This is a genomic window from Rhodococcus ruber (genome assembly GCF_016804345.1).
GTDB lineage: Bacteria > Actinomycetota > Actinomycetes > Mycobacteriales > Mycobacteriaceae > Rhodococcus > Rhodococcus ruber.
This window is the reverse complement of record NZ_CP044211.1, coordinates 743,389-858,731: the sequence shown is the minus strand read 5'-3', so window position 1 is coordinate 858,731 and position 115,343 is coordinate 743,389. Positions and strand designations below refer to the sequence as shown.

Below are 115,343 nucleotides of genomic sequence, written 5' to 3'. Positions count from 1 at the left end.
CACGAGCTGCCCGAGCGCGTCCCTGCGGGCGGCGAGCACCGACACGACGGTGGTCGCGTTCTGCACCAGCGCCGCGACGTCCTCGCTCTGCCCGGCGACGATCGCGGAGAGCGAGCGCGACGCCTCGAGCAGTGAGTGTATGCGGGCGTCGTTGCGCGACAGCATCTCTGCTGCGGCGGTGGCGCCGGCGAGGGCGTCGGCGAGCTGGGCCGAGTCGGACGGGACGGTGTCGGCGAGCGTCCGCATCATCGCTTCGAGTCCGGGCACGTCGAGATCGCGGGCCACCTGCCCGGCGTCCGCCGCGATCTGGTCGAGGCTGTACGGAACGGAGGTGCGTGCCAGCGGGATCCGGCCCTCGGGGAGTTCCCCGGCCCCGGCCGGAGTCACCGACAGGTAGAGCTTGCCGAGGATCGTCTTCAGCTTCACCTCGGCCGCAGTGCGATCGCCGAGCGGTTGGCCGCCGTCCACCCGGAACGTCACGACGACCCGGTCCGTTCCCAGCCGCAGGTCCTCGACCCGCCCGGCGGGCACCCCGGCCACGTAGACCGGGTCGTCGGGTTGCAGCCCCGCCGCGTTCGCCAGTTCCGCCGTGTACTCGTCGGTGCGGAGGAGGTAGGTGACCCGCGGTGCGGCGAGGGCGACGGCCATCACCGCCGCGACGAGGACGATGCCGACGGCCCCCACCACGAGCGGGTCGGCGGTCCGATCGTGCCGGCCCGCGAGCATCGCGAGTGCGGCGTCGCGGATCCGTCGCACGGCGCTCATCGGCACACCTCCGAGTAGGCCGGGCCGAAGAGGTTGACCTCGGCGTCGTGGCTCTTCACCGTGAAGTTGCACATGTAGAGGTTCAGCCAGCCGCCGTAGTCGCCGATGCGGTTGATGTTGCCGGCCAGCTCCGGAAGGCCGCTCATCACCTGATCGAACTGTCCGGTCCGGGGGATCCACGCGTCGGTCATCGCCCGCAGGTCGGTCACCGTGCTCGCGAGCGGGGCCGTCGCGCCGGCGACGAGTGCGGCGGCGGCACGGACGGAGGTGGAGCCGCGCTCGACGAGCACAGCGAGCTGATCGCCGTCCCCGGCCAGGGCGTCGCTGACGACGGCCAGTCCCGAGATCAGGCGACCGACGTCCGTACTGCGCCGGTCCGCGACGGCGACGAGCGTCTCGAGGTTGGCGGCGAGGCTGTCGAAGATCTGCTCGTGCTCGACGAGGTCGCTGCTCACCGACGCGATGTGCAGCAGCAGCGAATCCAGTGTGCTGCCCTGCCCCTGGAACGCCTCGACGACGGCGGTGGCGAGTGTGTTCACCTGGGCGGGGTCGATCGCCTCGAACAGCGGCTCGAACCCGTTGACGAGCGCGGTCAGGTCGACCGGCGGCGACGTCTGCCCGACCGGGATCGTGCCACCGTCGGGCAGTACGGTGCCGGTTCCGTCCTCGGGCAGCGTCAGCGCGACGTACCGGACGCCGATCATGTCGCCGTAGTGCACGTCGGCAGTGACGTCCGTGGTGAGCTCGAACTCCGATTCCACCTCGAAATCGACTACTGCTCTTGATGTTCCGTCGTCCTGCGGCGCGAGTGTCACGTCGGACACGCGCCCCACCCGCACACCGGCGAGCGTGACGTCGCTGCCGGGGCCGAGCCCCTCGACGTCCGTGAACTCCGCGGAGTATGCGCGGGTGGACCCGGCGATCGTCCTGTCGAGGGTGTTGCCGACGACGACCGCCGCCAGTACTCCCACGGCGCAGAACGCCGTGAGGCGCACTCCCGGTCCGAGCAGCGAGTTCACGAGACTTCCACCTCCGTGCCACGGACGAGCGGCGCGAGCAGGATCGACGCGGCGGTGGACGGATTCGTCCCCGTGGCCGCGGGATCGGACGGGTCGGCACCACCTGCGATCTGCTCCAGGTATCCCAGCGGCTCCCGCTCCGCGGCGGCCGAGAGGACGGGCTGCCGGTCGATCGGGCTCGTCCGGACGGGATCGTCGCAGTTCGCGCCGTCCATGCCGGGATACCGGGGGCAGTCGGCGGCGGTGTACGGCATCGGATCCGAGAAGTCCGCGACGGCGGTGATGTCGAACCGCCCGGTCGCGAAGACTCGTGCGCCGGCGTCGCCGAAGGTCGTGAGATGCCGCAGGGTGTCGTCGAGCCCGACGGTGTCGGCCGCGAACGTCTCGAGCACCGGCGCACCGTCGCGGACGACGGCGATCATCCGCTCGGTGTTCTGCGCGATCAGGGTGGAACCGTCGGCGGCCAGGGCGGCTCCGCCGCGCAGCAGGCGTGCCACACCGTCGCGGCGTTCGAGGGCGATCTCCGAGAGCTCCGCCGCGTTCTGCAGGGTCGCGACCAAGTCGTCGGTGGCCGCGGCCATCGACTCGGTCACCGCGGCGAGTTGCGGTGCGGAGGCCAGTCCCTCGTCGATCAGCGGGCCGAGCTGCTCGGTGAGCGCGACGCTGCGGTCGAGGGTGCGGCCGAGGGATTCGCCCCGTCCCGCCAGGGCCTGGCTCATCGCGTCGAGGGTGACGGCGAGCAGGTCCGGCCGCAGTTCCCGCAGGAGATCGGTGGTGGTGTAGTACAGGTTCGCCAGCTGCACCGCCTCGGCGGAGGTGTCCACCGGGATCTGTGTGCCGGCCCGCAGGCGGGGCCCGGTTGCAGGGTCCGCGGCCGGGACGAGTTCGAGGAAGACGTCGCCGAACAGGGTGCGCGGCACGATGCGGAGCTGCACCGAGGCGGGAATGTTTCGGAGCGCGCGGGCGTCGAGTCGCATCGTGATCCGTGAACTCGCGAGGCCCGCCTCGAGGTGCACGAGCCGGCCGACGTGCACGCCCCGGTACTGCACCCCGGCGGCGCCGTGGATCACTCCCGCGCCCGCCGGGACCACCGCGGTGACTTCCGGCTCGCGCGAGAGTCCGCCCGACCCCGAGGCGACGAGCAGGGCCCCCGCGACGGCGACGACCACGACGGCGACGACCCCGACGAGAGCCGCTCCCGCCCTGCCGGTTCCGTCTCGGCGCCGGCGACGGCTCTCGCGCCGCGGTGAGGGCGGCGCCGTGACGGCAGGACCCGACGCCGTCGCCTGCTGGGTCGTCACGACAGCCCCATCCCCGGCACGGTCGGCACGAGCCCCCACAACGCGAACGTCAGGACCACGTCGGTGACACCGATGGCCAGGATGCTGGTGCGCAACGCGCGCCCGGCCGCGCGACCGACCCCCTCCGGTCCGCCGGTGGCGTGGTATCCGTAGGAGCAGTGCACGAGTGCCACGATCATCGCGAACACCACGGCCTTGGTCAGCGAGTACCACAGGTCGGACGGGCCGAGCGCGAGGTGGAAGTAGTAGTCGTAGGTGCCCGCGGAGTTGCCCTGGAAGGTGACGACGACGAGCCGGGTGGCGACGTACGCCGACAGCAGGCCGACCATGTAGATCGGGACCACGCAGACGGCGGACGCGATCAGCCGTGTGCTGGCGAGGAAGGGCACCGACCGCACGGCCAAGGCGTCCAGCGCGTCGATCTCGTCGGAGATCCGCATGGCGCCGAGCTGGGCGGTGAAGCCGGTGCCGACCTTCGCCGCCAGCGCGACGGACGCGACGACCGGGGCGAGTTCACGGGTGTTGGCGATCGCGGACAGCATTCCCGACAGCGACGTCATGCCGATCAGCTCGAGGCCGCGCTGGGTCTCGACGCCGACCATCATCGCGGCGACCGCGGACATCGCGAAGACGATGCCGATGGTGCCGCCCCCGGCGAGCAGCGAGGCATAGCCGAAGCCGACCTCCCCCACGTGGTACGTCACGTGCTTGTGGTACCGGCGCAGCGCTGTGGGAATGCCTGCGACCGTGTGTATCCCGAACAGCACGTGGCGGCCGACGGTGGCGAACCCGTCGACGACGCCGGTCACCGACCGGTGGACGCCGCGCACCCGGGTGACGGTGGAATGGGACAGCATCAGTAGGTCCCCACGGCCGGCACCATCACGGTGTACATCTGGGACAGCACGGTATTGACGACGAACACCATCACGAAGGCGAGCACGACGGCCTCGTTGACGGCGTCGGCCACGCCGCTCGGGCCGCCCTTGGCGTGCAGGCCCTTGAACGCGGCGATGAGGGCGGAGGTGATCCCGAAGAACGCCGACTTCACCATCGCCATCACGAAATCCGACAGCCGGCCGTACTCGGTCAGCGTGCGCAGGAAGCCACCGCCCGAGGCGTCGTCGACGTAGATCTCGTACAGATAGCAGCCGCCGACACCCACGAGCGTGACGAGCGCGCAGAGCATCACCGACACGAGGATCGAGGCGAGCAGCCGCGGCACGACGAGCCGCTCGACCACGTTCAGCCCCATCACCTCCATCGCCTCGATCTCCTCGCGGATGGTGCGGGAACCCAGGTCGGCGCAGATCGCGGAGCCGCCGACCCCGGCGAGCATGAGTGCGCACACCAGCGCCGCGGCCTGACCCACCACGACGAACGCGACGATCGCGCCGGAGTACCCGCCGGCGCCGAGCCGGCCGGCGAGGGAGCCGACGGAGACCGCGATGAGCACGCCGACGGGCAGCATCAACAGCAGCGCCGGGCCGCTGCACACCTTCGCGACGAACAGCGCCTGTGTGATCGTCTCGCGGAGCGAGAGTCGACGGCCGGCGACGACGCGCACGGTGGTGGCGAGGGTCTCCACGGAGAACCCGACCAACGCACCGACCTGGATCGCCAGGTCGTGCACCGGCCCCCTCGCCTCGGGCAGCTCGAACGTCACTCCCATACCCCCGTACGCGTCATCGCGGCCTCCCGTCCCCCGACGGCTCCTCGGCGTCTCAGCCCTGGACGACCGCCGACAGGCCGCCGCGCAGCTGGTGCTTGACGACCTTGCCGCTGGCGTTGCGCGGCAGGGCCTCGACGATCACGACGTCCTTCGGATGCTTGTAGCGGGCGAGCCGCTCGTCGAAGAACGGCTGCAGCTCGTCCAGGGGAAGATCGTCGTGGCCGGGCCGCAACGCGATCACCGCGACCGGCACCTCGCCCCACTTCGGATCCGGACGTCCGATCACGGCGGCCTCGAGGATCTTCGGATGCGAGAACAGCACGTTCTCGACCTCGGCGCAGTAGATGTTCTCGCCGCCGGAGATGATCATGTCCTTCTTGCGGTCGACGACGTAGACGAAGCCCTCGTCGTCGACGCGCACGAGGTCGCCGGAGTGGAACCAGCCGCCGTGGAACGCATCTGCCGTCGCGGCCGGGTTGTTCCAGTACTCGCTCATCATGGTGGGTCCGCGGTAGACGATCTCGCCGACCTCACCGGGGGCCACGTCGTTCATCTCGTCGTCGACGACCCGCGCCTGGATGGTGGGAATGACCCGGCCGACGGAGCCGAGCTTGCGCAGCGCGTCCTCGCCGTCGAGCACGCAGGTGATGGGTGACATCTCGGTCTGGCCGAACACCGCGACGTTCGACGCGTCGGGGAACGTCTCGGCCATCGCGCGCAGGATCGTGTCGGACGACGGCGCAGCGCCCCAGGAGATGTTGCGCAGGGCCAGCTTCCGCGGGTTCGCCTGCTGTGCCGCGCACACCGCCTGCCACTGCACCGGCACCAGGAACAGGTTGGTGACCTGCTCGGCCTCGAGGACGTCGAGCAGCTCGTTCGGGTCGAACGCCCCCACCGGATGGATCACGGTGGCGACGCCCAGCATCAGGTTGGGTGCCATCGCACCGAGAGCCGCGATGTGGAACATCGGCGAGGCGCAGAACCCGACGCCGGACTCGTCGAACAGGTGGAACGCACGGATGCACGTGAGGGCCTGCGCGGACATGTTGCTGTGGGAGAGCACCGCGCCCTTGGGCCGTCCCGTGGTCCCGGAGGTGTACATAATCAGGGCCGGGGTGTCGTCCGGAACGTCGACCGCCGGGTGCGGCTCGCCGGTCTCGGCGACCAGGTCCTCGTAGGCGAGGCTGTCGCCGTCCGGGGCCCCGCCGACGGTGATGGACAGGCCGAGCCCGTCGCTCTCCGCGCGGACCGCGGCGGCCAGCGGAGCGAGGGGTGCCTCGACCACGATCGCCGAGGCCCCGCTGTCGTTCGACAGGTACGCCACCTCGGGCGCGGTGAGACGGAAGTTGACCGGCACGGCGATCGCGCCGAGAGCGTTCGCGGCCAGCACGGTTTCGAGGTATTCGGGGCGGTTGAGCATGAGCACGACGACCCGGTCACCGAAGCCGACGCCGCGCCGCGCGAGGGCACCGGCGAGCCGCTCGACCCGGTCGTGCAGCTCCGCCCACGTGATCGACCGGCCCTGGAACCGCAGCGCGGTGCGGTTCGGGATCATCAGGGCGTGCCGCTCGAGGTGGTTGTTCCAGTTGTTGCGACGCAGGCGCTGGGTCTCGGCGAGGGTGGAGGCGGTGACCATGAGGATTCCTCTCGGGGCGTGGCGGAGGTGCCGACGGGACGCGATCCGGGTTCTCGATGTGAGGCACATTACAGGCAGCGCCCCTGTTCGGCCAGCATTTTGTTAATGGTGATTCTCAGGGAGACAACCGGTTGAGGAGGGCGCGGGCGCCCGCAGCACGGAGCGCGTCTCGCATCGAATGATATTGTCGCCCAACGTCTTAACAGGGCAGTCCGACCGGGACGCAGCCGGGCGGCGACCGGGGTTCCCGCGCCGGTAAGTGCACGGCCTGTCGTCAGGGGAAACGCGGGGATCGCTTCTCGAGCATGGCCATGGCCGCCTCGGCGAAGTCCGCCGAGGCGAGCAGCTCGGTCTGGCCGCTCTTCTCCCGGGCCAGCGCGTCGTCGAGCAGGCCGAGCGTGGTGGCATGAAGTGCCCGCTTGGTCAGTTCGAAAGCGCGCCGTGGTTTCGTCGCCGTCCGAGCCGCCACGTCCGCGACATGCGCGGCGAACTGCGCGTCGGGCAGGGTGCGCGCGACGAGGCCGAACCGGTCGGCATCCGCGGCCGACACCCGCTCGCCGAGCAGCGCCATCTCCGCGGCCCGCGCACGCCCGACCGCCGCCGGGACGAGCAGGCTCGCTCCGCCGTCGGGCATCAGCCCCATGTTCACGAACGACAGCAGGAAATAGGCGCTCTCGGCGGCATAGGTGAGGTCCGCCGCAACAGCCATCGACACGCCCACGCCCGCGGCGGGGCCGTTGACGGCGGCGATCACCGGCACCGGAACCGTCGCGATGGATCGGATCACCGCGTTCGCGACGTCCATGACCTCGGCCGGATCGGCCGGGTTCGTCGCTGCCGCAGCGAGATCGGCGCCGGTGCAGAACGCCGTTCCCGCACCGGTGAGGACGACGGTGCGGACCCGGGGATCGGGGCCGGCCTCGTCCAGCGCGGCGCCGAGCGCCCGCATGGTCGGCAGGTCCACGGCGTTCATCCGCTTCGGCCGGTCGATGGTCAGCCGCAGGATGCCGTCGGCGAGTTCCGAGCGCAGCCCCTCCCCGGTCGGTGTGCTCACGCCCCGACCCCCTGTGCCACGAATCCGCGGAGCCGGTCCTCGATGATCGACTCCGCCTCGGACACCATGCGCTCGACGAGTTCGGCCACGGTCGGGATGTCGTCGATCAGGCCCTGGCTCTGTCCGGCCGTCCAGATGCCCGCCTCGAGATCGCCGTCCTCGAACACCTTCCTGCCCCGGGCGCCGGCGACGAGGTGCGCGATGTCGCCGAACTCCGCTCCGCGCGATTCGATCTCGACGACCTCCGCGCTGACCGAATTCGCCGCCACGCGGGCGGTGTTGTGCAGGGTGCGGAAGATGAGCCGGGTGTCGCGTTCGGTGTTGGCGACGATCTGTTCCTTGACCGCGTGCGCGACGGGCGACTCGACGGTGCACATGAACCGGGTCCCCATGTTGACCCCGTCCGCCCCGAGGGCTAGCGCCAAGGCCGTGTAGTTAGCGCTTGAGGCTTGTGTGTCAAGCCCTGGGAACGGGCAACGGAGTCCCTTGCTACAACAGTGTCGACCAAGATCACTGAAAACAAGGAACTCCGTTGGACACGCAGTCTGTCACCACCGGTTCGATCACGGTGGCCGGGGGTCGGTTCGCCCCCGGCCACCTCGGCGAACTCACTCAGCATCTGCCCTTCGAGATGGTCGACGAGGCCCTGGTCGCCACCGGTGCCATGCAGTCCCGGGTGCGGGATCTGCCCTCCCGCGTGGTGGTGTACCTGCTGCTGGCCGCCTGCCTGTTCCCCGAGGTCGGCTACTGCGGCGTCTGGCGCAAACTCACTGCCGGACTCGGCGGGATCGACACCGCCGCACCGACCGCCGGGGCACTGGCCCAGGCCCGCCGCCGCGTCGGCGTCACCCCCCTGCACTGGCTGTTCGACCTGCTGCGCGGACCAGCCCCGACCGGGACGGACCGACGCGGCACCCGATGGCACGGCCTGCTGGTCTGCGCGATCGACGGCACCGTCCTGACCGTGCCCGACACGGCGGCGATACTCACCCGCTTCACCAAGAACGGCGGCAACCACGGCGGCACCGGCTACCCCCAGGCCCGGGTAGTGGCGTTGCTGGCCTGCGGCACCCGCACCCTCATCGACGCGGTGTTCGGCCCCACCACCGTCGGCGAAACCACCTACACGGCCCGCCTGCTGCGCAGCCTCCGGCCGGGCATGATCGTGCTGGCCGACCGCAACTTCGGGGCGAAAGCCCTGATCGCCGATATTGCCGGGACCGGCGCCGAGGCCCTCGTCCGGCTCAAGAGCGGTCGCCGCATGCCGGTGCTGACGCGCTACCGCGACGGCTCCTACCTGTCCACCCTCGGGACGCTGCGGGTTCGGGTGATCGACTGCGAGGTCACTGTGGTCACCGCCGCTGGACGGCGCACCGGGGTGTATCGGCTGGCGACCACCCTGCTCGACCCGCACCGCCATCCCGCCTCGGAACTGATCGGGCTCTACCACGAGCGATGGGAGATCGAAACCGCGTACCTGGAACTGAAATCCAGCATCCTCGGCGGCCGTGTCCTGCGTGCCCGCACACCCGTGGGCGTCGAGCAGGAGATCTACGCACTGCTGGTGGTCTACCAGCTGTTGCGCACCGCGATAGCCGACGCGACCGGCATCGTAGGCGACCTCGACCCGGACCGGGCCAGCTTCACCATCGCCTGGCAGGCCGCCCGCGACCAGGTCGTCCACGCCACGAACGTCATCGCCGGTGAGGTCGTCGACCTGGTAGGAGCGATCGGCCGTCACGTGCTGGCGGGCCTGATGCCCGCCCGCCGGCTACGGGCCTGTCCCCGCATCGTCAAACGCGCCATCTCCAAATACCAAGCCCGGGGATCACACATCGACCGAACCAGCTACCGGGCCACCATGGCAATCGAGATCCTCACCGGCGAGCCTCCTGGACAACACACCACAGCCACTAACTGAACGGCCTTGGGGCTAGCGCGGCGACGAGGCCGCGGGCGTCCGCGATGCCACCCGAGGCGATCACCGGGATCTGCAGCTGCCGGCTGGCGACGGGGATCAGGACGAGTCCGGGCACGTCGTCCTCGCCGGGATGACCGGCGCACTCGAATCCGTCGATGCTGACGGCGTCCACTCCGACGCGTTCGGCCTTGAGCGCGTGCCGCACGCTCGTGCACTTGTGGACGACCTTGACGCCGGCGTCCTTCAGGTGGGGCAGGTGGTCGACGGGGTTGGACCCGGCGGTCTCGACGATCTTGATACCCGACTCGACGATGGCCTGCCGGTACTCGGCGTACGGCGGCGGGTTGATCGACGGCAGGATCGTGAGATTGACACCGAAGGGCTTGTCGGTGAGCTCGCGGGTCCGGGCGATCTCCTTCACGAGGTCCTCGGGCGTCGGCTGGGTGAGCGCGGTCAGGAAGCCCAGAGCGCCGGATTCGGCCACGGCGGCGACGAGTTCGGCGCGGCCGACCCACATCATCCCACCCTGGACGATGGGGTGCTCGACCCCGAATGCCTCGGTGAATCGGGTTCTCACTGGACCTCCTCGGATCCTGGACCTGCGCCGCGACGCGCATCGGACGGACACGTCCGGCGCAGCGGCCGGACACCGTGGTGACATCGGGAATGCTCGTTAACTTTCGCGGTGCGCAACCGCGTTTGTCAAGGGTTCTCCGCTGGCCTTTCCGTGGGGCGTGGCCCTCCGATTCGCCGACGCAGATATGGTGTTGGCCGCTAACGTGTGCGATAGGCTGCCGGCATCACGCCCGGCATGAATGGAGGTACGGTGGCGGAGCAGACCCGGGCCGGTTCGCGGGCGACGCGGACACGGTCGACCGCCCGCACGGCGACCGAGGGAGCACCGGCTCCGCGACGACGGCCGAAGAACCGCAAGGCACAGATCGCGGCGGTCGCCGCCGAGGCGTTCAGCGAACGCGGGTACCACGGTGTCGGGATCGACGAGATCGCTGCCGCGGTCGGCATTTCCGGCCCCGCCCTCTATCGGCACTTTCCCAACAAGTACGCGTTGTTCCGCGACGCCGCCCTGAGCCTGGGCACGACGCTCGGGACGGCGGTCGCCGAAGCGGACGCCGCGAGCCCCTCGAGCGCCGACCCCGGCGAACGCCTCGACGGCCTGCTGCTCGCCGCGATCCGCACCACCGTCGAATGCCGCCGCACCGCCGGGCTCTACCGATGGGAGAGCCGCTATCTCACCGCGCCGGACCGCGACGCGGTCCGGCGAGAGATCTGGGGGGTCAACCGCCGGATCGGGGCCGCGCTGGCGGCCCTGCGACCCGGGCTCCCGGAACCGGACAACGTCATCCTCAGCGCGGCCATGCTCAGCGTCGTCGGCAGCATCACCGCACACCGCGCCCCGCTGGCCAACCGCCGGATCGAGCGGCTGCTGCTCGAGGCCTGCCGGTCGGTCGCGCGTGTCCGTCCGGCGACGACCGACCGGTCACACGACGAGCCGGCCCGTGTCCCGGGCCTCGCCGTCGCCAACAAGCGCGAGGTGCTGCTGCACGAAGCGATCCTGCTCTTCTATGCCCGCGGGTACCACGACGTGAGCATCGAGGAGATCGGCGCGGCGGCCGGCATCAACGCCTCCGGCGTCTACCGGCACTTCGCGAGCAAGGCCGACCTGCTCGCCGCGGCCTTCCACCGGGCCGCGGACCGGCTCGCCGTCGCCGTGAACGGCACGCTGGCCGACTCCACAACCCCGGCCGAGGCACTGTGCTCCCTGACCCGCGTGTACGTCCAGTTGTCGTTCGCCCGCAGCGAGCTGATGGTCGTGTACTTCACCGAGATCGGAAACCTGCCCGATGCACACCGCACCGACCTGCGCAACATCCAGCGGCTCAACGTCGAGGAGTGGGCCCGCCTGCTCGGCGAGGTACGTCCGGCCCTGTCCGCCGTCGAGTGCCGATTCCTGGTGCACGCCGCGCTCAACCTCGTGCTCGACGTCGGACGTCTGTTGCACTTCGACGCCACCCCCGCCAACGAGACCCGCGTGCAACAGCTCATGCTGGCGACCCTTCTCGGCGACCCGGCGGCGGACGCGTGACGCGCACGGCACTCGCCGCGGTGGTGCGGGAGTACGGCGCGGACCCGCAGCGATGCCGTCGAGGCAGTACTCACCTTCGACCGTCAGGAGTGACCATGACCGTGGCCGACGAGCTGGCCGCACTGCGCCGCCGCACCGACACGATCTCGCCGCGCGAACTCGACGACCTGTGGGCGCGCCTCGAGCCCGCCCGCATCGACGATCTCGTCGGATACCGCTGGCGCGGATTCAGTTTCGACACCGGCCACCGCACCCACACGCTGCTGGGCAAGGCCCGGTGGTACGGCAAGCAGTTCGCCGCCGCCCACGACGTGCAGCCGCTGATGTGCCGGGACGCGAGCGGTGAGCTCTACTCCGACGTCGAAACCGGGCGCGGCGAGGCGTCACTGTGGGAGGTCCGGTTCCGCGGCGAGGTCACCGCCACGATGGTCTACGACGGTATGCCGGTGTTCGACCACTTCAAGAAGGCCGACGACGACACGCTCGTCGGCGTCATGAACGGCAAGGGCGGGCTCGTGTTCGACGCGGGCGAGCACTACTGGTTCGGTCTCGAACGCGACATCGCGCTGTAATCCCCTGCACCGCAAGCCTTCCGCCGGACACCCCCACGCTCCACAGGACCGAATGTGACATCCGGTCGATGTGATCGACCGGATGTCACATTCGGTCACTCGGGGCGCCGGTCCAGGTGCTCGAGCAGCCGGCGGACCGCATCGTCGAACTGCCCCGCGGTCTGCGCGATCACCTCGTCGCGGTCCCCCCTGCGGAACGCGTCGATCAAGCGGGCGTGCGAGTCGACGGCCGACCGGCCCCACTCCGGGTCCGCGGTGTAGAGCCGGTACGGGGTGTAGCGGGCCGCGCTGTAGAGGAACCAGGCGAGCTTCGGGCTGTCCGCGATCCGGTTGACCTCGCGATGGAATTCGAACTCCGCAGCGGCGATCCGGTCGGCGTCCGACGACGAGACCGCGCACCGTAGCGCATCGTTCAGCGCGGTGAGCCGATCGAGGTCCGCAGCGTCCGCGACCCGCAGCACGCGCACCGCCAGTTCCACCGCGATCTGTTTCTGCAGCCAGAAGATGTCGGCGACGTCACCCCGCCCGAGCGGCGAGACGACGTAACCGCGGTTGGGCACCGACTCCACGAGACCTTCCCCCCGCAGGGTCAGCAGCGCTTCCCGGACCGGGGTGACGCTGACCCCGAGTTCGGCTGCGGTCTCGTCGAGCCGCACGAAGTCGCCGGAGCGCAGCGCGCCGGAGATGATGAGGCCCCGCAGGTGGATCGCGACCTCCTCCGAAAGCTGAGGCCGTCGCCGCAGGGAACGGGCCGGTGCCGCCATCGTCTACAGTCCGTAGCTCTTGCCGATGATGTCGCGCTGGATCTCGTTGGTGCCGCCGAAGATCGTCGACACGATCGTCCGGCGGACATGGTGCTCCATGTCGAACTCGGTGGCGTACCCGTATCCGCCCATCATCTGCATGCCTTCGAGGGCCGTCTTCTTCGCGACCTCGGTGGCCTTGAGCTTGACCATGGACGCCGCGCGCGGAAACAACGTGCCCGGGTTGTCGTCGACGAGCCGCGCGACGCGGTACACGAGCAGGCGCGTGGCCTCGATCTCGGTGGCCAGGTCGGCGACGCGATGACGGATGGCCTGGAACGTGCCGACCGGCCGGCCGAACTGCTTGCGTTCGGTGACGAACTGCAGGGCGTCGTCGAAGGCGCGCTGCGCGGTGCCGAGCATCATCGCGGCCAGGATGAGCCGCTCGGTGTTCAGCCCGGCCATCAGCTGGGTCCAGCCGTTGCCGACCTCGCCGACGACGGCGTCCGCCGGCAGATGCACGTCGGTGAGGTAGAGGTCGTTGACCTCCTTGCCGCCCATGGTCTCGATGCCGCTGATCTTCAGCCCCGCGGTGCCGGCCGGCAGGTGGAACATCGTCAGGCCCTGATGCTTGGCGCCGCTGCGGTCGGTGCGGGCAACGAGCAGAATGTTGTCGGCGAAGTGCGCGTTGGAGCACCAGGTCTTCTGGCCGTTGATCAGCCAGCCGTCGTCGACCTTCTCGGCGCGGCAGGTCAGGGCGCCGACGTCGGATCCCGCCTCGGGTTCGGACATGGAGATGGACTGGGATCGACCCTCGACGATGCCGCCGAGCACGGTCTCCTTCTGCGCCCGGGTGCCGAACTTCTCGTAGGCGGCGCCCGTGATGAGGGTGGGGCCGATGCCCCCGATGGGTGCCATGCCCCGTGTGCTCTGCTCGAGCAGGATGCACAGGTCGACCGTGCTGCCGGCGGAGCCGCCGAACTCCTCGGGCACCGTCACGCCGAGCCAGCCGAGCTCGGCCATCTTCCGGTAGAGCTCCTGGTTGTGGCTGTGCTTGCCGTGGTCGGTGAGGGCGTCTCGCTGTTCGCGGGTGCCGACCTCCCGTCGGCAGAAATCGGCGACGGCTGCGGCGAAGTCCTGCTGCTCGGGAGTGAATTCCGTCAGGTTCGTGTGCATGGGATCGGCCTCCTGGCCTGGACAATTAGTGGGGGGTTGTCGACACCGGGCGCGCCGCCTAGTGTGATATCCACGACAGTGAATCACATCAAATATATTTGATGTGGCCCAGCGAAGGAAGCGTCGCCCATGACCCAGGAACTCACGCCCGCCGATACCCAGTCCCCGGCCCCTCCGGGGGATACCTTCGCGAGTCTCGACCCGCGCAACGGATCCGTCCTCGCCGAGTATCCGATCGCCGGTGCCGCCGACGTCGCCGCCGCCGTCGACCGCGCGCGTTCGGCGGCCCGATGGTGGGCCGACCAGGGCTTCCGGGGCCGCCGCGACTGGCTGCTCGAGTTCAAGCAGGCCGTCGCCGCCGACGCCGAGCCCCTCGCGGCCCTCGTCTCCGCCGAGACCGGCAAGCCCCGCGGTGACGCCTTCCTCGAGGTGATGCTCGCGATCGAGCACCTCGACTGGGCCGCCCGCAACGCCAGGAAGGTGCTGCGCCCGCGCACGGTGCCGTCCGGTCTCGCCAGCGCCAACCAGCGGGCCACCCTCGAGTACCAGCCGCTCGGCGTGATCGGCGTCATCGGACCGTGGAACTACCCGGTCTACACCCCGATGGGCTCGATCTCCTACGCCCTCGCCGCCGGCAACGCCGTGGTGTTCAAGCCGTCCGAGCTGACCCCCGGCGTGGGTAAGTGGCTCGAGGAGAAGTGGAACGGGCTCGCCCCGACGCAGCCGGTGTTCCAGGTGATCACCGGCCTCGGCGAGACCGGGGCGGCACTCGCCCGCTCCGGCGTCGACAAGGTCGCCTTCACCGGCTCCGGCGCCACCGCCCGCAAGGTCATGGCCGTGTGCGCCGAGACCCTCACCCCGCTCGTCGCCGAGTGCGGGGGCAAGGACGCGATGATCGTCGCGGAGGACGCCGACCTCGACAAGGCCGTGGAGATGGCCGCGTTCGGAGCGTTCGGGAACGCGGGCCAGACCTGCGCCGGCGTCGAACGCATCTACGTCGTCGAGCCGGTCTACCGGCAGTTCCTCGACAAGCTCACCGCGACCATGGAGCGGGTGCGCCCCGGCGGCAGCGACGACGCGAGCTACGGTCCGATGACCCTGCCCCGGCAGATCGACATCGTGCGCGGCCAGATCGACGACGCGCTCGAGCACGGCGCCCGCGCCGTCGTCGGCGGCCGCGAGTCCGTGCACGACCGTTACGTCGACCCGGTGATCCTCACCGACGTCCCGGAGCGGTCCTCGGCGGTGTGCGAGGAGACGTTCGGCCCGACGGTGGTGGTCAACAAGGTGCGCGATCTCGACGAGGCCGTCGAGCGCGCCAACGCCACCGACTACGGTCTCGGCGCGTCGGTGTTCACCAAGGACCGCGCGCGTGGACGGAAGATCGCCGACCGGCTGCGCACCGGCATGGTGTCGGTGAACTCGGTGCTCGGTTTCGCGGGCATCCCGTCGCTGCCGTTCGGTGGCATCGGCGAATCCGGATTCGGCCGCATCCACGGCGCCGACGGCCTGCGCGAATTCAGCCGCCCCAAGTCGGTGACCGTCGAGAGGTTCCGGGCCCCGCTGAACCTGCTCACCCTCGAACGCACCGCGCGGGACATGAAGATCGCCGCGTGGATGCTCCGCACCCGGCACGGGCGGTGACGCGGATGACGTCGACCTCCCCCGACCGCACCCGGGAACGCACGCGCGGGGCGTCCGTCGTCGCCCGCCCCGACGCCCGGACCGAGAAGGCCGCCACCTTCCCCGCGCCGAACCAGGACCCGCACGCCGGATTCGGGCGATTCGGCTGGCTGAAGGTGATCGAGGGCCTGGACCCGGTCACCCACCATCAGGACATCCTGCGGATCACCGCCGGGTACGAGTTCCCTTGGGACTACCAGCGGTCGCTCGAGTTCGCGCTGTTCCGTACCTACTGTGTGCCGAGCATCTCCGCGCTGCTGGCCCGCACCGGCGAGTTCGAGCACCGCCCGCAGAAGCGCTACGACGACACCGCGATCCTGATGTCCGAACTCGTCGAGCACGGGTACGACTCCGACCGGGGTCGCGAGTCGCTGCGCAACGTCAACCGGATGCATGGCAGGTATTCGATCGACAACGACGACATGCTCTACGTCCTCTCGACGTTCGTCTACGACCCGATCGACTGGATCGACCGCTACGGCTGGCGGCGGCTGCACCCGCACGAGCGTCTCGCCTCGTTCCACTTCTACCGGCAGGTCGGAATCCGGATGGGGATCAAGAACATTCCGGAGTCGTACCAGGACTTCCAGCGGTTCAAGCTGGACTACGAGGACGAGCACTTCACCTACAGCGACGACAACCACCGCATCGGCACCTACACCCTGCGGCTGTTCCAGTCGTGGTACCCGAAGGTGCTCGCACCCGCCGTCGCCACGGCCGTGTACTCGCTCATCGACGAGCGGATGGCGGCGGCATTCGGGTTCCCGCAGGGGTCCCCGCGGGTCCGGGCCGTCGCGGAGGCCGCGCTGCGGGCCCGTTCGGCGGTGGTACGCCGGCTGCCGAAACGACGGACCTCGATGGCCGCGAGCAATCCGAGCAACCGCACCTATCCGGGGTACCCGGAGGGCTACCGCCTGCGGGACCTCGGCGTGGAGTACTAGACCCGGGGAGGGAGGAGGCCGGTTCGCCGCCGGCACGCGGGCGGCGGACCGGCGTTACTCATACGGAAGGCACCTCGGAGGTGACGTGCTCGACGGGCCGCCGGTTCGCCGCCGGCAGCGCGAGCGCGGCCACGAACACCACCACCGCGCAGGCAGCGCACGCCAGGTAGGCGATCGAGAAGCCCGCCGCGGCGATGCCGCCGTTCACCAGATGCGCCGCAAGGACGGTCGCGACCACGGCGCTGCACACCGTGCTGCCCGTGGTGCGCAGCAGCACGTTGACGCCGTTCGCCGCGGCGGTCTGCTCGAGCGGGACCGCACCCATGATCAGCACCGGCAGTGTGCAGTACACGAGTGTGGTGCCGATGGCGGCGACACCGAGCGCCACCACCACCGACCACAGCGGCTTGTCGGGCACCGCATGCAGCGAGTAGCCGCCCAGCAGGAACAACGCGCCGGCCAGCATGGGGACCTTCGTGCCCCACCGGTCGGACAACCGCGCCGCGACGAGGGCGAACGACATCATCGCGAAGCTCGCCGGCAGCTGGCACAGGGCCGCGAGCAGGATCGGCAGCCCGTACCCGGCGCCGTGGTCGGGGTCGGCCTGCAGCAACTGCGTGGTGATGAGGGTGTTGCCGTAGAACGCGAACCCCACCAGCAGGGCGGCCAGGTGCGGCATCAGGACCGTGCGCCGCGCCGAGGCCCGCAGATCGACGAGCGGATTGCGGTTGCGCAGCTGCTGGAATCCCCACAGTCCGAACAGCACGACGGCGGCGGCGAACATCGACAGCACGGCGGGGCTGGTCCAGCCCCAGGTGCTGCCCTGGGTGAGGGGGACGAGCAGGCTCACCAGCGCGGCGCTCAGGCCGACCGCGCCGACGCCGTCGAACCGGCCGCCGGTGCGGGTGCGGGACTCGCGGATGAACACCGCGGCCGCGGTCGCCACCGCCGCGCCGATCGCGGTGGTGACCCAGAACAGCACGTGCCAATCCGCGAACTGGACGATGGCGGCGGCGAACGGGATGCCCAGCGCGGTGCCCAGGCCGAGGGTGGAGCTGAGCAGGGCGACGGCGCGTCCGACGCGGTCCCTCGGCAGTTCCTCCCGCAGGATCGACATGCCGATCGGAATGACCGCCGCGCCCGCGCCCTGCAGACCGCGGGCGGTGATGAGGACCGCGATGTTCGAGCTGATCGCGCACAGCAGCGATCCGACGGTCATCAGGACGAGCGCGACGAGCAGCATGCGCTTCTTGCCGACCATGTCGGCGAGCCGGCCGAAGATCGGGGTCATCACGGCCCCGACCAGCAGGGTGGCGGTCACCAGCCACGACACGGCCGTGGTGCCGGCGCCGGTCAGCGCCGGCATGCTCGGCAGCAGCGGCACCATGACCGTCTGCATGATCGCCTGGAAGATCGCCCCGACCGCGAGGATCGGGAAGACGAAACGCGACGGCCGGGGCGCGACCGCCGTCGCCGCCCCGCGGGCGGGCGGCCCGGCGAGCGACCGGTCCGGCCGGGATCCGCGCAGCCGGAGGGGGTGGGTGGACACGTACGCCATCGGCCCTCCTCCGCGCGGGGTGAATAATTGTTTACCAGGCTAAGTGAATAGCCGTTTACCCCGCAACAGAGGTGACCCGCATCTCACTCCGGGCCGTCGGTCACTCCGCCCCGTCGAGCAGCTCCTGCACCAGCGGCGCGTACCGCGCCACCACGTCCGGCACCGAACCGGTGGCGCGCTCCGCGAGCATGCGCCGCCGCATGATCGCCAGACCCATCACCATCGACATCGCCAGCTCCGCCCGCAACCGTGCATCCGGGCCGGGCAGGCGTGCCGCGAGCGCGTCGATCATCTGCTTCGAATAGTTCTCCCGGAGCTTGCTGTTGCTCTCCTCGCTCGCCCCGCTCATGAACAGGATGTTCATCGAGAGCGGCTTGTACGGTTCGAGCGGCCGCGCCAGCATCGACACCATCCGCTCCCCCAGCTGTTCGAGGGGACCGTCGAACAACACGTCCGCCGCGCTCTGGAAGTCGACCAGCGCGTCGAACAACTGCTCCTTGGAACCGAAGTACTTGATGATCAGCGCCGGGCTGACGCCGGCGTCCTCGGCGATGTCCTTGAGGGTGATCTCGCGGTACGGACGCGTCGCGAACGCCATGCCGGCCGCGTCGAGGATCCGGCGGCGCGTCTGCTCCCCGGTGCGTCTCGGGGCGGTCACAGTGTGCGTCGGCCCGAGAGCGCCCGCCCGAGGGTCAGCTCGTCGGCGAACTCGAGGTCGCCCCCCATGGGCAGACCGGACGCCAGCCGCGTCACGGTCAGGCCGGGGAAGTCCCGCAGCATCCGCACGAGGTACGTCGCCGTGGCCTCGCCCTCCGTGTTGGGGTCCGTCGCGATGATCACCTCGGTGACGTCGACGCCGTCCTCCTGATTGCCGATGCGGGTGAGCAGCTCACGGATCCGCAACTGGTCCGGACCGATGCCGCTGAGCGGATCGAGGGCGCCGCCGAGCACGTGGTAGCGCCCACGGAACTCGCGGGTGCGCTCGATGGCCTGCACGTCCTTCGGCTCCTCGACCACACAGATCTGGGTCCGGTCCCGGCGCGGATCGGAACAGATCCGGCACCGCTCCTGATCCGCCACCGTGCCGCACACCTCGCAGAACCGGACGCCGTCGCGCACCTGCTGCAGGGCCGCCTGCAGCCGGTCGAGCTCCGGCGGCTCGACCGACAACAGGTGGAACGCGATGCGCTGGGCGCTCTTCGGACCGATGCCCGGCAGCTTGCCGAGCTCGTCGATCAGGTCCTGGACCGGTCCCTCGTACACGTGACTCCTCTAGAAGCCGGGCAGACCGGGAATGCCGCCGCCGAGCCCACCGGCCAGGGGGCCGAGCTTCTCGGAGGCGATCTCCTGCGCCTTCGCCGACGCGTCGGCGATCGCGCCGATCACCAGGTCCTGCAGCGTCTCCACGTCCTCGGGGTCGACGACCTCGGGGTTGATCCGAAGGCCGACGACCTCACCGGTCCCCTTCACCGTCGCCGTCACCAGGCCGCCACCGGCCTGGCCGGTCACCTCCGCCTGCGCCATCTCCGCCTGGGCGGCCATCAGCTGCTGCTGCATCTGCTGCGCCTGCGCCAGGAGCTGCTGCATGTCGGGCATTCCACCGGGTTCCACAGGCATGTCCTTTCGCGGGATTTCGCAACTCAGGGTAGTCCGTCCCCGGTACCGTGACGGAATGCGCGTGCGTGGACTGTCCCGCCGGATCACCGTCGCCGCCACCTGCGTGCTGGCCCTGTCCCTGCCGGGAGTCCCCGCGACCGCGACCCCGGACCTGCCGCTGACCGGCCGCACCGTCTTCCTCGACCCCGGCCACAACGGCACCAACGACGCGAGCATCACCGCCCAGGTGCCCACCGGCCGCGGCGGCACCAAGAACTGCCAGACCACCGGCACCAGCACCGACTCGGGCTACGCGGAACACACCTTCAACTGGGACGTCGCGATGCTCGTGCGCGCCGAACTCGAGGAGCTCGGCGCGCACGTGCTGCTCAGCCGCCCCGACGACGCGTCCGTCGCGGCCTGCGTGGACCGGCGCGCGGAAGAGGCCAACGCCTCCGGCGCGGACGTCGTGGTCAGCCTGCACGCCGACGGCGGCCCCGCCGACGGGCGCGGCTTCCACGTCAACTACTCGGCGCCCCCACTCGACGAGGTGCAGGCCGGCCCGTCCGTCGCCCTCGCCGTCGCCGTGCGCGACGCCCTCGTCGACGCCGGACTGACCCCGTCCACGTACCTCGGCACCGACGGCCTGCTCGGTCGCGACGACCTGGCCGGACTCAATCTGGCCCGACGGCCGTCGGTGCTGGTCGAGCTCGGCAACATGCGCAACGCGACGGACGCCGCGACGATGACCCATCCCGACGGGCGGCAGCGTTACGCCACCGCCGTCGTCGCCGGGATCGTCGCGTTCGCCGGCGACCCCGCCGACGCCCTCTAGTCCAGTTCGCGCTTCAGGTTCGCCAGCACCTGCGCCTGGATCTTGCGCAGCCCGAGCGGCGCGAAGGTCTTCTCGAAGAAGCCGCCGATGCCGCCCGCACCCTTCCACTCGGTCAACGTCACCACGGTCGAACCGGTGCCGTTGGGCACCACGCTCCACGTGGTCACCAGGGACGAGTTCGCGTCCCGCTCGGTGATCGTGCTGCCCGAGACCGCCACTCGCGCCTCGACGTCGCGAGCCCGCTTCTTCGTCGCCTGCAGGATCCAGTGCACGACCGTGCCGTCGCCGCGACCACCCGAGAGCACCCGGTAGTCGCGGTACTGCTCCGGGAGGATGCGCGGACGCACCGACTCGTAGTCCGCGAGGGCCTCGAGCACCCGCTCCGGCGCCGCGGCGAGCTGAATCGAACTGCTGGCGCTTACCTGTCCCACTGTTCCTCCTGTTGCCCGTGGGCCGCTCGGAGCGCGGCCGTCACCGGTTCCCATCCTGCCTGCTGCATCGTCGCGCCCGGGCGGGCCCGCGGGGCTATTGTGAAGGTCGCCACCGTGCGTCGCCCCAGGGAGTCGTATGCAGAAGCCGAAGTCAGTCGTAGTCCCGAGCGGAGAATCCGCACATCGGGCGGGTGTCGAGCGCCTGTTGCGTTCCTACCGCGCCATCCCTGCCGACGCCCCCGTGCGCCTGGCGAAGAAGACCTCCAACCTCTTCCGGGCCCGGGCCCGGGTGAACGCGCCCGGCCTCGACGTGTCCGGCCTCGGCGGCGTCGTCTCCGTCGACCCCGTCGCGCGCACCGCCGACGTCGCCGGCATGTGCACCTACGAGGACCTGGTCGACGCGACCCTGCCCCACGGCCTCGCACCCCTGGTGGTGCCGCAGCTGAAGACGATCACGCTCGGCGGCGCGGTCACCGGGCTCGGCATCGAGTCGACCTCCTTCCGCAACGGCCTGCCGCACGAGTCGGTCCTCGAGATGGACATCCTCACCGGCGCGGGCGAGATCGTCACCGCCACCCCCGACGGTGAGCACGCCGACCTGTTCCACGGTTTCCCCAACTCCTACGGCACCCTCGGCTACGCCACGCGCCTGCGCATCGAACTCGAACCGGTGAAACCGTACGTGGCGCTGCGGCATCTGCGGTTCGACTCGCTCGACGAGATGCAGTCGGCCCTCGACCGCATCGCCACCGAGCGGGTGCACGCCGGGGTGCCGGTCGACTACCTCGACGGGGTGATGTTCTCCGCCGCGGAGTCCTACCTGACCCTCGGGACGCAGACCGACGCCCCCGGCCCGGTCAGCGACTACACCGGCGAAAACATCTACTACCGCTCGATCCAGCACGCATCCGTCAACCATCCGCGGACCGACCGCCTCACCGTCCGGGACTACCTGTGGCGGTGGGACACCGACTGGTTCTGGTGCTCGCGCGCCTTCGGCGCCCAGGACCCCCGGATCCGGCGGCTGTGGCCGAAGCGCCTGCTCCGCAGCAGCTTCTACTGGAAGCTGATCGCCCTCGACCACCGCTACGGCGTCGCCGACCGTATCGAGCGGCGCAAGGGCAACCTGCCGCGCGAACGCGTCGTGCAGGACATCGAGGTGCCGATCGAACGGACCGCCGAGTTCCTGCGCTGGTTCCTCGACGAGATTCCGATCGAGCCGGTCTGGCTGTGCCCCTTGCGGTTACGGGAGGGCGGCCCGGTGGCGCGCGACGCCCAGCGGCCGTGGCCCCTGTACCCGCTCGAACCGAAACGCACCTATGTCAACGTCGGCTTCTGGTCGTCGGTCCCGGCCGTTGCCGGCGAGATCGAGGGCGCCGCGAACCGTCGCATCGAACACAAGGTCGCCGAGCTCGACGGCCACAAATCGCTGTACTCCGACTCGTACTACACGCGCGCGGAGTTCGAAGAGCTCTACTACGGCGGCGGGGACTATCCCGCCCTGAAGAAGCGTTACGACCCCGAATCCCGTTTGCTTGACCTCTTCTCGAAGGCGGTGCACAACAGATGACCACGTTGCGAGAACCAGGCATTCCCGACGGCCGGCTCACGCTCGCCCAGATTCTCGAGACCGTGACCGGCGGCGAGCTGCCGGTGCGGTTCACCGCGTACGACGGCTCCAGCGCCGGCCCGGCGGACGCCCCGTACGGCCTGCGGTTGACCTCCACGCGCGGCACGACCTATCTGGCGACGGCACCCGGCGACCTCGGCATGGCCCGCGCCTACGTCTCGGGTGACCTCGAAGCCGAAGGCGTCCATCCCGGCAACCCGTACGAGCTCCTGAAGGCCCTGGGCGACTTGCACTTCCAGCGTCCACCGGCACTGACGCTCGCGCAGATCGCCCGCTCGCTGGGGTTGGAGACGCTCAAGCCCATCGCGCCGCCCCCGCAGGAGCACCTGCCGCGCTGGCGCCGGTTCGCGGAGGGGCTCCGGCATTCGCGCAGCCGTGACGCCGAGGTGATCCACCATCACTACGACGTCTCCAACGCGTTCTACGAGCACGTCCTGGGCCCGTCCATGACGTACACGTGCGCGCTGTTCGACTCCGAGGCGCAGAGTCTCGAGGACGCACAGGAGAACAAGTACCGCCTCGTCTTCGAGAAGCTGCGGCTGCAGCCCGGGGACCGTCTCCTCGACATCGGCTGCGGCTGGGGCGGGATGGTGCGGTACGCGGCACGGCGCGGCGTCAAGGCACTCGGCGTCACCCTGTCGCGGGAGCAGGCGGAGTGGGCGCAGAAGGCCATCGCCGACGAGGGACTCACCGACCTCGCCGAGGTCCGCTTCTCCGACTACCGCGACGTGCCGGAGACGGGCTTCGACGCGATCTCCTCGATCGGGCTGACCGAGCACATCGGCGTGCAGAACTACCCCACGTACTTCCGGCGGTTGCACGACAAGCTGCGCGAGGGCGGCTTGCTGCTCAATCACTGCATCACCCGTCCGGTCAACCGCGGCCCCGTCAAGGCCGGGGGCTTCATCGACCGGTACGTCTTCCCCGACGGGGAACTCACCGGCTCGGGGCGCATCATCACCGAGATCCAGGACATCGGCCTCGAGGTGCTGCACGAGGAGAACCTGCGCCAGCACTACGCGCTGACCCTGAAGGGCTGGTGCGAGAACCTCGTCGCCAACTGGGACGCGTGCGTCGCCGAGGTCGGCGAGGGCACCGCCCGCGTGTGGGGCCTGTACATGGCCGGTTCCCGCCTCGGCTTCGAACGCAACGTCGTGCAGCTGCACCACGTCCTGGCCGTCAAGCTCGGCCCGGATCAGGAGCCGAACGTCCCGCTGCGCCCGTGGTGGGTCGCATAGGCCGCTCCGCGGCCCGTGCGCGGTTCTGGTAGTACCCACTACCAGAACCGCGCACGGCACGAGCAGGGGTTCGGCTCGTCCCGGACCCAGCCCAACCGGGTCAGCACCGTCTCCACCTCGCGCGCGACGTCGCACGGCGACGACGCCACCTCCCGGTATCCGAAGACCAGCCGCGATCGGCCGGCCAGCTCAGCGGCGTTGTCCCGACGCCGGTCGCGGAAGGCGACTTCGCGCATCGAATGCACCCACCTGCCGTCCAACCGCACCGTGAGCGGGCATCCGGCGCTGTCGTACGTGCAGTCCTCGTACAGGGTCCTGCCGTCCACGACGACCGGGCTCTGCCGGTCCGCCACGGGCAGTGCATGCGCACGCTCGACATCGATCGCGTAGTGGTACTCCAGGACGGACTGCACCCCCTCCGCCAGCAGTGTCACGGCCTCGTCGAGCGCGGTCCGATACCGGTACGGCGGCCGCTCCTCGAGTCGCCGTCGCACGGTGTGCAGCCGGATCCCGGCGTTCGTGACCGTGGAGATCAGCGACAGGTACGCCTCCCGCGGCGACGGCTGCGCGGTGGCCAGATCCAGTGCGGTGTCGACCTTGGTCGTGCGCGCCAGGTACCGATCGACGCCGATGTGGGCGTGCGCCCGGGACCGGTGCACGATCACCCCGGGATGGAGAACGGCGTCCGGCTTCGACACCGGTAGCGTCGCCTTCCGTCCGGGTGCCCGCATCGTCGCTCGCTGCGGCAGCGCGGACTTGCCCACGGGAACGGTGACGTGCACCGGTGCGGTGTCGTCGACCGGGAGCATGCCCCACAGCTCCGCCGCAGTGCGATGGCTCAGCATCGCCGCGCCGCCCCCGTAGAGCAGCGCCGCCTCGAGCACCATGGTCCGTGTCAGCGGCCCGCTGCTGACGGCGTAGACGCCCTGCAGGACACGCTGCCACCGCCCGGTGTCGAGCAGATGCCGCACCGTTCCCCGCCCCACCCCCAGGTCGGTCAGCTCGGTCTGGGTCACCAAGCCGGCTCGATCGTCGAACAGCTTCTGCACGTCGCTCTTCCCGAAGTCCCCCATGCGGTCGATGATGGCGGACCCCCGACGCGTGAGGGCCCCCGACCGTGGCCGGGAGCCCTCACCTGTGGAGAACTCGTGCGCGGTTTTGGTAGCGATGGCTACCAAAACCGCGCACGGGGGTCAGCGCAGGGACGCCGGGGGGGTGAAGCGCTCGCCGTACTTGGCGGCGAGTTCCTCGGCGCGCTTGACGAAGCCCGCCTTGCCGCCGGGGTAGCCGACGATGTACTGGGCGACGCCACCGGTCCAGGCCGGGAAGCCGATGCCGAGGATCGAGCCGATGTTGGCGTCGGCGGTGGTGCGCAGCACGCCCTCGTCGAAGCACTTCTGCGTCTCGATGGCCTCGATGAACAGCATCCGCTCGATCAGGTCCTGGATCGGGACGTCGGTGGGGGCACTGTCGAACTTCTCACGCAGACCCGGCCAGATGCGGGTGCGCTTGCCGTCGACGTACTCGTAGAAGCCGCCGCCGCCCGCGCGGCCCGGCCGGCCCTCGTCGACGAGGAAGTCGACGACGGTGGACGAATCGTCCTGCGGCACCTTCAGACCCGAGGCCTCGGTCGCCGCCTCGGTCTCCTTGCGGATCTTCTGCATCAGTGTCAGGTTCAGCTCGTCCGACAGCTGCAGCGGCGGCGCCGGGTAGCCGGCCTGCGAGCCGGCCTGCTCGATCGTCGCGGGCTCGATGCCCTCGCCGACCATGCGGATCGCCTCGTTGACGAACGTGCCGATGACGCGCGAGGTGAAGAAGCCCCGCGAGTCGTTGACGACGATGGGGGTCTTACGGATCTGCTGAGCGAGATCGAACGCCTTGGCCAGCGTCGCGTCGGAGGTCTTCTCCCCGGCGATGATCTCGAGCAGCGGCATCTTGTCCACCGGCGAGAAGAAGTGCAGGCCGATGAAGTCCTCCTGCCGCGTCACACCTTCCGCGAGACCGGTGATCGGCAGCGTCGAGGTGTTCGAACCGAGCACCGCGTCCGGCGCGACGACGTCCTGGATCTCCTGGAACACCTTGTGCTTGAGTTCGGTGTTCTCGAACACCGCCTCGATGACGAGGTCCGCGCCGGCCAGATCGGCGACGTCGGCGGTGGGGGTGATGCGGGCGAGCAGCGCCGCGGACTTCTCCTCCGTCGTCTTGCCGCGCGAGAGCGCCTTGGCCTCGAGGCCCTCCGAGTACGCCTTGCCCTTCTGCGCCGACTCGATCGTGACGTCCTTGAGGATCACGTCCATGCCGGCCTTGGCGCACACGTAGGCGATGCCCGCGCCCATCATGCCGGCGCCCAGCACGGCGACCTTCCGGAAGGTGGTCTTCGGGAACGGCGTGCCGTCGGCCTGGTTCGGCCGTGACGCACCGGAATTGATGGCCTGCATGTCGAAGAAGAACGCCTGGATCATGTTCTTGGCGACCTGGCCGGTGACGAGCTCGGTGAAGTACCGGCCCTCGATCTTCGACGCATTGTCGATGTCGACCTGCGAGCCCTCCACGGCGGCGGCCATGATGGCCCGCGGCGCCGGCATCGGGGCACCCTTGAGCTGCTTGCGCAGGTTCGCCGGGAACGCCGGCAGGTTCGCCGCGAACGCCGGCGACGCCGGGGTACCACCGGGGATCTTGAAGCCCTTCTTGTCCCAGGGCTGCACGCCGCCCTCGGGGTTGGCCTTGATCCACGCCTTGGCGGCGGGGACGAGTTCGTCGATGCCGCCGACGATCTCGTCGATCAGGCCGATCTCCTTCGCCTTGGCCGGGTTGTAGCGCTGCCCCTGCAGCAGCACCTGCATCAGCGCGGTCTGCAGACCCAGCATCCGCACGGTGCGGGTGACGCCGCCACCGCCGGGCAGCAGGCCCAGCGTGGCCTCGGGCAGGCCGATCTGGACGCCCTTGACGTCGGCCGCGATGCGGTGGTGGGTGGCGAGCGCGATCTCGAGGCCGCCGCCGAGGGCCGCGCCGTTGATCGCGGCGACGACGGGCTTGCCGAGGGTCTCGAGCCGGCGCAGGTCCGCCTTGATCGCCTCGACCTCGTCGAAGATCCGCTGCGCGTCCTCCGGCCCGACCTTGATCATGTTCTTCAGGTCGCCGCCGGCGAAGAAGGTCTTCTTGGCGGAGGTGATCACGACACCGGTGATGTCGTCCTTCTCGGCGACGAGGCGGTCGACGGTGGCCTTCATCGACGCCTTGTACAGCTCGTTCATGGTGTTCGCGCCCTGGTTCGGGTCGTCGAGGGTCAGCACCACGATGCCGTCGGCGTCGCGCTCCCAGCCGATCATGTTGTTCTCAGTCACTGTGAATTCCCCAGTCCCTTCCGAAGTTTCAGACGCGCTCGATGATCGTGGCCACACCCATGCCGCCACCGATGCAGAGGGTGACGAGGGCGCGGCGGGCACCGCGGCGCTCGAGCTCGTCGACCATCGTTCCCATGATCATGGCGCCGGTCGCGCCGAGCGGGTGCCCCATCGCGATGGCGCCGCCGTTGACGTTGAGCTTCTCGTCCGGGATCTTCAGGTCCTTCTGGAACTTGAGCACGACGGACGCGAACGCCTCGTTGATCTCGAACAGGTCGATGTCGTCCACGGTCAGGCCGGCGGCGGCGAGGACCTTGTGCGCGGCCGGGGTGGGACCGGTGAGCATGATCGTCGAGTCCGCACCCGAGGTGGCGGTGGCGACGATGCGCGCCCGCGGGGTCAGGCCCATGTCCTTGCCGGCCTGCTCGGAACCGACGAGCACCAGCGCGGCGCCGTCGACGATGCCGGAGCTGTTGCCGCCGTGGTGGACGTGGTCGATCTTCTCCACGAAGTGGAACTTCTGCAGCGCGACGGCGTCGAAGCCGCCCATCTCGCCGACCATCGCGAACGACGGCTGCAGTCCGGCCAGACCCGCGAGGGTGGTGTCGGGACGCATGTGTTCGTCGTGGTCGAGGACGGTCAGGCCGTTCTGGTCCTTGACCGGCACCACGGACTTGGCGAAGTAGCCGCCGGACCAGGCCGCCGCGGCGAGCTGCTGCGAGCGGAGCGCGTAGGCGTCGACGTCCTCGCGGCTGAAGCCCTCCATGGTGGCGATCAGGTCGGCGCTGACACCCTGCGGCACGAAGTAGGTGTCGTAGTTGGTGGCGGGGTCCAGCGCCCACGGGCCGCCGTCGGAGCCCATCGGCACCCGCGACATCGATTCGACGCCGCCCGCGACGACGAGTTCGTCCCAGCCGGAACGGACCTTCTGCGCGGCCATGTTCACAGCCTCGAGGCCGGAGGCGCAGAAGCGGTTGATCTGCACGCCGCCGACGGTGTCGGGCATGCGCGCCGCGGTCACCGCGGTGCGGGCGATGTCGGCGCCCTGGTCGCCCACCGGCCCGACGACGCCGAGGATCAGGTCCGAGATGCGGTTCTCGTCCAGGTCCGGGAACCGCACGCGCAGTTCGTCGATCAGGCCGGTGACCAGGGAGATCGGCTTGACCGAGTGCAGCGACCCGGTCTTCTTGCCGCGGCCGCGCGGAGTTCGGATGGCTTCGTAGATGAATGCCTCGGAGGTCACAGTGCGCAGGTTCCTTCCCGTGCTTTGCGGATGCGAGGGGCGCCAGCTCGTGACAGCCGTCACGCCCGACGTCGTCCACCCTAGGAGCCGGGACGCCGCGGACTGAAGGACCGAACCGAGCGGAGTCCGTGACCGAACCGAGCGGACGTTCACACCCCCAGGCCGGCCTCGCGGGCCTGCACGATCGCGGTCGACCGGTCGGCCGCGCCGAGCTTGCCGAGCACGTTCGACACGTGGTTGCGCACCGTCTTCGGGCTCAGCACCAGGCGGCGGGCGATGGTGGCGTTGTCGTGCCCGCGCGCCATCAGGTCCAGCACCTCGCGTTCCCGGTCGGTCAGTTCCGGGAAGACCGTGGGCGCGAGGGTGCGGGAGGCCGCCATCGCGCCGATCGCCTTGGCGGCGACGGCGGCGCCGACGATGACCTCGCCGTCCGCGACGGCCCGGATCGCCCGCTCCACGCCCGACGGGTCCGCACCCTTGACGAGATAGCCGCGCGCCCCGGCGCGCACCGACGCGACGAGCGAGTCCTCGTCCTCGTGCATGGTCACCACCAGCACCCGCAACTCGGGGAACCGTCCGAGCAGCAGCCGGGTCGCCTCGATGCCCGAGCCGTCCCCGAGTTCGAGGTCCATGAGCACGACGTCGACGTCCGCGGTGATCACCTCGAGCGCCTCGGCGACCGAACTTGCCTGCGCCACCACCTCGATGCCGTCGAGGGTGCCCAGCAGGGCGACGAGGCCGAGCCGGAACACGGGATGATCGTCGACGACGGCGACGGCGATCGCCGTGGGGGCGCTCACGACGGTCCCCACGGCAGGTGCGCCGTGACGACGGTGCCGTGCGGCTGCGCCCCCGTGATCGCGACGCTGCCGCCGACGTCCTCGGCGCGTTCGCGCATGCTGTGCGTCCCCACTCCCCGTCGCGCGTTCCGGTCCATCCCCCGGCCCGCGTCGCGCACCTCGAGGGTGAGCCGGTCCGCCGAGGCCCGCACGCGCACGCGGCATCCGTCGGCCCCGCTGTGCCGCCGCGCATTGGTGACCGCCTCGGCGGCGATGCCGTACGCCGCCGCGACGACCGGACCGCTGCGACCCGAGGGCACGTCGGCGTCCACCTCGACGCGAAACCCACTGCGCGAGTGGACAGCCGACATCTCCTCGAGCGCGGCGGCGAGGCCGAGCTCGTCGAGCGCGGGCGGGAGCAGCCCCCGGGAGAGCTCGCGCACCCCCTCGACCTGGTGGTCGAGTTCGCGCAGCAGGGAGTCGATCAGCGGAACGGCGTCGGCGGAGTCGGTGTCGACGAGGTTGCGGGCGCCCTGCAGCCCGAGCCGGATCCCGGCCAGCGACGGACCGAGCCCGTCGTGCAGTTCCCGGCGGATGGTGCGGCGTTCGGCGAGCCGGGCCTCGGTGAGCCGGGCACGGGCCGCGTCGAGCTCCTCCGAGGATCGCAGCACCACGAGACCGGCCTCGACCACGGAGGCGAGTTCGCCGAGTGCGCGGAGGCTGCGCGGCCCGAGGGTCTCGCCGGGTGGCGCCGTCACCGCGACCCGGCCGTCGCGCAGGACGACCTCCTCGGCGGGCCCGGTGGGGGTGCCCCAGCGGGCGAGCATCTCGTCGCCGCGGCGCACCGTCACGGACTCGAGTCGCAGCGCGACGCCGATGCCGGCGGCGAGATCCTCGAGCAGTTGCCGCGGCGTCTGTGCCCCGGCGAAGTGCCGGCCGAGCCGGCGCACCGCGCTCGCCGGATCGTCGCCCTCGCCGTAGACGAGGATGTGCACGCGCCGCGTCAGCCAGGCCCGGACCGGCTGCACCGCCAGCGCCACCGCGACCGCGGCGACGGCCTGGGCCACGACCGAGCCGTCCGTGGGCAGGATCAGGGCGACGGTGGCGGTCACGACGAGGTAGCCGGTGGCGAGTACCGCGACGAGGCTGCCGGCGACGGCTGCGCGGCTGACGGCGAGGTCGAGCCCCCACAATCGTTGCCGCAGCACCACCACGAGGATCGCGATCGGGTAGAACGCCTGGGTGGTCAGGTGCAGCAGCGGGGTGAGCATCCACGGCAGGCCGGGCACCGCGAGCGGGATGTAGGACACGGCCATCAGTGCGGTGCCGAGCGCGAGCCAGCCCAGGCCGATGCGGTCGGACACCGGGCCGCGCCGCCACCGGTAGGTGATGTCCGCCGCGGCGAGCAGACCGACGGTGACGACGGGCAGCACGAGCCAGCCGACGGCGGTGCCGGTGAAGGTACGGGCCCAGAAGAACCAGCCGGTGACCGCGGAACCGGTGAGCACACCGAGGCGGGCGCGCCGGTCGAGCGGTGTGTCACGGACCAGCCAGGGCACCACCAGGAACAGCGCCAGGGTGCCGGGGATCCACGTGGTGCTCTGCAGGGGCGCGAGGACCCCGGCGAACGGCAGTCCGGGCCGCACCTGCGCGAGCTTCGTCCACGCGTAGCTCAGGGCCGACAGCCCGACGCCGATCGAGGCGAGCGAGAGCAGCAGCGGCACCGGATGCACCCGGCGGGCGAGCACCACCCCGGCGACGGTGCCGTATACCGCGGCGCCGACGACGTCGACGAGGAAGAACAGCTGGTCCGAGTCGAGGTCCGGACGAGCGGCCGCGAAGACGGCGAGGGCGGCGACGGCGAGACCGCACGACAGCACGGCGACGACGGCGGCGGGCCCCGGTGCGCCACCGGTGCCCGCCGCCGTCTCGGATGCGTCCGCAACAGCCATGGTGCGGTGAGTATGCCCCGCGGCCGGTCCCGTCGCGCGGCAGCCTATCGGCGTGCCCTGTCGGAGACGGCGAATCCGACGCCGGCGACGAGCACCCACACCGGGCCGACGAAGCCGGCCATGTACTGCAGCGGGGAGATCCCGAGCAGCGCCGTCAGGCCACCGAGCACCACGCTCGCCCAGCCCAGCCACTGCGGCGTCGCGCCGTGGCGCAGCGAGGCGGCGGCCACCGCCAGGCCGCTGACCCCCGCGCCCACCCACAGCCACGGGATCGTGCCGACCCAGTGCGAACCGACGACGGCGACCTCGGCGACCATCTGTCCCGGCTCGCTCAGCCCGAACAGCAATTCGGTGTCGAGGCCGGCGCCGAGCAGGCAGGCCGTCGCGGTGAGCAGCAGCCCGAACGCCGCGACGGCCGGCAGGAGGCTGTCGTCGGGCAGTGCGATCCGCAGGCGGCGCTGCAGGCCCGCGGCGAAGATCAGCAGCAGCACCGTCGACACCATCAGCGACAGGTGCATCGCCAGCAGTTCGGTCCGCTCGCCCGCGAAGGCGTCGGCGATGGCGGACGCGTTGCCCGCCGTGGATTCGTCGTAGGCGGCGCCCATGCCCATGCTCGCCTGGATGGCGACCACCCCGGCGAGGCCGGCGACGGCCCCGGCCCAGGCCCAGGCGCTCGACGACGCGCGCCGTGCGCCCGTGCGGCTGTCCTCCGTCACGCTCGCTGTGCTCATCGGTGTCCCTCCCCTCGTCCCGGCGCGCTCTGCGCCTGACGCAGAGGGTGCTGCGCCCGGTGTCCCGGTCGCCAGGGACACCCGTCCCGTCCCGGTGGGAATTCTCCCGGCGCGGCGCCGGTGCAAGTTGCGCGCGTCGGACGCACGTGGCGCGCGTCAGGGCAAGTTGCGCGCGTCGGTGCGAGTTGCGCGCGTAAGTACGAGCGCAACAGGCACTTTCGCGCGCGGATCCCGAAAGGAGGGGGGACCGGACGTGGTTCACACCAGGGCGGGGCCGATCACCAGCAGCGCGACGAGGGCGATCAGCGCCGAGCAACCGGCGATGGCCACACCGCCGGCCGGCGACTCGACGTCACCGAACAGCGGTTCGTCCTCGTCCCAGCACCACCGCGGCATCACTCAATGGAAGCGGTTCGGGCGCGCATCCGCAACGGCCGGGAGACATTCGCCGCGAGGACCGGACAATGTGCGCCGCGCGTCCCGTACCGCAGGAGTTCTTCGGGCGGTCACCGCGGGGGTTGCACGGTCAGCAGGTCCCCGACGGTGCAGCCGAGGACGTGACAGATCGCGGTCAGTGTCGAGAACCGGATGGCGCGAGCGCGGTCGTTCTTCAGCACGGACAGGTTGGCGACGCTGACCCCGACGCGTTCGGACAGCGTCGCGAGGGTCATGCCGTGCTCGGCGAGCAGGTCGTCGAGCCGGCAGTGGACGGCGTGTTCTGACTCCGGCGGCATCACACGAGTCCTTCCTGGTCGCGTGCCATCCGGTTGCCCACCCGGATCGCGATCGCAACCGCAGAGAGCACCATCGCCCCGGCGTACACCAGCCAGAACTCGGCTCCGAGCCAACTGCCCTCGACGCCGGGGACGTGGGTGAGACCGAGATCGCGGATCGCCATGTTGGTGCCCGTGATCCGGGGGAACATCGGAACCAGGGCGATGGTCAGTGCCACCCAGCCGAGGTGGTAGGTGAGCCGGTAGGTGCCGTGGTCGAACATCCGGCCCTGCACGAACCGGCGCACGAGCAGGGCCAGCAGCCCCAGCACGGCCAGGTAGCTCAGCGTCTGCGCCGCGTCGCCCGTCCGCAGCAGCGCGACGGTCACCGGCGACAGCTCGGCGACCGGCAGCGAGGTGGTCACCGCGCCGTCGAGTGACGCCTGCACACCGGACGGCGTGGGGACGGGGGTGGCCGCCTCGCCGAGTTCCATGCGCGCGGTCACCGTCGCGGCCGAGAGCTGCCCGGACAGGGTGGCGACGTAGTCGGCGACGACCACCGCCGCGGTACCGGCGAACACGGCCATGCTCGCCCACAGGTCGCGCCGGTCCTTCGCGGTGGGCCGGAGAACGGACACCGAAGACGTACTCATGACACCCTCCCATATCGATTATCGATAGCCTATCGATAATCGATATGGGAGGCAACGTGACGGGATCGGATCACGCCAGGCGGATCGGGGCGACGACGTCCGCGACGACGGTCAGCACCGTGAAGGCACCCCCGGCGACGACGAACGCGTAGGTCACCGGCAGCAACTTCCCGAAGTCGACCGGCCCCGCGTCGGACAGACCTCGCAGCCGGCGCACCCGGTTACGACACGCCTCGTAGACGGCGACGGCCGTGTGCCCGCCGTCGAGGGGCAGCAGCGGCAGCAGATTGACCAGGCCGACGAACAGGTTCAGCCCGACCATCAGCAACACGAACGATTCCCACATGCCCCGTTCCGCGGCCTGCCCGCCCAGGGACGCGGCGCCCACGACACTGACCGGGGTGTCCGCGTCGCGCTCACCGCCCGTCACGGAGTGCCACAGCGACGCCACCTTCGACGGGGCGTTCGCCAGCGTCCGCGCCGACGCCACGACGAGGTCCCCGGTGAACGCGAACGCGGCCGGAACGGCGGCGACGAGGCCGTAGCGGACCGGACCGGCGACCGGTTGTACGGAGAGGCCGATCGCCCCGACGGTCGTCGACCGCTCGACCCCGGACCGGGGGTCGACCACCCAGCGCTGCACCGGTTCGACAGCGACCGGCACCCGCAGTTCCCGTCCCTGCCGATCGATCACCAGTTCGACGACTCCCGAACTCTGCCACACCCTTTCGACGAGATCACCGAACCGGGCGACGTCCCTTCCGTCCACGGCGAGGACGACGTCGCCGGGGCGTATCCCGGCCGACGCGGCCGGTCCCGGCCCGTCACACCCGACGAGTCCGTATCCGGGCGCCGGCCCCTGCGACGGCGGGACGCACCCGACGGACTCGACCACGATCCTCGGGTGCAGATCCGGCAGACCCCACCCGACCGCAAGCCCGAGGACGAGCACCACGGCAAGCAGGAAATTCATACAGACGCCACCGGACATCACGGCCACGCGCTTCCACGTCCGCTGCCGATACAACGCCCGGTCGTACTCGCCGGGGGCCAGTTCGTCGAGGGCGGTGGTGCCGGCGATCTCGCAGAACCCCCCGACCGGGAACAGGCCGAGGCCGTACTCGGTCTCCCCGCGGCGGAACGAGAAGACCGTCGGGCCGCGACCGACTGCGAAGCGGCGCACCTTCATTCCGAGACGCCGCGCCACCCACAGGTGACCGGCCTCGTGCAGGGCGACGGACACGGCGAGGGCGAGCGCGAACAGCGCGACGCCGAGGGCGAACATCAGGGGTGATACGTCGCGTGCTCGCGAATGTATCCGCTGACGTTGCCCTCCGGATCGCAGATCATGTCGCCCTCGAGGCACTCGGTGGTGACCGGGATGTGCCGCAGCTCGCCGGCCGGCTGCGGAAGGGTGATCCCGGGAACGAGCGGACCGGCGTACTGGGCGGGCCGGCCCTGTGCCGGATCGGCGATCAGGTGCACCCGGACGCGGTCCTGAAGGTCGGTGCCGTCGTCGTGCACGGGCGGCACCGCGTCGATCTCCATCGCCACCCGGCGCACGACGATCGCACCCTGGGAGTAGCCGTACAGCTCGTAGCGCGTGCGCGGCCCGCAGGCGGCCTCGGTCCGGCCGATCTCCGCCCACAGGTTCTGCACGCCGATCTGCACCGACTGGTCCATGAACGTGTCCCAGCCGAACACCCCGGCCACCATGCCCGCCGGGTACCGCACGTGCCGCACCGCGAAGTCGGAACTGTCACGGTACTGATCGGTGTAGGAGTTGAGGGGGCTGTCGGGGTCGATCGAGTCCGGCGTTTCGGGACCCTTCGTGCCGTCGACGGCGAGCACCACGGTCGGCGCACAGTAGGCAGCCGGGGACGGGTCGGCATGGGCGATCGACACGGCACCGAACATCGAACCGATGGTCAGCGCGCCGACGATCGCCACCCGGACAGCGGAAAGGATCATCGAAACCGTCCTTCAGCCCATGGGATCCAACCCAACGATTCCCGACCGCGTTCATAAGTAAGCACAGCGATCGTAAGTCCGCAAATCGAAGACACGGGTGCGACGCACCGTGGTGGGCTCAGCGGACGACATCGACCGGATCCACGAAACTGTAACTCCGAGTACGCAGACCGTCGATGATCGCGGGCAGCGCATCGGCATCGAGAGTCGTGCCGTCGTCGGGGTTCGTGCCCATGTGCATCAGGACGATCTGGCCGGGCACGGCTGCGGAGACGACCCGGTCGGTGACCGCCCCGACGTCGAGACCACCGCTGGTGCCCTTCCAGCCGAGCGAGTCCACCGTCCAGCGCACCGGCACATACCCGGCATCGTTGACGACGCGGATGTCGGCGTCGGTGCGAACACCGAACGGAAACCGGAACAACGGCACGGCCGGGCGACCCGTCAGTGCCGTGATCGCGGCCTCGGCCGCAGCAAGGTCGGCCCTGATCTGTCCGTCCGTCAGATCCGGATAGGCAGGGTGAGTGTCGCTGTGGTTCCCCGCTCTACCCCGCGATCGCCGGGTCGAGCCCCCGGGTGCGGTGGAACACCACGCTCACGGCGAGGAGGATCTCCGCAGCCGCGACCGCCAGTGCGGCCGCCATGAGCGGAGGCATCGATGCGTCCGCTGTGCCACCGGCGACCACCGGCACAGCGTGCCCGTGGTGGCCGCCGCCCCCACCTCCGGGACTCATGGTGGTCAGGTGCAGCATGATCATCACGACGTTCATGACGGTGACCAGGATCCAGTCCCGCTGGTTTCCGCGCCGCCAGAGATGGCGCGCGCAGTAGAGGCACCCGGCGGTCATGACGAGCGTCAGGACCGCCGGCGCCGGGGAGGGTGCGTGCCCCCCGAGTGCGCCGACGTGCAGCACGGCGGACGCGACGGCCAGGGCGGCGGCCGCCCGGCCGCACCACGGGAACGTGGTGCGACGGGCGGCCGGATCGGTGGTGGACACGGCCGTCAGTCCGTGCAGCAGTGCTTCGACGGGCCGGCCGGGACGTCGAGCGCCGGATTGCGGTCGAAGAACCCGACCGGCTTCAGCGTGAATCCGGCATAGTCGACGGGCATCACGGGCCAGTCCTCCGGGCGCGGGAAATGGGTGAGCCCGAAGGTGTGCCACAGCACCAGGTCCTCGCCCTCGATGTTCCGGTTGCCGGCGACGAATGTCGGCAGTCCCCCCTGTCCCGGATGCTGGTTGACGAAGTCGCCGGCGGGATACCGCTGCGCCGGGTCGTACTGCGTGACCCACAGGTGCCTGGTGGCGAACGCGGCGCGGGCGGCGATGGAACTCGACGGGTCGGCCAGCAGCACGGGCTGGCCTTCCGGGTGCAGCGCGTAACCCACGTTCCGCCCGAGCCGGTTCTGCTTGGTCGGGTTGGTGATGTGCCAGACCCGGGCCTTGGTGTTGTCGGCCAGCCGCTGCCCCTCGGCCTCCGTGGTGAGGGTGGTCTTGCGGCAGCGGAACGCATTGCCCCAGGGGTTGTCCGGTCCCATCGGTTCGGGCACGGCGTCGACCTCCTCGACCGTGTTGACGTTGCCGTCGACCGCCATGTCCAGGCGCGCGGAGAAGAGGTGCTGGTGGAACGGTGCACCGAGGCCGGGCGCCATCTCGGTGGCGAACCCGTCCTCGCCGCGGTAGGCGGAGGTGAACACGATGCCGGTGGCCTTGGCCTCGAGCTCGATGGTGCCGTCCAGGTAGAGGTACCAGTAGAAGCCGTAGTCGTAGTTGCCGATCGTGAGGAAGAACGAGATCACGAGCCGGCGCGAGCGCCGGGTCTCGGTCATGCCGTTGAACATGTCCGTGTGCTTCCACAGGACGCCGTAGTCCTCCTCGTGGAGGCAGATCGCGTTCTTCATCACCCGGGGGTCGCCCTTCTCGTCGGCGATGGTGACGTCGAAGTACTGGATCTCACCGAGGCAGTCGCACCCGAGTTCCAGCGAGTTGGTGTAGCGGCCGAAGAGGTATTCCCCCTGGTCGAAGTAGTTCTGCCAGTATCGCACCGGCGACGGGTCGGCATAGGGCACGACCATCTCGGCGATGGAGGCACGGTAGATCACCGGTCGCTCCACGCCGTCGTCGGAGAACGACAGCTGGTGCAGGGTCAGGCCCTCGCGGACGTCGAACCCGAACCGGAACGTCCAGTCCGCCCAGGTGATCCGGTTGCCGTCGACCGAGAAGCTCGGCCCCTCGGGCTGCGTGATCTCGATCGGCTTGAGGTCGGTGCGGACCGGCGTCTCGTGCGGCGCGGCGTCCCATTCGCCGCGTTCGGCCGGCACGGGAAGGGTGATCTCGTCGACCACCTTCACCACCCGCTGCTCGGTGAGATCGACGTACGCGACCACACCGTCGATCGGATGCGCCCACGGCAGGTCGGCCTCGTCCTCCTGATGGAACGCGAGCACGCGGACGATCCGGTGCCCCACCTCGTCCTCGTGCCCGAACACCCCGGCCGACAGCGGAACCGCGCGCACCTTCTGCGGGTCGATGCCGCGCGCGGCCATCGCCGCGATCCAGTCGAAGCTGGAGAGCAGGAACGATTCGATGTCCTCGAACTCCTCGTCGAGGATCGGGACGTGCCCGTCGGTGGCGGCGTCGACGGCGACGGTGCCGAGGATCCTGCGTTCGGTGACGGACACGACGTGGTCGGATCCCGCACCGGTTGCGCGGTCGAGGAGCAGGACGCGGGCCCGGCGCTCGACGTGCTCCCCCGGCCGGAACGCCAGGACCGTCGACTTGGGGGGTTCCTCGAGTCCGACGTAGACGAACCGGACGTGCTCGGTCACCAGTCCCGCCGCCGACACCGTTTCCTTGACTGCGGTGATCTCGTCGGCGGTCAGCGGGCTGAGCGGATGGTCCGGTGCGGGTGTCGATGCCGCTTCGGTGAACGGCGTGGTGGCAGTGCTCATCGTGCGATCTCCTTGTCGATCAGGGGTTCGGTCGTGACGGCGGGCGCGAGGCCGCCGTGGGGATGGGTGTTTCGTGCAGCGTCGGGGCGGAGAGCGGCCACGGCCGCTCCGCCCGCGAACGTCCCGGCGAGAACAACGGCGATGACGGCGGCGAGGGTGCTCGATCCGCCGACGAGCAGCGGCAGGTTCGCGATCGTCATCGTGAGCAGGGCGCCCAGCCCGGCCAGGCCCAGCGCCGGCGCGATCAGCGTGGGCCAGGGCCGGGTGTCGGCCCGGGAACGCCGGAAGAAGACGAGGACGGCGATCGACGTCAGCGCCATGAGGGCGAGCACACCGACGGACGCGACCCCGGCGAACCAGGCGAAGACCTCGGTCACGGGATCGAGCCCGCCGACGGCGGAGGCCACGACGAGGACCAGCGCCGAGACCGTCTGCACGACCGAGGCCACGTAGGGCGACGCATGACGTTCGTGCGAGCGGCCGCATCGCGCCGGCAGTGCCGCGCTGTTGCCGAGCGAGAAGATGTAGCGGGAGAGCACGTTGTGGAAGGACAGCAGTGCCGCGAACAGGCTGGTGACGAGGAGCACCTGCACGACGTCACCGGCCGCCGCTCCCACGTAGCGGGTCGCGGTGTCGACGATCATGCCCTCGGGGTTCTCGGTGGCCAGGGCGACGGCGCCCTCGTCACCCCACGCGCTGACCAGCGCCCAGCTCGACAGCGCATAGAAGCCGCCGATGACCACCAGGGCGAGGTAGGTGGCCCGGGGAACCGTCCGGGCGGGATCACGCACCTCGTCGCGGAAGACCGCGGTCGCCTCGAAACCGATGTATCCGGCAACGGCGAAGATCAGGGCGATTCCCGGTGCGCCCGAGAAGAACTCGGACGGCCGCAGCGCAGCGGTGGACAGACCTTCCGCGCCGCCCCGGACGACCACCGCCGCATCGATCACCAGGACGATGCCGACCTCGCACAGCAACAGGACCCCGAGGACCTTGCCGGACAGGTCGATGTGGCGGTAGCCGAGCACCGCGACCGCCACCAGCACGATCAGAGCCCAGAGATACCAGGGCAACTCAGGGCCGCCGTGCGCGGTCACGAAGTCGTCGAGGGCCGCGCCGATGTATCCGTAGACGGCGCCCTGCACCGCCGTGTAGGACAACAGCGCCAGGAACGCCGAACCGAGACCGGCGTGCCGGCCGAGACCGTGGGTGACGAAGGTGTAGAACGCCCCCGCCCCGGGCACGTGCTTCGCCATGGCGGTGAAGCCGACGGCGAAGAAGAGCAGGACCACCGTGCAGACGACGTACGAGGCGGGGAACGCGGCCCCGTTTCCGGCGGAGATGCCGAGTGGGACCGTGCCGGCGATCACGGTCAGCGGGGCTGCGGCCGCGACCACCATGAAGACGACGGCGCCGGGACCGAGGCTGCCGGACAACCGGTGGGTGGGGGGTTCGTGTGCGCGAGCGTTGAGGGTCATCGGTGCTTCGACTTTCGGGAGAGGGGGTGTGCCGGCGGTTCGGTGCCGAGCGCCGGAAGAAGCGTGCGCCCGGCCGTTGTCGGTGCAGTCACCGCGGCGTCACGGTTCGTCGACGGCAAACGAGAACGCCTCGGTGCCGGGTTCTCGTTCGGCCGGCAGTACGGGCGGCGGTGCCCGTCCGGCGCCGGGCACCGCCCCGGCCGGTCAGAGTGCGATGTTGACCGACTTGGTCTGGGTGTACTCCGCCAGGGCTCCCTCACCGAGTTCCCGCCCCCAGCCCGACTGCTTGTAGCCCCCGAAGGGCAGTGCGGTGTCGAACGCGTTGTGGCAGTTGATCCAGACCGTGCCCGCCTTGATCTCGGCGGCGACCTCGTGCGCCCGGGAGACGTCCCGCGTCCAGACGCTCGCCGCGAGACCGTAGGGGGTGTCGTTGGCGGCGGCGCGAACCCCCTCCTCCCGGTTGAAGGGCACGGCGACGGCGACCGGGCCGAAGATCTCCTCCCGGTACACGCCGAAGTCGCTGCGCACGTCGACCAGCAGCGTCGGCTCGACGTAGAAGCCGCTGTCGCCGTGGCGCTTTCCTCCGGACAGGGCACGCGCTCCGTCCTCGAGTCCGGCGTCGATGTAGCCGGTGACCTTGCCGAGTTGTTCCGCCGAGATCAGCGGCCCGATGTCACTCGTCGGATCGAGTCCCGGACCGATCTTCTGCGACTTCGCGAATTCGGCTACGCCCTGCGTGAATTCGTCGAAGATTCGGTCCTCCACCAACAGCCGCGTACCGGCGGTGCACGCCTGCCCGTGGTTGAACAGGAAGCCACTCGCCACGCCCGGGATCGCGGCCTCGAGGTCGGCGTCCGAGAAGACGACCTGCGGGCTCTTGCCACCGAGTTCGAGCGAGACCTTCTTCAGGTTCCCGGCGGCGGCACTCACGATCTTCTTGCCGACCTCGGTCGAGCCGGTGAAGGCGACCTTGTCGACGTCGTCGTGGGCCGACAGGGCCGCACCCGCGTCCCCGAAGCCGGTGACCACGTTGACGACGCCGTCGGGCACCCCGGCCTCGGTGGCGACCTCGGCGAGCAGCAGCGCGGTGAGCGGGGTCTGCTCCGCGGGCTTGAGCACCAGAGTGTTCGCACACGCCAGCGCGGGGGCGAGCTTGAAGGCGGCCATCACCAGCGGGAAGTTCCACGGCACGATCTGGGCGCACACACCCACCGGCTCGCGGCTGGTGAACGCGTGGAAACGAGCACCCGGGGCCCACGGAACCGACACCGGGACGGTGCGTCCCTCGATCTTGGTCGCCCAGCCGGCGTAGTAGAAGAAGATCTCGGCCGCCCAGGTGACGTCGACCGCCTTCGCGACGACCACCGATTTGCCGTTGTCCAGGGACTCGAGCTGGGCGAACTGGTCCGCCCGGGCCAGGATGCCCTCGCCGATCCGCCACAGGACGCGCTGGCGCTCGGCCGGGGTCAGGCGGCGCCACGGCCCCTCCTCGAATGCCCGGCGGGCGGCGGCCACGGCGCGGTCGACGTCCTCGGCGCTGCCGTGCGGCACCGTGGTCAGCACCTGCCCCGTCGCGGGATCGACCGTGTCGAACCGCCGGCCCGTCGCCGACTCCACCCACCGGCCGCCGATCAGCATCTGCTTCGGCGACGAGAGGAACTCGGCCACCTCCGGAAGCAGAGCGGTGGCGGATTGCGCAACTGCAGTCATGATGTCTCCGACTCTGAGGAAAGATGAAAAAGACTCGGGCACAGTGGTTTCGATTCCGATTCGCCGGCTTCCGGCGCTGTGACCCGAACCCACGATAACCACACGATGTGGCGGGAGTCACCCCCGATTCCGGATGGAAATTGCGGGCTGTCCGATTCTCATTCGGCTGGGGCCCAGACCGTTTCCCGATTCTCGTTCGACTTCTCGTCGGCGCCCCAGGTGACGGTCGTGCGCGTGCGGCCGGTCCCGCGCGAGCGCACGTCCGGCGGGCCCGGCATTCTCATTCGAGTGACCGAAAATTGATGTGCGATCGGTGCAGCGCGCTGCGTGCCTGCGCTACCGTGCACCCCACGGGATCGTCCGGCGGCCGACGCTCGACGTCCCCTGGCAAGTGTGGAAGCAGGTGCAAGGTGTCCGGTACACCACAGATCAGAGGGACTTCGCCGGTGGCGGGCCTCGAGCGCGGACGCCTGACGTTCGTCGAGGTACTGGCCCAGTCCGTCTCGGCCGTCGCCCCCTCGGCGGTGATGGTCACCCTGCCGGCTCTCGTCATCCCCGAAGCCGGGCGCGCCGCGATCCCGGTGTTCGTCACGGCGGCGGTCCTGATGGCGGCCGTCGGCTACTGCATCGGACAGTTCGCCGCCCGCATGGTCGCGGTCAGCGGCCTGTACAGCTACACGGTGAAGGGGCTCGGTCCCCGCGTCGGCTTCGCCGGGGGATGGTCGCTGCTGATCGGCTACGCGGCCGCCGCCATGGCCAGCACGGTGGGTGCGGCGAGCTATCTGGCGTCGTTGCTCGAACGGGTCGGGTTGTCCGCCGGAGCGCCGACGAGCGCGGTGCTCGCCGGAATCGTCGGGGTGGTCGCACTGCTGCTGATGGTGCGCGGCGTCCAGCTCTCCGCCCGGATCATGCTGGGGGTCGAGGCATTCGCCATCGTCGCCGCCTCGGTCGTCCTGGTGATCGCGTTCGTCGTGGCTGTCCGGGACGGCGCGTCCCCCTCGGCTCCGAGAGCGACCGGTTCGGATTCCGCGATCGGTTTCGCGCTGCTGCTGGCGATCACCTCGTTCGTCGGTTTCGAGAGCGCCGGAACGGTGGCCCGCGAGGCCCACCACCCGCTGATCAGCGTGCCGCGCGCGATCCGGTGGACGCCGATCGTGCTCGCGGCGCTCTACGTGTTCGCCGCAGCGATGCAGTCGCCCGAGTCCGCGAGGGAAGGTGTCGGCTCCCTGCGGATCGTGCTCACCCTCCCGGACACCGCCGGCAGTGGCTCGGCGGTGCTGGCGGTCGTGATGGAACTCGGGATCACCGCGTCGTGGTTCGCATGCGTCATGGGTTCCACCACCGCGCTGTCGCGCACGCTGTTCGCGATGGGCCGGGAGGGTGTCGCCCCGGCGATCGTCGGCCGGGCCCACGCCCGGTTCCGCACGCCGCACGTCGCCCTGATCGTCGCGATGCCTGTCGTCGTGGTCGTGCCCGTGGTGTTTCTGATCGCGACGGGCTCGACCCGGGACGTCCTGATCGGGTTGCTGGCCCTCTCGGCGCACGGGTACGTCCTCGCCTACATCCTCGTCTGTGTCGCTACGCCCGCATTCCTGCACCGGATCGGCGAGCTGACCCGTATGCCGCTGATCGTCGGCGTGCTCACCGCGGCCTGCCTGGTGGCGCTGATCGTGTGGGCTGCCGCGTCGAGGCTCTACGTGGCGGGCGCGATGACCGCCGTGTACGCGGTCCTGATGCTCCTCGGGGGTGTGCTGCTCGCGGTGCGGGTGCGTCGGGACCCGGGCGTCGCGGATCGGATAGGCGTCTACGACGAGACCGTGGCCGACGATCTGCTCGGCCGGCACCGCCCGTGGCAGGTGCGGCGGTGAGCCCCGTCGACGGAACCCTGTCGGGGCGTCAGCCGAAGGCCGTGATCAGCGCCCTGCGCGTCCTCGAGGAGGTGGCCCGGGCGGGCCCCGGCGTCACCGCCAAGGACATCGCAGCGCACCTGTCCCTGCCGCCGGCGACGACCTATCGGCTCCTGAACCTGCTCGCCGGGGAGGGCTACGTCGTCCGGCTGCCCGATCTGTCCGGCTTCGCTCTGGGGCGCAAGATCGGCGTACTCGTCGACGCGGCCGTCGTCCCGACGGTCTGCACGGCCGCCCGCACCCTGCTGACCGAGCTTCGGCTGACCGTCCGCTTCGGCGTCCACCTGTACTACTACACCGACACGACGCTCCGCCTCGCCGACGCCGACCCCGAATATCCGCCCCGCACGGACGAGGCTGTCCTCACGCGGTATCTCCATGCGAGCGCCGTCGGCAAGCTCCTGCTCGCCGAGAAGAACGACCTCGACGCCGTCCTCCCCCGGTGGGACCTCCGCGCCCTCACCGGTCGCACGATCGTCGTGCGCAGCGACCTGCTCCGTCACCTCGCGGAGATCCGCGACCGGGGCTTCGCCACCCAGCTCGGCGAACTGCGCGACGACTGCGCGTGCCTCGCCGTCCCCGTCCGGTCCGCCGCCGGCACCCTGGTCGCGGGTCTGGTCCTGTCCGGCAGCATCGACCACCAGCATCTGCTGACGCGTCATCTCGAGTCGCTCCGCGAGCACGCGCGGCAACTCGCGCCCCTGCTCACCTGAGGGGGCGCGACGAGCCCGCCCCGGCTCGGAACGGACTGCTACGTGGACTGGGCCCACGCATCCCGGTTCGACACCAGGCCGAGCCGAACCGCCCGGACCACCGCGCCGACCCGGTTGGGGGCATTCAGTTTTCGCAGCAGGTGCTCCACATGAGTGTTGACCGTGCTGCGCGAGAGCTGCATCTGCTGCGCGATCTCACGGTTGGACAGGCCGGCGATCACGAGTTCGAGAACCTCGTGTTCCCGTGGCGTGAGGGCGACCGCTTCCTGCCGCGTCAGCGTGTCCACCGACCAGGCGGCGTACTCCCGGGCGTCGCTCAGCGTCGTCTTGACCCCGGTGGGCACCGAATCACGTGTCACACTGACGTGCAGCGCTCCCACTGCGACCCCGGTGGGCGACGTCAGGACGATAGAGGTGCCTTCGGAGAATCCGGCGGGAGCGAACACTTCGCGCACCGAGTAGGTCTCGCGATACGACGGGATGTCGCGCCAGGTCAGCACCGCGGAGGGCTCGGCCCGAACCGCCTGCATGCCCGGATCCCTGTCGACGAAGTCGGTGACCAGGTAGTCCAGGGTGCGGTCGTCGTATCCACGGCTGGCGACCACCGCATGCCGGCCGCCGGCGACGCGGGTCACGGCAGCCGCCGCGCACCCGAGCTGATCCGTCATGTACCGGGTGAGCCCGGTCATGCGATCGACGGCGTTCTCTCCCAGCAACACCGAGACCAGTCCACTGAACACGGGTACGACCATCGCTCGACGATAGTCGAATCCCGTGTCCAGCGGAGCCGAATCCTGTTATCGGACAGATACGTTCCGGTTCCCGCGGGCGCTCGCCCGCCCCGTCACAGTTCCGGGACCCGATCCGCCCAGGGGCGAGCGCGTTCGAAGTTCGCCGCTGCGCGCAGGACCGCGGCGTCGGCGTGCAGCCGTCCCGCGATCTGCAGGCCGACCGGACGTCCGTCCGAGGTGAATCCGGCAGGGACGGTGACGGCCGGGGTGCTCAGCATGTTGTACGGGTAGGTCATCAGCCAGCCGAGCAGTTGCGAGCGCAGCGACGCCCCCGCCAGCCGGTCGGGAGCGAACTGCCCCAGCGGATGGGCCGCTTCACACAAGGTGGGCGAGACCAGCAGGTCGTAGTTCTGCATGAACGCCGAGAACGTATCCCACATCCGGCCACGGAACAGGTCTGCCCGCCCGACGTCGACACCCGTGAGACGCTCTCCCTCACGCATCAGTTCGACGAGATTGTCGTCCACCTGGCCCTGCCACTCGTCCCAGTCGAGCATGTCGTGTTCGGCCGCGAAGCCGGGAACCCAGATGCCGTGCCACATCGCTTCTTCCGGGTCTCCCCAGGCGGGGGTCGCCTCCTCGACCCGGGCTCCGAGGTCCTCGAACACCCGGACGGCCTCCGCGCAGATCGCCGCCACCTCCGGATCGACCGTCGCGAAGCCCAGGTCAGGGGACCAGGCGATGCGCCACCCGGCGATGTCCTTCCTCGTTTCGGCGACGTAGTCGGTGTCCGAGGCCGGCAGACTGAGCGGATCGGATTCGTCCGGGCCGGCAACGACACCGAGCATGAGGGCGTTGTCCTCGACCGTGCGGGTGATCGGACCGTGGTAGGCCCAGTGGTAGAAGCGACCGGCCAGGATGGTCTGCGGCACCCGTCCGGTCGAGGGCTTGAGGCCGACCACGCCGCACAGCGACGCGGGAATGCGGACCGATCCCGCTCCGTCGCTGCCTTCGGCCAGCGGGCCGAGGCCGGCCGCGACGGCGGCGGCAGCGCCGCCGCTGGAACCTCCCGCGCTGTATCCGCGCTTCCACGGGTTGTGGGTGGGGCCGAACAGGTGGTTGTCCGTGCCGCCGTAGTAGCCGCTCTCCGGCGTGTTGGTCTTGCCCAGGTAGAGACCGCCGGCGGCCTTCAGCCGCCGGACGATCACCGCGTCGTGGTCGGCGATGCTGTCCTTCATGGGCACCATGCCGAACGTCAGGGGCCGCCCCGCCACGGCCGTCAGGTCCTTGATCGTGAAGGGCACTCCGTGCAGGGGGCCGACGGATTCGCCGCCGCCGAGCTTCTCGTCCAGGGCGCGCGCGTCGGACAGGACCTGTTCGCGATCGAAGTCGACGATTGCGTTGATCGTCGGGTTGACGCTCTCCACACGCCCCACGAAGTGCTCCGCGACTTCGCTCGCGCTGATCTGTCCTCGGCGAACATCGTCCGCGAGTTCGGTTGCAGTGAGCCAGGAAAGATTGTCGGTCATGGTCGTCTCCGTGATTCGGTCCGGTCGAGGTGGCTCGACCATAGGAATCCGGCGATCCCGCCGACAATCGGTCAACTTACCGATCTTTCGGACCGGCCGGTGCGCCCTACCGTCCCGGACGCCGCGGCGTCGGTGCGGCGACGGACCGGGACACGATCATTCGCTGATCTTCTTCGCTCCCAGGATGTCCTGCAGCAACTCGATCGCCACGTCCTCCGGTTCGCGCCGCGTCGACGGGTCGACCGGGGTGGCGGCCTCGGCGAACATCTCCTCCTCGTCCTCGGCGGTGACGTCGGCGGGGCTGATCCGCGGAGGCTCGTAGCCGGGCTCGGGGCCGGGGTCGTCCGGGTAGTCCGGCGCCTCGGGCGGTGGGATGTCGTCGGCCTCGGGACGCGGCGGAGCGGGGGTGGCGGCCGGAGACGCCCCGCCCGGCTGCGGGGCGGGCTGGGCCTGCCGCGCCTGGCTGGGCCGGGAGAACCGCGGCTGACCGGAGGGGCGCGACGCCGACTGGGCCGCGGCCGGTTTCGCAGCGGTGGGGGGTGTCGCAGCGCCCTGGACGCAGGTCACCTCGAAGTCCACCCCGAACACCGCCCGCAGGGCGTCCGCGATCACCGCGGCGTTGCGCGGTTCGACGAGCCGTTTGACCAGCGGAGCGGAATCGTGGCCGAGGACGATGCGGCCCGCGTCCACGCTGCGGACCGTGGCACCGGACAGCATGACCTCGACGGTGCGGCTGCGCTCGCGGACCTTGCTGCGGACCTCGGACCACACCGCGCGGACGGCGGCGGCGTCGGGTCCGGCGGCCGCGGCGGGCGCCGGCGCGGGCTGCGGTCCGGGTTCCGGCTCGGTCGGTTCCGGTTCCCGCACGACGGGGCGAGGCGCAGGCTCCGGTTCCCGCACGGGCTCCCGTACGACGGGCCGTGGTGCCGGCTCCGGTTCACGTGCCGGCGCGGCGGCAACCGACGGTGTTTCCGACGGTGGCGCCGGGACCGGCTCGGCCGCGGGCTCGACGACGGGTGCGGGCTCGACGACGGGTGCGGGCTCGACGACGGGTGCGGGCTCGACGACGGGTGCGGGCTCGACGACGGGTGCGGCCGGTGCTGCCCGCCGCTGGGAGGGACGCTGGAACCTGGCGGCCGGCTCGTCGGGCGCGATCGGCGCGGGCGCGGCCGGGACCGGCGGGACGGCCCGCGGCGCGACGCTCGGCGGCGCAGTGCCCGGCGGAACGGCGCCCGGCGGCGCTGCCGCGATCCCGCTTTCGAGACGCTCGAGACGTTGCAGGACAGCCGATTCCGAATCGGACGCGGCCGGCAGCAGCATCCGCGCGCACATCACCTCGAGAAGCAGGCGCGGCGCCGTGGCCCCGCGCATCTCGCCGAGGCCGGAGTGCACGATCTCCGCGTACCGGGTCAGGGTGGCGGGACCGATCCGGTCGGCTTCCTCCCGCATCCGCTCGAGCACGTCACCGGGCGCGTCGACGAGACCGCGCTCGGCGGCGTCGGGCACCGACCGCATCAGGATGAGGTCACGGAGCCGCTCGAGCAGGTCGACCGCGAACCGTCGTGGGTCGTGGCCGGCGTCCATCACCTTCTCGACGGTTCCGAACAGTCCCGCCCCGTCGCCGGCGGCGAGGGCGTCCACGGCCTCGTCGATGAGGGCGACGTCGGTGACCCCGAGCAGCGCGAGTGCCCGGCTGTAGGTCACGCCCTCCTCGCCGGCGCCGGCGAGGAGCTGGTCCATCACGGACAGCGAGTCGCGCGGCGAGCCCCCGCCCGCACGGATCACCAGCGGGTAGACGGCATCCTCGACCGGCACGTTCTCCTGCGTGCAGATCTTCTCGAGCAGCCCGCGCATGACCGGGGGCGGCAGCAAGCGGAACGGATAGTGGTGGGTGCGCGAGCGGATCGTCGGCAGCACCTTCTCCGGTTCGGTCGTGGCGAACACGAAGATCAGGTGCTCCGGTGGCTCCTCGACGATCTTGAGCAGGGCGTTGAAGCCCTGCGTGGTGACCATGTGGGCCTCGTCGACGATGAAGATGCGGTACCGCGACTCGGCCGGCGCGTAGAAGGCGCGGTCGCGCAGTTCGCGGGTGTCGTCGACGCCGCCGTGGCTCGCGGCGTCGAGTTCGATGACATCGAGGTTGCCGCCACCGCCGGGACCGAGCGCCACGCAGGACCGGCACGTCCCGCACGGCGCCGACGTCGGACCCTCCGCGCAGTTCAGCGAGCGCGCCAGGATCCGGGCCGAGGAGGTCTTGCCGCAGCCGCGGGGGCCCGAGAACAGATACGCGTGATTGATGCGACCGGCGTCGAGGGCGATGCTCAGGGGCTCGGTGACGTGCTCCTGACCCACCACCTCGGCAAAGGTCGCCGGTCGGTACTTACGGTAGAGGGCCACGCGCCGAGACTACCGGCGCCGACCGACAGACCGGCCGCGTGGTTGCGACGAAGCGATGCGGGTATCCGACGGCCATGACCGAAACACGACCGTTGGCCCTGGTGACCGGAGCGTCGAGCGGAATCGGCCTGGAACTCGCCCGACTGTTCGCCCGGGACGGCTACGACCTCATCCTGGTGGCCCACTCCGATGCCCTCGACGACGCCACCCGCACACTCGCCGCCACCGGCGCCGCCACGATTCCGGTGCGCGCCGACCTACGGACGGCGGCGGGCGTGGAGGAGGTGTGCGCCGCCGTGACCGCCACGGGCCGGCCGCTGGCCGCCGCGGCGCTCGACGCCGGCACCGGGCAGGGTGGCCTGTTCGTCGACACCGGCCTCGACGACCAGCTCGAGGTGGTGGACGTCAACGTGCGTTCGACCGTGCACCTGGCCAAGTACGTTCTCGGCGGGATGACCGCGCGGGGCGCCGGCCGCGTACTGATCACCTCGTCGGTGGTCTCGGAGATGCCCGGGCCCTACCAGGTGGTCTACAACGCCTCCAAGTCGTTCCTGCAGTCGTTCACCGGGGGACTGCACGAGGAACTGCGCGGGACGGGGGTCACCGTCACCGCGCTGATGCCGGGGGCGACCGACACCCCGTTCTTCCGCAAGGCCGAGATGGCGGACGCGCCGATCGCTCGCGGCCCGAAGGACGACCCGGCCAAGGTCGCCCGCAAGGGCTACGAGGCGATGCGCGGGGGCAAGCGGAAGGTGGTGGCCAGCTCGCCCATGTCCAAGACCATGGCGCTCACGGCGGCGGTGATGCCGGATTCGGTGAAGGCCTTCCTCCACCGATTCATGGCCAAGCCGGCGTCCGCGCCCCGGTAGGCCGTGCCGATCGAGCCGGTCTAGATCGGGGTCGCAGCGAGGCGGATCGCGGCACGGTAGGTGCGGGAGAGCATCGCGATGCCGCGCCACTCCCCGGGAGCCGGCGGGGTCGTACCCGAACGCGCGCACCTCCTGCGCGCACCGGCAGGCGATCGCGAACTTCGCGGCCCATTCCAGCGCGGCCTCCCGGGAGGGCAACTCCAGTACCGTGAAGCCGCCTGCGAGCTGCTCGGTCTGCGGGTACGTGCCGGCGGTCACTTTGCCGTCCCCTTCGACGAGGACCGGCGGAACGCTCTCGTCGATTCCACCGCCGAACACCCAGACGCCGGCGTCCTTCGCCTCCTCCACCACCGCGTGCGCCGCATCCGACACTGCCTGCATTTCCCCGTCGGGAACGACCATGGCGCCACTCGGGAACGAGATCAGGTACTTCGTCATCGCGTCGGCTCCTTCTTCCCCGGGCTCGGACCCGTCCTCGCCGATGCGGGCACGCTGCGCACGAGACTCGCTCGCCCGCCCCCGACGGGCGTCCGGCTCCCGCACCGCCGGCGCCGAGCACGCGATCGACTCGCCCCCGTCGTGGCAGGTGTCAGAGATGGGGCAGCGCCCAGCTGAGGAACACCACGCCCGCAAGGATTCCGAAGATGCCGGCGAGCATCCCGACGAGCGCATCGAGGGACTTCGCTTCGTCGGTGAACACGGCGGGCCGCCGGGTGGCGGCGATGCCGGTCCCGAGGGCGGTCGCACCGAGCAGAATGCCGAAGCCGAACGTCCAGAAGGTCACGATCGAGAGGGCGCCGAGCATCAGGGCCAGATCGGCTCCGTTGTCCTCGACTGTCTCACGCAGCCGCGACAGGGCGGGGAAGTCGAATCGGGAACGGTGTGGTCCGGAGCGGAAGGGAGTCTGCAGGACGGACATGGTCTTTCGAATCCTCGTCGGAGATGGCGGAACGGAATGCAGCACGCGAGGGCGGAGCCGTACGGAATCTTCTGCAGGACAAGAATTCCGAGATCCGCGACGGCGCGGTAACCGGCGCTCGGCGCGAGGGGACGGATACGGCACACGACATCTCGTATCGACCTCACCCCTCGGCCCGGCTGCTACGCAGCACAGATTAGCACTCGCCGACGCCGAGTGCTAACGCTGCCGACTCCGATCGCTCGTCTCACCGATCCGGCTCCGCGCCAGTACAGTTCCTTCATGCGCGCGGGGAGGACGGCGAAGGTGTGGGCGGCGGCCCTGGCGATCCTCGCCGTGGCGATGGGCACCACCGGTACCGCCACCGCCGATCCGGATCCGGGCGCGCGGGTCACCACCGACGGCACGGGGCTGCGACTCGACGGGCAGCCCTGGTGGCCGACCGGCTTCAACGCCTACCAGCTGGGCACGAACTGGGCGGTGAACTGGGGCTGCGGCGCCATGGTCGATCTGGACGCCTACTTCGGCGCCCTGCCGCCACATTCGCTCACCCGCTTCAACGCGTTCCAGGCTCTGGCCGTCGACCGGTTCACCGGCGAGCTCGATTTCGGCCCGCTCGATGCCGTGTTCGCCGCGGCCGAGGCCCACGGCCAACTCGTGATCCCGGTCCTCGCCGCCCAGGACGGCGCGTGCGAGGACGAGGTGTTCAAGGACCGGCAGTGGTATCTGGACGGATGGACGGAGCCGGTCGATCACGAGCGCGAAGTCCTGAGCTTCCGGGACTGGGTGACGACGGCGGTGACGCGATGGAAGGACTCCCCCGCTCTGGCCGCCTGGGAACTCGTCGGCGAACCCGAGACCAGCGTGTGCACCGATGCCGAGTGCTCGTGGTGGCTGCGGCGGTGCCCGCCGGACGCGGCGGCCGTCCTGCGCGGGTTCTTCGACGTCGCGGGGGCCCAGGTCCGCGCCCTCGATCCGCGCACCCTGATCACCGCGGGGTTCACCGGCGGCGGGCAGTGCGGCACCCAGGGCGACGAGTACGCGACGGTCGGCTCGTCGCCGTGGGTGGACGTCGTCCAGTACCACGACTACGGCGCCGACGCGGTCCCCCTTCCGGGCGACCAGTGGAACGGTCTGGCACGCCGCATCACCCAGGCCCGGCAGATCGGCAAACCACTCCTGGTGGCGGAGATCGGCGAGCTGGCGGGCCGGTGCGGCACCACGGCCGACCGCGCCGAGCACATCGCCACCAAGATCGCGGGACAGAAGGCGGCCGGCACCGCCGGGGCGCTCATCTGGGCGTTCGTGCCCGACCCCCGCCCGGACGCCTGCACGTACGACGTCGGCCCCGACGACGAATTGTGGGGCGTGATCGAACAGTTCGGAACCACCGGGGACTCCGCCGAGTCGACCCCGGCCACCGGCTGACCGGCCACCGCGCGACGGCACCCGCACGGCCGGGCGGGTCTTCCCGGCTCACGGTTTCCGGCGGACGTGGTTTGGCATCGCGCCGGCCCGGGTAAAGGAGGGCGATCACGGCCCGGCGTCGCCCCCACCGGCACCCGCCGGAAGGTGACACCGACAAGTAATCGCGGCCAGCACAGGAGGGGTCATGACACTCGACTACGACACCCGTAAAGAGCTCGACACGGACGAGCTGACCACCCCCACGCTCCCGGCGGTGAGCGAGACGGTGGAGCCGGACGACGGCGACATCGCCGAGTTCTTCGAACTCCCCGGCGCCGACCTGTCCGGCGAGGAGCTCACCGCCCCGGTCGTGCCGCGGCGCAGCGACGAGTTCGTCTGCGACAGCTGCTTCCTCGTCCATCACCACAGCCGGCTCGCACGGTCCGACGACGGCACGACGCGCTGCCGGGACTGCAGCTGACGGATCTCGATCGAAAGGGCGGAACGAGAACGGTTTTCCGCCGAGGTGTAGTTCTCGACCGTCCGGGGTAACAGTAGTCGTGACCACGCCGGCAGCGGCGGGTGAAGACCGGAGGGGACCGGAAGGGTCCCCGAACGAAGGGAAGTGGAGCGTGCTCGGACTCGGAATCATCGGGTGGATCATCATCGGCGGCCTCGCCGGCTGGATCGGCAGCAAGATCATGAAGACCGACGAGCAGCAGGGGATCCTGCTGAACATCGTCGTGGGTGTCATCGGCGGCCTGCTCGGTGGCTTCCTGCTCAAGCTCCTCGGCCGCGACGTCGAAGGCGGCGGACTGATCTTCAGCTTCCTCACCTGCCTCCTCGGTGCGGTGATCCTGCTGTTCGTGGTCAAGGCCGTCACCGGTCGCCGCCCGGTCACCCGCCGGTAGTCTCGCAGTTCAGTCACCACACACGCGGCGGCCTCCCGTCACCCCGTTCCGGGGCACGGGAGGCCGCCGCGCTGCGCGAGCCGGATCCTCGCCGGGCGTGTCGGGCGTCGCCCGCTGCGAAAAGGGGACCTTTCCGGCATGCTGACCGGGTGGATGGCGCGTGCGGTGAGCGTGGGGGTCATCCCGGAACCACCGGCGAGCGACGAGAGGGACACCGATGGACGACACCGCAGCAACGAAGGCGCGCTCTGCTTCCGGGAGCCGCACCCAGGAGACCCACGAGCTGTCCCAGGAGGACCTCGCCGCCGTCGTGGAGGCGCTGACCGGGCGTCCGGCCGACGTCCCGGAGCCCCCGCAGGCCCCGAAGCGACGCCGGTCGCCCCGGAAGAAGACCTGAGCCGCCGGCCGACGGACTCGCCGATCCGCGCCGTGCAGGCTCACTTCTTCCCGGCGGCTGCCTTCAACGCCTTCTTGAACTCCCGGACCTCCTGCAGGGTCTGTGCATCGACGACGTCGGCGATGGACCGCCGTGACCCGTCCTCGCCGTACTCCCCCGCAGCCTCCCGCCAGCCCTCGGGTCGCACCCCGATCTGCTTTCCCAGCAGGGCGAGGAAGATCCGGGCCTTCTGGTCGCCGTAGCCGGGCAGGGCCTTCAGGCGCTTCAGCACCTCCCTGCCGTCGGGGTCGCCACTCGTCCACAGGGCCGCCGCGTCACCGTCGTAGCGGTCCGCGATCTCGGCGCACAGCGCCTGGATCCGCTTGGCCATCGATCCGGGGAACCGGTGCACGGCCGGCGGCCCGGAGCAGATCGCGGCGAACTCGTCCGGATCGGCCTCGGCGATCCGGTGCACGTCCAGACCGCCGAGGCGGTCGGCGAGCTTCTTCGGTCCCGCGAACGCGGTCTCCATCGGCACCTGCTGATCGAGGAGCATCCCGATGAGCAGGGCGAGCGGGTCGGCGGCGAGCAACGCATCGGCGTCGGCATCACCTACGAGGTTCAAGGTCGGTGCCATGCTCACGATCCTCGCATCCACGGGAGTCCGGCGAGCGAACGGCGCGACGATCAGCCCTGGCCGCCCAACGCGAACGCCACCAGGAAGCCGAGGGCCGTGGAGATTCCGACCCACCAGCCACCCTCCCGATATGCCTCCGGCATCAGTGAGTCGGAGATGACCGCGATCGTCGCGCCGCCGGCGAAGGCCTGGACGAGTGAGATGCCGGCGGGGGGCAGCGAGTCGGCGTACGCCGTCGCGAGCACCACCACGAGCACCAGCAGTGTCGCCGTGATACCCCAGATGAGCACGGCTTTCCGCCGATCGAAGTTCGAGCGCATCGACGCGGCACCGGCCACGGCCTCCGGCAGGTTGCCGACCGCGACGGCCACCAGCAGCACCAGTCCACCGCCGCCGGCGCCGGCGCCGGCGAGCGTCACCCCCAGGGCGGCGTTCTCGGGGATCCCGTCGAGCAATGCCCCGAGCATCAGGGCCCACCCCAGGGCAGCGGTGCCGAGCCTGCGCTCGATCAGCCGATCGGCGACGACGTACACCGAGGCCCCGAGCAACAGCGCACCGCCGGCGGACCACAGGCCCTGGTCCGCGAAGGCGGGCGCGAACAGTTCGGTGGACACCGCGGCGACCATGGCGCCTGCACCGAAGGCCATCAGCGCCGCGAGCAGAGGTCGGGGTAGGTCGTACCGGAGCCCGACGAGGGCACCGGCGAACAGGGGCACCGCAGTTCCCAGTCCGTACCAGAGGGCGGTCAGCACCGGATCACTCTACGACTGCAGCAACGAGAGATGTTGCATGCCAATACCGAACACTTCCGTCCGCGACGGCGGTCACCCAGGGCGCCGCAGCCGTCCCGGGGTCGACGTCCTCGACACCGGCGCGTAGCGACCTGCGCACCGGCGCCCGGTAGCGTCCTGTCGCGGCGGCAGAGCGAGCGGCCGCCGCCTCACCACTGCCTGGAACCCGGCTCCACCTCGAAACGCTCGCGGTAACGTCTTTCCGCCTCCCCCAGCACCTTCGGGCTCAACCGGGCGTGCGGGCGGATGTCGATCACCAACGGCTCCTGGTCGAGGCCACGGCCGACCATCGTGCCCTCGAGCAACCACAGGAAACGCCCGTCGGTCTCGTCGCCGGCGGCGTACCGGTGGATCCGACGCGCAACCCAGTCCTCGACAGGACGCCGCCACCACGGTTCCGGGGCAACGGGAAGGACGGACCACCCCGGCAGGGTGAGGTTGGCCGCCCGATCGCGCGTGGGACCGTCCGCAGCGTCCGCCGCCGGCCCCCGGGAAAAACGCAGGTAAAGGAGCGGATTCCCGGCGACGAGCGCAGCGAGCTGGTCGAGACCGGTGATCACCTGCATGTCGTCGGGATCGGGATACATCTCCTCGCGCAGCATCGTCGACGCGTCTCGTCCGGCCGTCAGCTCGGGTCCGGCACCGGGCGAGGCGAGGACCGCCGTCGTCGGATCGGCTCACCGGTGCCCACGACGGCTCCCTTCGTCGACGGTTCCGGCGCGAGCGTCGCAGGACACCCGCTGACCCGCACGATACTCCCGAATCCTGGTCCGACCCACGCAACGCGATCCGCGGTGGATCGCACGAGCGGGCATGCGGGCGAGAAGCGCGCCGTCCGCGACGGCGTGCCGGAGTATCGTTCGGATATGCCACTCCACGGCGAAGAATCGGAGTACACGCGCGTTCTCGAAGACGTCCGGGACCTCGTCGCACACGCGATCGGTGCGGGAAATTCCGCGGAGAGCGTCCGGGAGTTCTGGCGCGAACAGATCGACCGGTACGTCGAGGACGCGGCGGCCTCGGACCGAATGTGACACGGGTTCGACCGTAGTGGTGCGGTGTTCGGCCGCGCGGCCGGCGCGCACTCGGAAGGGGGGCGGATGGTCCAGGCCGGTTCGGGCGTGAGGATCGCGCTCGTGCTCGTCACGGCGGCCGTGGCAGGCGCGGTCACCGCGGCGACGCTCCCCGTGGGGCCGGTCACGACGGTCCACGCGCTTGCGGTGATGACGTCCGGCCTGCTGCTCGGTGCGGTCGGCGGCTGGGCCGGGCGCTCGGCCTGGATGGTGGTTCCGCTCGTCCTCGCCTACGGCATTGCACTGGAGATCGTCCGGCTGGACGTGTCGGTACCGACGATCGACGACGTGCGGCTCGACTCGATCTACGGCGTGCTGGCGCTGACGGTGAGCCGAGGCCTGCACGCGATCCTGCTGGTGCTGCCGATGCTGGTCGGTGCCCGCCTCGGGGTCGCGCTCACCCGACGGCGCGCCGGGACCCCACCCGGACCCCGTCGAGGACTCGTGCTCACCTCGGTCCTCGGCGTGCTGACGCTCGTACTGGCAGCCCTGATCGTCCGGCCGGCCTCCACACCTGCCGTGCTCGGGCCCGACGGGCAGCCGGTGGGAGTGGCGGCTCTCGAGACCGTGTCGCTGGGCGGCGACGACCACGCGCTGATGATCCGCGCCGCGGATCCCGGGAGGCCTGTGCTGCTGTACCTGTCGGGCGGCCCCGGCCAGTCCGACATGGCGCTGGCACGCGCCCTGGCGGAGCCGTGGGTGGACGACGTCGTGTTCGCAACCTACGACCAGCGCGGCAACGGCAAATCCTACGGCGCGCTGTTCCCGACCGACGAGACCACCCTCGAGCGGGTCGTCGCCGATACCGTCGAGGTCGCCGAGTATCTCCGGGACCGCTTCGACGAGGACCGGATCTATCTCATGGGTGAGTCGTGGGGCACGATCCTCGGTGTCCGCACCGTGCAGCAGCGCCCCGACCTGTTCGCCGCGTACCTCGGCAGCGGACAGATGGTGAACGTCCGGGAGACGGACCGCCGGATCTACCGCGATCTGCAGGAGTACGCGACCCGGACCGGTGACACGGACCTCGCGGCGACCCTGCAGGAGATCGGGGAGCCGCCGTATGCGGACATCCCGTGGGCGAACGCGCAGATACTCGCTGCCTACGACCACCTCTACGATCCGTACGAGCCGGCGGCGGGGTATCGCGCGCGGGGCGAGGCGAGCGGCCTGGACGGCTTCGGGATTCTCGGCACCGAGTACTCGCTGATAGACAAGGCGAACGTGCTGCGGGGGCTGATCGACACCTTCACCGTGATGTATCCGCAGATCCAGGACATCGACTTCCGGCGGGATGCGACCCGGCTCGAGGTGCCGGTGTACATCCTCGACGGGGCGGCCGAACTCGACGGGCGCCGGGAACTGCTCCTGGAATGGTTCACCCTGCTCGACGCGCCGGAGAAGAGACTGATCACGTTCGACGACGCTGCCCATGCGGTCGCATTCGAGCAGGCCGACGCCGTGGAGCAGCTGCTTCGAGACGACGTGATCCCGAGGACGTCCGGCCGGTGACGACGGGCGGCCGGTTCTCCACCGGTTGTCCACGGCTTGTCCACAGAGTTGTCCACAGGTGGGGGATACGCTCGGCCCCGGCCGTCGTGTGACGACCGGGCCGAGGGACGGAACTGCTCGCCGACTACTTCCCGAGGGCCTTCTCGGTCGCCGCGAGGAGCACACACGTCGCGACGCCGTCCATGGCGGTGGCGAGCTCGTCCAGCGACGGGAAGCTCGGAGCGAGCCGGATGTTCTTGTCGTCGGGGTCGTTCTTGTACGGGAACGCCGAGCCCGCCGCGGTCAGCGCGATCCCTGCGTTCTTCGCGAGGGAGATGACCCGCTTGGCGGTGCCCTCCACCACGTCGAGGCTGATGAAGTAGCCGCCCTTCGGCTCGGTCCAGGACGCTACCTTCGACGACCCGAGCCGGTCCTCGAGAATCTTCAGCACGAGCGCGAACTTCGGCGCGAGCAGTTCGCGGTGCTTGGCCATGTGTGCCCGCACCCCGTCGGCGTCACCGAAGAAGCGGAGGTGACGCAGCTGGTTCACCTTGTCCGGGCCGATGGTCTTGATACCGAGGAACTTCTCGTACCACGCCAGGTTCTCGGCCGAGCTGCCGAAGAAGCTGACGCCGGCGCCCGCAAAGGTGATCTTGGATGTCGAGGCGAGGACGAACACGCGGTTCGGATGACCGGCCTCGGCCGCCATGCCCAGGATGTCCAGGGCGGGAGCCGGTTCCTCGACCAGGGGATGCACGGCGTACGCGTTGTCCCAGAAGATCCGGAAGTCCGGGGCGGCCGTCGGCATCGACGCCAGTTCGCGGGCGACGCGCTCGGAGAACACGACACCGGTCGGATTCGAGTAGGTGGGGACCGCCCACATGCCCTTGATCTGCGGGTCCGAGCCGACGAGCGCGGCGACCTTCGCCATGTCCGGTCCGTCGTCGCGCATGGGCACCGGAATCATCTCGATCCCGTACGACTCGGTGATCGCGAAGTGCCGGTCGTAGCCGGGCGCGGGGCACAGGAACCGGACGACGGGCTCCTGGGACCACGGGCGCGGCGAATCCACCGTGCCGTGCAGCAGCGACGCCACGATCAGGTCGTGCATGATCTCGAGGCTTGCGTTGTTGCCGGCGATCAGGTTCTCGGTGGGGATGTTCAGGAGCTCCCCGAAGATGGCGCGCAGTTCGGGCAGTCCGCGCAGGCCGCCGTAGTTGCGGCAGTCGGTGCCGGACGCGTCGCGGTAGTCGTCGACCCCGGGCAGCGACAGCAACTCCGCGGAGAGGTCGAGCTGCTCGGGGGAGGGCTTGCCGCGAGTCAGGTCCAGCGTCAGCTTCTCGGCTTCGAGTCGCGCGTAGTTGTGGGACTGGCGCTCGTGCTCTGCGACGAGTTCCTCATGGCTCATCAACCCAATCTGGGTTTGGGTAGGCATGCGGAAGGACCTTTCACCGCGCCCAACGGCACGGGCATCGGCATCGGAAGCTAGGGGACCCCGCGCACCCGGCAGAGCCCGTTGACCCTTGCTGCCTTCCGGCCCTGGGGGAGTTCACAGGATGCGCGCCGCGCGGGATCCATCGGCCAGTGTAGACACACATCGCCCGCGACCGTGAATCGACCCCGTCGCACCCCTCCGAAACCTGCGGCGACCTCCCCGTTTGGCATCTACCAGGTCGTATTCGGTATGCTTCCCCACGGAGGATTCGCCTAGTGGCCTATGGCGCTCGCCTGGAACGCGGGTTGGGTTAACGCCCTCAGGGGTTCAAATCCCCTATCCTCCGCCACGGCAACGGCCCGTGACCAGTGGAAACACTGGTCACGGGCCGTTGTCGTTCGTCGGGCACGCAGTCGCGCGGTCGACAGTCATCCGCTGCCGCAATTGCGGGTGCGTACGACTGAACGAGGCGCGGCTGTCCACCACAGCTCACTCGCAGGCGACGCCGTCGCCGTCACCGTCCATGTTCTCGCTGTACCCGGGCTGACCGGCGTACAGCGGCGCCGCGCCGGCGGCCCGCGCCTCGGCGCAGTTGCGGTACACCACGGCCGGAGCCGGCTCCGGAGCCACCGACGGGACGGGTTCCGGGACCGGGGTCGTGGCAGGCGCGGGGACCGGGTTCGTGGCAGGCGCGGGTTCCGGGACCGGGGTCGTGGCAGGGGCGGCGGCACCGCACCCGGTGAGGACACGGACCATCGCGTCGTGCTCGGCCTGGGTCACCCACAACCCGTAGAGGGCCTTGACCTCGATCTGGCGCGCGACGTACGTGCACCGGTACGACCGGTTCGGGGGCAGCCAGGTCGCGGCGTCGCCGTCGCCCTTCTGCTGGTTGGCGGCACCGTCGACGGCCTGCAGGTTGCGGGGATCGTTGGCGAAGTTCGCGCGGGTCTGTTCGTCGAGCTGCTGGGCGCCCTTCTGCCACGCGTCGGACAGTGCGACGACATGATCGATCTGCACGTCGGCGGAGGTGTCCTGGCCGCGACGGAAGTCGATGGTCGTGCCCGTGTAGGCGTCGTGGAGGGTGCCGAAGAGGACGACGCAGTCCCGGGTGGCGGTCTTGTAGGTGATGTCGACCAGGTCGCGCCGCAGGATGTCGTTGCGGGTGTCGCACCCGTTGTGGCCGCCGTCGACGTCGACGTCGTCGCTCCACGCCGGTCCGAAGAGCTCACGGTCGTAGCCGGTCTTGGGTGCTCGGCCCTTGATCGGCAGGGTCGCGAGCGTGGCCAGCGCCGGCGTGGCGGACACGTCGGCAGGGACGGGGGTCGGCGGCGTCGCAGGGGCCGGTGCGGGGGTGGTCGTCGGGGTCGCGGCGACGGTGGGCGCGTGGGTCCGGGTGCCGATGTCGGTCGCCGTGGCGCATCCGGTCAGCAGCAGGGCCGCCGCAGCGAGTCCGGCGCTCCATCCCTGTGTGCGGTGATGCGGGGACTGGCGGGACGGTGAGGCGAACACGCTGGGTACTCCTGGGGGCGGGATGCGGCACGGCAGCACCCTCCGCGGGGGAACGAAAGGGTGTCTCCGGGAGGTCGCACCGGACATCCCTTTCGTTACCAGAGGTAACAGCACGGATTGATTACGATTCGTCCGTGGTCGGATACGGCAGACAACTCACGGCCCTCGCCGTCGCACTGTCGGGCCTCGCCGGGTTCGTCGACGCCCTCGGGTTCATCACCCTCGGCGGCGTGTTCGTGTCGTTCATGAGCGGGAACTCCACCCGGCTGAGCGTCGGCCTGGCCGAGGGCACCTGGGGTCCCGCCGCGCTCACCGCCGGGGTCATCGGCCTGTTCCTCGTCGGCGTCGTCCTCGGTGGGGTGGTCGCGCAACTGTCCGACCGCAGCCGTCGCGCCCGCAAGACCGCCGTGCTCGCCACGGTCTCCGCGCTCCTGCTGCTCGGGGCGCTCGCCCACACCGCGGGCTGGACGCCCGTCGCGGTGGTGGCGATGACCCTCGCCATGGGTGCGGAGAACTCGGTGTTCCAGCGCGACGGTGAGGTGAGCGTGGCCCTGACGTACATGACCGGGGCGCTCGTCAAGATCGGGCAGCGGCTCGCCGCCGCGATGTTCGGCGGACCCCGCTGGACCTGGCTGCCGTACCTGGGTCTGTGGCTGGGACTGGTGACCGGCGCCGTCGGCGGCGCCGCGGCGCATCGGATGCTCGGACTGCACGCCCTGTGGATCGCCACCGCGGCCGCCGTCGCGCTCACCCTCGCGGTGCGGCACCTGCCGTACCGGCCGTAGCGGAGTCCGGTTCCCCAGGCGGGCAGCGGTTGTCGGTGCCGGCGCCTACGCTCGTGGGCCATGAGGTGGTATGTGCCGAGCGCTCCCAGCGCGGACCTCGCCGAGCACGTGGTGTGCGTGTGGTCGGCGGTCTCCGACGGGCAGAGTCACCTCCTCGTGCCGGACGGATGCGTCGACGTCCTGTGGATCGCCGGCGTCGGCATCCGCGTGTGCGGCCCGGAAACGTCCGCGTGGTCGTTCACCCTGCCGCCCGGCATCGTCTCCGCCGGGGTGCGGTTCCGCCCCGGTCTCGCCTCGTTCGCCCTGCGCGCGTCGGCCGCGCAACTCCGCGATACCCGCGTCGGGTTGGACGACCTGATCGGCTCGGCAGGGGCCCGACCACTCGCCGACCGGCTCGACAACGCCCGGACCGCCCCCGAACGGCTCGAGGTGTTCCAATCCGCGGTGCGGCGCTGGCTCGCGCACGGCCTTGCCCCCGACCCGCTGATCGGGCATCTCCGGCAGGCGCTCTCCGGACACTCGTGGAGCGTCGGCGCGCTCGCCGAGACCGCCGCGCTCACCGAACGTCAGCTGCAGCGCCGCTGCAACGAGGCGTTCGGGTACGGCCCGGCCACGTTGCGATCGATCCTGCGCCTGCAGCGGTTCATGGCCCTGGCCGACGCCGCACCCGCGCGCGGCCTGGCCGAGCTCGCCGCGGCCGCCGGCTACAGCGACCAGTCGCACCTGAACCGGGAGACGCGCAGGATCTCCACCCTGACGCCCACCGCCCTGCTCGCCGGGGAGGCGCCGCGGTGGCACGGCCCGGGCTCGGCCCTCGATGTCCGAAGTATCCAATCCCTCGGCGACCGCGGGGCGGAAGAATCCGTGGCTTAACGCCTCTCCTGCCTGAAGGCTGGAGATTCCCGGCTCAGACCGCAACCGCACCACCGAGGAGGTGATCCGCTTGTCTGACGTCGTCGACACCGGTGTGGCCGCGCTCCGCCACAGCCAGAACCACTCCGGCAGCGTTCCGATCCCGGCATGCGCTGTAGCCGCACGCCGGGCACCGGAAGATCCGTTCCGCGAGTCCGAGGGGCTGCTTGGCTCTCGCGAAACACCCCGAACACGTCATGCTCGTGTACGCGGGCCGCACCAGCACCACCTTCCGGCCGGCCCGCCTGCCCCGCTCGACGAGTTCTCGCTTGGTCGCGGCGATCGCCGCGTCCGCGGCCTTGCGCGCCATCGTGGACTTGGCCAGGAACCGCGGCCGGAAATCCTCCCCCGCGATCACCGCATGCTGGGCGACCACCCGCCGCGCCCACACCCGCGCCTCGTGCCGGGTCCGCGCCGCGGCCTTCTGCTGGATCTTCGCCGCCCGCTTACGGGCCCGCCGGTAGCCGTTCGACGGGGTTCGGCCTCTTCCCCGGCGGCGACGGGTCATCGTGCGTTGCGCCTTCGCCAGCTCCGCCGCGCAGCGGCTGCGGTGCTGCCGGTGCGGCAGATCGAACCGTTCGTCGGTGGTGGTCGCGGTCCTGCTCACGCCCCAGTCGACACCGATCGCCGAACCCTCGGGGGCCGCGGGCACCGGTTCGGCATCGCGGGTGACGACGAACGAGGCGTACCAGTGCCCCAGCGGATCCCGGGTGATGCGCACACTCGACGGCTCGGACGGCAGCTCCCGCGACCACACCACCGGGACACTGACCCCCTTGGCGAGCACCAACCGGCCCTCGCGCAGGGTGAAGCCGCGGCGGGTGTACTCGAGCGTCGGCAACGCCTTCTTGCGGGCCTTGCACCGCGGCCGGCCCCGCCCGGTGATCCGGAACGAGTCGTCCAGGGCGCGGGCGTAGGTCCGCAGCGTCTGCTGCTGGGCCACCTGGGATCCGGCCCGCAGCCACGACGACTGCTGCCGCGCCCGGGTGAGCAGTCTGCTCAGCTTCCCGAAGGTGGGTCTCGCACCGGATTTCTGTTGGTGGACCGCTTCGTTCCACAGGAACCGGCACCGATGCCACTCGTCGAGCAGGGCACGTTCGGCGAGGCGACCCGGCCGCAACCGGTAGTTGTAGCGCACCACCTCGCCCCCCATGCCCGGCACGGTAGCCGCACCCACCGACACGTGTGCCCGACACCACCCCGACACCGAGAAAGGAGGACGGCGCTTGCGCTCCCTCGTCAACGAGGCAGTATCCGCGCCGAACACCAGATGACCGAGACCCTCTCCCCCGCCCGTCACTACCGCGAACTCGCGGCGAAGTTCACCGCACGCGTCGAGGCCGTGCCCGCCGACCGATGGGACGCGCCGTCGCCCTGCGCGGGCTGGTCCGCCCGCGACGTGCTGCGGCACGTCGTCGACACGCAACGGCAGATCGTCCCCGTCGTCGGCCTGGAACTGCCCGCCGGCCCGTCGCCGGACACCGACCCGGCCGGAGCCTGGGCCGCCACCCGCGACGGCATGCAGACGATCCTCGACGATCCGTGGCGCGCCGGCCTCGAGTACGACGGCCACTTCGGCCGCACCACCCTCGCCGCGACCGTCGCGCGGTTCTACAACTTCGACCTCGTGGTGCACGCCTGGGACCTCGCCCGCGCCGCCGGCCTGGACGACACCGTCGACGACGAGGACCTCGACTTCGTGGAGGCGACGGCGCAGGCCCTGGGTGACTCGATCCGGATGGAGGGAGTCTGCGGACCGGCCGTCGAGGTGCCCGCGGACGCCGACCGGCAGACCCGGGTGCTCGCGCACCTGGGGCGTCGCGCCTGATCGGCGGTAACCTCGCGCCTGACCGGCGGTAGCCTCGGGGCATGCGCGCTCCGGGCTGGTGGCTTCCGGTGTCGCTGCTGGCCGTGGCCGCCCTCCTGTCCGGTCCCGCCGAGGTCACCCCGCCCGCGCCCGTCACGTCCGTCGGCATCCCGGCGACGGGACTGACCGCCGACGTCCCGGCGACGTCCGCGACGATGTACGCGGGGGTGACCGATTCCGCCGACCCGCCGCTCCCGCGCGCCGTCGGCGAGCGCGGCGCACCGGCGTCCGTCGGCGACGAGTTCGACGAGTATCCCTATGTCCGCTACGAACTCGAATTTCCCCCCGGAACCGAGTCGGTGACGCTCCGGTGGCAGGGCCGCAGCGTCAACCTCGACGACCTCGCCCTGCACGTGCGCACCGACGGTTCGTGGGGCGAGCCGCGGGCCGTCGCGCGGCCCGAGGTGCCCGGCGGACCGATCGTGCTCGAGGCGCGGGTCACCGACGTCGCCGGCCCCCTGGAGATCCTGGTGATCGACGCGCCCCGTCGCGACCGGAGCTTCCGCGACGCCGCACCGGACCAGGCGTTCGCCGACCCGGCGGATTACGACTTCGCGATCCAGCACCTCACCGACACCCAGTACCTCGCCCGCGACGACACCGCCGTCTTCCGGGACATGACCACGTGGACGGCGCAGCAGGCCCGTGCCCGGAAGATCGCCTACGCCGTGCACACCGGGGACCTGATCCAGTCGTGGATCCGGCCGGGCGCCCCGGACGCCCGCGCCCGCACGGAGTTCGAGGTCGCGTCGGAGGCGATGGGAATTCTCGAGGCGGCCGGCGTGCCCTACGGGGTCCTGCCCGGCAACCACGACAACCTGTGGAACGTCGCCGGCCGGCTCGTGCCGGGCGAGCACGAACGCAACCATGCGCTGTACAACGAGTACTTCGGGCCGCAGCGGTACCGGGACCGGCCGCAGTGGGGTGACTCGGTGACCGACGCCGACAATTCGGCGCACTACGACCTGTTCGAGATCGCCGGCACCCCCTTCCTCGTCCTCTACCTCGGCTACAACCCGCCGGAGCACGTGATGCACTGGGCCGAGGGGGTGCTGGCCGCCCATCCCGACCGCAACACGATCGTCGCCGCGCACTACTACCTCGACGAGGACGGCCGTCTCCGGATGAGTGGATTCGGCGACATCGGCGGCAGTTCCGGCCAGCAGATCTGGAACCGGCTCGTCGTACCGCACGAGTCGGTGTTCATGGTGCTGTCCGGGCACGTCGACGGGCAGACGACGGTGACCGACCGCCCGATCCCCGGCAGTGACCGGTGTGTGGTCGAGATGCTCGCCGACTATCAGTACTTCCTCGTCGACGGCCGGCGCGCGACGGGATTCCAGCGGTTGCTGCAGTTCGATCTCGACGGCGGCACGGTCGCCGTCACCACCCACTCGCCCGCCCTCGACAGTTTCCGGGTGGAGGACCACGACCCGCGCCGCCGCTACACCCCCGAGGACGGCGATTTCGTGGTGGACGTGCAGTTGCGTGCCGGTGTGCCCCGCGCGGTGATACCCGGATGAGCACGGATCACCCTGCCGCCGAGGCACGTTCGGCGGTCGCCGCGCGGCTTCCGGGGCGGGCCTCCCCGAGCGCGTCGGCGGCGTCGCCCGCGGTGCGCTCCGCGGTTCGCAGCGGTCGCGTCACCGTGGGCGGCCGGCGCGCGGACGCTGCCGAAGAGGAGCCGCCGGCCGTACCCGGCCGCGGGGTGCTCCCGCCGGCCGAGCCGACCGGTGTGCTGCACCCGGACGGCGCGGGGAGTTCCCGCCGCCGGGGGAATGCGGGATAATCAGCGGCATCCGATCCTCCGGAGGTTCCCGTGCGACTGAGCAACGTTCCGCTCCGGCTGGCCACCGGCGCCTTCATCCTCAATTCCGGGCTGGGCAAGCGCGATCTCCCGCCCGAGGCCGCGGCCGGGCTGCAGGACATGGCGAGCAAGGCGCTCCCCCGGCTCGGGAAGATGCGGCCGGAGACGTTCGGCCAGACCCTGTCGACCGCCGAGATCGGCGTCGGCGCCCTGCTGCTGGCCCCCTTCGTCTCCCCCGTGGTGGCCGGTTCCGCACTGACAGCGTTCAGTTCGGGCCTGCTCGCGATGTACTGGAAGATGCCCGGCATGCACGAGGGCGGATCCTTCCGCCCGACCCAGCAGGGCACGCCGATCGCCAAGGACGTCTGGCTCCTCGGGGCGGGCCTGTCCCTGATCATCGGCGGGATGTCCAGGTAAGGGTCCCGTCGCGGGTTCGGCACGACGCACCGTGGGTACCGCCGACACATGAACACACGACGCACAACCCTTATCGCAGGCGTGTCCCTGACCGCACTCGTCGTCGCGGGGTGCGGCGGCGATGATTCCTCGACGGAGAACCAGGCCACCGTCGAGGCGCCCCCCACCTCGGAGACGACGACCACCGGCATGCCCACGGCACTGCCCGGCACGGACGGAGTGGCCTTCGAGCTGCCCGGCGCAGGCGGTGGCGACGACAACGCATTCACCTACGACGAGGCCGCCGTCCCAGTCGGTTCGACGGTGACCGTCGAATCCGAGGAGGAGGGTGGACGCACGACGGTCACGCTCGAGGCGAGCGGGCTGGCACCCACCCGTGACTTCGGCGTGCACGTCCACACGCAGCCGTGCGGGCCGCAGCCGTCGGACGCCGGTCCGCACTATCAGAACGACGTGGACCCGGCGGCCACCCCGCAATCCCCGTCGACGGATCCCGCCTTCGCCAATCCCGGGAACGAGGTCTGGCTCGACATCACCACCGACGGCAACGGCAACGCTCAGGCGTCGACGACGGTCGACTGGGAGTTCCGCGACGACGAGGCGAATTCGGTGGTGCTCCACGCCGAGCGCACCAAGACCGGCCCCGGGGAGGCCGGCATGGCCGGTGCTCGTCTGGCCTGCGTCGACGAGGACTTCTGACCGGGGTCCGACCGCGGAAGGTGGACCGGACACATCGGGCAGGTGTCGTGCGGTGCCCCATACCGGCGTATGGAGATACCTGCAGGTACGGTGCATCCATGCGCGCGCGTCCCTATGCCACCACCAGCCCCACGCGTCTCGCCGCTGCCCTGCTCGAGGTCGCGGCACGGATCGGGCTCGACGGCGCCAGCGTGCGTGAGGTGGCCAGCCATGCGGGTGTATCGATCGGCGCCGTACAGCACCACTTCCCCACCAAGGACGAGATGCTCGCCTACTCGTTCCGATCGCTCGCCGAGCGGGTGCTGACGCGGTTGAGCACCGTCGACCCGGACATCGATCCGGCGCGCACCCTGTTCGCGGCGCTGAGCCAGTTGCTGCCGCTCGACGAGCAGCGCACCGCCGAGGCACACGTGATGGCGGCGTTCACCGTGCGCGCCGCGACGTCGCCCTCGTTGAGCACGATCCGGCACACCACGTTGTTCACGATGCGCACCGCGGTGTCCGCCGTCCTGATCCGGATGGGCACCGCGGAGGCCGAGACCCGGGCCGCACTGCTGCTGGCCGCGGTCAACGGCCTGGCGCTCGACGCGATCGCCAGTCCGGAACTGTATCCGCCGGAGTACCTGACCCACGCGCTGCACACCCAGATCCAGCTGTCGCTCGACGGCGCCGACGCCCGCTGACTGCTTCCAGAATGCTTGTGGCCGAATGTCACACGCGGTCGATCTGATCGACGCGATGTGACATTCGGCCACACACCCACGCACCACGCACCCCGGGGGTGGGTCAGCGCGCGGTCCAGCCGCCGTCCATCGTGTAGGACGCGCCGGTGACCATGCCGGCGTCGTCCGACGCCAGCCACGCGACGAGGGAGGCCACCTCCTCGGGTTCGACGAGCCGCTTGATCGCGGGTTCGGTGAGCAGCACGTCGGCGAGCACCCGCTCCTCGTCGATGCCGTGCACCCGGGCCTGATCGCCGATCTGCTTCTCCACCAGCGGGGTTCGCACATAGCCGGGGTTGACGCAGTTGCTGGTGACGCCGTGCGGACCGCCCTCGACGGCCGTGACCTTCGACAGCCCCTCGAGGCCGTGCTTGGCGGTGACGTACGCGGACTTGAAGGCCGACGCCCGCAGGCCGTGCACCGACGACACGTTGACGATGCGCCCGAAACCGCGCTCGTACATGTGCGGAAGGACCGCCTTCACGAGCAGGAACGGCGCTTCCACCATGAGCGTCTGGATGCGGCGGAAATCGGTGAGCGCGAATTCCTCGATCGGCCGGACGACCTGGATGCCGGCGTTGTTGACGAGGATGTCCACCTCGAGCCGGAGCCCGTCGAGCTGGTCGGTGTCGAGCAGGTCCACCCCCCACGCCCGTCCCCCGATGTCGTGGGCGAGGGCCTTGGCGGCCACCTCGTCGACGTCGGCGACGGTGACGTGCACGCCGCGGGCGGCGAGTTCCCGGGCACAGGCAGCGCCGATGCCGCTCGCTCCGCCGGTGACCAGTGCGGTGCGGGCACTCATGCGGGCACCGCCGTCTTCTCGGCGTCGACGGCCCGCACGTCCGCGGCGTCGACGTCGCGCAGGCTGATCCCCTTGGTCTCCCGGGCGGCGACGACGGCGATGATCGTCACCACCGACGCCACGGCCAGGTAGACCGCGATGGGGACGGCGCTGCCGTAGCGGCTGAGCAGGGCGGTCGCGATGATCGGTGCGAGCGAGCCGGCGACGATGGAGGTCACCTGGTAGCCGAGCGAGACACCCGCGTAGCGCATCCGGGTCGGGAACATCTCGGCCATGATCGCGGGCTGACCGGCGTACATGAACGCGTGGAACACCAGGCCGATGACGATGGCGGACATCACCAGGGCGTTGTGGCCGCTGTCCATCATGGGGAAGGCGAAGAAGCCCCAGGTGCCGGCGGTGACGGCCCCGACCATGTACACCGGGCGGCGGCCGAAGGTGTCGGACAGGCGCCCGACGACGGGGATGATCGCGAAGTGCACGGCGTGCGCGGCGAGCATCCACCACAGGATGGTGGCGGTGTCCGCGCCGACGACCACCTTGAGGTACGTGATCGAGAAGGTGACGACGAGGTAGTACATGACGTTCTCGGCGAAACGCAGGCCCATGGCGGTGAACACACCGCGCGGGTAGCGCTTGACGACCTCGACGACGCTGTACGAGCTGGACTTCAGCTGCTCGGCCTCACGCTGAGCCTCGAGGAAGATCGGTGCGTCGGTGACCTTGGTGCGGATGTAGTAGCCGACCAGGACGATGACCGCCGACAGCCAGAACGCGATGCGCCAGCCCCACGAGAGGAACGCCGCGTCGGACAGCGTCGTGGTCAGGACCAGCAGCACGACGGTGGCGACGAGGTTGCCCATCGGGACGCCGGCCTGCGGCCACGAGGCCCAGAAGCCGCGGGAACGGTCCGGGCTGTGCTCGGCGACGAGCAGCACCGCGCCGCCCCACTCGCCACCCACGGCGAAGCCCTGCACGAAGCGCAGCGTGACGAGCAGCGCGGGCGCCCAGTAGCCGATGGCGCCGAAGGTGGGCAGGCAGCCCATGAGGAAGGTGGCGACGCCGACGAGCACGAGACTGGTCTGCAGCAGCTTCTTGCGGCCGAACTTGTCACCGAAGTGCCCGAACACGACGCCGCCGAGGGGCCGTGCGACGAAACCGACGGCGTATGTGACGAACGCCGCGATGATCGCGTCGAGTTCGTTGCCGTTGTCGGGGAAGAAGACCTTGGAGAACACCAGGGTGGCGGCGGTGCCGTAGAGGAAGAATTCGTACCACTCGACGACGGTGCCGGCCATCGAGGCGCCGACGACCTTGCGCAGACCCGAGGTGGGGGTCTCGTCCGGTGCGTGGCCGCCGGGCCGCGACTGTTCGACACTCATGGGTTCGTCCTCCTCGATCCGACTGTGACGGGCAACACTTCTGAAGGCATGTGCCGAGTATCGATGCGCAGATCTGCATGCACAATGACGCGATCCGCAGAGCAGATCTGCAAGAATGCACATATGAGCGCGCCGTCGGCCGATGACCTGCTGGTTCTGCTGGCCGTCGGCCGCACCGGTCGGTTCACGACCGCCGCCGAGGACCTCGGCGTCAACCACACCACCATCGCCCGTCGCATCGCGGCGCTCGAGAAGAGCCTCGGCGGGCGCGTGCTGGCCCGCGCGTCGGGCGGGTGGGAACTCACCGAGCTCGGCCGCTCGGCACTCGCCGCGGCCGAGCGGATCGAGGCCGCCGTGTCCGGACTGGCCGGTCCCGGCGGGGACCGCGGCCTCGAGGGTGTCGTGCGGGTCTCGGCCACCGACGGTTTCAGCGCCTACATCGCGGCGCCGGCCGGCGCGCTGGTGCGGCGACGGCACCCGGGCGTCGCGGTGGAGATCGTCGCGGCCACCCGTCGCGCGTCGCAGCAGCGGTCCGGGCTCGACCTCGAGGTGGTGGTGGGACGCCCCCAGGTGCATCGGGCCGAGGCGCACCGGCTGGCCGACTACACCCTCGGCCTGTACGCGGCGCGGGCCTACGTCGACGAGCACGGCGCTCCCACGACGGTGCGCGAGCTGGGTCGTCACCCGCTGGTGTACTTCATCGACTCGATGCTGCAGGTCGACGACCTGGACCTGGCCCGTCGCATCGCCCCGGACATGCACGAGTCGGTGAGTTCGACCAACGTGTTCGTCCACGTCGAGGCCACCCGCGCCGCGGCCGGGGTCGGGTTGCTGCCGTGCTTCATGGCCGACCGGCACGCCGACCTGGTGCGGATCCTGCCCGCGGAGGTGGAGGCGCGGCTGAACTACTGGATGGTGGCGCGGTCGGAGACGCTGCGCCGGCCGGAGGTCGCGGCCGTCGTCGCAGCGATCCGCGAGACCGTGCACGCCCAGCGTTCCGTCCTGCTCGGCCGCCCCACCGCGTGACCCACCACCCGGCCGCCGCGCACGTGACCGAATGTGACATCGCAGTCGATAGTCTGACCAGATGTCACATTCGGCCGGGGACGCGCGGGCAGGGGCCGGCCGGTTCGCCCCAAGCCCGTCGGGCGACCTGCATCTCGGGAACCTGCGCACGGCGGTCCTCGCGTGGCTGTTCGCCCGGAGCACCGGGCGCCGGTTTCTGCTCCGCGTCGAGGATCTCGACCGGGTCCGGCCGGGCGCGCAGGAACGTCAACTCGCCGACCTCGCCGCACTGGGCCTCGACTGGGACGACGAGGTCGTCCACCAGTCGCGGCGGCTGCCGCTCTACGACGCCGCGATCGCCCGCCTCACCCGCGCGGGTCTGACCTACGAGTGCTTCTGCACCAGACGCGAGATCCAGCACGCGGCGTCCGCGCCGCACGCCCCGCAGGGCGCCTACCCGGGCACGTGCCGCACGCTCACCGAACCCGAGCGGGCAGCGAAACGGGCATCCGGCCGGCCGGGCGCGATCCGCCTGCGGTCCGGCGCCTCGACCTTCACCGTGCACGACGTGGTGCACGGCGACTTCACGGGTGTGGTCGACGACCTGGTGCTGCGCCGCGGCGACGGCATTCCCGCCTACAACCTGGCCGTCGTCGTCGACGACGCGGCCCAGGGCATCGACCAGGTGGTCCGCGGCGACGACCTGCTGACCTCCGCTCCCCGGCAGGCCTACCTCGCGGCGCTGCTCGGGCTTCCCGTGCCCACGTACGCGCACGTGCCGCTGGCGCTCAACGTGCACGGCAAGCGCCTCGCCAAACGCGACGGCGCGGTGACGCTCACCGACCAGGCGGCGCTGGGCCATACCGCAGCCGACGTGCTGGGCCGGATCGCGGTCTCGCTCGACCTGGCGGACAAGGACGAACCCGTCACAGTGGGACTGCTGCTCGAGCGATGGGATCCGGCCCGGCTCCCGCGGGAGCCGTGGGTGTACGACGGCGGCTGGTGACACCCTCCGCGCGCCCGGCACCGGTCCGTTTCGTGCCGCTCGTCCGGCTCGCGGAAGTTCCGGTGATCGTGCAATTCGGACGCGTCGGACGTAGTGTGCGCAGTCGACAACGCGATTGGCTCCACCCTCCCCTCGAGAAGGATCCGATGACGACCGGCGGTTACGACCCCAGCAAAGAGCCCTACAACCAGGGCGGCGAACCCGACCCACAGCAGGGCGGCTACCCGCCCCCTCCCGGCAGCTACCCCCCGCCCGGGAACTACCCGCCCCCGCAGGGCAACTACCCGCCTGCCGGCGGTTACCCACCTCCGCAGGGCAACTACCCACCTCCGCAGGGCAACTACCCACCCCCCGGGGGCTACCCGCCCCCGCCGGGGAACTACCCGCCGCAGGGCGGCTACCCTCCCCCGCCGGGCAACTACCCGCCGGGCAGTAGCCAGTACGGCGGATTCGGCGCCCCCACGCAGCTCAACGTCGGCGAGGCCATCGGCTACGGCTGGAAGAAATTCAGCCAGAACGCGGGCGTCTGGATCGCCTTCGTCGTCGCGGCGGCGCTGATCCAGTTCGTGATCAACGTGATCTTCGGCGGCTTCGACACGAACGAACTGTCGGCGCTCAGCATCATCGGCGCGATCGTCAGCGTGTTCGTCAGCATCCTGATCCAGGCCGCCTACGTGCGCGGCGCGCTGCACGAAACCGACGGCAACCGCCCGTCGTTCGGGTCCTTCTTCCAGTTCGAGAACATCGGCGCCGTGGTGGTCGCGAGCCTGCTCGTCTCGCTCATGACCGTGGTGGGCTTCATCCTGCTGATCATCCCCGGCTTCATCGTCATCTTCCTGACCTGGTGGACGCTGCAGTTCGTCATCGACCGGAACGAGCAGCCGGTGGACGCGATCAAGTCCAGCTTCCGGGCCATCTCGTCCAATGTGGGGCCGCTGCTGCTGCTGGCGCTCGCTCTGGTGGGCATCAACATCCTCGGTGCGATCCCGTGCGGGCTGGGTCTGCTCGTCACCATCCCGCTCACGATCATCGCTTCCACCTACGCCTACCGGGTGACCACCGGACGCGGCGTCGCACCCTGACGGGTACGGCGTTCCACGAAGCGGCACGTCACGAATCACGAGGACCACGATGACCAGCGGGGGCTACGAACCCACTCCCGATCCGCAGGATCCGAACAAGCACCCGGGCGCACAGCCGTACGGCCCACCGCCCGGGTACGGCCCGCCCCAGGGTTACCCACCGGGCTACGGCACGCCACCGCCCGGCTACGGTCCGCCGCAGGGCCCGCCACCGCAGTACGGCGCTCCCCAGTACGGCGCTCCCCAGTACGGCGCTCCCCAGTACGGCGGCCCCCAGTACGGCGGGGCACCGCAGCAGCCCGGTGACCCGTACGGCGGGGCACCGTACGGGTCACCGCCGGCGGGAGGCCCCGCCGGGTACGGACCGCCCCCCGGCTACGGAGCTCCGGGCTACCCGCCCGGCTTCGGTTCCTCGCGCCCGCAGATCGACATCGGCGCCGCCCTGAGCTACGGGTGGCGCAAGTTCAGTGAGAATGTCGGCGGCTGGCTGAGCCTCGCCGGGGTGATCGTCGTGGCCGCCCTGGTGTTCGGCGCCCTGATGTTCGGGGTCGTGATGGCCTCGACCACGACGGACCGCTACGGCTACAGCACCGGCATGTCGGGCGTCGGGATCGCCGTGATGATCGTGCTGATCGTCGCGTTCGTCATCGGCATGCTCGTCGTCCAGGCGGCCGGGGTGCGCGGGGCCCTGTACGAGCTGGACGGTCACAAGCCGGCGCTCAAGGACTTCTTCCGCGTCGGCAGCCTCGGTCCCATCCTGCTCGTGTCCCTGCTCATCGCGCTGGGAACACTGCTCGGTTCGCTCGTCATCGTCGGTGGCATCGTCGTCGCCTTCCTGACCGTGTGGGCGCTGCACTTCGTCATCGACCAGCGGCAGGACGCGGTCACGGCGATCAAGTCGAGCGCGTCCGCGGCCGCGGCCAACGTCGGGCAGCTGATCCTGCTGTGGCTGGTGCTGTCCGCGATCAACTTCGTCGGCGCGCTGCTGTGCTACGTGGGCCTGCTGGTCACCGTGCCCGTCACCACCATCGCCTACGCGTACGCCTACCGCGTCGCCACGGGTGGGCGCGTAGCCCCCTGACAGCAGGTCGCGGGCCCCGATCCGCCGGGCCGGGGTCCGCGTCCTGTTCGTCCGTTCTTCGCCTTCCGCCCGCCCGAGTGCTTGGATGGCCGGGTGACAGAGCACGTGCAGACCCAGCAATCCGACCACACGCACTTCGCCCGCGTGGTCCGCAGCCACTACCCCGGACTGGTGGCCCTGTTCACGGCGGTGCTCATCATCTCCAACGTCGCCGCCGGCAAGGGCGTGGCGTTCTTCGGCGACGCCGAATGGGCGCTCGGCCCGCTACAGGTCCTGCCGATCATCACCGACGGTGCGTTCTTCCTGTTTCCGCTCGCCTACATCGTCGGCGACGTCCTGAGCGAGGTCTACGGCTTCGCCGCGACCCGACGCGCCGTGTACTACGGTTTCGGCGCGGTGGCGCTGGCCGCGCTGTGCTTCTGGATCGCCCAACAGCTGCCGCCCGCCGACTTCTACGAGAACCAGCCCGCGTTCGAGGCCGTCCTCGGGGTGGTGCCGCGACTGCTGCTGGCCGGTCTCGCCGGTTACCTCGTCGGGCAGCTGCTCAACTCCTACGTGCTGGTGCGCATCAAGGAGATCACCAAGGAGAAGCACCTGTGGGCTCGGCTGATCGGCTCCACCGTCGTCGGCGAGTTCGCCGACACGCTCATCTTCTGCGCGATCGCCGCCGGCGTCATCGGCATCACCACGTGGGCGGACTTCGTCAACTACGTGGTGGTCGGGTTCCTGTGGAAGACGCTCGTCGAGATCGTCGTCATGCCGGTCACCTACGCGGTCATCGCGTACGTGAAGCGGCGGGAGCCGACCTACGCCGAGTGACGGCAGCCGACGCGGACCGCCGGGTCCTCGCTCACCGCCGCGCGTAGAACCGGCTCAGGGTCTCGGCCTTGTGCTCCTCGAAGTTTCCGCCGTCGACGGCGGCGCGGATGTCGTCGACGAGCCGCACCGTGAACCGCTCGTTGTGGATGGTGCACAACGTGGACGCCAGCATCTCCTTGGCCTTGAACAGGTGATGGATGTACGCGCGCGTGTAGTGGCGGCAGGTGTAGCAGTCGCAGTCCTCGTCGATGGGGGTGAAGTCGCGGCGGAACCGGCTGGTGTTGATGTTGAACCGGCCGTCCGGGTGGTAGATGGCCGCGTTGCGCGCCACCCGGGACGGGTTCACGCAGTCGAACGTGTCGACGCCGTGCTCGATCGCGACGAACATGTCGTCGGGTTCGCTGATGCCGAGCAGGTGCCGCGGCTTGTGCTCGGGCAGTTCCTCGGTGCACCACCGGACGATGGTGCCGAGGTTCTGCTTCTCGAGGGCGCCGCCGATGCCGTAGCCGTCGAAGCCGCGGCCCGACTCGCCGACGACCGATTCGAGACCGCGGCACGCCTGCCGGCGCAGGTCCTCGTACTGCGCACCCTGCACCACCCCGAACAGCGCCTGGTACGGACGGTGGGCGCGTTGCGCCGTGAGCTTCTCGTGCTCGGCGATGCACCGCACCGCCCACGCCTGGGTCCGCTCGACGGACCGCTCCTGGTAGCCGCGGGTGTTCATCAGGGTGGTCAGCTCGTCGAACGCGAAGATAATGTCGGCGCCGAGTTGATGCTGGATGCGCATCGACGCCTCGGGCGTGAACCGGTGCCGGGAGCCGTCGAGGTGGGACTTGAAGGTGACGCCGTCGTCGTCGACGTGCGCGAGCCGCTCCTTGCCTTCGGCGATGACGTCGTCGGACTGCACGCCCACGGCGTCCATCGCCAGGACCTTCTTGAAGCCGACCCCGAGGGACATCACCTGGAATCCGCCGCTGTCGGTGAAGGTGGGCCCGTCCCAGTTCATGAACTTCCCGAGCCCACCGGCCTCGTCGACGATGTCCGATCCGGGCTGCAGATACAGGTGGTAGGCGTTGGCGAGCAGCGCCTGCGCCCCGAGTTCCTTCATCGCCTCGGGCAGGACCGCCTTGACCGTCGCCTTGGTACCCACACCGACGAACGCCGGGGTGTGGATGTCACCGTGCGGGGTGTGGATCGTGCCGGTGCGTCCGAGTCCGTTGTCGAGCCGGGTACCGACGGTGAAGAACGGGTCGGGCGGGGTGGGCACGGCGGAAGCGGTGGTGCTGGGGTCGGTCACGTCGGTATCCAATCACGAGGTCCGGTCACGGCGCCGACGGCAGTCGCACGGCGAGGGCGAGGACGGCGACCCCGCCGAGCGCGAGCACCGCACCCACGGCGGCCGGCGCGGTGTAGCCGAAGCCCGCGGCGATCACCGCGCCCCCGATCCAGGCGCCGAACGCGTTGGCGAGGTTGAACGCCGCGTGGTTGAGCGACGCGGCCAGGGTCTGGGCGTCCTCCGCGACGTCCATGAGCCGGATCTGCAGACCCGGCCCGACCGCGGCGCAACCCGCGCCGAGGAGGAACACCATCGCCAGGGCCGTGTACGGGTTGCGCGCGGCCGCGACGAACACGGCCAGCAGCACCGCCAGCGTCGTCATGGTCGTGAAGATGCCCGGCACCAGGGCCCGGTCGGCGACGCGGCCGCCGACCACGTTGCCGAGCACCATGCCGAGCCCGAAGAGCATCAGGGCGACCGGGACCAGCGCCTTCGACACTCCGGCGACGTCGGTCAGGGTGGTGCTGATGTAGGTGTAGACGGCGAACACGCCGCCGAAGCCGATCATCGCGACCGCGAGCGTCATCCACACCTGCCCGCGCCGCAGCGCGCCGAGTTCGGTCCTCACGCTGGTGGTGCGGATCGCCAGGGCGGGCACCCACGCGGCGATCGCGGCGACGGTGACCGTGCCGATCACCGCCACCAGTGCGAACGCGGAGCGCCAGCCCAGCGCCATGCCGAGCCACGACGCGACCGGCACGCCCACGACGTTCGCCACCGACAGGCCCATCATCACCAGCGCCACCGCCCGGGCGCGCTGCCCGCGGCCGGCCAGATGCGCGGCGACGAGGGCGGCGACCCCGAAGTACGCGCCGTGCGGCAGCCCGGCGACGAACCGGGAGGCGACGAGCAGTCCGTAACTCGGCGCGAGCACCGTCGCCGCGTTGCCGACGGTGAAGGCGATCATGAGCGCGATCAGCAGCGCCTTGCGCGGCAACCGGGCAGTGAGCGCCGCGATCAACGGCGCACCGACGACGACACCGGCGGCGTACGCCGACACGACGTGCCCGGCGGTGGGTTCGGATACCCCGAGGCCGGTCGCGATGTCGGGCAGCAGGCCCATCGCGACGAACTCGGTGGTCCCGATGCCGAATCCGCCGAGGGCGAGCGCCCACATCGCCCGGGCCCGCCGCGGCCGGGCGTCCGGTGTCGTGGCGGCCGCGGGGGCGGCCACCGGTGCTGCGGAGGCAGGTGGGCATGCGGATGCCGTCGTCGTCATGAGCGGGAACCTTCGAATAGTGCGGGATGCGCTGGATCGTGTCGGCGTGCGAAACCAGCCGAGTCTCCATTCTCGTGCACACGCCGAGCCGACCTCGAATCGGGAGGACGTGAGTTCGGCCACCCCGGCACGAGCCGCGCCGGCGAGGGAGCGGTCCACGACCTGCCGCGCCCGAGACGACGTCCACAGCTCGCGCCGCGATCCGGCCGCCGCACCCGCAGCGGCGATAACCAGTCCCATTCTGCGGCAGTTGCTTTCGGAGACCACCACGACCGGCACAGGCGACGGGGTTCACCGGTCCGCGCCGGCCGTTCGGATGCACGCAGCCGGAGCGCCCCGCCGGCGATCCGGTACCGGTTCGCCGGGCGCGCACGTGCGAATGCCGACGTCCGGAGAATTCGTGTCGCTCGTCACCTCGTGGACGCGATCGGCACCGGAGCCGAGGACCGTACCCGCACGAATCTTCCTGCGCGACAACGCTACTTCGACCCCACCGAGACTCCCGGAGTGCAGACGCCGGTCTCCGTCAGCAGACCCGGCGCCACCGCGACGGCGCCCGCGTCGTCGCCGTGATCGTGCTCCGCCCGGCAGCCACGAACGCAGCCACACTTCGTGGTGGTCGTCCACGACCGGGCGCGGCGACAGATCGTCCGTGTCAACGGGTCTGCGCAGGCACCATCGCGAAGAAGCGCGCCGGGTTGTCCGTCCGCAGCCGCATGCCGGCGGCACCGCCGAGCACCAGGGGCCGCGCGTAGGGCCGCTCGGAGCCGAGCAGCACCCGGTCCTCGCCCAGACGCGCGGTCACCGCCGCGACGACCTCCCGCCCGTACGACGACGTCTCCACATAGACCCCGGCCCCGGGGATGCCGCCGGGACCGCCGCGCATCGCCATCCGATCGGCATGCAGCGGGGCCAGGCCGGCGAGCATCGCGAACAGGACCCGCAGCGCCGGGAACCGGCGCGACCCGAACTCGTGCCAGGCGAACCAGGCGGCGTGCATCTGGGTCACGTACGACACCATCGCCGGCCACCACGGTGGAGCGCCGGGCGCGGCGGCCGGACCGGGGTGCACGAACAGCGGCTTGTGTGCCCGCTCGAGTTCCGCCAGCAGCGGCGCGCACCGGTCGAAGCCCGCCGAGTCGGCCAGGGCCGTCGCCGGCAGCTGCAGACCCACGCAGCCGGCCGCGAGGACCTCACGCAGCGTCTCCGGGTCGGGTTCGGCGAGACCGGCTGCGGCCCACACACCGAACCGGTCGGGCAGGCTCAACGCCCCTTCGTGGTACGCGTCGAGCAGCGGCCGGGACTCCTCGGCGGGCAGCTCCTCGATCCCGAGCGGGCTCGACAGCGACACCAGCGCCAGATCGATCCCGTCCCGGACCGCGAGGGCCGTCCGCGCGGCGACCGAATGATCTGCGGGGTCGACCCGGTACGGCGGCTCGCCCGGCAGGTGCAGCACCCAGCCGTCGAGCCGGGGCGGCGCACTGCGCGCCCGGAGGGCGTCGACGAAGGACGCCGGCCACACATGTTGATGCACGTCGACGCGGGGACGTCGCCTCATGCGTCCACGTTCGCCGCCGCGCGCCCCCGTGTCAACCGTCGTTCGCATCCCGGCGACGGACCCGGCCGCCGGACGGCGCGAGGCCCGGCAGCCACCCCCGCGGCCCGGACCCGCCACGCCGTACGTACTGTATGTACGGTGCCGGCCCGGACCTCGCCCGGCGCGATCGACCCGCACGCCTCCGCCCGGACCCCGCCGAGGCGCTCGCGGCCCCGGCCGGACGTGCACCCCTTCGACGCGGACACCCCACGGCACTAGCCTGGGACCGAGCGTGTTCGCCGATCGTCGGAAGGAGCACTCCGTGCCTCCCCATTGCGATTCCATGGACGGCCCCGTCGTCAAGGCCGCCGAGGCGGCGCTGGGCGACGACAACGTCGAGCTGATCCTGCCGTTCGTTCCCCTCGAAGCCGAGGACGAGGTGCGCACGGCGTTCGAGCGGGCGACAGCCGCGCGCGCGGAGGGTCCGATCGCCCACGAGGTGGCCGATCTCTACTTCTTCGACACCGTGGTCCGGCTGCACCGCGCGGGCGAGGGTGCCTCGTTCACCGGCGTGAAGCCTGCGGGCGGCGACGTCGGCCCTGTGATCCCGTTGGCCGAGCGCGCGATCGAGACCGGCTCGATCGAGAAGCTCTACGCCTTCCTGTCCGCCGAGCTGCACCGGCAGCTGCAAGCGCGCCTGGAACGGATCGTCGCCCTGGCCGACGCCGTGACCACCGCGGAGCGGCGGGAGTACACCGAGGCGATGCTCGGCTTCCAGGTGTACAGCCATCACCTCTACAAGAGCATGCACAGGGATCCGCACGAGGGCGGGCACCCACACGGCTGATCCGGGCGCCGCCCCGACGGCCTCCCGTGACGCCCTCACCTCGACATGTGATGCCGTCACATCGACATGTGTGAGGCCGTCACATCGGCATCATGTGATGCATCGGCATTCCTGGCATCAGCATGTGGTGCATGTGCATCATCAGCATGTGCATCATGTGCATCAAGCCCATGTCCATCGTTCCCACCTCCGCGTTCTGCGGTGCTCGTCGGAGGGCGACACCACTTCCACTATGCGCCCGACCGGGCGTGCGCGTCACCACGCCGGCGCCGCAGGCTCCGCCCGGTGGCCTTGACGAGTTCGTCCACCCACAGCACCGAAGATCCGACGCCGACGGCGAGCGCCCATTGCTGCGAGGTGAGCGCGGTGGTGTCGAAGAAGCCCTGCAGGAAGGCCGTCTGGACCACGCAGACCTGCAGGACGACCACCACGACGAGCGCGATCCAGATGCTGTGGTTGGTGAGGGTCTGCAGAGAGAACACCGAGCCGAGCTCCGAACGGACGTTGAGCAGGTTGAACACCTGGAAGAAGACGAACGTGGTGAACGCGAGGGTGGTGGCGAACAGCGGATCGCCGGCGCTCTCGGGGAACCACTGCGGCGCGTAGTGCAGCACTGCGACGGTTCCGGCGGTCATGACGATGCCCAGCCCCAGGATGCGACGGAGCCGGTCGCGGCTGAGCAGACGCTCGTGTGCCGGCCGCGGCGGCCGGGACATGGTGCCCGGCTCGGTGGGGTCGACGCCGAGGGCGAGGGCCGGCGGACCGTCCATGATGATGTTGACCCACAGGATCTGCAGGGCGGTGAACGGTGCGCCCCCGGCCAGTCCGAGCGCCCCGGAGACGAGGAAGATCAGCACGAACCCCCACGCCGTGGTCAGCTGGAACTTCACGAACTTGACGATGTTGGCGTAGATGCCGCGGCCTTCCTCGACCGCGGCGACGATGGTCGCGAAGTTGTCGTCCGTGAGGATCATGTCGGCCGCGCTCTTGGACACGTCGGTGCCGGTGATCCCCATGGCGACACCGATGTCGGCCTGCTCGAGGGCCGGCGCGTCGTTGACGCCGTCGCCGGTCATGGCGACGACCTCGCCGTTCGCCTGCAGCGCCTTGACGACCCGGATCTTGTGCTCCGGCGCGACGCGAGCCAGCACCCCGAAATCTGCTGCCCGGGAGCGCAACTCGTCGTCGTTCAGGGCATCGAGATCGGCGCCGGTGGCCGCGGCACCACCGATGCCCAGCCGGCCGGCGATCGCCGACGCGGTCACGAGGTGGTCGCCGGTGATCATGTGCACCTCGATGCCGGCGGCATGGGCCACCTCGATGGCCCGCTCGGCCTCCGTCCGCGGCGGATCGACGATGCCGACCACGGCGTAGAGGGTCAGGTCGGACACCGCACGCTGCAGTGCCTCCGCGTCGCCCCGCGGCACCGCGTGCAGGTCCCGGCCGGCGATCATCAGGGTGCGCAACCCCTCGGCGGCGAGCGACTGCACCGCCGAGCGGAGGCGCTCGCGGCGACGGTCGTCGAGCGGGACGGGGCCGTCCCCGTCGAGCATCGCGGTGGCCCGGTCGAGCAGTGCGCCGGGAGCGCCCTTGGCGAAGCACCGGTACCCGCCGTCGGGCAGGGCGTGGAAGGTCGCCATGTACTTGTAGGCGGAGTCGAACGGCACCTCCGCCAGCCGCGGCACCGCGAGCCGCGCCCCCTCGACGTCGATGCCGCCCTTCTCGGCGAGCACCACCAGCGCGCCCTCGGTGGGATCACCGACGAGCACCCCGTCGCGGACGACGGCGTCGTTGCACAGGGCCATCCCGAGCAGCGGCGCGGTCAGGTCCGGGGGCGGCAGCCCGTCGCCGACGAGGATCTTGCCGTCGGTTTCGTATCCGGTTCCGGTGACGCGGAAGCTGCGGCCGCGGGCCAGCAGCCGCTGCACCGTCATCTCGTTGAGGGTGAGGGTGCCGGTCTTGTCGGTGGCGATGTGGGTGGTGCTGCCCAGGGTCTCGACGGCGGCGAGCCGTTTGACGATGGCGCCGCGGGCGGCGAGCCGCGACGCACCCATCGCGAGGGTGAACGCGACGACCGCGGTCAGCCCCTCGGGGATGGTGGCGACGGCGAGCGAGACGGCGGTGATCAGCAGGTCGGACCACGACTGTCCGCGCAGCAGGCCGAGCACGAACACGACGGCGACGACGGTGAGCGCGACGATGGTGAGGGTCTTGGCGAGCTGGTCGATGCGGCGCTGCAACGGGGTCTTCTCCACCCCCGCGGTACCGAGCAGGGTGGCGATCGCGCCGATCTCGGTCTGCATCCCGGTGGCCGTGACCACCATCGCGCCCCGCCCGCGGGTGATCTCGGTGTTCATGAAGAGCATGTCGGCGCGGTCGCCCAGCGGGGCCTGCTCGTCGTCGACGGGTTCGACGGTCTTGTCGACGGGATGGGACTCACCGGTGAGCGCGGACTCGGCGACCTGCAACCGTGCCGCCGTGACGACCCGGCCGTCGGCGGGCACGGAGTCGCCGGCCTCGAGGAGCACGACGTCGCCGGGCACCAGTTCGGTGCGCGGCAGGTGCTGTTCGCGGCCGTCGCGGCGGACCCGCGCGGTGTCGACGGCCATCTGCCGCAGCGCCTGCAGGCTGTTCTCGGCCCGTCGCTCCTGCACGTAGTTCAGGACCGTGTTGAGGGTGATGACGGCGAGGATGACCACGGGGGTCTCCCATTCGCGCGAGACCACGGCGCTCACCACGGCGGCGGCGACGAGGACGAGGGTCATCCGGTCGGCGAGCAGGGCGAGCACCTTGCGCCAGCCGGGCACGGCTGCCGCCTCGACGAGGGCGTTGGGCCCGTGCTCGAGCCGGCGCTCCTCGACCTCACCGGTGGACAGTCCCACCGCGGGGTCGACGTCGAGGGCCGCCGCGACGGCGTCGGCGTCGCGGGTGTGCCACGTGGTGGCCAGGGTCATCTCGCACGCTCCTCGGTGAGGTCGGGCGGCTCCCACGCTATCGATGTGACGGATGCCGCGCGATTCGACACACGATCCGCCTGTGCCGCGCCCGGATCCGTGATGTGCTGGAGGCGGTGATATCGAGGCGCACGCCGCCGGATCGGAGGAGCCATGAGTGAGCCGAACATCGACGATCCTGTCGTCGTCCTGAGCGACGAGGAGAGCTGGGAGTTGCTCGGCACCGAGCGGATCGGCCGGCTCGTGGTGGTCTCGGACGGACGGCCCGACGTCTTCCCGATCAACTTCGCGGTGCGTGACAGGAAGCTGTACTTCCGGACGGCCGAGGGCAGCAAGCTGGTCGAGCTGACGTTGAACGCCGAGGTGGCCTTCGAAGCCGACCACGTGGAGCAGGACCGGGCCTGGAGCGTGGTGCTGCACGGTCGAGCTCGAAACCTGGTTCGTTACAACGAGATCCAGGAGGCCGAGGAACTGGGGCTGCAAGCCTGGGTGCCCACTCCGAAGTACAACTTCGTCGAGGTCACCGCGAGCGAGATCAGCGGCCGCCGGTTCGCGCTGGTCAAGGATTGACGCGAGCCCGGCGTCAGCCCGCCACCATGCCGACGCCGAGGCCGACCATGAGCACGGCGATGCCGCCGTCGAGCACGCGCCACGAGGCGGGTCTCGCGAACACTCCGCGCAGCAACCGGGCCCCGTAACCGAGCCCGAGGAACCACACGACGCTGGCCAGCACCGCGCCGGCGCCGAACCACCAGCGTCCCGGATCCCCGTGGTGGTTGGCGACGGAGCCGAGCATCAGCACGGTGTCGAGGTAGACGTGCGGGTTGAGCCAGGTCAGCGCCAGGCAGGTGGCCAGCGCTGCGCCGACGGTGACGGGACCGCCCGCCGCGGCGGTCAGGGCCGCCGGGCGCAGCGCCCGCCGCGCGGCGAGCAGTCCGTAGCCCACGAGGAACGCCGCGCCGGCCCAGCGGATCACCCCGAGCGCGCCGGGAACCCGGTCGAGCACCGTGGCGATGCCGGCGATGCCGGCGGCGACGAGGACCGCGTCGGACAGGGCGCAGACCGCGATCACCGGCAGCACGTGCCGCCGCGCGATCGCCAGGCGCAGCACGAACACGTTCTGCGCACCGATCGCGACGATGAGCGACAGGCCGGTGAGGAATCCGACGACGACGAGGTGCATGCCACCCACGCTAGGAATCCGGCTCGATGAAGGACAGTTGAGTTTTCTTCAGTACCGTTAGAGTTTCTTCACGTGGATCTGGACTTCGCGCAGCTACGGACCTTCGCCGCGGTGCTGGACGAGGGCACCTTCGACGGCGCGGCCGCGGCGCTGCGCCTCACCCCGTCCGCGGTGAGCCAGCGGATCAAGGCCCTCGAGCAGCACGTCGGCCGGGTCCTGGTGCGGCGCACCCGGCCGGTGTCCGCGACGGCCGCGGGCGAGGCCGTGATGCGACTGGCCCGGCAGGTGGCGCGGCTCGAAGAGGACACCGCCGAGGCGCTCGGACTCACGGCCGGCCGGGACGAGTACGTGTCCGTTCCCCTCGTCGTCAACGCGGACTCGATGTCGACGTGGATGCTGCGCGCCCTGGCCCGCATGCCCGAGCGTCATCGCGCCCTGTTCGAAGTGCACCGGGAGGACGAGTACCACGCCCCCGCGCGGCTGCGGGACGGCACCGCGATGGCCGCCGTGACGTCGGTGCCCGAGCCGGTGCAGGGGTGCGTCTCCGAAAGGCTCGGCGCCATGCGGTATCACGCGATGGCGAGCGTCGACTTCGCGGACCGCTGGTTTCCCGGCGGACCGGACGCCGAGGCGCTCGGGCACGCCCCCATGCTGAGCTTCGACCGCAAGGACGACCTGCAGGACCGGTTCCTGCGCCGCCGCACCCGGCGCCGCCTCGACCCGCCGCGGCACTACGTGCCCGGCGCCGCCGAGTTCGTCGAGGCCGCGCGGCTCGGCCTGGGCTGGGGCATGCTGCCGGAACCGATGCTCACCGACACCGACGGACTCGTGTTCCTCGCCGCGGACGACCCGTTCGACGTGCCGCTGTACTGGCAGCGCTGGCGGCTCGAGTCGCCGGTGCTCGACGCACTCACCGACGTCGTCCGGCGGACCGCCGGGGAGATACTGCGCTGACAATGGCATGGACGCTGGACCCGCCGGGCGTCGAGACCGGCACCGGACCACCGAGCGCGGGCGTCGTCCCTCAATCACGGGCCAGGAGTCGTGGCCCGAGATGGTGAGCCAGCTCCAAGGCGAGCTCGACGGGAAGCCGGCGCGCGCCGGGGCGGTGTCCGAGCAGTTCGGTTGCCCGGGTGACACGCTGGAGGACGGTGTTGCGGTGGGTGTGCAGGCGTGCGGCGGTGCGAGGGGCGTTTTCGGCTTCCTCGAGGAACACCCGCAATGTCTGGCGGAGACGCGCCGCACCGGGCGTGTCCGCAGCGAGCGGACCCAGCGTCGTGGCGACGAATTCGGCCGCCCGATCCAGGTCTCGAGCGGCCAACGTGGTGACTTCGAACTCGCGGTAGAGCGCGACGCGGTCGCCGCCGCGTTGCCCGCTGAGCAGGCGGTGCATGGTCAGTGCCGCGTCGTGCGATCGACGGAAGCCGTCGATGCCCACTCGGGCGGGACCGACGACCACCCGAATGTTCGGCTGCGCCTTGGTTATTGCTTCGCGCAGCGCGTCGAGTGCAGGTTCGGATCCGGTGCCCAGCCACGCCCACAGCGTCGAGGTGCCCGCGGGCAGCGTGAGGGGTGTGCGGGCTCCGGCGGCCTGGGCCAGCAGCGTCGCGGCGGACTCCAGTGCCCCCTGCGTGCCGCCCGCCCGTTCGGCCCACAGGACGAGTGCGGTGTGGTGGCGAGCGAGCTGATATCCGAGGCGTTCACTGGCTCGGCGGGGGTCGATCGGGGCGCCGTCGAGGATCAGATGCACGGTCTCGGCGCGGCGGGCGAGCGCGCCGCCGAGCACCTCCTCACGTTCCCGCTGGGCGTCGGCGATGACACGGCTCACCACGTGGTCGACGTAGTCGAACATCAGCTGCGAGGTGACCTCCAACAACTCCACGAACTGCGGCCCCGGTGGGACCATCCGTCCGGCATGAGCCAGAAACCGCTGCCAGGCGACGTTCTGGCCCCGGCGGTATGCCTGGTAGATCACCTCGAGGTCGATGCCGCGACGCACGACGGTGCGGACGACGTCGAGGGCTTCGGGTGGCACGTCGATCGGCGCGCCCCCGACCTCACGCCGGGCGAGGGTGGTCAGCAGGCGCGCGGCGTTGGCGCGATTGCTTGCCGACATCTCCGCGGCGATCGCCGCGTCTGCGCCCAGCATCGGGGCCACCGCCACCTCGGCGGCGTCCATCTCGGCGACGAGCTGATCGATCTCGCGCAGCATCAGTTCGGCGACGTCACCGACGAGGGAAACAACTTCGGGCGCCACTGCCGCACGGAGCACGGTACAAGTGTGCCACAGCACATATCGGTGCGGAAAGAGTGTGCCGGTAGACATGTCAGCGCGTGCTGTTGCGGTTCTACTGTGAATGCCGTCACACACCAGCACACCGCTCGAGGAGACCGACCATGAGCACCCCGACGACCACCGAGCAGAGCGGTCGCCACACGGAAGACACGCATTTCGACGTCTTGATCGTCGGCGCCGGCATTTCCGGCATCGGCGCGGCGTATCACCTCCGGACACGCCGTCCCGGTACGACGTTCGCAGTCCTGGAAGGCCTGGATTCGATCGGCGGCACGTGGAGCCTGTTCCGCTATCCGGGCATCCGCTCGGATTCGGATATGCCTAGCTTCGGCTACGAATTCAAACCGTGGACGCATCGGAAGTCGATCGCGGACGGCCACATCATCATGGATTACCTGCGGCAGACCGTCACCGAAAACCGTCTCGACGAGCACATTCGTTTCGGCTACCGGGTCAGCGCCGCAGAGTTCTCCTCGGCGGACGGACGCTGGACCGTCACCGCGCAGCAAGCAGGCAGTGCCGAACCCGTGCATTTCACCGCGCGATTCCTGTTCCTGGGCACCGGCTACTACGACTACGAGGAAGGCTTCACACCTCGAATCGAGGGCGCGGAGGAGTTCGCGGGCCGACTGATCCACCCGCAGCACTGGCCCGAGGATCTCGACTACGCCGGCAAGCGCGTGGTGGTCGTCGGCTCCGGCGCCACCGCCGTGACGCTGATCCCGTCGATGGCCGGCAAGGCCGGTCACGTCACGATGCTGCAGCGTTCGCCGAGCTACGTGTTCTCGATCCCGGCCGAGGACGCGATCGCGAACACCCTGAACAAAGTGGTCGGTCCCGCCCGCGCCCACCGGATCATCCGGCGCAAGAACATCATGCTCAACCGCGGGATCTACAAGGCCTGCCGGCTCGCGCCCAAGCTCATGCGCACGCTGTTGATCGCCAACGTGCGCCGGCAGCTACCCGCGAGCTTCGACGTGGACACCCATTTCACCCCGCGCTACAACCCGTGGGACCAGCGCCTGTGCATGGTTCCCGACGGGGATCTGTTCAAGGCGATATCCGCGGGGCAGGCCTCGGTGGTGACCGACCGGATCGAACGGTTCACCAAGGAAGGGATTCTGCTGGAATCGGGTCAGGAGTTGGCCGCCGACATCGTCGTCACGGCGACCGGACTCAACATGACACCGTTCGGAAAGATCGCACTGGGCGTGGACGGGCGGCCTGTGAACCTGCCCGACACGACGGTCTACAAGGCGATGATGTTGTCGGGTGTCCCGAATTTCGTGTTCGCACTGGGATACACGAACATCTCCTGGACGCTCAAAGTCGACTTGGTGTGCGAGCACTTCTGCCGACTGCTCGACTACATGGACAGCCACGGCTACGGCACCGTCGAACCAGTGCTCGACGATCCGCACATGGACCGTGTCCCCGTGGTCGACATGAGCTCGGGATATGTCCAGCGGGCCATCGCGAGGTTCCCGCGCGGCGGCACCAGCGGCCCGTGGACGGTACAGATGGCCTACGAGAAGGACGTCGAACGGCTGCGTCGCGGGCCGGTCGAGGATCCGGCGCTCGAGTTCGCACCCAGCCGCACGGCTGCCGTCGCGTCGTAGGAACGGAGCGACCGAGATGAAGAAGAATCTGACCTTCCCCAGTCACGGCGTCGCCTGCGCGGCCTGGCATATTCCGGCCGTCTCCGACGTGCTGGCCGGCGCAGCCGGACGCCCGTGCGTGGTGATGGCACACGGCTTCGGCGGCACCCGGGACACCGGCCTGATCGGCTATGCCGAGGGGTTCGCCGACCACGGAATCGACGTATTGGTGTTCGACTACCGTGGCTTCGGCGATTCGGAAGGAACACCGCGCCAGGACGTTTCCTTCCGACGTCAGCGCCAGGACTATCACGCGGCGATCGCCGCCGCCCGTCACCTGCCCGGCGTGGACGCCGATCGAATCGCATTGTGGGGAACGTCGTACTCCGGTGGTCATGTCATCGCAGTCGCCGCCCAGGACAGGCGGGTCGCGGCGATCGTATCGATGACCCCGGCGACCGACGGGCTGGCAGCGGCGGTGCAGATCGCCCGCTACGCCGGAGCCGGCCAACTGGTGCGCACCACCGGCCACGGGCTGCGCGACCTCGCTCGCCGGATCGCCGGGCGCCGACCGCACCACATCCCGGTGGTGGCACAGCGGGGAAAGGTGGCGATCATCAGCACCCCCGGCGCCGAGGAGGCCTACACCTCCATCGCCGGCCCGACGTGGCGGAACGAGATCTGCGCGCGCACAGCTCTGGAGGTGCCCGTGAACCGTCCCATCACCGCTGCCGGCCGTCTTGGCTGCCCGATCCTTGTGCAGGTGGGCACACACGACCGTGTCGCACCGCCCGTCGCCGCGCGCAGGACCGCGAAGAAGGCCGGAGCTTCTGCACTGTTGTGCGAGTACCCCGTCGATCACTTCGACGTCTACGACGGCCCTTGGCAGCAACGGATGCTGCGTGACCAGATCGGCTTCCTCACCCGCGTCCTCGAGCCGGCGCGGACCCTGCCGACCGTCGCCGTTCCGCCGAGCCGCTGACGCTCGAACCCGAGGACATTCCGAACGAGGTTCCGCCATGACATTCATCACCCCGTCCGACGCGATGTTCCTGGCGTCGGAAACCCGTGAACACCCCATGCACGTCGGCGGCCTGCACGTGTTCCGGCTGCCCGACGGTGCCCCACCCGACTATGTGCACGATCTGTATCGACGGTTGCTCGAAAGCACCGAGCCGGCGGGGATGTACCGGCGCAAACCGGCCTGGCCGGGCCCGCTGTCGGGGGCGCTGCGCTGGGCAGACGACGACGTCGACCTCGATTACCACGTGCGGCATTCGGCGCTGCCGCGGCCCGGCCGGGTGCGCGAACTGCTGGCCCTGGTGTCGCGGTTGCACGGCACACTGCTCGACCGGCACCGGCCGCTGTGGGAGTTCCACCTCATCGAGGGACTCGACGACAACCGGTTCGCGGTGTACGGCAAGGTGCACCACGCGCTGACCGACGGTGTGAACGCGGTCCGCAACACCGCGGCCATGCTGTCGGACCAGCCGACCGGCACACCGCGCCCGCTGTGGGGCCCGCGGCCGAGGGCGACCCGTGATCCGGCCCGCCCGCGCGGTTTCGTCAAGGACCTCGCCGGTGTCCTGCCCGCGGCGGCGCAAGTGGTCACGAGGGGGCTGCGCACACCCGATGCGGCGCTGCCGTTCACCGCTCCGAAGACCGTCTTGAATCGCCCGCTGACCGGGGCGCGACGCTTTGCCGCCCAGTCGTGGCCGATGGCCGCGATCGCCGCGGTGGCCGAGCGCCACGGCGCGACCATCAACGACGTGGTGCTGGCGATGTGTTCGGGCGCGCTGCGCGAGTATCTCTCCAGCACCGCCGACCTACCGGAGAAGTCACTGGTCGCCGCGGTGCCGGTGGCTTTGCCGCGCACCGAGGGTGACGGCAACGCGGTCACGATGGTGCTGTGCCGGTTGGCCACCGACGTCGCCGACCCGGTGGAACGCCTGCACCGCATCCAGGCCTCCATGCTGGCCGCCAAGGAGGTGATGCGCGGGCGCAGCGCACTCCAGCTTTCGACGATCGGCATGCTGACCTCGATCGGTCCCACCGGTCTGGCCGCCGTGCCCGGCTTCACGTCGGTCGCGGCGCCGCCGTATAACGTGGTGATCTCCAACGTGCCCGGGCCACGCAAGCGACTCTTCTGGGGCGACGCCACGATGGAAAGTTGGTATCCGGTGTCGATGCCGGTGGAAGGCCAAGCCCTGAACATCACAGTGCTCAGCTACGCCGACAACATCGAGTTCGGTCTGATCGCCTGCCGGCGCAACGTTCCTCACCTTCAGCGGATGCTCGGCTGTCTGGACGCCGGTTTGGCGGCACTGAGCTGATCGCCGCCGCTCGACGTCCCCAGGAGCATCCACCGGTCCGGCCCGAGCGGCCGGTCGGTTAGCGTGACGGGTCCGGCCCCGGCGAGAGGACAGATGATGACCGCAGCACCGCCCGCACCGGCACGACAGCTGAGCCGGGCCCTGGCCGGCGTGCTGGCCGTCCTCGTCACCACCGGGTGGGCGGCGAACCACTTCGCCGCGATGATCCCCGTCCTGCGCGAGCACGAAGGTCTCTCGCACGCACTGCTCGACGGGGTGTTCGGCATCTACGCGCTCGGACTGCTGCCCGGCCTGGTCGGCGGCGGTGCCCTCTCGGACCGGGTGGGCCGAGCCGCGGTCGTGCTCCCCGGTGCGACGATCGCCCTCGCCGGTACCGTGCTGCTCCTCGTCCGGCACGACGCCGCCGGGCTCGTCGCGGGCCGTCTCGTCGTCGGGATCGGCGCAGGACTGGCCATCGGGGCGGGGACCGCGTGGGCCACGGACCTGCGCGGGAAGGTCGGCACGGTGCTCGCCGGCGTGGCCCTCAGCTCCGGATTCGCCCTGGGACCCTTCGTGTCCGGTCTGCTCGCCGAGTTCGGCCCGCGGCCGCTGTCCCTCCCCTTCGTGCTCTCGGCCGCGTTGTCGGCGGCGGCCGTGGCCGCCGCGGCGGTGTGGAGCCGGTCCGCGCACTACGCGGCGGCGGACCTGCAACCGGTCGTGCCGGGGCACGGACGGTCGGTGGCCGCCGCACTGTCCTGGTCGTTACCGCTGGCGCCCTGGGTGTTCGCCTGCGTCACTGTCGCGTTCGTGACCTTCCCGGCCCGCGTCTCGAGCGAGTACGCGGGACCGGCACTGACCGGCGCCGCGGCGCTGCTCGCCCTGGGCTCCGGGATCGTCGTGCAGGCGGCGGCGCGGCGCCGGGAGTGGGGACCGCGGGCCGGGACGGTCGGCGCCGTCCTCGCCGGGCTCGGGTTCCTCCTCGTCGGCGCCGGCGGAACGCACCCGCCGCTGTGGTTGCTGCCCGTCGCGGCACCCGTGCTCGGGGTGGCCTACGGGCTGTGCCTGCGCGAGGGACTGCTCGACCTCGAGTCGCTCGCGCCCAAGACTGCGCGCGGGACGCTGACCGGTGTCTTCTACGTCGGCACCTACCTGGGCTTCGCCCTGCCGGTGCTGCTCGTGGTGCTCGAGCCCGTCACCGGCGCGAGCCTGCCGCTGTTCGCGCTCGCCGTCCCGGCGTTCGTGGTCGCCGTGGTGCGGGCCCGGCGGCTGGTCGTCGCCGAGCACCCCCGCACCGCCGACGTGCCGCACGGGTGAAGAACGGCCCGGCCCTCCCGCCGGAAATTCGCTCGCCCCTCCGGAATCCGCTCCGGCAATGCCGCGCGCGGATCCACAACCGGCGCGACGATCCTGCCGACCCTCACTCCACGAGGGCGCGGAACTGCGCGTCGTACAAGCGGAAGTAGGCGCCGCCCGCCTCGAGGAGCTCGTCGTGTGTGCCCTGTTCGACGATGCGTCCGTGTTCCATCACCACGATCCGGTCCGCGTCGCGGATGGTCGAGAGCCGATGCGCGATCACAAAACTGGTGCGATCGCGGCGCAGCACCGCCGTCGCATGCTGCACGAGCAACTCGGTGCGGGTGTCGACCGAGCTGGTGGCCTCGTCGAGGATCAGGATGGACGGTTGGGCGAGGAAGGCGCGGGCGGTGGTGATCAGCTGCCGCTCCCCCGCGCTGATGTTGCCGGCGTCCTCGTCGATCACGGTGTCGTAGCCGTCGGGCAGGGACCGCACGAACCGGTCGACGTAGCTGATGCGTGCGGCCTCGAGGATCTGGTCCTCGGTGGCGTCCGGCCGGCCGTAGGCGATGTTGTCGCGGATGGTGCCGCCGAACAGCCAGGTGTCCTGCAGCACCATCCCGATGCGCGAGCGCAGCTCGTCGCGGCTCATGGTCGTGATGTCCACGCCGTCGACGAGGATGCGTCCCGAATCCAGTTCGTAGAAGCGCAGGATCAGGTTCACCAGCGTGGTCTTGCCGGCGCCGGTCGGTCCGACGATCGCGACCATCTGCCCCGGCTCGACCCGCAGGTCGAGATGCTCGATGAGCGGCCGCTCCGGCAGGTACGAGAACGAGACGTCCTCGAACTCGACCAGGCCGTACCGCCCCCACGGGGTGACGGGGGCCGGCGGATCGGGTTCCTGCTCGGGTTCGTCGAGGATCTCGAACACCCGCTCGGCGGACGCCGCCGCGGACTGCAGCAGATTGACCATCGCGCCGATCTGACCGAGCGGCTGGCCGAGCTGGCGCGAGTACTGGATCAGGGCCTGCACCTCGCCGAGACTGACGGTGCCCGACGCGACCCGCAACCCGCCGAGCACGGCGATCGCGACGTAGCTGAGGTTGCTCATGAACATCACCAGCGGCATCACCAGCCCGGAGACGAACTGGGCCCGGAACCCGGCCCGGAACAGTTCGTCGTTGGTTTCGGTGAAGCGGCGCTCGACCTCGGCGGTGCGGCCGAACGCGGTGACGAGTTCGTGGCCGGTGAAGGCCTCCTCGATCTGACCGTTGAGGTTGCCGGTGGTCTTCCACTGGGTCACGAAGTGCCGCTTCGACCGCTTCGCCACCACCGCGGTCACCACCACCGACGCCGGCACCATGAGGATCGCGACGAGTGCGAGCAGCGGCGAGATCCACACCATCATCACGACGAGGCCGAGCAGGGTGAGCACCGACAGCACCAGCTGGCTGATCGACTGCTGCAGACCCTGCGAGATGTTGTCGATGTCGTTGGTGACGCGGCTGAGCAGGTCACCTCGGGAGTGGGAGTCGAAATAGCGCAGCGGCAGCGCATGCACCTTGCGTTCCACCCGGGTTCGCAGGTCGCGGATGACGCGCTGGACGATCTCGTTGAGCCCGTACGCCGCCAGCCAGATCAGGCCCGACGACAGCAGATACAGCGCGAGCACGAACACGAGGGTGCGGCCGAGGGCGGCGAAGTCGATGCCCGCGCCCGGCACGAGCGACATCGCCGACACCATCTCCGCGAACTGGTCACGTCCCTGCGCACGCAGCGCCTCGACGGCCTGCTCCTTCGACAACCCGGCCGGCAGCTGCCGGCCGATCACCCCGCTGAAGATCAGGTCGGTCGCGTGACCGAGAACCCGGGGCGCCACCGACGACGCCACCACCCCGAGCACGGCCAGCACGAGCACCACGGATGCGGCCCACCGATGCGGCCGCAACAGGCCGACGAGCCGTTTGGTGGCCGGCCACTTCTGCCGAGCCCGGTTCTCCGGGGCGCCCGGGTCCACACCCCCGAGCCGCGGTCCCGCCTCCTTGCGCTCGGTCATGCGTTCACCATGCGCTGCGACTCGACGATCTCGGCGTAGGTCGGGCAGCTCGCGAGCAACTCCAGATGCGTGCCCGAGCCGACGACGGCCCCGCCGTCGAGGACGACGATGCGGTCGGCGTCGAGCACCGTGGACACCCGTTGCGCGACGACCACGACGCACGCATCGCGGGTCTCCGGGAACAGCGCCTCCCGCAGCCGCGCGTCGGTGGCCTGGTCCAGAGCCGAGAACGCGTCGTCGAACAGGTAGATCGACGGCCGGCGGACCAGCGCCCGGGCGATGGCCAGGCGCTGACGCTGTCCGCCCGAGACCGTCGTGCCGCCCTGGGCGACGAGGGTGTCGAGTCCCTCCGGCATCGCCCGGACGAAGTCCGCCGCCTGCGCGACCTCGAGGGCGTGCCAGAGTTCGTCGTCGGTGGCGTCGGCGCGGCCGTACCGCAGGTTCTCGGCGACGGTGCCGGAGAACAGGTAGGCCCGCTGCGGTACGAGACCGATCGCGGAGCGCAGCACCTGCGGGTCCAGCTCGCGCACGTCGGTGCCGCCCACCAGGACCGCGCCGGCGGTGACGTCGATCAGCCGCGGGATCAGCCGGAGCAGGGTCGTCTTGCCGGAGCCGGTACCACCGATCACGGCGGTCGTGCTGCCTGGTTCGGCCCGGAACGTCACGTCGCGCAGGACGGGCGCGTCGGCACCGGGGTACGCGAACGCCGCACTCCGCAACTCGAGGGTCACGGGGGTGGCGAGGGTGCGGACGGGCCGGGCCGGCGTCGGCAGCGACGATTCGGTGTCGAGCACGTCGAGGATCCGCTCGGCGCACACGGCCGCGCGCGGCGCCATCATCGCCACGAACGACGTCATCATCACCGCCATGAGGATCTGCATGATGTAGCTCAGCAGCGCGGTGAGAGACCCGACCTGCATGTCGCCGGTGTCGATCCGGTGGCCACCGAACCACAGCACGGCCACGCTCGTGGCGTTCGCGATGAGCATCACGAGCGGGAACAGCAGGGCGTTGATGCGGCCGACGTGCAACGCGGTGTCGGTCAGTTCCCCGTTGGCGACCTCGAACCGCTCCCGTTCGGTGGGCTCGCGGACGAACGCGCGCACCACGCGGATCCCGGTGATCTGTTCGCGGAGAATCCGGTTGACGGCGTCGATGCGCACCTGCATCACGCGGAAGGCCGGCACCATCCGCGCGATCAGGACGAACATGGTGATTGCGAGGACGGGCACGGCGGCGACGAGTACCAGCGACGTGCCGACGTCCTCGCGCAGCGCCATGACGATGCCCCCGATGCCCATGATCGGGGCCATCACCACGATGGTGCAGCTCATCAGCACGAGCATCTGCACCTGCTGCACGTCGTTGGTGTTGCGGGTGATGAGCGACGGCGCGCCGAACCGGCCGAACTCGCGGGCGGAGAACTCGCCGACGCGACGGAGCACGGCGAGCCGCACGTCGCGGCCGACCGCCATGGCCGTGCGCGCCGCGAAGTACACCGAACCGATCGAGCAGCCGATCTGCACCGAACTGATCGCCAGCATCACCGCGCCGGTGGTCAGGATGTAGCCGATGTCGCCGCGGGCGACGCCGTAGTCGATCAGGTCGGCGTTGAGGGCCGGCAGGATCAGCATGGTGCCGGTGGCCACCGTCTGCAGCAGCACCACCGCGAGCAGCGCCCCGCGGTGCGGGCGCAGGAACCGCAGGAGCAACCGGACCAGCATGATCACCACGCTACCGGTGCAGGGGCCCGGTTCCCGGCACCTTTTCCGCCCCCGCGGGAACGGAAGAGGTGCCCGGGCCCGGTCATGTGTGCGCCGGCTCGCGGGTGGGCTCGGGGGCGGTCAGCTCACGGCGGAGCTTCTCGCCCTCGACGTCCACGTTCGGCAGGATGCGGTCCAGCCACTTCGGCAGCCACCAGGCCTTGTCGCCGAGGAGCGCCATCACCGCCGGGATGATCACCATGCGCACGACGAACGCGTCGAAGAACACGGCGGCGGCGAGCGCGAAGCCGATCGACTTGATGAACGAGTTCGGTTCCGCGATGAAGGCCGCGAACACCGAGATCATGATGACCGCGGCGGCGGTGACCACCCGGGCGCCGTGGGCGAACCCGATCCGCACGGCCTCCTTCGCGGAGGCGCCGTGGACGAATTCCTCCCGCATGCGGGTCACCAGGAAGACCTGGTAGTCCATCGCCAACCCGAACACCACACCGATGAGGAAGATCGGCATGAAGCTGACGATCGGCTGCGGGTTGGAGACGAGCCCGCCCCAGCCCTCCTGGAAGACCGCCACGGTGGCGCCGAACGTCGCCAGGACGCTGAGCAGGAATCCGAGGGTCGCGGTCAGCGGCACCAGGATCGACCGGAACACGAGCATCAGCAGGATGAACGCGAGCCCGACGACCACCGCGAGATACGGGACGAGCGCGCTCTGCAGGGTTTCGGACACGTCGCCCTCGAGGGCGGTCTGTCCGGTGATGCCGTAGGAGACGCCGATCTCGTCGTTCAGCTGGGCCTCCTGGTCGCGGATGCTCGAGACGAGATCCATCGTCGCCGGCTCGCTGGGGCCCGACCGGGGGGTGACCATGATCTGCGCGGTGTCACCGGCCTCGTTGACCGCCACGACCTGGGCGTTGACCACCTCGTCCTGCTCGTACAGGCGCTGCACGACCTCCCCGAACGCCTCCTGCGGCGCGACGGTGGTCTCGCGGGCGTCGGCGACGACGAGCAGCGGACCGTTGCGGCCGGGACCGAACGCCTCGTTCACGAGGTCGTAGGCCTGCCGGGCGCTGGTCTTCGGGTCGCCGGTCGCCTCGGTGGGCAGGGCGAGCTGCAGGTTCGCGCCGGGCAGCGCGAGGATGCCGAGCAGCAGCACGCCGGCGACGAGCGGGATCAGCGGCTTGCCGGTGGCCCAGCGGATGTAGCGCTGGGCGGCGCTCGGGGTGTCGGTGTCGGCCTCCGGATCGTGGTCCTTCAGGCCCGGGATGCGGCCGGCGAACGCCTTGCGCCCGAACAGGCCGAGGATCGCGGGCAGCAGGCTGATCGCGATGAGCACGGCGATGAACACCGTGAATGCGGCCGCGTACCCCATCGCGGACAGGAACGGGATCCCCACCACGCTGAGCGCCATCAGGGCGATGATCACGGTCAGGCCGGCGAACACGACGGCCGAGCCTGCGGTGCCCACGGCACGTCCGGCCGCCTCGGCCCGGTCGGCGGTGACGGTGATCTCGTGGCGGAACCGGGAGACGATGAACAGCGAGTAGTCGATCGCGACGGCGAGACCGATCATGATCGCCAGCGTCGGGGTCATCGAGCTCAGGTCCGCGAAACCGGTGGCGACGGTGATTCCGAGGCTGCCGATGGCGATGCCGATGATGGCGGTGATCAACGGCAGGCCCGCGGCGACGAGCGAGCCGAAGGTGATGGCGAGGACGACGGCGGCGATGCCGATGCCGATGAGTTCGGTGACGCCACCGGGCATCTCGGCCTCCGCGGCGGCGGTTCCGCTGACCTGGACGTTCAGCCCTGCGTCCCGGCCGATCTCCGCGGCCGCGGCGATCTGCTCACGCATCGTGTCGTCGACGTCGCCGAAGCCGCCCTCGAACGGGACGGTGACGAAGCCGACGGTACGGTCCGGGCTCAGCGGCGACAGCGCGGCCGCGTCGGCGAGCGCGGTCTCCTCCGGCTTGCCCTGCTGCTCCGCGGCGGCCTTCATCCGTTCGACGAGACCGGCGTTCGCGGCGACGGGGTCGACGAGGACGGCGGCCTGCTGCTCGGGGGTGGCGACTGCCGGGTCGATCTTGGCGGCAGCGGCCACCTTGTCGATGCCGCGGATCGCCGCGAGCACCTCGTTCATCGCCGCGAGGTTCTGCGGTTCGTCGAGGGTCCCGCCTTCGGGGGCGGCGAACACGTAGCGGGCACTGAGCGCGTTCATCGGGTCCTCGGCGTTCGGGAACCGTTCGGCGAGCAGGTCCTGCGTCTGCTGCGCGGGGGTGCCCGGGATGGAGAACGAGTCGGTCGTCGGCCCGGACAGGGTGGCCGCACCCACTCCGAAGAGGACGAGGATCGCCAGCCAGAGGGAGAGGACCGTGCCTTTTCGCCGATAGGCGAACTTGCCGATCCGATAGAGATAGGTCGCCACGGGGAACCTCGTCTTCCGGATGTGTCGTGCAGATGTCTTAGGAAAGGCCTTGTCGCAGTTGCTCGAAGGCGGCTCGGACGAGCTCCTCCGGGGACGTCGCCCCCGAGGTGCCGGCGAGCCACAGTTCGACTGCCGACTTCATGGCCGAGACCGCGGCGTAGCGGACCAGGCTCGGATACAGGTCGACCCGGGGGTCGGTGCCGGTGCGCTCGGCGATGGCCTCGACGAGCAGTTGCGAGGCGCGCACTTCCATCTCGACGCGGCGCGCCAGCAGGGCGGGGCTCTGTTCGAGCAGCTCCATGGTCGTGCACAGCTCGACGAAGTCACCGCCGGGATCCGAAACTATTTCCCGTGCAACGGCTTCCATCGATTCCCACACGGGCTCACCGGCGGGCCGCGCGTGCAGGCGCCCGACCCACGCGTGCACCAACCCCTCGAGGTGCGCGAGGACGGCCTCTTCCTTACCGGCGAAGTAGTTGTGGAAGGTGCGGGTGGACACCCCGGCCCGGGCGGCGATGGCGTCGGCCGTGACACCGTCGAGCCCCCTCTCCCGCGCGAGGTCGGCCGCGGCCGCGACGAGCGCTGCTCGCGTGGCGGCCTTCTTGCGGTCGCGCAGGCCGGGCGAAGTGGTCACGTCTTCCACGGTACGCACCTTGCAGAGTCCTGCAAATTTGCAGAGTCCTGCAAGAATATGTGTTTGCCCACACCGCTCCGCACGGTGTGGCGGCGCTCACGTGCGGCGTCGCTCCCAGGCGCCCGGATCGGCGGTCAGGTCGGACACGAACCCGGGAAGATCGTCCGCGACGACGTCGGCGAGGGTGACCTCCTCGAGGACGGCCCGCAGATTCACCCGCACCGCGATCCACACGTCGCGCAGGCGTTCGGCCGGTCCGGTGTAGACCACGTCCTCCGGCCGCTGGCCGCGCACCGACGCGAGCGGGCCCTCCACGGTGCGGATGATGTCCGCGACGGAGATCTTCTCGGGCGGCCGCGCCAGCCAGTACCCACCCTCCGGGCCGCGGCGACTGCGCACCAGCCCGCCCCGGCGCAGGTCGCCGAGCACCGCCTCGAGGAACTTGTGCGGGATGTTCTGCGCCCGCGCCAGGTTCTCGGCCTTGGCGGGCGCCTCGCCTGCCGCCGCGAGTTCGAGCAGCGTGCGCACGGCATAGTCCACCCGGGCGGTGATGTGCACGTCGCGCTCCTCGGTTCGATCCTGCGCCGCCGGCGGCGACGGACACAGAATTCCTACCAAACCGGGGGAAAAGCGCGCGAGTCCCGTCCCGCGATCGCCGGTCACGCGGTGACCGTGCGCCGACGCGCCGACGCCGCACACAACGCGAGCCCGACGACGACCCATGCGCTCAGCACCAGCACCGCCGTCCCACCGCCGTGTCCGTCGAAGAAGGCGACCGAGCGGACCACGGTCCCCGCGGCGCCCGGTGGCAGCAACTGGCCGAACGCACCCCATCCCTGCGGCAACCACGCCGCGGTGGTCGCGAAGCCCGACAGCGGGTTGCCGACGAACAGCATCAGGACCGCACCGGCACCGAAGCCGGGCAGGCCGAAGAGCGACTCGAGGCCCAGCAGGGGCAGCGAGACGGCGGCCAGGCTCAGCGCGAGCGCCCCCGCGGTCGCCCAGTAGTTCCCGGTCAGGCTGCCGAACCCGAACTGCAGGACGGCAGTGAGAGTCAGCCCCGCGAGCACCGCGAAGCCGATCGCGCCGAGCACGCGCAGGCCGACGCGCCCGGGGAACAACCTGACGAGCGCGATCGCCGGCACCAGACCGCCGAGAACCAGGGGCAGGGCCAGCGAGTTCAGGCCGGCCCCGGCCGGGTCGTCGGCGGGCAGCGGCACGACGTCGCGCACGGGGACGGGCCGCCCGAGTGTCTGCGACAGTCCGGCGGCCGTGGCGGTCAGCACCTGCGCGACGGGGGCCCCGCCCGCGCCGGCGACATACATCGCGGGCCCGTCCGGTTCGACGGCGAGACCGCCGACGACCGCACGCTGCTCGATCGCCGTGCGCAGCGCCTCCACGTCGTCGTATCGCTGTGGCGAGAACGCGCCCGGCCGGGCGTCGGCGAGACCGGCCTCGATCCGGGCGACGGCCTGGTCCGGCCCGGCGACGCCGATCTTCAGAGCGTGCGGGCCGCTGTTCACGGCGGGCGCGGCGAAGGCGACGAGCATCAGGGCGATCACGGCGGTGAGCGCGAACACGACGCCGACGACGCGGACGGCGGCGGGCGGCGTGTGCCGGGCGGTGGAGGTGTCCGGGGAGGAGGTCGGGGCGGCCATGACGACTCCTTGAAGTGGAGGATTGCTCTCCGTTTATGTGGAGTATATTCCTCCGGTAGGAGCGGGGATGTCAACCCGCCGACCACAGGAGAGTGCATGCGCGCCGACGCCGCCCGCCGCCGCGAGGCCCTGATCCTCGCCGCCCGCGACGTGCTCGCCGAACGGGGACACGACGCACCCCTCGACGCCATCGCCGAGCGTGCCGGCGTGGGCATCGCCACCCTCTACCGCAACTTCCCCACGCGCGACGATCTCGCGCACGCGGTGGCCCGTCGCACCCTCATCGAGGCGGGCGCGGCCGCGGACCGCGCCCTCGCCGCGATGGCGTCGGATCCCGAACGCGCCTGGACGGAATTCGTCGACACCGCCGTCCGGCTGCGGCTCGGCGCCCTGATCCCGGCCCTCATCGTCGAGAGCTACCGGGAACTGCCCGATGACGTCCTCGAGATCCGGGAGGGCACCAAGGCGCGCGTCACCGAACTCGTCCACGCCGCACAGCGAGCAGGTCTCGTCCGCGACGACGTCCGGCCGATCGAGGTGATCATGGCGGTCGCCCGGCTCACCCGGCCCCACGTGCGGTTCGTCGACGACGTCGTGCCCGGCCTCGTGCCCCGGATGATCGCGATCTACCTCGCCGGCCTGCGCCCCGACGGACGGCCGCTGCCCCGGTGACCGCCGGACCTCCGTAGTGACCGGCAACACATTCCGGTAGATTGGACGCCTGTTCACATCACTCCCGGAGGACCGAATGTGGGAGACCCTGACGGCGTCCTGGGCGTCGCTGCTCGAACCCCTGCACGACCCCGTCGCGCTGGCCATCCCGGCGTTCCTGCTGTTCCTCGCCCTCGAGTGGGCCGCCGCGCGCACGCTCGAGCACGTCGAACCCGGGGCCGACGGACACACCCGCCCGCCCCGCGGTGGCTACGAGGCCCGTGACGCACGCACGAGCATCTCCATGGGACTCGTCTCCATCGGCACCAGCGCCGCGTGGAAGGTGCTGGCTCTCGTCGGCTACTCGGCGATCTGGGTGTATCTCGCACCGTGGCACCTACCGGCGGACGCCTGGTACACGTGGGTGATCCTGATCCTCGGTATCGACGTGCTCTACTACTGGTACCACCGGACGGCACACCGGGTGCGCCTGGTGTGGGCCACCCACCAGGCGCATCACTCGAGCGAGTACTTCAACTTCGCCACCGCCCTGCGCCAGAAGTGGAACAACAGCGGCGAGATCCTCATGTGGCTGCCGCTGCCCTTCCTCGGCATCCCGCCGTGGATGGTGTTCGTCGGATTCTCCGTCTCGCTCGTGTACCAGTTCTTCGTGCACACCGAGCGGGTGGGCACGCTGCCCCGGCCCGTCGAGTTCGTCTTCAACACCCCGTCGCACCATCGGGTGCACCACGGCTGCGACCCCGAATACCTCGACCGCAACTACGGCGGCATCCTGATCCTCTGGGACCGCCTGTTCGGCACCTTCCGCCGCGAGACCCACCGCCCCACGTACGGACTCACCAAGCCCGTCGGCACCTACAACATCTGGCGACTGCAGACGCACGAATACCAGGCCATCGCCCGCGACTGGCGTACCGCGACGCGCCGGCGCGACAAGCTGGGGTACGTGTTCGGCCCTCCGGGCTGGGCGCCGTCGCACCCGGCCACGGTCACGAGTGCGCAGTTGTCGTCACGACACGCCGGGTGACCCGACGAGAACTGCACATTCGACGAACGACAACGGCCCCGATCCGGTGAATCGGATCGGGGCCGTTCGTGGCGGTGGCGGAGGGATTTGAACCCTCGGACGGGGGTTACCCGTCACACGCTTTCGAGGCGTGCTCCTTAGGCCGCTCGGACACGCCACCGCCCACGACTTTACCGGATTCGGTCCCGGAGTTGAAATCCCCAGGTCACGACGGTTCCGGGAGCCGCTGCGCGCGGAAGAAGTCCTCGAGCACTGCGGCGCATTCCTTCTCGAGGACCCCGCCGCGCACCTGCGGACGATGGGTGAGCCGGCGATCACGCACCACGTCCCACAGCGACCCCACCGCACCCGTCTTCGGCTCCCACGCCCCGAAGACCACGCGATGCACCCTGGCCAGCACCAGCGCGCCCGCGCACATCGTGCACGGCTCCAGCGTCACGGCCAGCGTCGTGCCCTCGAGGCGCCAGCCGTCGCCGTGCACCTTCGCGGCCGCGCGTAGCGCCAGGATCTCCGCGTGCGCCGTCGGGTCGCCCGTCGCCTCCCGCGAATTCGCCGCCCGGGCCAGTTCGGTCCCGTCGGCGGCGAACAGGACGGCACCCACCGGCACGTCCCCGGCCGGCGCCGCGGCGGCCGCCTCCAGCGCGGCCCGGATCAGCGCCTCGTCGTCGCGCAGGCCCATCTAGCGGCGCAGCTTGTCCAGCGCCGTGGCGAGCACATCGTCGAACCCGAGCCGCTGGGCGATCTCGTCGATCTGCTCGTCCGGATACAGGTCGGTCTCGGCGGCGATCACCGCCAGCACCGGCTCCGGCAATCCCAGGTCCGCCAGGATTCCCAGGTCGCCCTCCTCCCACGGCTCGATGTCGTCGAGCTCGTCGGGGTCGATGTCCGGGATCTCGATGTTCAGCGCATCGAGCACGTCGGCGGCGATGTCGTAGTCGACCGCCATCGTCGCGTCCGACAGCAGCAGACGCGTGCCCGACGGGGCCGGCCGGACGATGACGAAGAACTCGTCGTCCACGTTGAGCAACCCGAAGATCGCCCCGGTGCTGCGCAACTCGCGCAGCTCCCGGTCGGCCACCTCGAGGCTCGTCAACACCGCCGCCGACAGTGCCTTGCACTTCCAGCGACCGTCCTCCCGCGTCACGGCGACCCCGAACCCGTCGAGATCCTCGGTCGAACTCACGGAGGGACTCTTGTTCCCCGCACGCTGCGCAGCCATGGGCGCAACGGTAGTCGGCGCGGTCCCGTGAATGAAGTCCAGCGGGCGATGTGCCAACCTGGTCGGGTGCCCACCTCCGCGTCCACCCCGCCCGTGTGCGTACTCGGCCTCGGCCTGATCGGCGGATCGTTGCTGCGTGCGGCCGTCGCCGCGGGCCGCGAGGCCTGGGGGTACAACCGCTCGCCGGAGCCCGTCGAGGCCGCCCGAGCCGACGGATTCGACGCCTCCACCGACCTGCCGGCCACGCTGCGGCGCGCCGCGGAATCCGACGCCCTCGTCGTCGTCGCCGTGCCCGTACCCGCAGTCGGCGCCGTGCTCGCGGCGGTCGCCGAGCACGCCCCGCACGTGGCGCTGACGGACGTGGTCAGCGTCAAGTCGCAGGTCGCCGCCCTGGTCGCCGCCCACGGACTCTCCGCACGCTTCGTCGGGGGCCATCCCATGGCGGGCACCGCCGAGTCCGGGTGGTCGGCGGGATTCGCGGAGCTGTTCCGCGACGCGGTGTGGGTGGTCACCGTCGACGAGGGCACCGACCCCGACGTGTGGACGCAGGTCGCCGAGCTCGCCCTCGACTGCGGTTCCGTCGTCGTACCCGCGGAATCGGGCGAGCACGACGCGGCGGTCGCCCGCGTCTCGCACCTGCCCCATCTGCTCGCCGAGGCGCTGGCACTGTCCGGGGCCGCCGGCGGCGACCTGGCGCTGGGTCTGGCGGCGGGATCGTTCCGCGACGGTACCCGCGTCGCCGGGACCACCCCCACGTTGGTCGACGCGATGTGTGAGGGCAACGCCCCGGCGCTGCTCACGGCCCTCGACGAAACCCTCGAGGTGCTGCGGGTCGCTCGGGAACAGCTCGCCGACGGCAGCACCGCCGAGCTGACCGCCGCTGGTCACGCCGCCCGGCGACGGTTCGAGCAACGCGACCGCCGACCCGTCACCGGCGTCGTCCCCGGCGACGACGACTGGCTCGCCCGACTGCGCGAGGCGGGTCGTCGCGGCGAGGTGTGGACGCGGTGACGCTGCGCGACACCACCGCGGCACTCGCGAAAGGCGAGCTGACCGCCACCGAACACGTCCGGCAGGTGCTGGCCGACCTCGACGCCCTCGACGGCACGCCGTGGTCGAATCTCGTGGCCGCCCGCAACGACGGCGCGGCCCTCGAATCGGCGGCCCGCGCCGACGCCGAGCTCGCGGCCGGCAACTGGATCGGTCCGCTGCACGGTGTCGCCGTCGCCGTCAAGGACAACATCGACGTCGCGGGCATGCCGACCCGCTGCGGCAGCAAGGTCCTCGCCGACGCGGCGCCGGCCGCGCAGGATGCCAGGATCGTCGAGCGGCTCCGCGAGGCCGGCGCCGTCGTGGTCGCCAAGACCCACCTGCACGAGTTCGCGTACGGGCCCAGCGGCCTGGTCAACGCGGCCGGGCCGGCCCGGCACCCGCACGATCCCACCCGCATCACCGGCGGCTCGTCCTCGGGGTCGGCGGCGCTCGTCGCCAAGGGCATCGTGCCGCTGGCACTGGGCACCGACACCGGGTGCAGCGTGCGCACCCCGGCGGCGCTGTGCGGCGTCGTCGGCCTCAAGCCCACGTTCGGCGCGTTGCCGGTCGACGGGGTCTTCCCCCTGTCCACCACCTTCGATCATGTGGGCCTGCTCGCCCGCGACGTCCTCGACGCGGCCCTGGCCTGGGGCGCGCTGCCCGGAATCGCGCACCTGCGCACACCCGTCTCGGGACTGCGGGTCGGACGGCTGCGCGGCGGCATCTGGGACGTGCCCGCTGCGTTCGAGTCCGCGCTCGACGACGCCTGCCGCACCCTCACCGATCTCGGTGCCGAGGTGCGGGACGTGCCCCTGCCGGAAACCGACGACCTCCTCGGCGTCTATCCCGTCGTCACCGGCTCGGAGGCGTACGAAACCCATCAGCGCTGGTTCGAGAACGACCCGGACCTCTACCAGCCGGCCACCGCGGCGCTGCTCGCGGCTCAGCGGGACCGTCCGGCGACGGACTACGTCCGGGCCGTGCGGGCGGCCGTCCGATTGCGCCGCGACGTCCTGCGCCGGCTACGGCGCGACGACGGGCTGGATGCGCTGATCACCGTCACGACCCCGCTGCGCTCGGCCGCGCTCGACAGCGATCCCGCGGCGCTGCGGGGGCCACTGCTGCAGATGTGCATCCCGTTCAGCGTGCTCGGCGTACCGGCGGTGTCCGTCCCTGCTCCGGGCGGCGGTGATCTCCCCATCGGCGTACAGGTGGTCGGGCTGACCTCCGGGACCGGCGGGCACGGCAGTCATCCCGGCGAGTCCACGGCTCTGGCACTCGCGATGGCGGTGGAGGGCACCGACCTCTCCTGACCGACCCGTCCTAGATCCGTCCCGCCAGGCCGGGGTAGTTCACGACGAACCCATCGCCGTCGACCGTCACCGACGAACTGGACACCGGGGACAGGACGTGGATGCCGTCGGCTGCGCTGCTGTAGACGAGTGTGGCCTCCTCGATGCCGAGATCGAGCAGATTCACGTAGACGACCGGCACCTCGAGTTCGTCCGCGCCGGACTGCAGCCCGTAGCGGCGGATCGGCAGCGCATTGAAGAACGGGCTGAGGATGACGTCGACGTCGAGTGCACCGCCGAACGCCGACCGCTGGTGCTGGGTGCCGTTGTCGACCATCCAGATGCCCTCCTCGGACCGGCTGATCGACATGTGCCTCTCACCGGCGGCCAGGGTCGTGCGCACCGACAACCGGCGCGTGACACCGTTCTCGTCGGTCACGAGGTCGTACGACGCGCTGAACGCGGGATGCTCCGCGCACTGCGCGCCCACGATCCGGCCCGCCGCCTTGATGCGATCGCCGCTCAGTTGGACACGCACCGACTCCATCCGAGGAACGTCGTACGCCCGCCACGTCAGAATCGCGGGCCAGTTCGATGCTGGGCTCGCCGCAGACCGCGCGGCATCGGGGACTGGGATGCTCACGTGTCTACGTTAAGCGACGAGCCACTCCCGGGGAGCAGGGGTGCCGGGAATCGTGCCCTTCGTGTAGCACACGACCCCTTCGAACGTGTCTGCCGTCACACCACGGGGACATGTCCGCGACACCACGACGGGGTGTCCGCACGGTGACCGACCTCCTTGTGCGGCGCGTTTGAGCACGTAACCCGCTGCCCGGGAAAGACTGGCCTACAGTCGCCTCATGCGTACCGTGTGGACAGTTCCTCAGAACATCGCCCAGATCCTCCTGGAGTCCCCCGAGATCCAGATGTTCCTGACCAGCAACGAGCTGCCCGACACCGCCGCGGACCCTCGCCGGCGGCTTGCCGAGTTCACGCATGCGCTCGCCGCCCTGGCCCGCCACACCGGACGCACCTTCGGCTCTGTCGATGCAGCCAACCGCGAACTGTTCGGGGGCTCCGCCGGAACCGTGCCGGTGGCGCTGCGTCTGGCCGTCCTGCGCGAGATCGTCACCGACGTCGACGACCGCACCCCCACCCCGGACCCGCTGCCGGCGACGGTCGTCGAACAGCTCGGTGCCTACGTGTACGCCCTCGTCGACCCGCGCGACCATACCGTCCTGCACGTCGGGCAGGGCCGCGGGAACCGGCTGTTCGTCCTGACCTGGACCGCGCTCGGCGAAGACCACAAACTCGCCGCCGGCGGCGAAGCCGCGCCCGCACAGACCCCCGAAACCGACGCGGCCGTGCGCCGGATCCGTGCCGTCTACGACTCCGGCTACTCCGTAGGTCACTACGTCGTGGCCGACCGGGTGGCCCCGGCCGTGGACGCCGATCACGCCGCCGGCTTCACCGCGCAGGCCCTCGTCTCGGTACTGGGGTTGCTCGAACCGCACGACGGCGAGATCGTGCTGACCAATCTCGTCGGCGCCACCGAGGAATCCGACCGGGTGGCCCGTCCCGTCGAGGAGTTGATTCGTCAGTACTCCGCGGAGGCCGCACCCGAGCTGCCCACGCCGTGCGTCGTGCTCCGGATCACCGAGGCGAAATCGGCGTCCGCCGAGCAGGTCCGTGGGCTCGCCGACCGTCCGTGGCCGGCCGGAGCGTCGGCACGCCGGATCGACGGCCTGCCCATCCTGGTCGTCGCCGACAACATCGTCCGCGGCGCCTACCGGGCCACCGGGTGGGAAGCGGCCTCCCGCACCGAGGACAACGGCGGCACGATCCTCTACCGCTTCCTCGGCGACGCCGATCCCGAACTCGAGAAGCTCTTCGTCGACACCCGTCTGACGCCGGATCGGCTGGGGCTCAAGCGCTGGCCGTCCCACGGCTGGGCGCCGCGACTCACCCGGGCCCTGCCCCACAGGCCGAGACCCTGATCCTGGTCCGGGCCGTGTCGTCACGGCCCGGACTTCCTACCGACGGTTCTCCCGGATCACCTGCCGCTCGGGGTGAGAATGGGTGCGTGCAGGTCGTAGTAGTGCACATCGCCCTGTAGCCGCATCTCCTCTTCCAGCAGCGGCCGCAGATCGTCGGGTATCTCCATCCGTTCGTGGGCACGCGCCTCGTCCTCGGACGAGAAGTACATGGTCTCGACGTACCCGTCGTCGCCGTAGGTGGCGAACGTGCCGCCGATGATCTCGGGTCGCAACTCATGCACCCGTTCCTGGCTCTGCACGAGCAGGCTCTTCATCCGCCCGACATCGGGGCTGTGCCCCTCCATCACCTGAACGAATCCTGCGGTGTCGGAGCCACCTTCCATCCACACCTCGACGTCGCGGCAGTCGTGGACGACGATCTCGCCGTCGAAGCACTGCTCCGCCTCGGCCCACCACTCGCCCTGCTCCGGACGTTCACTGTTCCGGCGGGCCGCCTCTTCCGATTCGAACCGGGCCACCGACACGAAGGTGCCGTCGTCACTGAATCCCGACGTGCTGCCCAGATAGCCCACGGCGCCGGGGCGCAGCTCGTCCGTCCACCGCTGCAGGCAGTCCTTCAACCCCTGCTCGTCGCGGACCTTTCCCTGCCAGACCTGAATGAACATCTCCATCGCCTCCGCGTGCGGGACGAGCCCGCACCCAAACGATTTCCGTGGCCGACCCGTCGCCGTCCACCACCGACGTCACCCGACGGCCGGCGATCGCGACCACCGTGGAGTCAATGATTCGCCTGTGCCGGACCGCGGACAAGAGCGGACGGGCCGGAACATGCAGAAATGCCGGAAGCCCCCCGACGAGGTCGGGGGGCTTCCGGTAACGGGTGTTCGGCGGTGTCCTACTCTCCCACACCCTGTCGGGTGCAGTACCATCGGCGCAGACAGGCTTAGCTTCCGGGTTCGGAATGGGACCGGGCGTTTCCCTGTCGCTATGGCCGCCGTAACTCTGCGAAACGTCACGCATCAGAGTTCTCGAATACCCTTGTCGGGCTTCGGTATCTGATGTGTGTGCTGTTTCAGATACCGCACAGTGGACGCGTAGCTTCTTCGTGGTAAGTCCTCGGCCTATTAGTACCGGTCACCTGCATGCGTTGCCGCACTTCCAGTTCCGGCCTATCAACCCGGTGGTCTGCCGGGGGCCTTACCCCTCGAGGGGGTGAGAAACCTCATCTTGGAACAGGCTTCCCGCTTAGATGCTTTCAGCGGTTATCCCTTCCGAACGTAGCCAACCAGCCGTGCCCCTGGCGGGACAACTGGCACACCAGAGGTTCGTCCGTCCCGGTCCTCTCGTACTAGGGACAGCCTTCCTCAAGTTTCTAACGCGCGCGGCGGATAGAGACCGAACTGTCTCACGACGTTCTAAACCCAGCTCGCGTGCCGCTTTAATGGGCGAACAGCCCAACCCTTGGGACCTACTCCAGCCCCAGGATGCGACGAGCCGACATCGAGGTGCCAAACCATCCCGTCGATATGGACTCTTGGGGAAGATCAGCCTGTTATCCCCGGGGTACCTTTTATCCGTTGAGCGACACCGCTTCCACATGCCGGTGCCGGATCACTAGTCCCGACTTTCGTCCCTGCTCGACCTGTCGGTCTCACAGTCAAGCTCCCTTGTGCACTTGCACTCGACACCTGATTGCCAACCAGGCTGAGGGAACCTTTGGGCGCCTCCGTTACATTTTGGGAGGCAACCGCCCCAGTTAAACTACCCACCAGGCACTGTCCCTGAACCCGATCAGGGTCCGAGGTTAGAGGTCCAATACGATCAGAGTGGTATTTCAACAACGACTCCACGGTAACTGGCGTCACCGCTTCACAGTCTCCCACCTATCCTACACAAACCGAACCGAACACCAATACCAAGCTGTAGTGAAGGTCCCGGGGTCTTTTCGTCCTGCCGCGCGTAACGAGCATCTTTACTCGTAATGCAATTTCGCCGAGTCTGTGGTTGAGACAGCAGAGAAGTCGTTACGCCATTCGTGCAGGTCGGAACTTACCCGACAAGGAATTTCGCTACCTTAGGATGGTTATAGTTACCACCGCCGTTTACTGGGGCTTAAATTCTCAGCTTCGCGGATCACTCCGCTGACCGGTCCTCTTAACCTTCCAGCACCGGGCAGGCGTCAGTCCGTATACCTCGTCTTACGACTTCGCACGGACCTGTGTTTTTAGTAAACAGTCGCTTCTCTCTGGTCTCTGCGACCACCCCCAGCTCCGACCGCGAAGGTCTTCACCAGGGCCGGTCCCCCTTCTCCCGAAGTTACGGGGCATTTTGCCGAGTTCCTTAACCACAGTTCTCTCGATCGCCTCGGTATTCTCTACCTGACCACCTGTGTCGGTTTGGGGTACGGGCCGTGTGAAAGCTCGCTAGAGGCTTTTCTCGGCAGCATAGGATCATGGAATTCGCCTCATTCGGCTACGCATCACCTCTCAGGCTCGTGCGACACGGATTTGCCTATGTCACGCCCTACAGGCTTACACCGGTACAACCACTGACCGGCCCCACTACCTTCCTGCGTCACCCCATCGCTTGGCTACTACCAGATCGGGTCCCGTGCATCCACACGACCGATTCCCGAAGGAACCGGCCGGCTTCAGGACGGTTAGCATCACTGATTCACCAGGGGCGCGTTCACACGGGTACGGGAATATCAACCCGTTGTCCATCGACTACGCCTGTCGGCCTCGCCTTAGGTCCCGACTCACCCTGGGCGGATTAACCTGGCCCAGGAACCCTTGGTCATTCGGCGGACGAGTTTCTCACTCGTCTTTCGCTACTCATGCCTGCATTCTCACTCGCGCCGCCTCCACACCTGGATCACTCCGGCGCTTCCCCGGCGGCACGACGCTCCCCTACCCACCCACACCACTGCACCCGTCTCCGCAGAAACGAGTGGGTGTTGTGTGAGTGCCGCGGCTTCGGCGGTGTACTTGAGCCCCGCTACATTGTCGGCGCAGAACCACTTGACCAGTGAGCTATTACGCACTCTTTCAAGGGTGGCTGCTTCTAAGCCAACCTCCTGGTTGTCTCAGCGATCCCACATCCTTTTCCACTTAGTACACGCTTAGGGGCCTTAGCCGGCGATCTGGGCTGTTTCCCTCTCGACTACGAAGCTTATCCCCCGCAGTCTCACTGCCGCGCTCTCACTCACCGGCATTCGGAGTTTGGCTGATTTCGGTAAGCTTGTGGGCCCCCTAGACCATCCAGTAGCTCTACCTCCGGTGAGAAACACGCGACGCTGCACCTAAATGCATTTCGGGGAGAACCAGCTATCACGGAGTTTGATTGGCCTTTCACCCCTACCCACAGCTCATCCCCTCAGTTTTCAACCTAAGTGGGTTCGGGCCTCCACGACGTCTTACCGTCGCTTCACCCTGGCCATGGGTAGATCACTCCGCTTCGGGTCTAGAACATGCCACTGATACGCCCTGTTCGGACTCGCTTTCGCTACGACTACCCCACACGGGTTAACCTCGCGACATGCCACTAACTCGCAGGCTCATTCTTCAAAAGGCACGCCGTCACCCCCAGCAGACCAAACTGCTCGAAGGCTCCGACGGATTGTAAGCGCACGGTTTCAGGTACTATTTCACTCCCCTCCCGGGTACTTTTCACCTTTCCCTCACGGTACTAGTCCGCTATCGGTCACCAGGGAGTATTCAGGCTTATCGGGTGGTCCCGACAGATTCACAGCAGATTTCACGGGCCCGCTGCTACTCGGGTATCCGAATCGACAGTCACCGTGTTTTCGTCTACGGGATTCTCACCCTCTACGACAGGCCGTTCCAGACCACTTCGACTAACACAGGCGATTTCTCACTGTCGGCCGGTGCGGCAGCACCGACACATCGAACCCCACAACCCCGAACACACAACCCCTGCCGGGTATCGCATGTGCCCGGTTTAGCCTCTTCCGCTTTCGCTCGCCACTACTCACGGAATCACATGTTGTTTTCTCTTCCTGTGGGTACTGAGATGTTTCACTTCCCCACGTTCCCTCCACACGCCCTATATATTCAGGCGCGGGTAACACGACATCACTCGTGCTGGGTTTCCCCATTCGGAAATCCTCGGATCACAGCTCGGTTGACAGCTCCCCGAGGCATATCGCAGCCTCCCACGTCCTTCATCGGCTCCTGGTGCCAAGGCATCCACCGTACGCTCATAAACACTTACAACAAAGATGCTCGCGTCCACTGTGCAGTTCTCAAACAACACACAACACCCACTACTCACCCCACCGACCGGCAGAAGCTTTGACAGGCATCGTCGCTGATCGAACACTCGCGTGTTCTCTCAGGACCCAACAGTGCACCGATATAACTCTCTTCCCGCCGGCACTCGGACCGGCGGTGACGAAGAAAATACCTGTCAGCGTTCCACCCATGAGCTCCTGCCGTTCCACGTGTGGGAACGAAACAGTCTCTGCCCGAGAGGCATTCACCTGTGTGAACCCTCACCGGGAGAAGTGCTCCTTAGAAAGGAGGTGATCCAGCCGCACCTTCCGGTACGGCTACCTTGTTACGACTTCGTCCCAATCGCCGATCCCACCTTCGACGGCTCCCTCCCACGAGGGGTTAGGCCACCGGCTTCGGGTGTTACCGACTTTCATGACGTGACGGGCGGTGTGTACAAGGCCCGGGAACGTATTCACCGCAGCGTTGCTGATCTGCGATTACTAGCGACTCCGACTTCACGGGGTCGAGTTGCAGACCCCGATCCGAACTGAGACCGGCTTTAAGGATTCGCTCCACCTCGCGGTATCGCAGCCCTCTGTACCGGCCATTGTAGCATGTGTGAAGCCCTGGACATAAGGGGCATGATGACTTGACGTCGTCCCCACCTTCCTCCGAGTTGACCCCGGCAGTCTCCTGCGAGTCCCCACCATTACGTGCTGGCAACACAGGACAAGGGTTGCGCTCGTTGCGGGACTTAACCCAACATCTCACGACACGAGCTGACGACAGCCATGCACCACCTGTACACCGACCACAAGGGAAACCCCATCTCTGGGGCGGTCCGGTGTATGTCAAACCCAGGTAAGGTTCTTCGCGTTGCATCGAATTAATCCACATGCTCCGCCGCTTGTGCGGGCCCCCGTCAATTCCTTTGAGTTTTAGCCTTGCGGCCGTACTCCCCAGGCGGGGCGCTTAATGCGTTAGCTACGGCACGGATCCCGTGGAAGGAAACCCACACCTAGCGCCCACCGTTTACGGCGTGGACTACCAGGGTATCTAATCCTGTTCGCTACCCACGCTTTCGCTCCTCAGCGTCAGTTACTGCCCAGAGACCCGCCTTCGCCACCGGTGTTCCTCCTGATATCTGCGCATTTCACCGCTACACCAGGAATTCCAGTCTCCCCTGCAGTACTCAAGTCTGCCCGTATCGCCTGCAAGCCCGCAGTTGAGCTGCGGGTTTTCACAGACGACGCGACAAACCGCCTACGAGCTCTTTACGCCCAGTAATTCCGGACAACGCTCGCACCCTACGTATTACCGCGGCTGCTGGCACGTAGTTGGCCGGTGCTTCTTCTGTACCTACCGTCACTTGCGCTTCGTCGGTACTGAAAGAGGTTTACAACCCGAAGGCCGTCATCCCTCACGCGGCGTCGCTGCATCAGGCTTGCGCCCATTGTGCAATATTCCCCACTGCTGCCTCCCGTAGGAGTCTGGGCCGTGTCTCAGTCCCAGTGTGGCCGGTCGCCCTCTCAGGCCGGCTACCCGTCGTCGCCTTGGTGGGCCGTTACCCCACCAACAAGCTGATAGGCCGCGGGCCCATCCTGCACCGGAAAACCTTTCCACCCCGGAACATGCATCCCGAGGTCCTATCCGGTATTAGACCCAGTTTCCCAGGCTTATCCCGAAGTGCAGGGCAGATCACCCACGTGTTACTCACCCGTTCGCCACTAATCCACCCAGCAAGCTGGGCTTCATCGTTCGACTTGCATGTGTTAAGCACGCCGCCAGCGTTCGTCCTGAGCCAGGATCAAACTCTCCGTTGAAGACTCTCAATCAAACCCCGAAGGGCCGATCAGCCATAAGCGTAGAGCCGAATCACTAGCAAAAAACTCAAACTAGCAAAAACACTGACCACCACAGACGGAAGAATGCGGCAGCCAGCAACGATCATCACGACGCCTCATCGGCTTGACACCATGGTCGGCGTCTGATCTGATCGCACCAAATAAAAAATTTGGCACTAACATTCATCGGCACACTGTTGAGTTCTCAAAGAACACGCACACACCATCGCTCCGCACCTTCAGTGCCTTGCTCCGGGGCAACCGTTCCAGCCTAACATCGGGGGCCTTCGGAGTCAAAACTCTGCGGCCGATCCGATCTCGGGGCGATTGGAAACCTTACCAGAAGGTTCTCAATCAAGGTAATCAGGCGCCTGCGTCCAACCTCGTTGTCCCGAGCCCCTGCGGGCCGGGTCGGTGTCCGTGTCGCTCTGACCTGGAATAAGTTACGTGAACATCCGGCTGTACGCCAAATCGCCAGCTCAGAGCCATCATTTGCGCTCGAGTACGTGTGTTTCCGGGACGCGGAACCGTCCTGTGCCCGGCTGCGTCTCATCTACCGAGGGCTACGTGCCACCCACTCAGGTACAGGAGACCCATGAGCGGCTTTCCCGCAGAGATCGTCGAGCCGGCCCGGATGGATGGCCCCGACCCGCGTTCGCTCGCGGCGGCGCTGTGCGCCGCCGCCTGCGACGACATGCTCGACACGCTCGACGAGGTCCTCCTCGAGCTCGACGCAGACGCGTCGGACGGCTGTGCGTGTGACGTCGCACCGCGCGTCGCCGCAAGGATCGCGACCGTCGTCCGGATGAAGGCCGCGTTCGAGTCGTCGCGTCCCCTCGGGTAGCCGTGCCGGCTTTCGGCGACAGTGATCACGGCATCACGCGTCGCGGCACGGGCCGCTCGATTTCTCGAGTAACGTGCTCCGTGAGCAAAGCGAGAAAGGGTGCCGTGACGTCGACCGGGAACATGGTGGGATTGTTCGCCGGAATCGGCGGACTCGAGCTCGGACTGGCCGAGCACGGCTGGCGCACCGAACTGCTCTGCGAGATCGACGCCGGAGCGCAAGCCGTACTTCGCGCTCGCTTCACCGACGTGACGCTGCACACCGATGTCACGCGCCTTCGTTCCCTTCCTCAGGCAACCGAGATCGTCACCGCGGGCTTTCCGTGCCAGGACCTGTCGCAGGCCGGCCGGACCGCCGGCATCACCGGCTCCCGGTCGGGCCTCGTCGACGAGGTGTTCCGGTTGGTGCGGCGCAAGCAGGGACCGCGCTGGCTGCTCATCGAGAACGTCCCCTTCATGCTGCAACTCGGCCGCGGCGCCGCGATGCGTCACATCACCGACGCGCTCGAAGATCTCGGGTACGCGTGGGCGTACCGGGTCGTCGACGCCCGCGCGTTCGGACTTCCGCAGCGGCGACAGCGGGTGCTCATGCTCGCCTCGCGGACCGACGATCCCCGCGCGGTGCTCTTCGGCGAGGACGCCGGTGCCCCCGCGGAAGGCGATCCCGACACCCACCCGTGCGGCTTCTACTGGACGGAAGGCGTACGCGGTCTGGGCTGGGCGGTCAACGCCGTGCCCACCCTCAAGGGCGGGTCCACGGTCGGCATCGCCAGTCCGCCGGCGGTGCGGTTGCCGTCGGGAGAGATCGTCACGCCCGGTCTGATCGACGCCGAACGGCTCCAGGGCTTCGACCCGGACTGGACCGCACCCGCCACCCAGGCACCCGGCGTTCGGACCGGGCATCGGTGGCGGCTCGTCGGCAACGCCGTGAGCGTCCGCATGGCCGCCTGGGTCGGTGGACGGCTCGGCCGGCCCATCGACTACTCCCCCGACCACGAGACAGCGCTGCGGCCGGGGGACCCCTGGCCGAGTGCCGCCTGGGGGGCCCGGCGACGAGCGTTCCGGGTGCACGAGTCGCACTGGCCGGTCCAGGAGCCGTACGAGGACCTCGCGGGATACCTGGAGGACGCGCGACTGCTGTCCGCACGGGCCACGGCCGGATTCCTGCGGCGGGCTCGGTCCGGCAACCTGAGATTCGTGCCCGGCTTCCTCGACGACGTCGAGTCCCACCTCGACCGCATGGGCGGCTTCCCCGAAGCCGCGGCCTGAGGACGGATCCGGCTGCCGTGCCCTCCACCGACCCGCAGACCAGCGCCCGGATGAGACGGCAGCGACGCCGGGACACCGTCCCCGAGGTGGCCCTGCGCCGGGAGCTCCACGGGCGCGGGGTGCGCTACTTCGTCGATCGGGCGCCGCTGAAGGGCATCCGTCGACGCGCCGACCTGGTGTTTCCGCGTCGCCGAGTGGCGGTGTATGTCGACGGGTGCTTCTGGCACCGTTGCCCGCAGCACGCCACCGATCCGAAGAACAACGCCGAGTGGTGGGCCGCCAAGCTCGCCGCCAACGTGGCCCGCGACCGGAACACCGACGCGGCGCTCGCCGCGGCCGGGTGGACGGTGGTGCGGATCTG

Annotated in this window: 101 protein-coding genes, 2 tRNA genes, 3 rRNA genes, 1 other RNA gene and 4 pseudogenes (2 of these 111 only partly in view); 45 read left to right on the top strand and 66 right to left on the bottom strand. The window is 70.0% G+C overall.

The features are described from left to right. The 8 genes and pseudogenes from F1734_RS04000 to F1734_RS03965 all read right to left on the bottom strand — a co-directional run. On the bottom strand, positions 1-765 hold the 5' portion of the coding sequence (locus F1734_RS04000) for an MCE family protein (RefSeq protein ID WP_200903469.1). Its footprint begins 273 nt before the window's first position; only the first 765 of its 1,038 coding nucleotides appear in the window; it begins with the start codon at positions 763-765; its stop codon lies off the left edge, out of view. Beyond that, complete coding sequence (locus F1734_RS03995) at positions 762-1,784, bottom strand: MCE family protein (RefSeq protein WP_048773642.1); 1,023 nt, start codon at positions 1,782-1,784, stop codon at positions 762-764. The genes F1734_RS04000 and F1734_RS03995 overlap by 4 nt, the downstream gene beginning before the upstream one ends. Further along, positions 1,781-3,085: an MCE family protein gene (locus F1734_RS03990; protein ID WP_234574918.1), complete on the bottom strand. Its 1,305-nt coding sequence runs from the start codon at positions 3,083-3,085 to the stop codon at positions 1,781-1,783. Before F1734_RS03990 ends, F1734_RS03995 begins: the two co-directional genes overlap by 4 nt. Beyond that, the gene (locus F1734_RS03985; protein ID WP_040273608.1) at positions 3,082-3,942 is read right to left on the bottom strand and encodes an MlaE family ABC transporter permease; all 861 of its coding nucleotides are present in this window, start codon (positions 3,940-3,942) and stop codon (positions 3,082-3,084) included. Before F1734_RS03985 ends, F1734_RS03990 begins: the two co-directional genes overlap by 4 nt. Continuing rightward, positions 3,942-4,751 carry an MlaE family ABC transporter permease gene (locus F1734_RS03980; protein ID WP_026137959.1) on the bottom strand — a complete coding sequence of 270 codons (810 nt, stop codon included), beginning with the start codon at positions 4,749-4,751 and terminating at the stop codon, positions 3,942-3,944. Before F1734_RS03980 ends, F1734_RS03985 begins: the two co-directional genes overlap by 1 nt. 58 nt (positions 4,752-4,809) lie before the next feature. Then, positions 4,810-6,393: a fatty-acid--CoA ligase FadD5 gene (gene fadD5, locus F1734_RS03975; RefSeq protein WP_048773639.1), complete on the bottom strand. Its 1,584-nt coding sequence runs from the start codon at positions 6,391-6,393 to the stop codon at positions 4,810-4,812. A 274-nt stretch (positions 6,394-6,667) separates the two neighbouring features. After that, positions 6,668-7,447, bottom strand: a complete 780-nt coding sequence (locus F1734_RS03970) for an enoyl-CoA hydratase (protein WP_048773637.1) — start codon at positions 7,445-7,447, stop codon at positions 6,668-6,670. Continuing rightward, positions 7,444-7,869: pseudogene (locus F1734_RS03965) on the bottom strand (NAD(P)H-dependent flavin oxidoreductase); the annotation flags it as partial. The gene F1734_RS03970 and the pseudogene F1734_RS03965, both read right to left, overlap by 4 nt. A gap of 110 nt (positions 7,870-7,979) precedes the next feature. Between F1734_RS03965 and F1734_RS03960 the strand changes: the two are divergent. Continuing rightward, positions 7,980-9,368 carry an IS4 family transposase gene (locus F1734_RS03960; protein ID WP_203011375.1) on the top strand — a complete coding sequence of 463 codons (1,389 nt, stop codon included), beginning with the start codon at positions 7,980-7,982 and terminating at the stop codon, positions 9,366-9,368. 10 nt (positions 9,369-9,378) lie between these two features. Here the strand turns inward: F1734_RS03960 and F1734_RS03955 are convergent. Beyond that, positions 9,379-9,945: pseudogene (locus tag F1734_RS03955) on the bottom strand (NAD(P)H-dependent flavin oxidoreductase); the annotation flags it as partial. Positions 9,946-10,194: 249 nt separating this feature from the next. On the opposite strand from F1734_RS03955, the gene F1734_RS03950 reads away from it, so the two are divergent. Next, on the top strand, positions 10,195-11,472 hold the full coding sequence (locus tag F1734_RS03950; protein ID WP_048773635.1) for a TetR/AcrR family transcriptional regulator: 1,278 nt from the start codon (positions 10,195-10,197) through the stop codon (positions 11,470-11,472). Positions 11,473-11,567: 95 nt separating this feature from the next. Beyond that, entirely contained in the window at positions 11,568-12,044 is a 477-nt protein-coding gene (locus F1734_RS03945) for a DUF4334 domain-containing protein (protein WP_017681521.1), read from the top strand. A 95-nt stretch (positions 12,045-12,139) separates the two neighbouring features. On the opposite strand, the gene F1734_RS03940 is transcribed toward F1734_RS03945, so the two are convergent. Together F1734_RS03940 and F1734_RS03935 are read right to left on the bottom strand one after the other, a co-directional pair. Beyond that, positions 12,140-12,808: a GntR family transcriptional regulator gene (locus tag F1734_RS03940; protein WP_017681520.1), complete on the bottom strand. Its 669-nt coding sequence runs from the start codon at positions 12,806-12,808 to the stop codon at positions 12,140-12,142. Between the two features lie 3 nt (positions 12,809-12,811). After that, positions 12,812-13,963: an acyl-CoA dehydrogenase family protein gene (locus F1734_RS03935; RefSeq protein WP_203011374.1), complete on the bottom strand. Its 1,152-nt coding sequence runs from the start codon at positions 13,961-13,963 to the stop codon at positions 12,812-12,814. A gap of 129 nt (positions 13,964-14,092) precedes the next feature. On the opposite strand from F1734_RS03935, the gene F1734_RS03930 reads away from it, so the two are divergent. Both F1734_RS03930 and F1734_RS03925 read left to right on the top strand, forming a co-directional pair. Then, on the top strand, positions 14,093-15,607 hold the full coding sequence (locus tag F1734_RS03930) for an aldehyde dehydrogenase family protein (RefSeq protein ID WP_010594932.1): 1,515 nt from the start codon (positions 14,093-14,095) through the stop codon (positions 15,605-15,607). Between the two features lie 5 nt (positions 15,608-15,612). Further along, the gene (locus F1734_RS03925; protein WP_040273673.1) at positions 15,613-16,587 is read left to right on the top strand and encodes an oxygenase MpaB family protein; all 975 of its coding nucleotides are present in this window, start codon (positions 15,613-15,615) and stop codon (positions 16,585-16,587) included. 58 nt (positions 16,588-16,645) lie between these two features. Here F1734_RS03925 and F1734_RS03920 read toward each other — a convergent pair whose 3' ends face one another. The 4 genes from F1734_RS03920 to F1734_RS03905 form a co-directional block, all read right to left on the bottom strand. Then, positions 16,646-18,145: an MFS transporter gene (locus tag F1734_RS03920; RefSeq protein ID WP_017681517.1), complete on the bottom strand. Its 1,500-nt coding sequence runs from the start codon at positions 18,143-18,145 to the stop codon at positions 16,646-16,648. A 100-nt stretch (positions 18,146-18,245) separates the two neighbouring features. Beyond that, positions 18,246-18,803, bottom strand: coding sequence for a TetR/AcrR family transcriptional regulator (locus F1734_RS03915; RefSeq protein WP_010594929.1), 558 nt, complete (start codon positions 18,801-18,803; stop codon positions 18,246-18,248). After that, entirely contained in the window at positions 18,800-19,408 is a 609-nt protein-coding gene (gene recR, locus F1734_RS03910; protein ID WP_010594928.1) for a recombination mediator RecR, read from the bottom strand. Before recR ends, F1734_RS03915 begins: the two co-directional genes overlap by 4 nt. A gap of 9 nt (positions 19,409-19,417) precedes the next feature. Beyond that, positions 19,418-19,741: a YbaB/EbfC family nucleoid-associated protein gene (locus tag F1734_RS03905; protein ID WP_048773633.1), complete on the bottom strand. Its 324-nt coding sequence runs from the start codon at positions 19,739-19,741 to the stop codon at positions 19,418-19,420. A 76-nt stretch (positions 19,742-19,817) separates the two neighbouring features. Between F1734_RS03905 and F1734_RS03900 the strand changes: the two genes are divergently transcribed. Beyond that, positions 19,818-20,576, top strand: coding sequence for an Rv3717 family N-acetylmuramoyl-L-alanine amidase (locus F1734_RS03900; protein WP_203011373.1), 759 nt, complete (start codon positions 19,818-19,820; stop codon positions 20,574-20,576). Here F1734_RS03900 and F1734_RS03895 read toward each other — a convergent pair. Beyond that, entirely contained in the window at positions 20,573-21,007 is a 435-nt protein-coding gene (locus F1734_RS03895; RefSeq protein WP_040273601.1) for an SRPBCC family protein, read from the bottom strand. The two genes, F1734_RS03900 and F1734_RS03895, sit on opposite strands and share 4 nt — an antisense overlap. A gap of 136 nt (positions 21,008-21,143) precedes the next feature. Between F1734_RS03895 and F1734_RS03890 the strand changes: the two genes are divergently transcribed. Beyond that, entirely contained in the window at positions 21,144-22,577 is a 1,434-nt protein-coding gene (locus F1734_RS03890; protein WP_010594924.1) for an FAD-binding oxidoreductase, read from the top strand. Next, positions 22,574-23,875: a class I SAM-dependent methyltransferase gene (locus F1734_RS03885; RefSeq protein ID WP_010594923.1), complete on the top strand. Its 1,302-nt coding sequence runs from the start codon at positions 22,574-22,576 to the stop codon at positions 23,873-23,875. The genes F1734_RS03890 and F1734_RS03885 overlap by 4 nt, the downstream gene beginning before the upstream one ends. Before the next feature lie 38 nt (positions 23,876-23,913). Here the strand turns inward: F1734_RS03885 and F1734_RS03880 are convergent, their stop codons facing one another. The 16 genes and pseudogenes from F1734_RS03880 to F1734_RS03805 all read right to left on the bottom strand — a co-directional run bounded on the left by F1734_RS03880 (position 23,914) and on the right by F1734_RS03805 (position 41,399). After that, the gene (locus F1734_RS03880) at positions 23,914-24,948 is read right to left on the bottom strand and encodes a type IV toxin-antitoxin system AbiEi family antitoxin domain-containing protein (protein ID WP_102031891.1); all 1,035 of its coding nucleotides are present in this window, start codon (positions 24,946-24,948) and stop codon (positions 23,914-23,916) included. A 120-nt stretch (positions 24,949-25,068) separates the two neighbouring features. Further along, entirely contained in the window at positions 25,069-27,204 is a 2,136-nt protein-coding gene (locus F1734_RS03875; RefSeq protein ID WP_203011785.1) for a 3-hydroxyacyl-CoA dehydrogenase NAD-binding domain-containing protein, read from the bottom strand. Between the two features lie 43 nt (positions 27,205-27,247). After that, on the bottom strand, positions 27,248-28,462 hold the full coding sequence (locus F1734_RS03870) for an acetyl-CoA C-acetyltransferase (protein WP_010594920.1): 1,215 nt from the start codon (positions 28,460-28,462) through the stop codon (positions 27,248-27,250). Between the two features lie 149 nt (positions 28,463-28,611). Then, the gene (locus F1734_RS03865) at positions 28,612-29,274 is read right to left on the bottom strand and encodes a response regulator transcription factor (RefSeq protein WP_010594919.1); all 663 of its coding nucleotides are present in this window, start codon (positions 29,272-29,274) and stop codon (positions 28,612-28,614) included. Next, on the bottom strand, positions 29,259-31,193 hold the full coding sequence (locus F1734_RS03860; RefSeq protein WP_119699340.1) for a sensor histidine kinase: 1,935 nt from the start codon (positions 31,191-31,193) through the stop codon (positions 29,259-29,261). Before F1734_RS03860 ends, F1734_RS03865 begins: the two co-directional genes overlap by 16 nt. A 44-nt stretch (positions 31,194-31,237) precedes the next feature. Next, a complete protein-coding gene (locus F1734_RS03855; RefSeq protein WP_140188232.1) occupies positions 31,238-31,924 on the bottom strand; it encodes a hypothetical protein in 687 nt (228 codons plus the stop codon). Positions 31,925-32,182: 258 nt separating this feature from the next. Beyond that, complete coding sequence (locus tag F1734_RS03850) at positions 32,183-32,320, bottom strand: hypothetical protein (RefSeq protein ID WP_017681507.1); 138 nt, start codon at positions 32,318-32,320, stop codon at positions 32,183-32,185. Positions 32,321-32,430: 110 nt separating this feature from the next. Beyond that, positions 32,431-32,658: a helix-turn-helix domain-containing protein gene (locus tag F1734_RS03845; protein WP_140188231.1), complete on the bottom strand. Its 228-nt coding sequence runs from the start codon at positions 32,656-32,658 to the stop codon at positions 32,431-32,433. Continuing rightward, the gene (locus F1734_RS03840) at positions 32,658-33,290 is read right to left on the bottom strand and encodes a hypothetical protein (RefSeq protein WP_225223152.1); all 633 of its coding nucleotides are present in this window, start codon (positions 33,288-33,290) and stop codon (positions 32,658-32,660) included. The genes F1734_RS03845 and F1734_RS03840 overlap by 1 nt, the downstream gene beginning before the upstream one ends. 70 nt (positions 33,291-33,360) lie before the next feature. Further along, positions 33,361-34,575 (bottom strand): M50 family metallopeptidase, encoded by a 1,215-nt coding sequence (locus tag F1734_RS03835; protein ID WP_274382442.1) that lies wholly within the window; start codon positions 34,573-34,575, stop codon positions 33,361-33,363. Further along, the gene (locus F1734_RS03830; protein ID WP_010594913.1) at positions 34,575-35,261 is read right to left on the bottom strand and encodes a cutinase family protein; all 687 of its coding nucleotides are present in this window, start codon (positions 35,259-35,261) and stop codon (positions 34,575-34,577) included. The genes F1734_RS03835 and F1734_RS03830 overlap by 1 nt, the downstream gene beginning before the upstream one ends. 118 nt (positions 35,262-35,379) lie before the next feature. Further along, positions 35,380-35,793 (bottom strand): annotated as a pseudogene (locus F1734_RS03825) (polysaccharide deacetylase family protein); the annotation flags it as partial. A gap of 13 nt (positions 35,794-35,806) precedes the next feature. Then, positions 35,807-36,259, bottom strand: coding sequence for a hypothetical protein (locus F1734_RS03820; protein WP_010594911.1), 453 nt, complete (start codon positions 36,257-36,259; stop codon positions 35,807-35,809). Positions 36,260-36,264: 5 nt separating this feature from the next. After that, positions 36,265-38,211: a primary-amine oxidase gene (locus tag F1734_RS03815; protein WP_010594910.1), complete on the bottom strand. Its 1,947-nt coding sequence runs from the start codon at positions 38,209-38,211 to the stop codon at positions 36,265-36,267. Then, positions 38,208-39,689 carry an APC family permease gene (locus F1734_RS03810; RefSeq protein ID WP_124258364.1) on the bottom strand — a complete coding sequence of 494 codons (1,482 nt, stop codon included), beginning with the start codon at positions 39,687-39,689 and terminating at the stop codon, positions 38,208-38,210. Before F1734_RS03810 ends, F1734_RS03815 begins: the two co-directional genes overlap by 4 nt. 204 nt (positions 39,690-39,893) lie before the next feature. Next, a complete protein-coding gene (locus F1734_RS03805; protein ID WP_048773622.1) occupies positions 39,894-41,399 on the bottom strand; it encodes an aldehyde dehydrogenase family protein in 1,506 nt (501 codons plus the stop codon). Positions 41,400-41,845: 446 nt separating this feature from the next. Between F1734_RS03805 and F1734_RS03800 the strand changes: the two genes are divergently transcribed. Both F1734_RS03800 and F1734_RS03795 read left to right on the top strand, forming a co-directional pair. After that, positions 41,846-43,267, top strand: a complete 1,422-nt coding sequence (locus tag F1734_RS03800) for an APC family permease (RefSeq protein ID WP_238424096.1) — start codon at positions 41,846-41,848, stop codon at positions 43,265-43,267. Continuing rightward, positions 43,264-44,019: an IclR family transcriptional regulator gene (locus tag F1734_RS03795; protein WP_099528216.1), complete on the top strand. Its 756-nt coding sequence runs from the start codon at positions 43,264-43,266 to the stop codon at positions 44,017-44,019. The genes F1734_RS03800 and F1734_RS03795 overlap by 4 nt, the downstream gene beginning before the upstream one ends. Positions 44,020-44,057: 38 nt before the next feature. Here F1734_RS03795 and F1734_RS03790 read toward each other — a convergent pair whose 3' ends face one another. From F1734_RS03790 to F1734_RS03780, 3 genes are all read right to left on the bottom strand, one after another. After that, positions 44,058-44,771 carry a response regulator transcription factor gene (locus F1734_RS03790; RefSeq protein ID WP_010594903.1) on the bottom strand — a complete coding sequence of 238 codons (714 nt, stop codon included), beginning with the start codon at positions 44,769-44,771 and terminating at the stop codon, positions 44,058-44,060. A 92-nt stretch (positions 44,772-44,863) separates the two neighbouring features. Then, positions 44,864-46,279 (bottom strand): amidase, encoded by a 1,416-nt coding sequence (locus F1734_RS03785; protein WP_040273584.1) that lies wholly within the window; start codon positions 46,277-46,279, stop codon positions 44,864-44,866. Between the two features lie 156 nt (positions 46,280-46,435). Next, positions 46,436-48,676 (bottom strand): DNA polymerase III subunit gamma and tau, encoded by a 2,241-nt coding sequence (locus tag F1734_RS03780; RefSeq protein ID WP_203011371.1) that lies wholly within the window; start codon positions 48,674-48,676, stop codon positions 46,436-46,438. 74 nt (positions 48,677-48,750) lie between these two features. Between F1734_RS03780 and F1734_RS03775 the strand changes: the two genes are divergently transcribed. Next, positions 48,751-49,545: an SDR family NAD(P)-dependent oxidoreductase gene (locus F1734_RS03775; protein ID WP_203011370.1), complete on the top strand. Its 795-nt coding sequence runs from the start codon at positions 48,751-48,753 to the stop codon at positions 49,543-49,545. A 102-nt stretch (positions 49,546-49,647) separates the two neighbouring features. Here F1734_RS03775 and F1734_RS26485 read toward each other — a convergent pair. Both F1734_RS26485 and F1734_RS03765 read right to left on the bottom strand, forming a co-directional pair. Then, positions 49,648-49,983 (bottom strand): annotated as a pseudogene (locus F1734_RS26485) (YciI family protein); the annotation flags it as partial. Positions 49,984-50,134: 151 nt separating this feature from the next. Further along, positions 50,135-50,464 carry a hypothetical protein gene (locus F1734_RS03765; protein ID WP_203011369.1) on the bottom strand — a complete coding sequence of 110 codons (330 nt, stop codon included), beginning with the start codon at positions 50,462-50,464 and terminating at the stop codon, positions 50,135-50,137. A 306-nt stretch (positions 50,465-50,770) separates the two neighbouring features. Here F1734_RS03765 and F1734_RS03760 point away from each other — a divergent pair, with 306 nt between their 5' ends. From F1734_RS03760 to F1734_RS03745, 4 genes are all read left to right on the top strand, one after another. After that, a complete protein-coding gene (locus F1734_RS03760) occupies positions 50,771-51,892 on the top strand; it encodes a beta-mannosidase (RefSeq protein WP_203011782.1) in 1,122 nt (373 codons plus the stop codon). A gap of 184 nt (positions 51,893-52,076) precedes the next feature. Then, positions 52,077-52,352: a DUF4193 family protein gene (locus F1734_RS03755; RefSeq protein ID WP_010594896.1), complete on the top strand. Its 276-nt coding sequence runs from the start codon at positions 52,077-52,079 to the stop codon at positions 52,350-52,352. A gap of 151 nt (positions 52,353-52,503) precedes the next feature. Further along, positions 52,504-52,782 (top strand): GlsB/YeaQ/YmgE family stress response membrane protein, encoded by a 279-nt coding sequence (locus F1734_RS03750; protein WP_203011368.1) that lies wholly within the window; start codon positions 52,504-52,506, stop codon positions 52,780-52,782. 217 nt (positions 52,783-52,999) lie between these two features. Continuing rightward, entirely contained in the window at positions 53,000-53,179 is a 180-nt protein-coding gene (locus tag F1734_RS03745) for a hypothetical protein (protein ID WP_017682363.1), read from the top strand. 40 nt (positions 53,180-53,219) lie between these two features. Here F1734_RS03745 and F1734_RS03740 read toward each other — a convergent pair whose 3' ends face one another. From F1734_RS03740 to F1734_RS03730, 3 genes are all read right to left on the bottom strand, one after another. Beyond that, entirely contained in the window at positions 53,220-53,795 is a 576-nt protein-coding gene (locus F1734_RS03740) for an HhH-GPD-type base excision DNA repair protein (RefSeq protein ID WP_010594894.1), read from the bottom strand. Between the two features lie 50 nt (positions 53,796-53,845). Continuing rightward, positions 53,846-54,547, bottom strand: a complete 702-nt coding sequence (locus tag F1734_RS03735; RefSeq protein WP_010594893.1) for a ZIP family metal transporter — start codon at positions 54,545-54,547, stop codon at positions 53,846-53,848. A gap of 188 nt (positions 54,548-54,735) precedes the next feature. Next, a complete protein-coding gene (locus F1734_RS03730) occupies positions 54,736-55,188 on the bottom strand; it encodes a DUF6098 family protein (protein ID WP_010594892.1) in 453 nt (150 codons plus the stop codon). 264 nt (positions 55,189-55,452) lie between these two features. Here F1734_RS03730 and F1734_RS03725 point away from each other — a divergent pair, with 264 nt between their 5' ends. Both F1734_RS03725 and F1734_RS03720 read left to right on the top strand, forming a co-directional pair. Further along, positions 55,453-55,620: a hypothetical protein gene (locus tag F1734_RS03725; RefSeq protein ID WP_157180003.1), complete on the top strand. Its 168-nt coding sequence runs from the start codon at positions 55,453-55,455 to the stop codon at positions 55,618-55,620. 87 nt (positions 55,621-55,707) lie between these two features. Continuing rightward, entirely contained in the window at positions 55,708-57,171 is a 1,464-nt protein-coding gene (locus tag F1734_RS03720) for an alpha/beta fold hydrolase (RefSeq protein ID WP_237211598.1), read from the top strand. Between the two features lie 124 nt (positions 57,172-57,295). Here the strand turns inward: F1734_RS03720 and F1734_RS03715 are convergent, their stop codons facing one another. Both F1734_RS03715 and ffs read right to left on the bottom strand, forming a co-directional pair. Then, entirely contained in the window at positions 57,296-58,585 is a 1,290-nt protein-coding gene (locus F1734_RS03715; protein ID WP_026138147.1) for an aspartate aminotransferase type Ic, read from the bottom strand. A 49-nt stretch (positions 58,586-58,634) separates the two neighbouring features. Then, positions 58,635-58,729, bottom strand: an RNA gene (ffs, locus tag F1734_RS03710) — signal recognition particle sRNA small type. 117 nt (positions 58,730-58,846) lie between these two features. Here ffs and F1734_RS03705 point away from each other — a divergent pair. Then, a tRNA-Ser gene (locus F1734_RS03705) sits at positions 58,847-58,934 on the top strand. A 140-nt stretch (positions 58,935-59,074) separates the two neighbouring features. Here F1734_RS03705 and F1734_RS03700 read toward each other — a convergent pair. Continuing rightward, positions 59,075-60,094, bottom strand: coding sequence for a GmrSD restriction endonuclease domain-containing protein (locus tag F1734_RS03700; protein ID WP_040273573.1), 1,020 nt, complete (start codon positions 60,092-60,094; stop codon positions 59,075-59,077). A 134-nt stretch (positions 60,095-60,228) separates the two neighbouring features. Between F1734_RS03700 and F1734_RS03695 the strand changes: the two genes are divergently transcribed. After that, complete coding sequence (locus tag F1734_RS03695) at positions 60,229-60,879, top strand: YoaK family protein (RefSeq protein ID WP_010594887.1); 651 nt, start codon at positions 60,229-60,231, stop codon at positions 60,877-60,879. Between the two features lie 60 nt (positions 60,880-60,939). Further along, positions 60,940-61,752, top strand: a complete 813-nt coding sequence (locus tag F1734_RS03690) for a helix-turn-helix domain-containing protein (RefSeq protein WP_172603542.1) — start codon at positions 60,940-60,942, stop codon at positions 61,750-61,752. A gap of 34 nt (positions 61,753-61,786) precedes the next feature. On the opposite strand, the gene F1734_RS03685 is transcribed toward F1734_RS03690, so the two are convergent. Beyond that, positions 61,787-62,944 (bottom strand): RNA-guided endonuclease InsQ/TnpB family protein, encoded by a 1,158-nt coding sequence (locus F1734_RS03685; protein ID WP_203011367.1) that lies wholly within the window; start codon positions 62,942-62,944, stop codon positions 61,787-61,789. 117 nt (positions 62,945-63,061) lie between these two features. On the opposite strand from F1734_RS03685, the gene F1734_RS03680 reads away from it, so the two are divergent. From F1734_RS03680 to F1734_RS03660, 5 genes are all read left to right on the top strand, one after another. Beyond that, entirely contained in the window at positions 63,062-63,619 is a 558-nt protein-coding gene (locus tag F1734_RS03680) for a TIGR03086 family metal-binding protein (RefSeq protein WP_010594884.1), read from the top strand. Positions 63,620-63,660: 41 nt separating this feature from the next. After that, a complete protein-coding gene (locus tag F1734_RS03675) occupies positions 63,661-65,181 on the top strand; it encodes a metallophosphoesterase (protein WP_102031882.1) in 1,521 nt (506 codons plus the stop codon). A 296-nt stretch (positions 65,182-65,477) separates the two neighbouring features. Further along, on the top strand, positions 65,478-65,882 hold the full coding sequence (locus F1734_RS03670) for a membrane protein (protein WP_010594882.1): 405 nt from the start codon (positions 65,478-65,480) through the stop codon (positions 65,880-65,882). 48 nt (positions 65,883-65,930) lie between these two features. Beyond that, entirely contained in the window at positions 65,931-66,581 is a 651-nt protein-coding gene (locus tag F1734_RS03665) for a superoxide dismutase family protein (RefSeq protein WP_040273568.1), read from the top strand. A gap of 98 nt (positions 66,582-66,679) precedes the next feature. Then, entirely contained in the window at positions 66,680-67,264 is a 585-nt protein-coding gene (locus tag F1734_RS03660) for a TetR/AcrR family transcriptional regulator (RefSeq protein ID WP_017681591.1), read from the top strand. Between the two features lie 103 nt (positions 67,265-67,367). Here the strand turns inward: F1734_RS03660 and F1734_RS03655 are convergent, their stop codons facing one another. Further along, positions 67,368-68,105: a 3-hydroxybutyrate dehydrogenase gene (locus tag F1734_RS03655; protein WP_203011366.1), complete on the bottom strand. Its 738-nt coding sequence runs from the start codon at positions 68,103-68,105 to the stop codon at positions 67,368-67,370. After that, a complete protein-coding gene (locus F1734_RS03650; RefSeq protein ID WP_040273563.1) occupies positions 68,102-69,487 on the bottom strand; it encodes an MFS transporter in 1,386 nt (461 codons plus the stop codon). The genes F1734_RS03655 and F1734_RS03650 overlap by 4 nt, the downstream gene beginning before the upstream one ends. A gap of 123 nt (positions 69,488-69,610) precedes the next feature. Between F1734_RS03650 and F1734_RS03645 the strand changes: the two genes are divergently transcribed. The 5 genes from F1734_RS03645 to F1734_RS03625 all read left to right on the top strand — a co-directional run bounded on the left by F1734_RS03645 (position 69,611) and on the right by F1734_RS03625 (position 74,480). Continuing rightward, positions 69,611-70,513, top strand: coding sequence for a LysR family transcriptional regulator (locus tag F1734_RS03645; RefSeq protein ID WP_040273560.1), 903 nt, complete (start codon positions 69,611-69,613; stop codon positions 70,511-70,513). A gap of 61 nt (positions 70,514-70,574) precedes the next feature. After that, positions 70,575-71,498: a tRNA glutamyl-Q(34) synthetase GluQRS gene (gene gluQRS, locus F1734_RS03640; RefSeq protein WP_203011365.1), complete on the top strand. Its 924-nt coding sequence runs from the start codon at positions 70,575-70,577 to the stop codon at positions 71,496-71,498. 146 nt (positions 71,499-71,644) lie between these two features. Beyond that, complete coding sequence (locus F1734_RS03635) at positions 71,645-72,580, top strand: DUF2189 domain-containing protein (protein WP_099528215.1); 936 nt, start codon at positions 71,645-71,647, stop codon at positions 72,578-72,580. Between the two features lie 49 nt (positions 72,581-72,629). Beyond that, on the top strand, positions 72,630-73,661 hold the full coding sequence (locus tag F1734_RS03630) for a V-type ATP synthase subunit I domain-containing protein (protein ID WP_203011364.1): 1,032 nt from the start codon (positions 72,630-72,632) through the stop codon (positions 73,659-73,661). A gap of 93 nt (positions 73,662-73,754) precedes the next feature. Beyond that, positions 73,755-74,480: a queuosine precursor transporter gene (locus tag F1734_RS03625; RefSeq protein ID WP_017681596.1), complete on the top strand. Its 726-nt coding sequence runs from the start codon at positions 73,755-73,757 to the stop codon at positions 74,478-74,480. Between the two features lie 31 nt (positions 74,481-74,511). Here F1734_RS03625 and tgt read toward each other — a convergent pair whose 3' ends face one another. The 3 genes from tgt to F1734_RS03610 form a co-directional block, all read right to left on the bottom strand. Continuing rightward, positions 74,512-75,777 carry a tRNA guanosine(34) transglycosylase Tgt gene (tgt, locus tag F1734_RS03620; protein ID WP_064066490.1) on the bottom strand — a complete coding sequence of 422 codons (1,266 nt, stop codon included), beginning with the start codon at positions 75,775-75,777 and terminating at the stop codon, positions 74,512-74,514. Positions 75,778-75,802: 25 nt separating this feature from the next. Continuing rightward, positions 75,803-77,035, bottom strand: coding sequence for an MFS transporter (locus tag F1734_RS03615; protein ID WP_420803903.1), 1,233 nt, complete (start codon positions 77,033-77,035; stop codon positions 75,803-75,805). Between the two features lie 655 nt (positions 77,036-77,690). After that, on the bottom strand, positions 77,691-78,593 hold the full coding sequence (locus tag F1734_RS03610; RefSeq protein WP_155621887.1) for an amidohydrolase family protein: 903 nt from the start codon (positions 78,591-78,593) through the stop codon (positions 77,691-77,693). 301 nt (positions 78,594-78,894) lie between these two features. Between F1734_RS03610 and F1734_RS03605 the strand changes: the two genes are divergently transcribed. Further along, positions 78,895-79,419, top strand: coding sequence for a DUF6448 family protein (locus tag F1734_RS03605; protein WP_230831719.1), 525 nt, complete (start codon positions 78,895-78,897; stop codon positions 79,417-79,419). A 230-nt stretch (positions 79,420-79,649) separates the two neighbouring features. Here the strand turns inward: F1734_RS03605 and F1734_RS03600 are convergent, their stop codons facing one another. After that, complete coding sequence (locus F1734_RS03600; protein WP_017681601.1) at positions 79,650-82,373, bottom strand: cation-translocating P-type ATPase; 2,724 nt, start codon at positions 82,371-82,373, stop codon at positions 79,650-79,652. 153 nt (positions 82,374-82,526) lie between these two features. On the opposite strand from F1734_RS03600, the gene F1734_RS03595 reads away from it, so the two are divergent. Next, entirely contained in the window at positions 82,527-82,943 is a 417-nt protein-coding gene (locus F1734_RS03595) for a pyridoxamine 5'-phosphate oxidase family protein (RefSeq protein ID WP_017681602.1), read from the top strand. Positions 82,944-82,956: 13 nt separating this feature from the next. Here the strand turns inward: F1734_RS03595 and F1734_RS03590 are convergent, their stop codons facing one another. After that, a complete protein-coding gene (locus F1734_RS03590) occupies positions 82,957-83,556 on the bottom strand; it encodes a LysE/ArgO family amino acid transporter (RefSeq protein WP_040273550.1) in 600 nt (199 codons plus the stop codon). Positions 83,557-83,628: 72 nt separating this feature from the next. Between F1734_RS03590 and F1734_RS03585 the strand changes: the two genes are divergently transcribed. Then, positions 83,629-84,510 (top strand): LysR family transcriptional regulator ArgP, encoded by an 882-nt coding sequence (locus tag F1734_RS03585; protein ID WP_040273548.1) that lies wholly within the window; start codon positions 83,629-83,631, stop codon positions 84,508-84,510. Between the two features lie 70 nt (positions 84,511-84,580). Here the strand turns inward: F1734_RS03585 and F1734_RS03580 are convergent, their stop codons facing one another. Next, positions 84,581-85,768, bottom strand: coding sequence for a PucR family transcriptional regulator (locus tag F1734_RS03580; RefSeq protein ID WP_052455321.1), 1,188 nt, complete (start codon positions 85,766-85,768; stop codon positions 84,581-84,583). Positions 85,769-85,953: 185 nt separating this feature from the next. On the opposite strand from F1734_RS03580, the gene F1734_RS03575 reads away from it, so the two are divergent. The 4 genes from F1734_RS03575 (at position 85,954) to F1734_RS03560 (ending at position 91,076) form a co-directional block, all read left to right on the top strand. Further along, positions 85,954-87,471 (top strand): flavin-containing monooxygenase, encoded by a 1,518-nt coding sequence (locus F1734_RS03575; RefSeq protein WP_040273544.1) that lies wholly within the window; start codon positions 85,954-85,956, stop codon positions 87,469-87,471. A gap of 16 nt (positions 87,472-87,487) precedes the next feature. Continuing rightward, entirely contained in the window at positions 87,488-88,432 is a 945-nt protein-coding gene (locus F1734_RS03570) for an alpha/beta hydrolase (RefSeq protein WP_010594861.1), read from the top strand. A 37-nt stretch (positions 88,433-88,469) separates the two neighbouring features. After that, positions 88,470-89,783: a WS/DGAT/MGAT family O-acyltransferase gene (locus tag F1734_RS03565; protein WP_203011363.1), complete on the top strand. Its 1,314-nt coding sequence runs from the start codon at positions 88,470-88,472 to the stop codon at positions 89,781-89,783. Positions 89,784-89,876: 93 nt separating this feature from the next. Beyond that, positions 89,877-91,076 (top strand): MFS transporter, encoded by a 1,200-nt coding sequence (locus F1734_RS03560; protein ID WP_099528123.1) that lies wholly within the window; start codon positions 89,877-89,879, stop codon positions 91,074-91,076. A 103-nt stretch (positions 91,077-91,179) separates the two neighbouring features. Here F1734_RS03560 and F1734_RS03555 read toward each other — a convergent pair whose 3' ends face one another. The 6 genes from F1734_RS03555 to F1734_RS03530 all read right to left on the bottom strand — a co-directional run bounded on the left by F1734_RS03555 (position 91,180) and on the right by F1734_RS03530 (position 99,552). Continuing rightward, positions 91,180-93,111 carry an ABC transporter ATP-binding protein gene (locus F1734_RS03555; protein WP_010594858.1) on the bottom strand — a complete coding sequence of 644 codons (1,932 nt, stop codon included), beginning with the start codon at positions 93,109-93,111 and terminating at the stop codon, positions 91,180-91,182. After that, on the bottom strand, positions 93,108-94,835 hold the full coding sequence (locus F1734_RS03550; protein WP_026137972.1) for an ABC transporter ATP-binding protein: 1,728 nt from the start codon (positions 94,833-94,835) through the stop codon (positions 93,108-93,110). Before F1734_RS03550 ends, F1734_RS03555 begins: the two co-directional genes overlap by 4 nt. A gap of 82 nt (positions 94,836-94,917) precedes the next feature. Beyond that, on the bottom strand, positions 94,918-97,260 hold the full coding sequence (locus F1734_RS03545; protein ID WP_017681609.1) for an MMPL family transporter: 2,343 nt from the start codon (positions 97,258-97,260) through the stop codon (positions 94,918-94,920). A gap of 37 nt (positions 97,261-97,297) precedes the next feature. After that, positions 97,298-97,894 carry a TetR/AcrR family transcriptional regulator gene (locus F1734_RS03540; protein ID WP_026137973.1) on the bottom strand — a complete coding sequence of 199 codons (597 nt, stop codon included), beginning with the start codon at positions 97,892-97,894 and terminating at the stop codon, positions 97,298-97,300. Between the two features lie 96 nt (positions 97,895-97,990). After that, positions 97,991-98,452, bottom strand: coding sequence for an RrF2 family transcriptional regulator (locus tag F1734_RS03535; protein WP_010594854.1), 462 nt, complete (start codon positions 98,450-98,452; stop codon positions 97,991-97,993). 101 nt (positions 98,453-98,553) lie between these two features. Further along, positions 98,554-99,552 (bottom strand): hypothetical protein, encoded by a 999-nt coding sequence (locus tag F1734_RS03530; protein ID WP_102031874.1) that lies wholly within the window; start codon positions 99,550-99,552, stop codon positions 98,554-98,556. Between the two features lie 96 nt (positions 99,553-99,648). Between F1734_RS03530 and F1734_RS03525 the strand changes: the two genes are divergently transcribed. Both F1734_RS03525 and F1734_RS03520 read left to right on the top strand, forming a co-directional pair. Then, positions 99,649-100,224, top strand: coding sequence for a TetR/AcrR family transcriptional regulator (locus F1734_RS03525; RefSeq protein WP_048773592.1), 576 nt, complete (start codon positions 99,649-99,651; stop codon positions 100,222-100,224). 76 nt (positions 100,225-100,300) lie between these two features. Beyond that, positions 100,301-101,251, top strand: coding sequence for a sterol desaturase family protein (locus tag F1734_RS03520; protein ID WP_203011362.1), 951 nt, complete (start codon positions 100,301-100,303; stop codon positions 101,249-101,251). A 69-nt stretch (positions 101,252-101,320) separates the two neighbouring features. Here the strand turns inward: F1734_RS03520 and F1734_RS03515 are convergent. From F1734_RS03515 to F1734_RS03505, 3 genes are all read right to left on the bottom strand, one after another. Further along, positions 101,321-101,411, bottom strand: a tRNA-Ser gene (locus F1734_RS03515). 45 nt (positions 101,412-101,456) lie between these two features. After that, positions 101,457-101,930, bottom strand: coding sequence for a nucleoside deaminase (locus tag F1734_RS03510; RefSeq protein ID WP_010594850.1), 474 nt, complete (start codon positions 101,928-101,930; stop codon positions 101,457-101,459). Further along, positions 101,931-102,470: a tRNA adenosine deaminase-associated protein gene (locus F1734_RS03505; protein ID WP_017681614.1), complete on the bottom strand. Its 540-nt coding sequence runs from the start codon at positions 102,468-102,470 to the stop codon at positions 101,931-101,933. It abuts the gene before it with no gap. Between the two features lie 48 nt (positions 102,471-102,518). Between F1734_RS03505 and F1734_RS03500 the strand changes: the two genes are divergently transcribed. Together F1734_RS03500 and F1734_RS03495 are read left to right on the top strand one after the other, a co-directional pair. Next, positions 102,519-103,481 carry a prephenate dehydrogenase gene (locus F1734_RS03500; protein WP_040273537.1) on the top strand — a complete coding sequence of 321 codons (963 nt, stop codon included), beginning with the start codon at positions 102,519-102,521 and terminating at the stop codon, positions 103,479-103,481. After that, on the top strand, positions 103,469-104,815 hold the full coding sequence (locus tag F1734_RS03495; RefSeq protein WP_010594848.1) for an amidase: 1,347 nt from the start codon (positions 103,469-103,471) through the stop codon (positions 104,813-104,815). The genes F1734_RS03500 and F1734_RS03495 overlap by 13 nt, the downstream gene beginning before the upstream one ends. 10 nt (positions 104,816-104,825) lie before the next feature. Here the strand turns inward: F1734_RS03495 and F1734_RS03490 are convergent, their stop codons facing one another. Further along, a complete protein-coding gene (locus F1734_RS03490) occupies positions 104,826-105,437 on the bottom strand; it encodes a putative glycolipid-binding domain-containing protein (protein WP_072786589.1) in 612 nt (203 codons plus the stop codon). 217 nt (positions 105,438-105,654) lie between these two features. Between F1734_RS03490 and F1734_RS03485 the strand changes: the two genes are divergently transcribed. Further along, positions 105,655-106,791: a GIY-YIG nuclease family protein gene (locus tag F1734_RS03485; protein WP_010594847.1), complete on the top strand. Its 1,137-nt coding sequence runs from the start codon at positions 105,655-105,657 to the stop codon at positions 106,789-106,791. A gap of 56 nt (positions 106,792-106,847) precedes the next feature. Here the strand turns inward: F1734_RS03485 and F1734_RS03480 are convergent, their stop codons facing one another. From F1734_RS03480 to F1734_RS03465, 4 genes are all read right to left on the bottom strand, one after another. After that, on the bottom strand, positions 106,848-107,456 hold the full coding sequence (locus F1734_RS03480) for a hypothetical protein (protein WP_203011779.1): 609 nt from the start codon (positions 107,454-107,456) through the stop codon (positions 106,848-106,850). 217 nt (positions 107,457-107,673) lie between these two features. Then, a 5S ribosomal RNA gene (rrf, locus tag F1734_RS03475) occupies positions 107,674-107,790 on the bottom strand. 105 nt (positions 107,791-107,895) lie between these two features. Beyond that, positions 107,896-111,026 (bottom strand): 23S ribosomal RNA (locus F1734_RS03470). Positions 111,027-111,327: 301 nt separating this feature from the next. Continuing rightward, a 16S ribosomal RNA gene (locus F1734_RS03465) occupies positions 111,328-112,849 on the bottom strand. The 16S, 23S and 5S rRNA genes sit together here, the layout of an rRNA operon. A gap of 616 nt (positions 112,850-113,465) precedes the next feature. Between F1734_RS03465 and F1734_RS03460 the strand changes: the two genes are divergently transcribed. The 3 genes from F1734_RS03460 to F1734_RS03450 form a co-directional block, all read left to right on the top strand. Beyond that, positions 113,466-113,714: a hypothetical protein gene (locus F1734_RS03460; RefSeq protein WP_010596142.1), complete on the top strand. Its 249-nt coding sequence runs from the start codon at positions 113,466-113,468 to the stop codon at positions 113,712-113,714. A gap of 122 nt (positions 113,715-113,836) precedes the next feature. Further along, positions 113,837-114,982, top strand: coding sequence for a DNA cytosine methyltransferase (locus F1734_RS03455; RefSeq protein WP_043805762.1), 1,146 nt, complete (start codon positions 113,837-113,839; stop codon positions 114,980-114,982). 17 nt (positions 114,983-114,999) lie between these two features. Continuing rightward, positions 115,000-115,343, top strand: partial view of a very short patch repair endonuclease gene (locus F1734_RS03450; protein WP_048774344.1) — the 5' portion only. Its footprint extends 82 nt past the window's final position; only the first 344 of its 426 coding nucleotides appear in the window; it begins with the start codon at positions 115,000-115,002; the stop codon falls past the right edge of the window.

Excerpts from the sequence above, each read along its gene's own strand:
- F1734_RS03810 (WP_124258364.1), bottom strand. The coding sequence starts at position 39,689 with ATGACCCTCAACGCTCGCGCACACGAACCCCCCACCCACCGGTTGTCC.
- F1734_RS03905 (WP_048773633.1), bottom strand. The coding sequence starts at position 19,741 with ATGCCCGACATGCAGCAGCTCCTGGCGCAGGCGCAGCAGATGCAGCAG.
- F1734_RS03580 (WP_052455321.1), bottom strand. The coding sequence starts at position 85,768 with ATGCTGCGCGAGATCGATCAGCTCGTCGCCGAGATGGACGCCGCCGAG.
- F1734_RS03805 (WP_048773622.1), bottom strand. The coding sequence starts at position 41,399 with ATGACTGCAGTTGCGCAATCCGCCACCGCTCTGCTTCCGGAGGTGGCC.
- F1734_RS03940 (WP_017681520.1), bottom strand. The coding sequence starts at position 12,808 with ATGGCGGCACCGGCCCGTTCCCTGCGGCGACGGCCTCAGCTTTCGGAG.
- F1734_RS03790 (WP_010594903.1), bottom strand. The coding sequence starts at position 44,771 with ATGGTCGTACCCGTGTTCAGTGGACTGGTCTCGGTGTTGCTGGGAGAG.
- F1734_RS03740 (WP_010594894.1), bottom strand. The coding sequence starts at position 53,795 with ATGGCACCGACCTTGAACCTCGTAGGTGATGCCGACGCCGATGCGTTG.
- F1734_RS03610 (WP_155621887.1), bottom strand. The coding sequence starts at position 78,593 with ATGAGGCGACGTCCCCGCGTCGACGTGCATCAACATGTGTGGCCGGCG.
- F1734_RS03660 (WP_017681591.1), top strand. The coding sequence starts at position 66,680 with ATGCGCGCGCGTCCCTATGCCACCACCAGCCCCACGCGTCTCGCCGCT.
- fadD5 (WP_048773639.1), bottom strand. The coding sequence starts at position 6,393 with ATGGTCACCGCCTCCACCCTCGCCGAGACCCAGCGCCTGCGTCGCAAC.
- F1734_RS03840 (WP_225223152.1), bottom strand. The coding sequence starts at position 33,290 with ATGAGTACGTCTTCGGTGTCCGTTCTCCGGCCCACCGCGAAGGACCGG.
- F1734_RS03850 (WP_017681507.1), bottom strand. The coding sequence starts at position 32,320 with ATGCCGCGGTGGTGCTGGGACGAGGACGAACCGCTGTTCGGTGACGTC.
- F1734_RS03550 (WP_026137972.1), bottom strand. The coding sequence starts at position 94,835 with ATGCTGGTCCGGTTGCTCCTGCGGTTCCTGCGCCCGCACCGCGGGGCG.
- F1734_RS03505 (WP_017681614.1), bottom strand. The coding sequence starts at position 102,470 with ATGGCTGCGCAGCGTGCGGGGAACAAGAGTCCCTCCGTGAGTTCGACC.
- F1734_RS03565 (WP_203011363.1), top strand. The coding sequence starts at position 88,470 with ATGACATTCATCACCCCGTCCGACGCGATGTTCCTGGCGTCGGAAACC.
- F1734_RS03615 (WP_420803903.1), bottom strand. The coding sequence starts at position 77,035 with ATGACGACGACGGCATCCGCATGCCCACCTGCCTCCGCAGCACCGGTG.
- F1734_RS03675 (WP_102031882.1), top strand. The coding sequence starts at position 63,661 with ATGCGCGCTCCGGGCTGGTGGCTTCCGGTGTCGCTGCTGGCCGTGGCC.
- F1734_RS03785 (WP_040273584.1), bottom strand. The coding sequence starts at position 46,279 with ATGACCGACAATCTTTCCTGGCTCACTGCAACCGAACTCGCGGACGAT.
- F1734_RS03775 (WP_203011370.1), top strand. The coding sequence starts at position 48,751 with ATGACCGAAACACGACCGTTGGCCCTGGTGACCGGAGCGTCGAGCGGA.
- F1734_RS03655 (WP_203011366.1), bottom strand. The coding sequence starts at position 68,105 with ATGAGTGCCCGCACCGCACTGGTCACCGGCGGAGCGAGCGGCATCGGC.
- F1734_RS03525 (WP_048773592.1), top strand. The coding sequence starts at position 99,649 with ATGCGCGCCGACGCCGCCCGCCGCCGCGAGGCCCTGATCCTCGCCGCC.
- F1734_RS03460 (WP_010596142.1), top strand. The coding sequence starts at position 113,466 with ATGAGCGGCTTTCCCGCAGAGATCGTCGAGCCGGCCCGGATGGATGGC.
- F1734_RS03830 (WP_010594913.1), bottom strand. The coding sequence starts at position 35,261 with ATGATCCTTTCCGCTGTCCGGGTGGCGATCGTCGGCGCGCTGACCATC.
- F1734_RS03945 (WP_017681521.1), top strand. The coding sequence starts at position 11,568 with ATGACCGTGGCCGACGAGCTGGCCGCACTGCGCCGCCGCACCGACACG.
- F1734_RS03925 (WP_040273673.1), top strand. The coding sequence starts at position 15,613 with ATGACGTCGACCTCCCCCGACCGCACCCGGGAACGCACGCGCGGGGCG.
- F1734_RS03725 (WP_157180003.1), top strand. The coding sequence starts at position 55,453 with ATGCCACTCCACGGCGAAGAATCGGAGTACACGCGCGTTCTCGAAGAC.
- F1734_RS03835 (WP_274382442.1), bottom strand. The coding sequence starts at position 34,575 with ATGTTCGCCCTCGGCGTCGCGCTGTTCGCGCTCGCCCTCGCCGTGTCC.
- F1734_RS03635 (WP_099528215.1), top strand. The coding sequence starts at position 71,645 with ATGACGACCGGCGGTTACGACCCCAGCAAAGAGCCCTACAACCAGGGC.
- F1734_RS03690 (WP_172603542.1), top strand. The coding sequence starts at position 60,940 with ATGAGGTGGTATGTGCCGAGCGCTCCCAGCGCGGACCTCGCCGAGCAC.
- F1734_RS03480 (WP_203011779.1), bottom strand. The coding sequence starts at position 107,456 with ATGTTCATTCAGGTCTGGCAGGGAAAGGTCCGCGACGAGCAGGGGTTG.
- F1734_RS03880 (WP_102031891.1), bottom strand. The coding sequence starts at position 24,948 with ATGGGGGACTTCGGGAAGAGCGACGTGCAGAAGCTGTTCGACGATCGA.
- F1734_RS03530 (WP_102031874.1), bottom strand. The coding sequence starts at position 99,552 with ATGGCCGCCCCGACCTCCTCCCCGGACACCTCCACCGCCCGGCACACG.
- F1734_RS03560 (WP_099528123.1), top strand. The coding sequence starts at position 89,877 with ATGATGACCGCAGCACCGCCCGCACCGGCACGACAGCTGAGCCGGGCC.
- F1734_RS03930 (WP_010594932.1), top strand. The coding sequence starts at position 14,093 with ATGACCCAGGAACTCACGCCCGCCGATACCCAGTCCCCGGCCCCTCCG.
- F1734_RS03755 (WP_010594896.1), top strand. The coding sequence starts at position 52,077 with ATGACACTCGACTACGACACCCGTAAAGAGCTCGACACGGACGAGCTG.
- F1734_RS03650 (WP_040273563.1), bottom strand. The coding sequence starts at position 69,487 with ATGAGTGTCGAACAGTCGCGGCCCGGCGGCCACGCACCGGACGAGACC.
- F1734_RS03600 (WP_017681601.1), bottom strand. The coding sequence starts at position 82,373 with ATGACCCTGGCCACCACGTGGCACACCCGCGACGCCGACGCCGTCGCG.
- F1734_RS03935 (WP_203011374.1), bottom strand. The coding sequence starts at position 13,963 with ATGCACACGAACCTGACGGAATTCACTCCCGAGCAGCAGGACTTCGCC.
- F1734_RS03900 (WP_203011373.1), top strand. The coding sequence starts at position 19,818 with ATGCGCGTGCGTGGACTGTCCCGCCGGATCACCGTCGCCGCCACCTGC.
- F1734_RS03855 (WP_140188232.1), bottom strand. The coding sequence starts at position 31,924 with ATGAGCACAGCGAGCGTGACGGAGGACAGCCGCACGGGCGCACGGCGC.
- F1734_RS03765 (WP_203011369.1), bottom strand. The coding sequence starts at position 50,464 with ATGTCCGTCCTGCAGACTCCCTTCCGCTCCGGACCACACCGTTCCCGA.
- F1734_RS03885 (WP_010594923.1), top strand. The coding sequence starts at position 22,574 with ATGACCACGTTGCGAGAACCAGGCATTCCCGACGGCCGGCTCACGCTC.
- F1734_RS03455 (WP_043805762.1), top strand. The coding sequence starts at position 113,837 with ATGGTGGGATTGTTCGCCGGAATCGGCGGACTCGAGCTCGGACTGGCC.
- F1734_RS03595 (WP_017681602.1), top strand. The coding sequence starts at position 82,527 with ATGAGTGAGCCGAACATCGACGATCCTGTCGTCGTCCTGAGCGACGAG.
- F1734_RS03745 (WP_017682363.1), top strand. The coding sequence starts at position 53,000 with ATGGACGACACCGCAGCAACGAAGGCGCGCTCTGCTTCCGGGAGCCGC.
- F1734_RS03575 (WP_040273544.1), top strand. The coding sequence starts at position 85,954 with ATGAGCACCCCGACGACCACCGAGCAGAGCGGTCGCCACACGGAAGAC.
- F1734_RS03715 (WP_026138147.1), bottom strand. The coding sequence starts at position 58,585 with ATGCCTACCCAAACCCAGATTGGGTTGATGAGCCATGAGGAACTCGTC.
- F1734_RS03920 (WP_017681517.1), bottom strand. The coding sequence starts at position 18,145 with ATGGCGTACGTGTCCACCCACCCCCTCCGGCTGCGCGGATCCCGGCCG.
- F1734_RS03815 (WP_010594910.1), bottom strand. The coding sequence starts at position 38,211 with ATGAGCACTGCCACCACGCCGTTCACCGAAGCGGCATCGACACCCGCA.
- F1734_RS03860 (WP_119699340.1), bottom strand. The coding sequence starts at position 31,193 with ATGGCTGTTGCGGACGCATCCGAGACGGCGGCGGGCACCGGTGGCGCA.
- F1734_RS03500 (WP_040273537.1), top strand. The coding sequence starts at position 102,519 with ATGTGCCAACCTGGTCGGGTGCCCACCTCCGCGTCCACCCCGCCCGTG.
- F1734_RS03985 (WP_040273608.1), bottom strand. The coding sequence starts at position 3,942 with ATGCTGTCCCATTCCACCGTCACCCGGGTGCGCGGCGTCCACCGGTCG.
- F1734_RS03680 (WP_010594884.1), top strand. The coding sequence starts at position 63,062 with ATGACCGAGACCCTCTCCCCCGCCCGTCACTACCGCGAACTCGCGGCG.
- F1734_RS03510 (WP_010594850.1), bottom strand. The coding sequence starts at position 101,930 with ATGGGCCTGCGCGACGACGAGGCGCTGATCCGGGCCGCGCTGGAGGCG.
- F1734_RS03590 (WP_040273550.1), bottom strand. The coding sequence starts at position 83,556 with ATGCACCTCGTCGTCGTCGGATTCCTCACCGGCCTGTCGCTCATCGTC.
- F1734_RS03630 (WP_203011364.1), top strand. The coding sequence starts at position 72,630 with ATGACCAGCGGGGGCTACGAACCCACTCCCGATCCGCAGGATCCGAAC.
- F1734_RS03875 (WP_203011785.1), bottom strand. The coding sequence starts at position 27,204 with ATGATCGGCTGGGAGCGCGACGCCGACGGCATCGTGGTGCTGACCCTC.
- gluQRS (WP_203011365.1), top strand. The coding sequence starts at position 70,575 with ATGTCACATTCGGCCGGGGACGCGCGGGCAGGGGCCGGCCGGTTCGCC.
- F1734_RS03685 (WP_203011367.1), bottom strand. The coding sequence starts at position 62,944 with ATGGGGGGCGAGGTGGTGCGCTACAACTACCGGTTGCGGCCGGGTCGC.
- F1734_RS03555 (WP_010594858.1), bottom strand. The coding sequence starts at position 93,111 with ATGACCGAGCGCAAGGAGGCGGGACCGCGGCTCGGGGGTGTGGACCCG.
- F1734_RS03485 (WP_010594847.1), top strand. The coding sequence starts at position 105,655 with ATGCGTACCGTGTGGACAGTTCCTCAGAACATCGCCCAGATCCTCCTG.
- F1734_RS03890 (WP_010594924.1), top strand. The coding sequence starts at position 21,144 with ATGCAGAAGCCGAAGTCAGTCGTAGTCCCGAGCGGAGAATCCGCACAT.
- F1734_RS03645 (WP_040273560.1), top strand. The coding sequence starts at position 69,611 with ATGAGCGCGCCGTCGGCCGATGACCTGCTGGTTCTGCTGGCCGTCGGC.
- F1734_RS03665 (WP_040273568.1), top strand. The coding sequence starts at position 65,931 with ATGAACACACGACGCACAACCCTTATCGCAGGCGTGTCCCTGACCGCA.
- F1734_RS03570 (WP_010594861.1), top strand. The coding sequence starts at position 87,488 with ATGAAGAAGAATCTGACCTTCCCCAGTCACGGCGTCGCCTGCGCGGCC.
- F1734_RS03520 (WP_203011362.1), top strand. The coding sequence starts at position 100,301 with ATGTGGGAGACCCTGACGGCGTCCTGGGCGTCGCTGCTCGAACCCCTG.
- F1734_RS03730 (WP_010594892.1), bottom strand. The coding sequence starts at position 55,188 with ATGCTGCGCGAGGAGATGTATCCCGATCCCGACGACATGCAGGTGATC.
- F1734_RS03845 (WP_140188231.1), bottom strand. The coding sequence starts at position 32,658 with ATGCCGCCGGAGTCAGAACACGCCGTCCACTGCCGGCTCGACGACCTG.